Annotated in this window: 107 protein-coding genes, 1 tRNA gene and 5 pseudogenes (1 of these 113 only partly in view); 68 read left to right on the top strand and 45 right to left on the bottom strand. The window is 60.0% G+C overall.

All coding sequences use genetic code 11. The features are described 5' to 3' along the window. The 5 genes and pseudogenes from DK871_RS04390 to DK871_RS28935 all read right to left on the bottom strand — a co-directional run. Positions 1-276, bottom strand: the beginning of a protein-coding gene (locus tag DK871_RS04390; protein WP_161904101.1) for a deaminase domain-containing protein. It extends 12,246 nt beyond the left edge of the window; only the first 276 of its 12,522 coding nucleotides appear in the window; its start codon is at positions 274-276; its stop codon lies off the left edge, out of view. 30 nt (positions 277-306) lie between these two features. Then, positions 307-1,962 (bottom strand): ShlB/FhaC/HecB family hemolysin secretion/activation protein, encoded by a 1,656-nt coding sequence (locus DK871_RS04385; RefSeq protein WP_256677370.1) that lies wholly within the window; start codon positions 1,960-1,962, stop codon positions 307-309. Between the two features lie 332 nt (positions 1,963-2,294). Continuing rightward, positions 2,295-2,369 (bottom strand): annotated as a pseudogene (locus DK871_RS29610) (AAA family ATPase); the annotation flags it as partial. Positions 2,370-3,116: 747 nt separating this feature from the next. Continuing rightward, entirely contained in the window at positions 3,117-5,018 is a 1,902-nt protein-coding gene (locus DK871_RS04375) for an acyl-CoA synthetase (RefSeq protein ID WP_161904158.1), read from the bottom strand. A gap of 32 nt (positions 5,019-5,050) precedes the next feature. Beyond that, a pseudogene (locus DK871_RS28935) lies at positions 5,051-5,221 on the bottom strand (amidase); the annotation flags it as partial. 529 nt (positions 5,222-5,750) lie between these two features. On the opposite strand from DK871_RS28935, the gene mhpT reads away from it, so the two are divergent. From mhpT to DK871_RS04345, 6 genes are all read left to right on the top strand, one after another. Beyond that, positions 5,751-6,959: a 3-(3-hydroxy-phenyl)propionate transporter MhpT gene (gene mhpT, locus DK871_RS04370; RefSeq protein WP_161904099.1), complete on the top strand. Its 1,209-nt coding sequence runs from the start codon at positions 5,751-5,753 to the stop codon at positions 6,957-6,959. A 785-nt stretch (positions 6,960-7,744) separates the two neighbouring features. Then, on the top strand, positions 7,745-9,010 hold the full coding sequence (locus tag DK871_RS04365; protein ID WP_161904098.1) for an OprD family porin: 1,266 nt from the start codon (positions 7,745-7,747) through the stop codon (positions 9,008-9,010). A gap of 57 nt (positions 9,011-9,067) precedes the next feature. Then, positions 9,068-10,432 (top strand): MFS transporter, encoded by a 1,365-nt coding sequence (locus tag DK871_RS04360; protein WP_161904097.1) that lies wholly within the window; start codon positions 9,068-9,070, stop codon positions 10,430-10,432. A 200-nt stretch (positions 10,433-10,632) separates the two neighbouring features. After that, positions 10,633-12,594: an alkyl/aryl-sulfatase gene (locus DK871_RS04355; RefSeq protein WP_161904096.1), complete on the top strand. Its 1,962-nt coding sequence runs from the start codon at positions 10,633-10,635 to the stop codon at positions 12,592-12,594. Positions 12,595-12,883: 289 nt separating this feature from the next. Then, a complete protein-coding gene (locus DK871_RS04350) occupies positions 12,884-13,375 on the top strand; it encodes a DUF2165 family protein (protein WP_218581308.1) in 492 nt (163 codons plus the stop codon). 94 nt (positions 13,376-13,469) lie between these two features. Beyond that, positions 13,470-14,015: a nucleoside deaminase gene (locus DK871_RS04345; protein WP_218581307.1), complete on the top strand. Its 546-nt coding sequence runs from the start codon at positions 13,470-13,472 to the stop codon at positions 14,013-14,015. Between the two features lie 39 nt (positions 14,016-14,054). Here the strand turns inward: DK871_RS04345 and DK871_RS28930 are convergent. From DK871_RS28930 to DK871_RS04330, 4 genes and pseudogenes are all read right to left on the bottom strand, one after another. Beyond that, positions 14,055-14,457, bottom strand: a pseudogene (locus tag DK871_RS28930) (acyl-CoA thioesterase). Continuing rightward, positions 14,454-15,617, bottom strand: coding sequence for an iron-containing alcohol dehydrogenase (locus DK871_RS04340; protein ID WP_161904094.1), 1,164 nt, complete (start codon positions 15,615-15,617; stop codon positions 14,454-14,456). The pseudogene DK871_RS28930 and the gene DK871_RS04340 overlap by 4 nt, the downstream one beginning before the upstream one ends. A gap of 35 nt (positions 15,618-15,652) precedes the next feature. After that, the gene (locus tag DK871_RS04335) at positions 15,653-17,422 is read right to left on the bottom strand and encodes an acyl-CoA dehydrogenase C-terminal domain-containing protein (RefSeq protein ID WP_161904156.1); all 1,770 of its coding nucleotides are present in this window, start codon (positions 17,420-17,422) and stop codon (positions 15,653-15,655) included. Then, positions 17,419-18,657: a 3-hydroxyacyl-CoA dehydrogenase gene (locus tag DK871_RS04330; protein WP_161904093.1), complete on the bottom strand. Its 1,239-nt coding sequence runs from the start codon at positions 18,655-18,657 to the stop codon at positions 17,419-17,421. Before DK871_RS04330 ends, DK871_RS04335 begins: the two co-directional genes overlap by 4 nt. A 99-nt stretch (positions 18,658-18,756) precedes the next feature. Here DK871_RS04330 and DK871_RS04325 point away from each other — a divergent pair, with 99 nt between their 5' ends. Further along, positions 18,757-19,698: a LysR family transcriptional regulator gene (locus DK871_RS04325; RefSeq protein WP_161904092.1), complete on the top strand. Its 942-nt coding sequence runs from the start codon at positions 18,757-18,759 to the stop codon at positions 19,696-19,698. Positions 19,699-20,932: 1,234 nt separating this feature from the next. Here DK871_RS04325 and DK871_RS04320 read toward each other — a convergent pair. Together DK871_RS04320 and DK871_RS04315 are read right to left on the bottom strand one after the other, a co-directional pair. Next, entirely contained in the window at positions 20,933-21,253 is a 321-nt protein-coding gene (locus DK871_RS04320; protein ID WP_161904091.1) for a multidrug efflux SMR transporter, read from the bottom strand. Positions 21,254-21,331: 78 nt separating this feature from the next. Next, the gene (locus DK871_RS04315) at positions 21,332-21,778 is read right to left on the bottom strand and encodes a carboxymuconolactone decarboxylase family protein (RefSeq protein WP_161904090.1); all 447 of its coding nucleotides are present in this window, start codon (positions 21,776-21,778) and stop codon (positions 21,332-21,334) included. 195 nt (positions 21,779-21,973) lie between these two features. Between DK871_RS04315 and DK871_RS04310 the strand changes: the two genes are divergently transcribed. The 5 genes and pseudogenes from DK871_RS04310 to DK871_RS29605 form a co-directional block, all read left to right on the top strand. After that, a complete protein-coding gene (locus DK871_RS04310; protein WP_161904089.1) occupies positions 21,974-22,576 on the top strand; it encodes an FMN-dependent NADH-azoreductase in 603 nt (200 codons plus the stop codon). Positions 22,577-22,593: 17 nt separating this feature from the next. Then, positions 22,594-24,006, top strand: coding sequence for a PLP-dependent aminotransferase family protein (locus DK871_RS04305; RefSeq protein WP_161904088.1), 1,413 nt, complete (start codon positions 22,594-22,596; stop codon positions 24,004-24,006). 83 nt (positions 24,007-24,089) lie between these two features. Beyond that, positions 24,090-24,683 (top strand): TIGR00730 family Rossman fold protein, encoded by a 594-nt coding sequence (locus DK871_RS04300; RefSeq protein WP_161904087.1) that lies wholly within the window; start codon positions 24,090-24,092, stop codon positions 24,681-24,683. Positions 24,684-24,699: 16 nt separating this feature from the next. Next, positions 24,700-26,133: pseudogene (locus tag DK871_RS04295) on the top strand (DUF3857 domain-containing transglutaminase family protein); the annotation flags it as partial. Between the two features lie 465 nt (positions 26,134-26,598). Continuing rightward, positions 26,599-26,805, top strand: a pseudogene (locus DK871_RS29605) (type II toxin-antitoxin system ParD family antitoxin); the annotation flags it as partial. A 335-nt stretch (positions 26,806-27,140) separates the two neighbouring features. Here the strand turns inward: DK871_RS29605 and DK871_RS04290 are convergent. The 3 genes from DK871_RS04290 to DK871_RS04280 form a co-directional block, all read right to left on the bottom strand. After that, positions 27,141-27,584: an RES family NAD+ phosphorylase gene (locus DK871_RS04290; RefSeq protein WP_161904086.1), complete on the bottom strand. Its 444-nt coding sequence runs from the start codon at positions 27,582-27,584 to the stop codon at positions 27,141-27,143. Beyond that, on the bottom strand, positions 27,584-28,030 hold the full coding sequence (locus DK871_RS04285) for an antitoxin Xre/MbcA/ParS toxin-binding domain-containing protein (RefSeq protein ID WP_161904085.1): 447 nt from the start codon (positions 28,028-28,030) through the stop codon (positions 27,584-27,586). Before DK871_RS04285 ends, DK871_RS04290 begins: the two co-directional genes overlap by 1 nt. A 299-nt stretch (positions 28,031-28,329) precedes the next feature. Then, positions 28,330-28,420 (bottom strand) — tRNA-Ser (locus DK871_RS04280). A gap of 152 nt (positions 28,421-28,572) precedes the next feature. On the opposite strand from DK871_RS04280, the gene DK871_RS04275 reads away from it, so the two are divergent. Beyond that, positions 28,573-29,244, top strand: a complete 672-nt coding sequence (locus DK871_RS04275; RefSeq protein WP_003192030.1) for a Bax inhibitor-1/YccA family protein — start codon at positions 28,573-28,575, stop codon at positions 29,242-29,244. A gap of 71 nt (positions 29,245-29,315) precedes the next feature. Here DK871_RS04275 and murB read toward each other — a convergent pair whose 3' ends face one another. The 8 genes from murB to DK871_RS04235 all read right to left on the bottom strand — a co-directional run bounded on the left by murB (position 29,316) and on the right by DK871_RS04235 (position 36,171). Continuing rightward, positions 29,316-30,335, bottom strand: coding sequence for a UDP-N-acetylmuramate dehydrogenase (gene murB, locus DK871_RS04270; RefSeq protein WP_161904084.1), 1,020 nt, complete (start codon positions 30,333-30,335; stop codon positions 29,316-29,318). Beyond that, complete coding sequence (locus tag DK871_RS04265) at positions 30,332-30,796, bottom strand: low molecular weight protein-tyrosine-phosphatase (RefSeq protein ID WP_161904083.1); 465 nt, start codon at positions 30,794-30,796, stop codon at positions 30,332-30,334. Before DK871_RS04265 ends, murB begins: the two co-directional genes overlap by 4 nt. Beyond that, positions 30,796-31,560 carry a 3-deoxy-manno-octulosonate cytidylyltransferase gene (gene kdsB, locus DK871_RS04260; RefSeq protein WP_161904082.1) on the bottom strand — a complete coding sequence of 255 codons (765 nt, stop codon included), beginning with the start codon at positions 31,558-31,560 and terminating at the stop codon, positions 30,796-30,798. The genes DK871_RS04265 and kdsB overlap by 1 nt, the downstream gene beginning before the upstream one ends. After that, a complete protein-coding gene (locus DK871_RS04255) occupies positions 31,557-31,742 on the bottom strand; it encodes a Trm112 family protein (RefSeq protein WP_003174668.1) in 186 nt (61 codons plus the stop codon). Before DK871_RS04255 ends, kdsB begins: the two co-directional genes overlap by 4 nt. Positions 31,743-31,766: 24 nt before the next feature. Next, positions 31,767-32,777, bottom strand: a complete 1,011-nt coding sequence (gene lpxK, locus DK871_RS04250) for a tetraacyldisaccharide 4'-kinase (protein ID WP_161904081.1) — start codon at positions 32,775-32,777, stop codon at positions 31,767-31,769. Then, positions 32,777-33,205, bottom strand: a complete 429-nt coding sequence (locus DK871_RS04245; protein ID WP_060766997.1) for a biopolymer transporter ExbD — start codon at positions 33,203-33,205, stop codon at positions 32,777-32,779. Before DK871_RS04245 ends, lpxK begins: the two co-directional genes overlap by 1 nt. Beyond that, positions 33,202-33,837: a MotA/TolQ/ExbB proton channel family protein gene (locus tag DK871_RS04240; RefSeq protein WP_003192043.1), complete on the bottom strand. Its 636-nt coding sequence runs from the start codon at positions 33,835-33,837 to the stop codon at positions 33,202-33,204. Before DK871_RS04240 ends, DK871_RS04245 begins: the two co-directional genes overlap by 4 nt. Positions 33,838-33,945: 108 nt before the next feature. After that, positions 33,946-36,171, bottom strand: a complete 2,226-nt coding sequence (locus tag DK871_RS04235; RefSeq protein WP_256677369.1) for a DNA internalization-related competence protein ComEC/Rec2 — start codon at positions 36,169-36,171, stop codon at positions 33,946-33,948. 135 nt (positions 36,172-36,306) lie between these two features. On the opposite strand from DK871_RS04235, the gene DK871_RS04230 reads away from it, so the two are divergent. Next, the gene (locus tag DK871_RS04230) at positions 36,307-36,822 is read left to right on the top strand and encodes a DUF2062 domain-containing protein (protein WP_056783719.1); all 516 of its coding nucleotides are present in this window, start codon (positions 36,307-36,309) and stop codon (positions 36,820-36,822) included. Positions 36,823-36,825: 3 nt separating this feature from the next. On the opposite strand, the gene DK871_RS04225 is transcribed toward DK871_RS04230, so the two are convergent. Together DK871_RS04225 and DK871_RS04220 are read right to left on the bottom strand one after the other, a co-directional pair. Continuing rightward, positions 36,826-38,184 (bottom strand): sensor histidine kinase, encoded by a 1,359-nt coding sequence (locus tag DK871_RS04225; RefSeq protein WP_161904080.1) that lies wholly within the window; start codon positions 38,182-38,184, stop codon positions 36,826-36,828. Next, complete coding sequence (locus tag DK871_RS04220; protein WP_161904079.1) at positions 38,171-38,899, bottom strand: response regulator transcription factor; 729 nt, start codon at positions 38,897-38,899, stop codon at positions 38,171-38,173. Before DK871_RS04220 ends, DK871_RS04225 begins: the two co-directional genes overlap by 14 nt. 205 nt (positions 38,900-39,104) lie before the next feature. On the opposite strand from DK871_RS04220, the gene DK871_RS04215 reads away from it, so the two are divergent. The 4 genes from DK871_RS04215 to DK871_RS04200 all read left to right on the top strand — a co-directional run bounded on the left by DK871_RS04215 (position 39,105) and on the right by DK871_RS04200 (position 43,903). Next, positions 39,105-41,858, top strand: a complete 2,754-nt coding sequence (locus tag DK871_RS04215) for a response regulator (protein ID WP_161904078.1) — start codon at positions 39,105-39,107, stop codon at positions 41,856-41,858. Between the two features lie 142 nt (positions 41,859-42,000). Continuing rightward, on the top strand, positions 42,001-42,990 hold the full coding sequence (locus DK871_RS04210; RefSeq protein WP_161904077.1) for a 2-hydroxyacid dehydrogenase: 990 nt from the start codon (positions 42,001-42,003) through the stop codon (positions 42,988-42,990). Positions 42,991-43,061: 71 nt separating this feature from the next. Beyond that, positions 43,062-43,502, top strand: a complete 441-nt coding sequence (locus tag DK871_RS04205) for a hypothetical protein (protein WP_161904076.1) — start codon at positions 43,062-43,064, stop codon at positions 43,500-43,502. After that, positions 43,499-43,903 (top strand): META domain-containing protein, encoded by a 405-nt coding sequence (locus DK871_RS04200; RefSeq protein WP_161904075.1) that lies wholly within the window; start codon positions 43,499-43,501, stop codon positions 43,901-43,903. Before DK871_RS04205 ends, DK871_RS04200 begins: the two co-directional genes overlap by 4 nt. 132 nt (positions 43,904-44,035) lie before the next feature. Here the strand turns inward: DK871_RS04200 and DK871_RS04195 are convergent, their stop codons facing one another. Then, the gene (locus tag DK871_RS04195) at positions 44,036-44,497 is read right to left on the bottom strand and encodes a TlpA disulfide reductase family protein (RefSeq protein WP_003192057.1); all 462 of its coding nucleotides are present in this window, start codon (positions 44,495-44,497) and stop codon (positions 44,036-44,038) included. 115 nt (positions 44,498-44,612) lie between these two features. Between DK871_RS04195 and arsC the strand changes: the two genes are divergently transcribed. From arsC to DK871_RS04180, 3 genes are read left to right on the top strand one after another with little or no spacing between them, the layout of a single operon-like run. Beyond that, positions 44,613-44,966, top strand: a complete 354-nt coding sequence (arsC, locus tag DK871_RS04190) for an arsenate reductase (glutaredoxin) (RefSeq protein ID WP_161904074.1) — start codon at positions 44,613-44,615, stop codon at positions 44,964-44,966. Next, positions 44,963-45,577: an NAD(P)H:quinone oxidoreductase gene (wrbA, locus tag DK871_RS04185; RefSeq protein WP_014718885.1), complete on the top strand. Its 615-nt coding sequence runs from the start codon at positions 44,963-44,965 to the stop codon at positions 45,575-45,577. The genes arsC and wrbA overlap by 4 nt, the downstream gene beginning before the upstream one ends. Continuing rightward, on the top strand, positions 45,561-45,965 hold the full coding sequence (locus tag DK871_RS04180) for a DUF2069 domain-containing protein (RefSeq protein WP_161904073.1): 405 nt from the start codon (positions 45,561-45,563) through the stop codon (positions 45,963-45,965). Before wrbA ends, DK871_RS04180 begins: the two co-directional genes overlap by 17 nt. Positions 45,966-46,078: 113 nt before the next feature. On the opposite strand, the gene DK871_RS04175 is transcribed toward DK871_RS04180, so the two are convergent. Further along, positions 46,079-46,750, bottom strand: a complete 672-nt coding sequence (locus DK871_RS04175; protein WP_034127867.1) for a DNA-3-methyladenine glycosylase I — start codon at positions 46,748-46,750, stop codon at positions 46,079-46,081. Positions 46,751-46,817: 67 nt separating this feature from the next. After that, a complete protein-coding gene (gene ttcA / locus DK871_RS04170) occupies positions 46,818-47,642 on the bottom strand; it encodes a tRNA 2-thiocytidine(32) synthetase TtcA (RefSeq protein ID WP_003192064.1) in 825 nt (274 codons plus the stop codon). 362 nt (positions 47,643-48,004) lie between these two features. Here ttcA and DK871_RS04165 point away from each other — a divergent pair, with 362 nt between their 5' ends. Both DK871_RS04165 and DK871_RS04160 read left to right on the top strand, forming a co-directional pair. Continuing rightward, positions 48,005-48,607 carry a Yip1 family protein gene (locus DK871_RS04165; RefSeq protein WP_003192065.1) on the top strand — a complete coding sequence of 201 codons (603 nt, stop codon included), beginning with the start codon at positions 48,005-48,007 and terminating at the stop codon, positions 48,605-48,607. 128 nt (positions 48,608-48,735) lie between these two features. Beyond that, positions 48,736-49,230: a SprT family zinc-dependent metalloprotease gene (locus DK871_RS04160; protein ID WP_003192067.1), complete on the top strand. Its 495-nt coding sequence runs from the start codon at positions 48,736-48,738 to the stop codon at positions 49,228-49,230. Between the two features lie 94 nt (positions 49,231-49,324). Here the strand turns inward: DK871_RS04160 and DK871_RS04155 are convergent, their stop codons facing one another. After that, a complete protein-coding gene (locus DK871_RS04155) occupies positions 49,325-50,500 on the bottom strand; it encodes a CaiB/BaiF CoA-transferase family protein (RefSeq protein WP_161904072.1) in 1,176 nt (391 codons plus the stop codon). Positions 50,501-50,657: 157 nt separating this feature from the next. Between DK871_RS04155 and tusD the strand changes: the two genes are divergently transcribed. From tusD to DK871_RS04125, 6 genes are all read left to right on the top strand, one after another. Further along, on the top strand, positions 50,658-51,050 hold the full coding sequence (gene tusD, locus DK871_RS04150) for a sulfurtransferase complex subunit TusD (RefSeq protein WP_161904071.1): 393 nt from the start codon (positions 50,658-50,660) through the stop codon (positions 51,048-51,050). Position 51,051: 1 nt separating this feature from the next. After that, positions 51,052-51,402 carry a sulfurtransferase complex subunit TusC gene (gene tusC, locus DK871_RS04145; RefSeq protein WP_161904070.1) on the top strand — a complete coding sequence of 117 codons (351 nt, stop codon included), beginning with the start codon at positions 51,052-51,054 and terminating at the stop codon, positions 51,400-51,402. Continuing rightward, a complete protein-coding gene (gene tusB, locus DK871_RS04140) occupies positions 51,402-51,680 on the top strand; it encodes a sulfurtransferase complex subunit TusB (protein ID WP_003192071.1) in 279 nt (92 codons plus the stop codon). Before tusC ends, tusB begins: the two co-directional genes overlap by 1 nt. After that, complete coding sequence (locus DK871_RS04135; protein ID WP_161904069.1) at positions 51,677-52,012, top strand: TusE/DsrC/DsvC family sulfur relay protein; 336 nt, start codon at positions 51,677-51,679, stop codon at positions 52,010-52,012. The genes tusB and DK871_RS04135 overlap by 4 nt, the downstream gene beginning before the upstream one ends. Next, on the top strand, positions 52,009-53,010 hold the full coding sequence (locus DK871_RS04130; protein WP_161904068.1) for a glycosyl transferase family protein: 1,002 nt from the start codon (positions 52,009-52,011) through the stop codon (positions 53,008-53,010). The genes DK871_RS04135 and DK871_RS04130 overlap by 4 nt, the downstream gene beginning before the upstream one ends. A gap of 88 nt (positions 53,011-53,098) precedes the next feature. Beyond that, entirely contained in the window at positions 53,099-54,094 is a 996-nt protein-coding gene (locus DK871_RS04125) for a glutathione S-transferase family protein (protein WP_161904067.1), read from the top strand. Positions 54,095-54,219: 125 nt separating this feature from the next. Here the strand turns inward: DK871_RS04125 and cysG are convergent, their stop codons facing one another. Genes cysG through ftsK form a run of 6 tightly spaced genes read right to left on the bottom strand, consistent with a single transcriptional unit; the run spans position 54,220 to position 61,721 of the window. Continuing rightward, positions 54,220-55,614, bottom strand: coding sequence for a siroheme synthase CysG (gene cysG, locus DK871_RS04120; protein WP_003192077.1), 1,395 nt, complete (start codon positions 55,612-55,614; stop codon positions 54,220-54,222). After that, positions 55,615-56,895 (bottom strand): serine--tRNA ligase, encoded by a 1,281-nt coding sequence (serS, locus tag DK871_RS04115; RefSeq protein ID WP_047711147.1) that lies wholly within the window; start codon positions 56,893-56,895, stop codon positions 55,615-55,617. It lies immediately after the preceding gene. Between the two features lie 15 nt (positions 56,896-56,910). After that, positions 56,911-57,285 carry a fluoride efflux transporter CrcB gene (gene crcB, locus DK871_RS04110; protein ID WP_003192080.1) on the bottom strand — a complete coding sequence of 125 codons (375 nt, stop codon included), beginning with the start codon at positions 57,283-57,285 and terminating at the stop codon, positions 56,911-56,913. Beyond that, positions 57,282-58,607, bottom strand: a complete 1,326-nt coding sequence (locus tag DK871_RS04105; protein WP_044274590.1) for a replication-associated recombination protein A — start codon at positions 58,605-58,607, stop codon at positions 57,282-57,284. The genes crcB and DK871_RS04105 overlap by 4 nt, the downstream gene beginning before the upstream one ends. A 27-nt stretch (positions 58,608-58,634) precedes the next feature. Further along, complete coding sequence (gene lolA, locus DK871_RS04100; protein WP_003174700.1) at positions 58,635-59,258, bottom strand: outer membrane lipoprotein chaperone LolA; 624 nt, start codon at positions 59,256-59,258, stop codon at positions 58,635-58,637. A gap of 54 nt (positions 59,259-59,312) precedes the next feature. Beyond that, a complete protein-coding gene (ftsK, locus tag DK871_RS04095) occupies positions 59,313-61,721 on the bottom strand; it encodes a DNA translocase FtsK (protein ID WP_003192084.1) in 2,409 nt (802 codons plus the stop codon). A gap of 476 nt (positions 61,722-62,197) precedes the next feature. Here ftsK and aat point away from each other — a divergent pair, with 476 nt between their 5' ends. The 3 genes from aat (at position 62,198) to infA (ending at position 63,961) form a co-directional block, all read left to right on the top strand. Beyond that, complete coding sequence (aat, locus tag DK871_RS04090; protein ID WP_161904066.1) at positions 62,198-62,878, top strand: leucyl/phenylalanyl-tRNA--protein transferase; 681 nt, start codon at positions 62,198-62,200, stop codon at positions 62,876-62,878. Positions 62,879-62,934: 56 nt separating this feature from the next. After that, positions 62,935-63,642: an arginyltransferase gene (locus tag DK871_RS04085; RefSeq protein WP_161904065.1), complete on the top strand. Its 708-nt coding sequence runs from the start codon at positions 62,935-62,937 to the stop codon at positions 63,640-63,642. 100 nt (positions 63,643-63,742) lie between these two features. After that, positions 63,743-63,961, top strand: coding sequence for a translation initiation factor IF-1 (gene infA, locus DK871_RS04080; protein WP_002553999.1), 219 nt, complete (start codon positions 63,743-63,745; stop codon positions 63,959-63,961). Between the two features lie 405 nt (positions 63,962-64,366). On the opposite strand, the gene clpA is transcribed toward infA, so the two are convergent. Next, a complete protein-coding gene (clpA, locus tag DK871_RS04075; RefSeq protein ID WP_003192090.1) occupies positions 64,367-66,637 on the bottom strand; it encodes an ATP-dependent Clp protease ATP-binding subunit ClpA in 2,271 nt (756 codons plus the stop codon). 29 nt (positions 66,638-66,666) lie between these two features. Next, positions 66,667-67,035: an ATP-dependent Clp protease adapter ClpS gene (gene clpS / locus DK871_RS04070; protein WP_005789091.1), complete on the bottom strand. Its 369-nt coding sequence runs from the start codon at positions 67,033-67,035 to the stop codon at positions 66,667-66,669. 225 nt (positions 67,036-67,260) lie between these two features. On the opposite strand from clpS, the gene cspD reads away from it, so the two are divergent. Beyond that, positions 67,261-67,524 carry a cold shock domain-containing protein CspD gene (cspD, locus tag DK871_RS04065; RefSeq protein ID WP_161904154.1) on the top strand — a complete coding sequence of 88 codons (264 nt, stop codon included), beginning with the start codon at positions 67,261-67,263 and terminating at the stop codon, positions 67,522-67,524. 74 nt (positions 67,525-67,598) lie between these two features. Here cspD and icd read toward each other — a convergent pair whose 3' ends face one another. Next, entirely contained in the window at positions 67,599-68,855 is a 1,257-nt protein-coding gene (icd, locus tag DK871_RS04060) for an NADP-dependent isocitrate dehydrogenase (protein WP_005789095.1), read from the bottom strand. Between the two features lie 483 nt (positions 68,856-69,338). Between icd and DK871_RS04055 the strand changes: the two genes are divergently transcribed. The 25 genes from DK871_RS04055 (at position 69,339) to DK871_RS03935 (ending at position 96,542) form a co-directional block, all read left to right on the top strand. Continuing rightward, positions 69,339-71,564: an NADP-dependent isocitrate dehydrogenase gene (locus tag DK871_RS04055; RefSeq protein ID WP_161904064.1), complete on the top strand. Its 2,226-nt coding sequence runs from the start codon at positions 69,339-69,341 to the stop codon at positions 71,562-71,564. Between the two features lie 297 nt (positions 71,565-71,861). Next, positions 71,862-72,308 (top strand): NUDIX hydrolase, encoded by a 447-nt coding sequence (locus tag DK871_RS04050; RefSeq protein ID WP_161904063.1) that lies wholly within the window; start codon positions 71,862-71,864, stop codon positions 72,306-72,308. Positions 72,309-72,367: 59 nt separating this feature from the next. Next, entirely contained in the window at positions 72,368-73,492 is a 1,125-nt protein-coding gene (mnmA, locus tag DK871_RS04045) for a tRNA 2-thiouridine(34) synthase MnmA (RefSeq protein WP_161904062.1), read from the top strand. Further along, entirely contained in the window at positions 73,489-74,112 is a 624-nt protein-coding gene (gene hflD, locus DK871_RS04040; RefSeq protein ID WP_003192101.1) for a high frequency lysogenization protein HflD, read from the top strand. The genes mnmA and hflD overlap by 4 nt, the downstream gene beginning before the upstream one ends. Positions 74,113-74,237: 125 nt before the next feature. Then, complete coding sequence (purB, locus tag DK871_RS04035) at positions 74,238-75,608, top strand: adenylosuccinate lyase (RefSeq protein ID WP_161904061.1); 1,371 nt, start codon at positions 74,238-74,240, stop codon at positions 75,606-75,608. A gap of 84 nt (positions 75,609-75,692) precedes the next feature. Continuing rightward, positions 75,693-76,859: a cupin domain-containing protein gene (locus DK871_RS04030; RefSeq protein ID WP_014718907.1), complete on the top strand. Its 1,167-nt coding sequence runs from the start codon at positions 75,693-75,695 to the stop codon at positions 76,857-76,859. Further along, entirely contained in the window at positions 76,852-77,274 is a 423-nt protein-coding gene (locus DK871_RS04025) for a GNAT family N-acetyltransferase (protein WP_032896670.1), read from the top strand. The genes DK871_RS04030 and DK871_RS04025 overlap by 8 nt, the downstream gene beginning before the upstream one ends. Before the next feature lie 210 nt (positions 77,275-77,484). Then, positions 77,485-78,222, top strand: a complete 738-nt coding sequence (locus DK871_RS04020; RefSeq protein WP_161904060.1) for a secretin N-terminal domain-containing protein — start codon at positions 77,485-77,487, stop codon at positions 78,220-78,222. 494 nt (positions 78,223-78,716) lie between these two features. Then, positions 78,717-80,042: an isocitrate lyase gene (aceA, locus tag DK871_RS04015; protein ID WP_003174717.1), complete on the top strand. Its 1,326-nt coding sequence runs from the start codon at positions 78,717-78,719 to the stop codon at positions 80,040-80,042. 130 nt (positions 80,043-80,172) lie between these two features. Then, complete coding sequence (locus tag DK871_RS04010) at positions 80,173-80,445, top strand: hypothetical protein (RefSeq protein ID WP_161904059.1); 273 nt, start codon at positions 80,173-80,175, stop codon at positions 80,443-80,445. 252 nt (positions 80,446-80,697) lie between these two features. Further along, complete coding sequence (locus DK871_RS04005) at positions 80,698-81,111, top strand: NADH-quinone oxidoreductase subunit A (RefSeq protein WP_003192109.1); 414 nt, start codon at positions 80,698-80,700, stop codon at positions 81,109-81,111. Positions 81,112-81,121: 10 nt separating this feature from the next. Beyond that, complete coding sequence (locus DK871_RS04000) at positions 81,122-81,796, top strand: NADH-quinone oxidoreductase subunit B family protein (RefSeq protein WP_003174719.1); 675 nt, start codon at positions 81,122-81,124, stop codon at positions 81,794-81,796. A gap of 71 nt (positions 81,797-81,867) precedes the next feature. After that, positions 81,868-83,652: an NADH-quinone oxidoreductase subunit C/D gene (nuoC, locus tag DK871_RS03995; RefSeq protein ID WP_161904058.1), complete on the top strand. Its 1,785-nt coding sequence runs from the start codon at positions 81,868-81,870 to the stop codon at positions 83,650-83,652. Positions 83,653-83,654: 2 nt separating this feature from the next. Next, positions 83,655-84,152 (top strand): NADH-quinone oxidoreductase subunit NuoE, encoded by a 498-nt coding sequence (gene nuoE, locus DK871_RS03990; protein ID WP_003174721.1) that lies wholly within the window; start codon positions 83,655-83,657, stop codon positions 84,150-84,152. Continuing rightward, positions 84,149-85,507 carry an NADH-quinone oxidoreductase subunit NuoF gene (gene nuoF, locus DK871_RS03985; RefSeq protein ID WP_161904057.1) on the top strand — a complete coding sequence of 453 codons (1,359 nt, stop codon included), beginning with the start codon at positions 84,149-84,151 and terminating at the stop codon, positions 85,505-85,507. The genes nuoE and nuoF overlap by 4 nt, the downstream gene beginning before the upstream one ends. A 136-nt stretch (positions 85,508-85,643) precedes the next feature. After that, positions 85,644-88,358 (top strand): NADH-quinone oxidoreductase subunit NuoG, encoded by a 2,715-nt coding sequence (gene nuoG, locus DK871_RS03980; RefSeq protein WP_161904056.1) that lies wholly within the window; start codon positions 85,644-85,646, stop codon positions 88,356-88,358. Continuing rightward, the gene (nuoH, locus tag DK871_RS03975; protein WP_003174724.1) at positions 88,355-89,362 is read left to right on the top strand and encodes an NADH-quinone oxidoreductase subunit NuoH; all 1,008 of its coding nucleotides are present in this window, start codon (positions 88,355-88,357) and stop codon (positions 89,360-89,362) included. Before nuoG ends, nuoH begins: the two co-directional genes overlap by 4 nt. 11 nt (positions 89,363-89,373) lie before the next feature. Continuing rightward, a complete protein-coding gene (gene nuoI / locus DK871_RS03970; protein WP_003174725.1) occupies positions 89,374-89,922 on the top strand; it encodes an NADH-quinone oxidoreductase subunit NuoI in 549 nt (182 codons plus the stop codon). A gap of 9 nt (positions 89,923-89,931) precedes the next feature. Continuing rightward, entirely contained in the window at positions 89,932-90,435 is a 504-nt protein-coding gene (gene nuoJ / locus DK871_RS03965; protein WP_003174726.1) for an NADH-quinone oxidoreductase subunit J, read from the top strand. 2 nt (positions 90,436-90,437) lie between these two features. Further along, positions 90,438-90,746, top strand: coding sequence for an NADH-quinone oxidoreductase subunit NuoK (gene nuoK, locus DK871_RS03960; protein WP_003174727.1), 309 nt, complete (start codon positions 90,438-90,440; stop codon positions 90,744-90,746). Continuing rightward, positions 90,743-92,596, top strand: a complete 1,854-nt coding sequence (gene nuoL, locus DK871_RS03955) for an NADH-quinone oxidoreductase subunit L (protein WP_161904055.1) — start codon at positions 90,743-90,745, stop codon at positions 92,594-92,596. Before nuoK ends, nuoL begins: the two co-directional genes overlap by 4 nt. Before the next feature lie 49 nt (positions 92,597-92,645). Beyond that, positions 92,646-94,178, top strand: a complete 1,533-nt coding sequence (nuoM, locus tag DK871_RS03950; protein ID WP_014718913.1) for an NADH-quinone oxidoreductase subunit M — start codon at positions 92,646-92,648, stop codon at positions 94,176-94,178. 7 nt (positions 94,179-94,185) lie between these two features. After that, the gene (nuoN, locus tag DK871_RS03945; protein ID WP_003192122.1) at positions 94,186-95,649 is read left to right on the top strand and encodes an NADH-quinone oxidoreductase subunit NuoN; all 1,464 of its coding nucleotides are present in this window, start codon (positions 94,186-94,188) and stop codon (positions 95,647-95,649) included. 238 nt (positions 95,650-95,887) lie between these two features. Then, complete coding sequence (locus DK871_RS03940) at positions 95,888-96,238, top strand: toxin (protein ID WP_003192123.1); 351 nt, start codon at positions 95,888-95,890, stop codon at positions 96,236-96,238. Then, entirely contained in the window at positions 96,228-96,542 is a 315-nt protein-coding gene (locus tag DK871_RS03935; protein ID WP_044274604.1) for a DNA-binding transcriptional regulator, read from the top strand. The genes DK871_RS03940 and DK871_RS03935 overlap by 11 nt, the downstream gene beginning before the upstream one ends. Positions 96,543-96,604: 62 nt before the next feature. Here the strand turns inward: DK871_RS03935 and DK871_RS03930 are convergent, their stop codons facing one another. Then, entirely contained in the window at positions 96,605-97,357 is a 753-nt protein-coding gene (locus DK871_RS03930; protein WP_161904054.1) for an outer membrane beta-barrel protein, read from the bottom strand. Positions 97,358-97,482: 125 nt separating this feature from the next. Beyond that, entirely contained in the window at positions 97,483-98,316 is an 834-nt protein-coding gene (locus DK871_RS03925) for an arylamine N-acetyltransferase (protein WP_161904053.1), read from the bottom strand. A 120-nt stretch (positions 98,317-98,436) separates the two neighbouring features. Between DK871_RS03925 and DK871_RS03920 the strand changes: the two genes are divergently transcribed. Then, entirely contained in the window at positions 98,437-98,673 is a 237-nt protein-coding gene (locus tag DK871_RS03920; RefSeq protein WP_003192128.1) for a DUF6555 family protein, read from the top strand. 30 nt (positions 98,674-98,703) lie between these two features. On the opposite strand, the gene DK871_RS03915 is transcribed toward DK871_RS03920, so the two are convergent. Next, positions 98,704-98,904, bottom strand: coding sequence for a DUF6021 family protein (locus DK871_RS03915; protein WP_044274607.1), 201 nt, complete (start codon positions 98,902-98,904; stop codon positions 98,704-98,706). A 12-nt stretch (positions 98,905-98,916) separates the two neighbouring features. After that, positions 98,917-99,096 carry a hypothetical protein gene (locus tag DK871_RS03910; RefSeq protein WP_161904052.1) on the bottom strand — a complete coding sequence of 60 codons (180 nt, stop codon included), beginning with the start codon at positions 99,094-99,096 and terminating at the stop codon, positions 98,917-98,919. Between the two features lie 115 nt (positions 99,097-99,211). On the opposite strand from DK871_RS03910, the gene DK871_RS03905 reads away from it, so the two are divergent. Beyond that, positions 99,212-99,733, top strand: a complete 522-nt coding sequence (locus DK871_RS03905; RefSeq protein WP_161904051.1) for a DUF3087 family protein — start codon at positions 99,212-99,214, stop codon at positions 99,731-99,733. A 144-nt stretch (positions 99,734-99,877) separates the two neighbouring features. Next, entirely contained in the window at positions 99,878-100,591 is a 714-nt protein-coding gene (locus tag DK871_RS03900; protein ID WP_256677368.1) for a carbonic anhydrase, read from the top strand. Between the two features lie 121 nt (positions 100,592-100,712). Here DK871_RS03900 and DK871_RS03895 read toward each other — a convergent pair whose 3' ends face one another. Beyond that, positions 100,713-101,588, bottom strand: a complete 876-nt coding sequence (locus DK871_RS03895) for a Dyp-type peroxidase (RefSeq protein ID WP_161904049.1) — start codon at positions 101,586-101,588, stop codon at positions 100,713-100,715. A gap of 138 nt (positions 101,589-101,726) precedes the next feature. Between DK871_RS03895 and DK871_RS03890 the strand changes: the two genes are divergently transcribed. Then, complete coding sequence (locus tag DK871_RS03890; RefSeq protein WP_161904048.1) at positions 101,727-103,343, top strand: NADP-dependent glyceraldehyde-3-phosphate dehydrogenase; 1,617 nt, start codon at positions 101,727-101,729, stop codon at positions 103,341-103,343. Between the two features lie 136 nt (positions 103,344-103,479). Then, positions 103,480-104,541, top strand: coding sequence for an FUSC family protein (locus DK871_RS03885; RefSeq protein WP_161904047.1), 1,062 nt, complete (start codon positions 103,480-103,482; stop codon positions 104,539-104,541). A gap of 302 nt (positions 104,542-104,843) precedes the next feature. On the opposite strand, the gene DK871_RS03880 is transcribed toward DK871_RS03885, so the two are convergent. Next, complete coding sequence (locus tag DK871_RS03880) at positions 104,844-105,575, bottom strand: TetR/AcrR family transcriptional regulator (protein ID WP_161904046.1); 732 nt, start codon at positions 105,573-105,575, stop codon at positions 104,844-104,846. A gap of 355 nt (positions 105,576-105,930) precedes the next feature. Between DK871_RS03880 and DK871_RS03875 the strand changes: the two genes are divergently transcribed. From DK871_RS03875 to DK871_RS03860, 4 genes are read left to right on the top strand one after another with little or no spacing between them, the layout of a single operon-like run. Further along, positions 105,931-106,638: an ABC transporter ATP-binding protein gene (locus DK871_RS03875; protein ID WP_161904045.1), complete on the top strand. Its 708-nt coding sequence runs from the start codon at positions 105,931-105,933 to the stop codon at positions 106,636-106,638. Next, positions 106,635-107,834, top strand: a complete 1,200-nt coding sequence (locus DK871_RS03870; RefSeq protein ID WP_161904044.1) for an ABC transporter permease — start codon at positions 106,635-106,637, stop codon at positions 107,832-107,834. Before DK871_RS03875 ends, DK871_RS03870 begins: the two co-directional genes overlap by 4 nt. Further along, the gene (locus DK871_RS03865; protein ID WP_161904043.1) at positions 107,827-109,305 is read left to right on the top strand and encodes a TolC family protein; all 1,479 of its coding nucleotides are present in this window, start codon (positions 107,827-107,829) and stop codon (positions 109,303-109,305) included. Before DK871_RS03870 ends, DK871_RS03865 begins: the two co-directional genes overlap by 8 nt. Then, complete coding sequence (locus DK871_RS03860) at positions 109,295-110,557, top strand: efflux RND transporter periplasmic adaptor subunit (RefSeq protein ID WP_161904042.1); 1,263 nt, start codon at positions 109,295-109,297, stop codon at positions 110,555-110,557. The genes DK871_RS03865 and DK871_RS03860 overlap by 11 nt, the downstream gene beginning before the upstream one ends. Before the next feature lie 142 nt (positions 110,558-110,699). Here DK871_RS03860 and DK871_RS03855 read toward each other — a convergent pair whose 3' ends face one another. Beyond that, complete coding sequence (locus DK871_RS03855) at positions 110,700-112,097, bottom strand: FAD/NAD(P)-binding protein (protein WP_161904041.1); 1,398 nt, start codon at positions 112,095-112,097, stop codon at positions 110,700-110,702. 476 nt (positions 112,098-112,573) lie between these two features. Continuing rightward, positions 112,574-113,137 (bottom strand): helix-turn-helix domain-containing protein, encoded by a 564-nt coding sequence (locus DK871_RS03850; RefSeq protein ID WP_161904040.1) that lies wholly within the window; start codon positions 113,135-113,137, stop codon positions 112,574-112,576. Positions 113,138-113,211: 74 nt separating this feature from the next. On the opposite strand from DK871_RS03850, the gene DK871_RS03845 reads away from it, so the two are divergent. After that, the gene (locus tag DK871_RS03845) at positions 113,212-114,159 is read left to right on the top strand and encodes a DMT family transporter (RefSeq protein ID WP_161904039.1); all 948 of its coding nucleotides are present in this window, start codon (positions 113,212-113,214) and stop codon (positions 114,157-114,159) included. The last annotated feature ends 90 nt before the right edge of the window (positions 114,160-114,249 follow it).

Here is a 114,249-nt window from a genome sequence, read left to right as displayed (position 1 = left end):
GGTGCCGACGTTGTAGTCCTTGAATTGGTTGTGGGACAGCCCACTGCCATTGGGAGTGGCGATGTTCACCACGGGTACGCCATTGCCCGCCACACCCACGGTAGTGCCGGGCGCGCTGACCACGATGCCTTCGGCCTGGGCCAGCAGCGGCTGCCAAAACAGTGCGTTGGCCAGGATCAGCGCCACGCCGCGTTTGGGCAGGCCGAGGAACGCGTCACGGCTTTTCAGCTCGGCGGAAGGCTGGCGGGCCTGAAAGGCAAAGTGGCGAACATCCATTTCAAGTTCTCGTTGCAACTGGGCGTTGAATTACAGGAAAAAATCCATGCGCAAGTAGACCGGTGCTTCACGCTCAAGCAGCGCGGCCGGTCGTTCCAGCGAGTGGGCAAAGGTCACGCTGGTGCTCACGTGTTTGCCGCGGGCGAAGAGCTCAAGCGAGTTGCTCGAGACTCGGCCATGCTCTTCGCGGTTGTAGCGACCGCTACGGATCACGCCTTGGTCATAGCCGACGCTGGCGCCGTATTCACCGAACACCGGGCGCAGCCAACCGAGCGTCACCGGGCGACTCCAGCGCAGGTCATTGCGCCAATAGCCGCCGCTGTCACCATAGAGTTGCTGGTCCTTGAAACCGCGCACCGACGAGGAGCCCCCGAGGCTCAAACGCTGAGGGCTGAACAGCACATCTTCACTGCGCTGGCCGGTGGCCAGGCTGGTGAAACTGAACGACTCACCCCACAGCTTGAACGGCTGCAGGTAGCTGACGGTGGCGGTGTATTTGCGGTACTCCGGGGTGGGGGTGAGATTGCCTTGCGGGTCGCGCTGTTGATCGTTGCTCTGGGCATCGAAGGCACCGATGCCGTTTTGCATACCGATATCGAAGTTGACGAACGCACTGCCGATACGTCGGCCGTGGTTAATACCCAGCTGCAGTTCACTGAGGCGATTACTGCTCTGTCTGATACGGCTGCTTTCGATGTAGTTATTGGTGCGCAGGTGGGACAGGCCGACGTTGACCGACGTCTTGCTCACGGCATCGCGGTGGATCACCCGCTCAGCGCGCAGTTGGTGGTTTTCACTGTCACCCGTTTGCTTGAAATTAAAGCCGTCGCCCTGGGCTACAGAGCGGTAGTCGCTCTGGTTGTAGCTGTAGCTGAAGTTCCACCAGCCCCAGGGCACGTTGTAGTACAGCATCGCGTTCTTGGAGGTTTTCTGGTGGTCGCTGATGGCGTCATGGCCGCCGCGCAGAATCAGCTGATCGGCCAGGCCCAGCGGGCTGTCCCATTCAAAGCCGGTGCCCCACTGCTGTTCGCCAGTGCTTTTCTGGCCATCGTTGTTACGCGACAGGCTGGCACGCCAGGGCTTTTGCGAATTATTTTTCACCGACACAGAGCTGCCGCCCACGGCGTCGCCTGGGGTCAGTTCCATTTGCGCCTGGTTGGATGGCAAACGGTTGAGTTGGTCGACGGCCTGTTCGATTTCCCGCAGGTTCAATATCTCGCCGCTTTTGCCGGGGAAGGCCATGGCCAGCTCGCGCTCTGACAACTTGCTGTTGTCGGCACCCTTCACACCCTCGAGCTTGCCTTCCACCACCAGCACTTGCAGACGCCCCTTGGACATATCCTGTTGCGGCAAGTAAGCGCGGCTGGTGACCAGGCCTTCGTCGATGTAGTAGTTGGTGATGTCCTTGAGCAGCATGTTGAGCTGCGATACGCCCAGGCATTGATCGACGTACCGTTTTAGCAGACGCTCGCGGTCAGCCACAGGCAGGTGATCGGCCCCCTGGAGTTCAATGGTTTGGATCCGGAAGCAACGGCTGTCCACCGGGGCCGTCGGCGCTTGCGGCCTGGCTTCTTTACCGGGCAACTCCTTGAGCTGTTCAATACGCCGCTGCTGCTCTTCGAGGAGACGGTTTTGCCGGTCGCGGATCAGGTCCTGATCGCCAGGCGCAGCAATAGAAGCAGCCATAGCAGAGCTCAATAAACCCAGCGACCCCAGCAATACAATTGAAAAAGACCTCACTCCGAGGTGAAATACCAGCATGCCGATTCCATCCATGCGTGTTTCGCTGGATTAGCCAAACTATTGATCGGAGTGGATACACCCCTAGCCAATGACGAGCCAGGGGGTCGCCGCAGAAGGGGCGAATTCTTGTAGCTGCCTACTTAAACATCTGTAGGAATTTTCCTAAAATAGTGCAGGAGCTTGCTCGCAAGAAAAATCTTGTCTCCCAATTGGACCGCAGATGAACCACACGACAAGCTGATGGCGCAGATGCTACGAGTTAATGACCGGAAATCCGTTCGCTGACCAACCTTACGCGCCAAAGTGCTTTTGCCAGACCCAGGTTCACCAACAATCATCACCCGTTGCATCGAAGCTCCTTCTCACTACGCAAGCTGCATTTTTTGGGGTAGCGAGTTACGTCAATATCTAACCCATAGCTGACACGCAGGTGTTCACAAGCCGTTTCTCTACAGTGCCAGGTAGAACGCTACAAGATCTTCGTGGGTCGACGGGGACAATGTTTCGTCCGCTTGGCAACGAAGAATCGATGAACACAAACCACACTGGATGACGATAACGTCCCGCTCCTGCTCACTACGATTGGGTGAGCCACCCTGCAGAGTTGCGGAGTGCAGTGCCAGGCAAGCGCCGGCGTCACATCAGGATAAAGCGCGGTTTCGATAGATGTGTCGGTTTGAATGCTTCGTCTCACAGGACAGAATGTCGTCCCTTCGATAGCAGTAGCGTTCGCCGTTCGCTTACGTTTGATTTTCTATAAAACGTACGCGATTCAAGAAGCACTACCGAGGGTGACCGATTCACTGAGGTAGATCACACCGCCCAGAATCGCCATACCGATCTGCAGCACCGAGCCGATACCCTACCACTTGGGTACCGTCAACGGCAGTTGAGCCGCGCGCTGATAAGGCGAACTCAGCCTCTGCCGGGTAGCGCCATCGATCAGCTCCCTATGCAGCCAATCAGCAATTTGGTCGAGTATCAATCGCCGGGGCGAGTTACTCATGCGGTCAGCCCTGCCTGGGAGATAAAGGGCGAACCGCATTACGATCCGCGCCAGATGTTCAGCGAGTCCACACGCATACCATTCTATTGGTTTATACCGAATGCACGGTATAACGCACCGCATAACCCTCCAACCGCTGCTTCAGTTGCTCGTGCTGCGAAGTGCTAAGGTTGGGTATGCGGATATCCACGTGCTGACCATAGCGCTCATCACTACGCGCATCGACCTGGCCGCCACGGGTGACCTGCCCGACTTCCTCTTCGAACACCCGGCGAATCGCATCCAGACGCAATGCTGGTTTGAAGGTCTTGCCCACGGCAGTCAATGGAATGTACTCGACTAACCAGATGTTTTTCGGCAACGCTGCTCGCTCATGGACATGCTGTTGCGCATGCTCCATTAATTCGGCCTCAGTCGCGTGCTCGCCGGCTTTGAGCTGCACATACACCACCGGCAATTCACCGGCCTTGATATCGGGCTTGCCCACTGCCGCCGCGAGAGCGACCGCAGGGTGACGATGCAGCGCTTCCTCAATCATCTGCGGATCAATATTGTGACCACCGCGGATGATCAGGTCTTTGCTGCGGCCAGTCAGCCAGATATAGCCATCGGCGTCAATGCGCCCCAGGTCGCCGGTATTGAACCAGTCTCCATCTACCCAGATGCCAATGTTCTTATCTGCCTGCAGATAGCCGTTGAACACCGTCGGGCCACGCAGGCACAGATTGCCCGGCTCGTCCATGGCGGCGTCACGCAGGTAGTTTCCATCACTATCGAGCACCACGATCTTGACCTGGCAATATGGCAAGCGCAGGCCGATGGAGCCCGGTAGCCGCTCGCCCTCGTAGGGGTTGCAGGCGGTGGCGCACGTGCCTTCGGTCAGCCCATACCCTTCGATGATGCGCAACCCCGTGCGGGATTCGAATTGGCGGATGAGCTCCACCGACATCGGTGCCGCGCCGCAGAGTGCAAAACGCAGGCTCGAAATATCATTTCCATCGGTGGGGACCTGCAGCAGCGCCGAGTAAATGGTAGGCACACCACTGAAGCTACTGACCCGGTAACGCTCCACCAGCTTCCAGAAATCCTTGAGCAGGGTCGGGTTGCGATACCCCTGAGGGCCAGCAAGCAAGACCTGTGCGCCCTGGTGAAAGGCAGCAAGCCCCGAAACCATCACGCCATTGACGTGAAACAGCGGTAAGCCGCACAGCAGCACATCATCCGGCACATAGCGGCCGTGCAACCCAATGATCTCGGCCATCGCCACCTCGTTGAAGTGGGTATGGGGCGCCAGTTTCGGGGTGCCGGTCGTTCCTCCAGTGTGGAAATAGGAGGCGATGTCGCCAGGCTGAATGACACGTCCACTCTCCAAATGGTCAGCCGGGGCAGTGGCGAGAAGTTCGTCGAAGTCCAATACACCTTCAGGCATAGGGGGCCGTTTGGCCTTCACAACACTGCGCTGCGGTTCTGGCATAAGATTGGCCAGATCGACCGTCACGATGGTCGGAAGCTGTGGCAGAAAATCGGCCAATGCAGCCACCTTTTGCCATAAATCTGTACCAGGAAAGGGCCCTAACGTGACCAGCACCGAGGTGTTGGAGGCGCGAATCAGTTCTGCAATGTGCTGTGGTTCCAACAGCGGATTGATGGCGTTCACAATTCCAGCCGCCTCGCCGCCCCAGATCACAAAATGGGTCTGCGGCAAGTTAGGCAGCAGAAAGGAGACAGCCTCCCCCGGACCCAGGCCGAGACGATGCAAGGCATTCGCGGTTTGCGTGACCTTGGCGAACAGTTCGGCGTAACTGATACGCCAAGGCTGATCCTCGACGCTGCCAGTCGCCAGGAAACACAACGCTGGCAGGTCGCCGAAGCGCTCCGCCGAACGCTGCAGCAATGTATAGGTGCTGGTGGGTAGATCACGCTGGGCCAGTGGATATTGTTGTTCAAACGCTTCGATGTCGCCCAGCCGGGCGAGGGAAACAGGTACACGCATGTTCTTGGGCCTTTGGATGGACGACGATTTCGGTTTCTGACTATAGCCGTCTGCGGATGGGTTGTGGGAAACGCCTGTTCGTAGGCTCGACACAGCCGAAGTCCCTGGTCATCGGTAAATCTTGCACCAACGACCTGCAGTCCGATGGGTAGGCCTTCATCTGAAAACCCACAAGGCAACTACGCAGCCGGTTGTTGTGTCAGTTTGAGAATTCACGTTCATACACTGCCGACCTCACAACTCCCAAATGGATTTTTATTTCCGATAATTTCCGTCCGCTGCGACGATTAACAACCCTCAAGACAATATCGAACGTAAAAATCGGCCCCTCAGGGAGAGTAGCGCCCCCTTATTCTCTGTATGCATGCCCCGCTCTTTTCGTAGCAACCTCGACGTGGCGTGCAATAGGCTACCAGGAGCATCAGTAATACGGCGTCAACGGCTGCAGCCTTAATCGTGATCTCGTGCATCGCTTCGCATCTGGTTTGCGATGCAGTATTCCAATATCGAATTTCCGCGTTAGCGAAAACTGGATAGTCGCGAGGCGAAAAATGGATAGTGCTGGGCACCTTGAGGCCACATGATTAATGCTGAGTGGCCGTTGGCCAAATAAGAAAATTTCGGGTGCTTAACAACAGAATCGGAAGAAACACACTTTTATTACGTGGGCGTGTACACCAGACGAGCCAACCCCTTGAACCTCAAATAACACCAGTTAAATCGGTGACCGTCATGAATACAACCAACGCCTGCGTACGCTCACCTGTCCCAACTATTGGTCTCTGTTTCATCGTCGCCCTGTTTGAAGGCTTGGATGTTCAGTCCGCCGGAATTGCCGGGCCTGCCATCGCCGCGCACTTTGGACTTTCACCTAGCATGATGGGGGCTGTGTTCAGTGCAAGTATCATTGGTCTGCTACCCGGTGCCCTGGTCGGCGGTTGGCTGGCGGACCGATTGGGACGCAAGCGTGTACTCATTGTTGCAGTGATAATTTTTGGAATGTTCTCCCTGGCCACTGCAATGGCCTGGAGTTTCGAAAGCCTGCTAATGATGCGTTTCCTGACGGGGGTGGGATTGGGGGCCGCGATGCCAAACCTGATTGCCTTGGCATCGGAAGCGGTTGAGCAACGATCCCATGGTCAGGCCGTAAGCATCATGTATTGCGGTTTACCATTAGGCGGCGCCATAGCGGTACTAATCAGTAACGCAGATCTGGAGGACAGCTGGAAGGCTGTGTTCTATGTCGGCGGCGTTGGGCCGTTACTGGTCGTTCCTTTGCTTTGTCTATGGTTGCCAGAATCGGCCGTCTATCATGCCCAGAAAGAGCGAGACCACTGCGCCCGCCGCCCCTATTTGCGAGTGCTGTTCCAACAGGGGGCCGCCCGGTCGACGTTACTGTTATGGGTCAGTTATTTTTTCACATTGATGGTGCTTTACCTTCTCCAGAACTGGTTGCCATCCTTGATGATGAGCCAAGGCCTGGTTCGCTCTGACGCGGGTACTGTACAGGTCGCCCTCAATCTGGGGGGCGCGATAGGATCGCTGTTGATGGGACTGCTGATGGACCGTTGGCGTGTCACGGCACTGATAGTAAGCATGTACCTTGGTACGGTAGCGGCACTGGCGGGACTTGGATTTTCAAGTCAGTTCTACAGCATGGTGATTGCCGCGTTTGCGGCCGGATTCTTTTCCATCGGAAGTCAGCTGGTGTTGTACGCGCTTGCTCCGCGGTTCTACCCCACGGGCATTCGTGGTACAGGTGTAGGATCGGCCCTCGCCGTTGGCCGACTGGGTTCTATGAGCGGGCCTCTGGTCGCAGGGCAAATGCTTGCAGCTGGCAGCGGTGGTGCGATGGTATTGATGGCCGCGACGCCAGGGATCGTAGTCGCTGCTGCTGCAATGCTATTCCTCGTCGCGGGGCAACATCGAAAGTGGCGCTAGGGAAAGATGCGTTTGCGTGTGGGCTCTAAGCTTGCGCTGTTCAGTGAACAGAAGTACCGGCAACCATCGCAACGCAACGGATGGCAGGTTCCAAAAACCGTTATAAATCTTCTTATCATCAACAGTACGCTGCATCCGTGTAATTCGCAGTTTTCGCGCTGGGGTTGAAGACATCTTCACAGCGGTTCTGCATGGGTGAAGACGACTTCGCGATAACGGGTACTTCTGGGAAATTTCCTACATTTTCTGTTCACCCCCCCTGTTAGGTTTCCAGGTGGATAGACGCAGGCCAACAGAGTTAACGTGGGCTCAAGAGAGTAGAGTATGACTTGCTTTCCATTGATATTAGTACACATAGAATTCCGCGCATATTGCGTGAGATCAGAACTTAAATGGGGTCGAACCAGAAGAATATAGGTTCTGCTACTGCGCATGAAGTTTTAGTCGTACAGCCTAGCCTTACAGTTTCCGGGTGATTAACAAGTAAATCCAGCAGCAGGGACGTTACAGAGCGTAGTAAGCGATGCGGCAGATAAGCCAATTGAAATTTCGAATATCAAAAGCCGTTTCCTACTTCTGCCGTCACTGTTGCCGCTGGGCCTTATCCGACTAATGAGCAATAAGTATATTAGTTTTAACCTGCTGATAGTGTCGACTTTACGCTCTCTGCCTTGGATTTTTGGTGGGGATTGTGTACAGCAAAATACAAGAGTTTCAGCACTCCAATGCTGCAGGCACGGATTAGCAGAAGCTTCACTTAATAACAACAATAATAAGGCTGCCCCATGGAACGACATTTCCGCGTCACTGCCAAGTGCCTGCTATTCCCCCTTGCACAAATAGGCCTTCCCGTGTCCGCGCAGGCTGGTTTCTTCGAAGACGGCAAGGCCAACGTTGAGCTGCGCAATTTTTACATCAATCGCGACTTCAGCCAGACCAACACCTCCCAGTCCAAGCACGAAGAGTGGGCCCAAGGATTTTTGCTGCGCTACGCGTCAGGATTTACCACGGGCTCTGTCGGTTTTGGGCTGGATGCAATTGCTCTGGCCGGTTTGAAGCTCGACTCCAGCCTGGGGCGTGCCGGCTCCGGGTTATTGCCTCGTCAGCGAGATGGCCGCTCAGTCGATGAGAGTGGCTCCCTTGGCTTGACTGCAAAGGTGCGGGCGTCCAAGAGCCTTCTCAGAATCGGTACGCTGCACCCGCGGTTGCCGGTAGCACATTTCAATGACACGCGCTTACTGCCGCAGACCTTCGAGGGCGTGCATTTGAACTCCCAGGAGCTCGCTAGCCTGATCTTCGATGCAGGTCAGATCCGCCAGGTGACCCAGCGTGACTCGACCGACCGTGAAGACCTGAGGCCGGCAGTGGCCAGTGCCAAGGCCATCCGTGTGTCCAAGGGCGCCACCACTGACAAGTTCAACTTCGCCGGTGTGGGTTACAAGTGGAGCCCCCAGCTAAGTGCCAATTACTTCTACGGTGAACTCGACCGTTTTTATCGTCAGCACAGTTTCAGCCTGTTGCATCTACTGCCGCTGGGGGATGGGCAGTCGCTCAAAAGTGACCTGCGCTATGCAAGCTCCACCAACCAGGGCGACAGCAACATCGACAACACGGCCCTGGGGGCGATGCTCACTTATAGCCTGGGCGGTCATGCCTTTGGTCTGGGTTTCCAGAAGATGAGTGGTGACACCGGCTATGCCTATATTCACGGCTCAAATGCCTTCCTGCCCAACTTTGTTGCCAATAACGATTTTGCCAATCGGGACGAGCAGTCCTGGCAGGTTCGCTATGACTTCAACTTCGCGGCCGCCGGTATTCCGGGCCTGACCTTCATGACCCGCTACATCTATGGCAGCGAGATTGAGTTGGGTGCTGGCAGGCCGATCGGTTCGGAGTGGGAGCGGGATATGGATATCACCTACGTATTCCAGAGCGGCGTATTAAAAAACCTGGGATTGATGTGGCGTAACTCTTCCCTGCGCACGAATCATTTTGGCAGTGATCTGGACGATAACCGCCTGATCATCAGTTACACCTTGCCACTCCTGTAATCAAGTCGATCACTGCCTTTGCGGGCGGGGCTATAACAACAATGAGGTCTTAGCGGTATGAAGAACACACTTTATCCATCACGTATACGCGCTTGGTTCACCGTCAGTGTGCTGATGCTGGCCTATGTTTTATCGTTCGTGGACCGGCAGATTCTCAACCTGTTGGTGGGGCCCATTCGTCAAGACATGGACATCAGCGACACTCAGATGAGCCTGCTGATGGGGCTGTCGTTTGCAATCTTCTATGCGTTCTGCGGCATTCCCCTGGGGCGGATTGCCGACAGCAAGAGCCGGCGCAATTTGCTGATGTGCGGGATTCTGGTGTGGAGTGGCATGACTGCTGCCTGCGGGATGGCCAAGGGTTACTGGCAGTTCCTGCTTTGCCGTATCGGTGTGGCGGCAGGCGAGGCTTCGTTGGCGCCCTGTGCTTACTCGATGATTTCCGACAGCTTTACGCCCGAGCGGCGCGGCACGGCCTTCAGCGTGTACTCGACGGCGATTTACCTGGGGTCGGGTGTGGCGTTACTGCTCGGTGGTGTCGCGGTGCATTTCGCAACCAGCCAGGGCGATATGACGCTGCCGCTGATTGGCACAGTGCGCCCGTGGCAGATGGTGTTTTTGATCCTCGGCGCGGTAGGCGTGGTGTTCTCCCTGTGCTTGCTGTTAATACGCGAGCCGGTGCGCCAAGGCGTCGGCGCAGGGCTGCAATTGCCGTTCTCGGAGTTTGTCGACTACCTGCGTAAAAACCGTCGCACCATGCTTTGCCACAATCTTGGTTTTGCCTGCCTGGCCTTTACGGCCTACGGCAGCAGCGCCTGGATCCCGACCTTTTTGGTGCGCTCGTTTGATATGAGCGTGCCGCAAGTCGGGGTGATCTACGGCAGTATGCTGGCGATCTGCGGCTCTTTCGGCCTGCTGGTAGGTGGGCGCTTATGTGACTGGTTGATCAAGCGTGGTCGCCGGGACGCGCCACTGCGTATCGCGATTCTTTCAGCACTGCTGACCTTGCCGTCGAACCTGGGCTATCTGGTTGACGACAAGAACCTGGCCCTGGTGCTGATGGCGTTTCAGGTCTTGACCGTAAGCATGCCGTTCGGCGTCGGCCCCTTGGCTGTCCAGGAAATCGTGCCCAGTCCGATGCGCGGGCAGGCATCGGCACTCTATCTGTTTGTAGTGACCCTGATCGGCCTGGGTATTGGCCCGACCGCCGTAGCCTTGGGGACTGACTACGTATTTGGCAGCGACTCGGCGCTGAGGTACTCGCTGGCTGTGGTCACGGGCATCTCCCTGGTGCTGGCGGTGGTGATTCTGATGGCCGGTCTGCGCTCTTATCGCGAGAGCCTGGAGCGCCTTAAAAGCTGGACGCCCAAGGATCCTGAGGTGGTCGTGCCTGGTCGACCGGTGCCGGCGGCTGACGCGTGAATCTTCAAGACAGTTGCCAAACCCTTGTTGCCGCTAACCGAAAATTGATCCACCGCGATTGAATGACAGCCGCACATAGCGACACGGCTTGGCCGTGTTGTGTGCCTGCATGTTTTTTGTCGTTGATGGCATGCCAGGTTCACAAAGTCGAAACTCACACTCGAAGTGGTGTGCCATATCTACAATAAAACGGAGACACTATGTACATTACTACCCTGTTTTCAAAGGCGCCCCTGGCGAGCTTAGTCGCCCTCGCCTGCCTTAGCCAAGCTGTACATGCCGAACCTGCCAGCGTGCACACGCGCAACAGTAACAGCGCAGTCCTCCAGCAACGCCCTTTCAGTAACGACAGCGATTACACTGCGGTCACTCGTGGGCTGATTGCGCCCTTCACTGACCAGGTCATGGGCGCCAACGGCAAGCCAGTCTGGAACCTGGCCAGCTACGACTTTCTCAAGCAAAAGGACAGCCCAGCCACGGTCAACCCCAGCCTCTGGCGCCTCGCCCAGCTCAACCGTCATGCTGGGCTGTTCGAAGTGGCGCCCGGCCTTTACCAGGTGCGCGGTCTTGACCTGGCCAACATGACGATCATCGAAGGCGAGGACGGGCTGATCATTATCGATCCGTTGACTGCCACCGAAACCGCCCGTGCCGCACTTGATATGTACTACCAGAACCGTTCCCGCAAGCCTGTGGTGGCAGTGATCTACAGTCATACTCATGTCGACCATTTCGGCGGTGTGCGAGGGGTGATCGACGAGGCCGAGGTCAAGGCAGGCAAGGTCAAGATATTTGCCCCCAGCGGCTTTATGGAACATGTGGTGAGCGAAAACGTCTACGCTGGCAATGCCATGGGCCGTCGTGCCCAATACCAGTTCGGCATGTATCTGCCGCGCGGCGAGCAAGGCCAGGTGGATGCCGCCATCGGTAAGGCAGTGCCCACCGGCACCGTTAGCCTGATCCCGCCCACCGATCTGATCAGCCAGCCTTACGAAACCCGACGCATTGCCGGCATGGAGGTGGAGTTCCAGCTCACCCCCGGCACCGAGGCACCGGCAGAGATGAACTTCTACCTGCCACAATTCAAGGCGCTGGGCATTGCCGAAAACGCCACACAGACCATGCATAACATTCTCACCCCGCGTGGTGCCCAAGTGCGCGACGCTAAGGTCTGGTCACAGTACCTGGACGCCAGTCTAAACCGCTACGGCGACAAAACCGAGGTGCTGTTCGGTCAGCATAATTGGCCGACCTGGGGTGGTGATGCAGTGCGCACCCTGCTCGCAGACCAGCGTGACATGTATGCCTTCCTCAATGACCGTACCCTGCATCTGCTCAACCAGGGACTGACGCCCATGGAAATCGCCCAGGACATGCAAAAGCTGCCGGGCGACTTGCAAAACAAGTGGTACACCCAGGGCTACTACGGCTCGCTCAGCCACAACTCACGTGCGGTATACCAGCGTTACATGGGCTTCTATGACGGCAACCCGGCCAATCTAAACCCATTGCCCCCGGTAGAGAGCGCACGATTGACGGTTGCGGCCATGGGCGGTGGCGAGGCGGTGCTAGACAAGGTCCGTGCTGCCCTAGAAAAAGGTGAGTACCGTTGGGCCGCACAGTTAGGCAACCAGCTGGTGTTTGCCGAGCCGCACAACACTCAGGCCCGCGCCGCTCAAGCTCAAGCCCTTGAACAGCTGGGCTACCAGAACGAGAACGCCAACTGGCGCAACATTTACCTGACCGGGGCGATGGAATTACGCAACGGGGTACCGGTTCATTCTCGCAGCTCGGTCTCGGTGGACATGGTGCGCGCCCTGAGCCCGCAGATGTTCTTCGACTTCATGGCCGTGCGTGTGGATGTCGATAAGGCGCTGGGGCACGACTTGAACCTTAACTGGCGCTTTAACGATCTGGATCAGGTCTTCAACCTGACTTTACGCAACGGTGTGCTGACCCACCGTGAAGGTATAAACCCCAAGGCCGATGCTGGCCTGAGCATGAGCAAGGTCACACTTGAGCAGATCAGCCTCAAACAGTTGGACTTCCCCACCGCCGTGGAAAAAGGCTTGATCAAGATCGAAGGCAACGGCAAGAAACTCGTGGAGTTATTGGAGAGCCTCGATACCTTCAGCCCACAATTCAATATCGTTACGCCTTGAGTACCCCTTGTTGGCAAACCGGTTCCCCTCTTGGATCAGCCTCTATCAATCCCAGTGGGAGCTGGCCTTGCCTTCGATCAAGCACCAAGCGCCGGTGCCACTTGGAGTCATCAAGTGCCGATCAGAAGGCTATAAGCAACCCCACCCTATGCTCCCGATTTGAAAATACAAAGCTATCGAGCCGATAATTGAACAGTTTTCTGTTGACGCGAATGAGGGTGCTTGAAGCAGTATCACTAACTAATCTAAAAATCGTAGCTACAAAAAAACTAACGACCATGGAGGTTGTATGCTGCTGATTCGCATCTCGAAAGCCCTGACCGTCCTTGCCATAGCGCTTTTTGCGTCACTCGTGGCTTTTAATAACATCACTGACTACAACACCAACTTCGTGTTTGTTCAGCACGTGTTCCTGATGGATACGACCTTTCCCGGAAACGGCCTCATGTACAGGGCGATCAGTACGCCTTGGGTCCATCATCTAGGTTACATCGGCATCGTCGCACTTGAGTTCAGTACAGCAGTCCTGTGCTGGATCGGGGGCATCCGGCTGTTACGCGCGCTTCGTGCCAGCAGCGCGGACTTTCGCTCAGCCAAGGCTTTTTCCATTGCCGGGCTTACACTCGGTTTTCTGACTTGGCAAGTAGCGTTCATGTCCATTGGTGGAGAATGGTTTGGCATGTGGATGTCACAGACTTGGAATGGTGTTGAGAGCGCCTTTCGTTTTTTCATCACGCAACTGGCCATACTGATTTACGTGACGCTTCCCAATGATGATTAGATGCGAATGCACGTCAGGTCATTCACCCATCCGACTGAAACACTGTTAATCAATAAGGCCCCCCATGATAAGCAGAAGAGCATTTACCTATGGCATGGGCGTCTTTTCCCTGACTTACTCCGTAGCCTCCTCCGCGCACCAGCCATTAGCACTCACGGCTGCAACGAATCTTTCAGCAAAGGAAAAAGCCAGGCATGAGAGGTTTATGAGGGTGGCGATCGAACAGGCGAAAAAAAACAAGACCTATCCCTTTGGTGCAGTGATCGTGAACGAGGAAACAGGCGAGGTAATGGCCGAAGGCGTCAATGTCAGCCCCATGAATCCGATCCATCACGGGGAGATAGTGGCTATTAACGATTTTGTTGTAAGGCATGGCCGTGAAGGCTTCAAGAAGATGACCCTGTACACGACCGGTGAGCCCTGCGCCATGTGCATGAGTGCCATCGCCTGGTGCGGTATACCCAGGGTGGTCTGGGCCAGTTCCATCGAAAAGATCAGGCAATCGGGAATTCGGCAGATCGATATTGGCGCCGTGGAAGTGGCGGAAAAGGCCAAGGAGTTTTACCGGCCCGACTCATTGATAGCCGGTATTCTTGCAAACGAATCCGATCGTTTGTTCGATCAGAGAAACAATCGCTAGGGTCAGTTTCCGTTTCACGTGGGTACTGACGCCCCCCCACTACACCGCCTGCTGGGGTTGAGGAATCGGCACTGGGCGGGTTGCTCGTACGCTCACGAATATATGAACGAACGGCCCTGCTGCGCAGGCGTGCAGCTCTCCGGCTTTGAAAACACCCAAGGTGTAGCGCTCCGAGCCGCTACCTAACTTGCTCACCGCAAGGCCCCACCTCTATACACTCGGGAAAGGCAATCGGGCAAAATAATTACAACTGAAATTGACTAAGACGATCACCGCGCCCTGATGAATATCCAGCCTGTTCGATTAGGTAACTATTCACCGTCGTATCGAAGAAGCAGTAGTAGACGATATTATTAGTATGCCCCTAGGTACCGTTGTCATGCCAACGCGTGGTGATCGGCTTAAAGTGACGAAAGGCTTCGCGGCTCGGCGGCTGCTTCAGTAAGCCTCCTGATAGATCGCCAGGGCATCGGCCTCACTGACTTCCCGAAGATTATTCACCAGCAGCCGCTGCTGTTGCATGGCATCGAGGGCTAGTTGCGCCAGGCTGCTCTCGGGTACCCCAACATCCCTTAAGCGGGTCGGCAATCCACAACGCGGACTGAGTGCAGCCAGCTCGTTGACGAACTGTTCAGTGAGGCTACTCACCTCACCGGCATGTAAACGCTCACCCAGCAGCAACGGGGCCAACTCGGCATATAAAGGCCCCGCCACTTCGGAGTTGAAGCGCAGTACATGCGGTAACACCAATGCATTGGACAACCCATGGGGAATATGAAAGTGGCTGCCTAGCGGGTAGGCGAGCGCATGTACCGCCGCCACCGGCGCATTGGCAAACGCTTGACCGGCAAGGCAGGCACCGAGCAGCATGGCTTGACGCGCGACAAGGTTGCCACCGTTATGCACCGCTTGATCCAGATGACTTGCCAGCAGTCGCAACGCCTCGCGGGCCAGCAGGCTGGACAGCGGATTTCTCTTGAGTTTGCTGGTGTAGGCCTCGATCGCATGGACCATGGCGTCGATACCGGTTGCTGCTGTGACGTGCGGCGGCAGGCCCATAGTGCAAGCCGCGTCCAAAATGGCGAGATCCGGAAGCAGCAATGTCGAAATAATGCCCATTTTGCTGTTTTCACCAGTAGTCACGATGGCGATCGGTGTGACTTCCGAACCGGTGCCTGCCGTGGTCGGGACCTGAATCAGCGACAGGCGTGGCCCCTTGGCCTGATCGATGCCGTACAACTGTGTGATCGCTTGCGTATTTTCAGGATGGGCCAGCAATGCGACCAGTTTAGCCACGTCCATTGAGCTGCCGCCGCCGAAGCCGACAACTAGGTCAGCGCCGATATAGCGGGCTTGCTCGACCGCCGCCAGCACGCAGTGTTCATGGGGATCGGCAGCCACGTCGCTGAAAATCGCCACCGCGACTTTCGCAGCGCTGAACCCCGGCAACACATCATCAAGCAAGTCGAGCCGGGCAATCCCCGGATCAGTGACGATCAAGACGCGGCGTGCACGACGCTCACGGCACAGGCTGGCGAGTCGCTGCACCGCGCCGGCTTCGCAGAGGATCTGCGCCGTGGTGACAAAGCTAAAGGAATGCATCTGGGCGACTCCTTATTATTGTGGGGGCCAATTTCTCAGAAGTTGAAGTCGCTGGCGGGTATCGACATCAGGCAGCTCGCGCCACCCAGAAGCGCGTCGCGGTGAGCACTGGCGCGGGGCAAAAGGCGCCGCCAATAAAAGTCACAGGTATGCAACTTGGATTGATAAAACGCGCTTTCAGCAACGCCTTGCGACAACGCCTGCTGGGAGCGCAATGCTGCCTGCAGCCAGAAACCGGCCAGCAGGACGTAGGCCGAGTACGCCAGGAAGTCCACCGATACCGCGCCGATTTCCTGCGGATCGCGTTGGCAGGCTTCGATGACCATGCCACCGAGCGTGCGCCACTCGGTCAAGCGATGGCTGATGTCGTTCGTCATCTCGTGCAGCGTTTTATGCGCCTGGGCGGCATCAACTATTTGTGCAAAATCATCGATCAACGCATTGAGTTCCGCGCCGTGGTCGGCCAGCAGTTTGCGGCGGATAAAGTCCAGCGCCTGAATGCCGTTGGTACCTTCGTAGAGTTGAGTGATGCGGCTGTCGCGCATCAGCTGTTCCATGCCCCACTCGCGGATATAGCCGTGACCGCCGTACAACTGCACGCCGAGGCTGGCGACTTCCTGACCGACATCGGTGAAGAATGCCTTGACGATTGGAATGAGCAGCGCCGCACGGCGCTTCGCCGCATGATGTTCTTCACCCATTGCTTGTTCGAGATCCAATTGCCGAGCGGTATACGCCGCGAGCATCCGGCAACCTTCGGTGAGAGCCTTCTGCGTCATTAGCATACGGCGCACATCGGGATGGACGATGATCGGGTCGGCGGCCTGATCCGGCGCAACGGCCCCGGTCAGCGAGCGCGATTGCAAGCGCTCACGTGCATAGCTCAAGCCACCCTGAAACGCAGCTTCGGCAACGCCCAGGCCTTGTAGGCCAACCTGAAAACGTGCGTCATTCATCATGGTGAACATGCACGCCAAGCCCTGATTCGCTTCGCCGACGAGCCAACCCCGCGCATCGTCGAAATTCATCACACAGGTCGAGGTGCCCTTGATGCCCATCTTATGTTCCAGCGCACCGCAACTTAGAGTATTACGTTGTCCTTTGGAGAGCATTTTCGGCACTAGAAACAGGCTGATGCCCTTCACGCCCGGCGGCGCATCAGGCAGGCGAGCGAGCACCAGATGGATGATGTTATCGGTCAAGTCCTGCTCGCCACCGCTGATGAAAATCTTGTTGCCGGTGACGCGATAACTGCCATCGGCCTCAGCCTGCGCGCGGGTGCGCAGCAAGGCCAGATCGGTACCAGCCTGAGGCTCAGTCAGGCACATGGTGCCGGTCCATTCACCACTGACCATTTTCGCCAGATACTCTTGCTTGAGCGCTGCGCTGCCGTGGCGATGCACCGCCAGTACGGCACCTTCGGTGAGGCCGGAGTAAATACGAAACGCCAAGGATGCTGACATAAGCATTTCGTGAACGCACGCCGACACCATCTGAGGCAAGCCTTGTCCACCGAACGCAAGCGGCCCGATCATGCTCGCCCAGCCGTTATCGACGTATTGTTGATAGGCTTGATAAAATCCGTCGGGCGTGGTGACGTCGCTGCCCAACAACTGACAGCCTTGTTCATCGCTATTGCGATTGAGCGGTGCGATAACTTCGCCAGTGAAGCGTGCGGCCTCCTCGAGGATGCCGTCGAGGGTATCGCGGTCGAGTTCTACCTTCAGTCGCCGACAATGCTCTGTGACGTCGAACAGCTCGTGCAAGACAAAGCGCATGTCACGCAGCGGCGCTTGGTAATTCATACCTGCCCCTCCTGAACGTTGCAGAATCGCTTGCGGGCAGCGATCAATTTGGAAATCAGCCCGGCCGGCCGCCAATGCTCGCCGTATAAGCCTTGGAAGTGCTCAAGCCGCGCAGCGATCAGGGTTAGGCCTTGCCCATCCGCCCAGCACATCGGGCCGCCAATCTCAGATGGAAAGCCGTAGCCATTGAGCCAGACCTGATCAATGTCATGACTGTTGACAGCGATGCCTTCCTCAAGAACTTTCGCCCCTTCGTTGACCAGGGCGAGCAGGCAGCGTTCGAGTATTTCCTGCGCGGTGATCGGACGACGGCGATAGCCCAAGCCATTGGAAATTTCGAGCACCAGTGCGTCGACCTGAGGATCGTGTACGGCGTGGCGGCTGCCCGCTGCGTAGCTGTAATAGCCGTGGCCACTTTTCTGGCCGAAACGACCGAGATTACACAGTGCATTGTCGACCTGCACCAGCGGCGCTTCCATGCTCTGCCCAGCCAGCTCTCGAGCGCGCCATTCCAGATCGATGCCAACCACGTCGTACATGCGGAACGGGCCCATGGCAAAACCGAACTGCTGCAATGCCGTGTCGACCTGATGTGGCAATGCCCCCTCAAGCAATAGCTTGCGTGCTTCGGCCACGTAGCTGGCGAGCATGCGATTACCAATGAATCCGGGGCAATTCCCGGCGACCACCACGACCTTTCCGATCCGCTCGCCCAGCTTGCGCGCAGCGTCGAGCACGGCGCTGTCGGTGTATGCGCCACGGATGATTTCCAGCAGTTTCATGATGTGCGCTGGGCTGAAGAAATGCAGGCCCAGCACCTGTTGCGGTCGGGCGGTGACGGTGGCTATGGCGTCGATGTCCAGCGCTGAAGTATTGCTTGCCAAAATCGCCTGCGGCTTGAGGTGCCTGTCCAATGTGCGGAAGATTTCCTGCTTCAGTTCTATGCTTTCGTACACCGCTTCGATAACCAGATCAACATCAGCCAGCGCTACGTAACTTTGCACAGGCTGGACTCGCAGACGATTGGCTTCAGCTTCGGCCTGGCTGATGCGTTGTTTGCCGGCCTGTTGCAACCAGGTCTGCTCGATCATGCTCAACCCCGCTTCGAGCGTCGATGTGTTGCTTTCCAGCCACAGCACTGGCACCCCCGCGCTGGCCAGACTGACAACGATCCCACGGCCCATGGTACCGGCGCCAATGACAGCGGCCTGCCTGATATCGAAAGAGGTACTCATATGGGGCGCTCCTGCAACAGTAGGTAACGGACAGTCGCCACCCTAAGCATGCGTCATATATTTTTGAAATTTATATTTCATATGGCATATATTTAGCTTATGAATATATCGACCTTCGATCTGAATTTGTTGCGCGTCTTTGACATGCTCCTGCGTGAACAAAACGTCTCACGTGCGGCCGAACGTCTGGCGCTGACGCAACCGACAGTGAGTAATGCGCTGGCGCGTTTGCGCGACTTATTGGACGATCCAGTGCTGGTGCGTGTCGGTCGCCGCATGTGCCCAACGCCGCGAGCCTTGGCCCTGGAAGGACCGATTCGTGCGGCATTACGACAAATCGAACAAACGCTCACTACTGGTGATGCGTTTGAACCGCAGTACAGTCACCGCCAACTGCGCATCGCGCTCACCGATTTCGTCGAACAGATATGCATGCCTGCGTTGTTGGCGCGCCTGCAAACGTTGGCACCGAAACTTCGCATCGACGTTGCGTACTTGACGCCCAACCTCCCGGTAGATGCGCTGGACCGTGGCGACCTGGATATGGCACTCGGCCGCTTCAACGAGGTTCCGGCGCGGTTCACCCGGCAACTATGGCGCCGTGAAACCTTGAGGGTTGCGGTGCGCCACAACCACCCGCAGATCACCAACGATCTAGATCTGCAAACATTTCTGCAACTGCGCCACCTCTGGGTACACGGCGGGCAGACCCGCGGCATGGTCGACCAATGGCTGGCCGAGCAGAACCTGGCTCGTCAAATCGTCTACACCACGCCAAATTATCTGCAAGCCGCACACCTCGTCGTCGCCACCGATCTTTGCGTTGTACTACCAACGCAGCTGGCGCAGCAGTTCGCCGAAATATTGCCACTGGACTTGCATGAGTTACCGTTTGAACTGCCACCGTTTGAACTTGATCTGGTGTACCTGGGCCATCGCCAGCACGACCCGGCGTTGGCATGGCTAGCGGCGCAGATACTATCAATCGAGATGCGCCAATCTCCTGGCTTCCACCCAGTTTACACAGACAAGGAAAACTAACCATCAGGTGACCCAGTCGCTTTGGCCCCGCCTCCAAAACTGCCTCACGTATTGCGCGGTGTAGTTGTTCTATTTCGGGAAATCTCTTCGTGGTTGTCGCGGCGGAACGTTCAGCTCAGGGCGAAGATATGCGCCCTCTATCAGGGCTTCTTTTAGTCGGAATTAAAAATTCGACTCTTGGCCATAATTGCGCAGATAGGTCTAGTCAACATCGGGCCGGTGCACTTCACAGGTCACCGCCCTGCTCGATTCCCGCTCAAGATTGATGGCGAGGCCTGGATTATCAATTGAGATGTGAGCGCGACCGCCCAAGACCATCTTCACCAGAGAAGCGCGCATGTCACAGGCCGGAGACGTTAGGGATTGAAGCCCGAAGGGATGGAGACGGGTCGGCTGTTCGACCTGGCTCCATGCGTAGCACTAAAGCCCGGCCCGCTGCGCACCGAGGGGAACGCCCGATATCAGGATCTGGAGCCGCTGGTTGAAGCATTAATGAATGCCCTGAAGGCAGAGCCAGTTCCCGGGAGGGCTTCTGTAGGAAATTTCCACTTTGACTACGATTGCCGCTGCTCCAGGGTAGTAGGTCTCTGATGTAGCGGCCTGGACGCTGGACGCATGACCTTTGGCATTTTGTTATGGATCACGCCTCTGCACCGAGTTACTGAAGAGAAATCAACTCAACTTATGGCATTTGGCCACTGCACAACTTCGGAGGTTGTATGGGTATTTACATTGCGCCGGGACATAAACTGGCACGGGATGGCGGCTCGTTTCAGGAAGTACATGTAAACACAGCCAATCATCAAATCATCCAGACGTTCGGTAGGTACTGCACCATTCGGGATTACGAACAAGCTCCCCCTACCAGCAAACCAGGCCGTCACTGGCATCAAATTTATCGAACCCCTGACAACACAGAATGATTAGTTAAGGGCCCAAGCTCCAGTGGTGGAGCTTGGGATTGCTAGTCTTCGCCAGTGCAGCGCGCAAGAAGGCAAGCGGAGCGCGCAGGCCACCGGCCAGAGGCGTTAGCCAATACGCCTTCCGAGCGCCCAAATTTGAGGCGTTGGTGTCCGCCTATTTTTAGCGGACGCGATAGCCCTGAACCCATAAATGTACCAACGAAGCTCTGACCCCAGGTCGTTCAAAGCCAGGTTCTCCAGGCATGTCTGCAATCCGGCGTCTCCATTAAAGGGCAAACTCTAATAAATACCTGCTCACTGTCGACGCGGCACTAATTGGCCGTAACCAGTTTGAGGCCGATCACGCCTGCCAGGATCAGCATAATGCACAGAACCCGTAACGGCGCAGTGGAGTCACCCAGCAACGCCATGCCAATGATAGCGGTGCCAGCTGCACCGATTCCGGTCCAGACAGCGTAGGCGCTGCCGACAGGAAGCGTGCGCAGAGAAATAGACAGCAGGATCACGCTGGAAACGCCGGTCACGACGGTGAGCAATCCGGGGGTTAATCGGGTGAAGCCATCGGAGGCCTTCATCGAGAACGCGAAGGCGATTTCAAGAATGCCGGCCAAGCCGAGAAGTAGCCATGCCATAGGGGGTAAACCCTCAGATAATATCTCAGGTGTGTGACGAGGGGCCAAGCCTCCCCGCCACCGCGAACCTGCTTCAGCTTAAGCCTTGGCAGCCGCCGCTGGGGCAGTACGGAAGGTGATACCCAGTCGATTGAAGGCATTCATCAACGCAATGCCGTAAGTGAGATCGGCCAGTTCCTTGTCAATGAACTCGGCTGCAGCTGCAGCGTAGTCAGCGTCCGAAACATCACTGGCGGTGACTGCTTCGGCAAAGGCCAGCGCCACACGCTCGCGCGGGGTGAATACCGCGCCAGCTTCATGCCATACGGGCACTAGCACCAGCTTGTCCACGGCCAAGCCTTGCTTGAGCAAGTCTCGCGAGTGCATGTCGATGCAAAAGGCGCACCCGTTAATTTGCGAGACCCGCAGATAGATCAGGTCGATCAGTTCCTTAGACAGGCCGCAATTTTGCAGGTAGACGTAAACCCCGCCGAACGCCTTGTAACCTTCAGGGGAAGCTTTGGAGTAGTCGAGACGCGATGTCATGGTTAAGTCCTGTAGCGGTTGGATGAAGCCGCTATCTTGGGGTGCCATGGCCCAGCTAGAAAGATCCATGATCTGTCTTGAATACCAGGCCATGAATGCGCGGTTATGGCCTACGCTGAATTTCTATTCTTGGCTCTTTGGCATGGTTCAAGGGGTTCGTAGACTGAAGGCCATCCATCCAGGAAGCAGCACACCATGAATATCCTCTATGTCAGTGCGAGCCCTCGCGGGCAAGCGTCGGAGAGCAACGCGCTCTCCCACAAGATCATCGAATGCCTGCGCGAGCGGCACCCGGCTGCCGAGGTGACGCAACGCCTCATCGCCGGCAATACCCTGGCGCCGGTCGACGAGCCTTATGCAACATCTCAGCAGTCCCTCATGGATGTCTCGTCCGAAGGTTCGATGGCCCAATCCGAGCGGCTTGTTCGCGAGTTAGAGCAGGCTGACGTCGTGGTGATCGCTACGCCCATGCATAACTATTCGGTACCCGCGGCGCTCAAGCTATGGCTCGATCACGTTGCACGGGTGCGGCGCACCTTCGATATCTCGGCCCAGGGCAAGATAGGCCTGTTGCAAGACCGGCCAGTGTTCGTCGCCATCGCCTCGGGCGGGCGGTTTTCCGGGGAGCGTGCGCACCAGCCGGACTTCCTGACGCCGTATTTGAAAATCATACTCGGCATGATCGGGTTGCACGACGTGACCTTCTTCACCGTTGAAGGCACTGCTTCACGCCCGGAAACACTGGCCCAAACTCGCCTCCAAACCGACCAGGCGCTGCGCGACCACTTTGCAACCTGAACAGGACCCGACGCCGGATGAGTACCTCGATTAAGGCCTTTTCACCGCTGGACACGGGCGCTACTGAGCCGATCTACCGGCAACTCTACTGGCGCTTCCGCAGCGCGATTGCCGACGGTTTGCTCAAGCCGGGCGAACGCATACCCGCGGCCCGGGCCCTGGCCAAAGAGCTTGGGCTGGCCAGGGGCACCATCGACACGGCGTATTCGCTGCTGGCGGCCGAAGGTTATATCCAGGCCCGTGGCCAAGCTGGCACCGTGGTGGCTGAAGGGATCAAGGCCAGCCTGCCGATACGCCCCATCAAGGCCAGCGAGCATAACGCCGTCCGGCACAAGGCCGCCGTTTTGCCGTTTCAAATGGGGTTGCCGGCGCTGGATGCGTTCCCGCGTAAGATCTGGTCGAAAATCGCCGCGCGTTGCGTACGGGCCACCCAGGTCGCCGACATGGCCAACCCCTGCATCTTCGGCCTGCATTCTCTGCGTACGGCGATTGCCAGCTACTTGCAGGTTGCCCGTGGTATCCACTGCTCGGCTGCACAAGTCTTCGTCACCTCGGGCTACCGTAACACGCTGGGGCTAATCGCCCACGCCCTGCTGGAGCCGGGCGATCGGGTGTTAGTGGAAGACCCAGGCTACCTGTTCACTCGGCCGTTGCTGGATTACCTGAATATCAACGCCATACCGATACCCGTGGACCAGGACGGCATGCAGGTATCCCACGCCGTGCAACAGGGCAAAGGCGCCCGCGCCGTGGTGGTCACGCCGGCCCATCAAAGCCCGCTGTGTGTTTCGCTGTCCTTGCCCAGGCGCCTGGAACTGCTGGATTGGGCCCGCCGCCAGCAAGCCTGGATCATCGAGGATGACTACGACGGCGAATACCGTTACGTCAGCCGCCCACTACCCGCCCTCAAGAGCCTGGACCGCGACGGTCAGGTGCTCTATGCCGGGACCTTCAGCAAGGTGTTGTTTCCCGGCACCCGCCTCGCTTATCTAGTGGTGCCTGCGGCTCAAGTGGCACGCTTCGAACATGTCAGCCAGACCTTCCTCGGTGGTTGCCCGGAACTGACCCAGGCAATCGTCGCGACGTTTATGACTGAGGGGCATTTTGCGCGGCATATCCAGCGGATGCGCAAACTCTACGGTGAACGTCGGGAAGCCACGGCCAGGGGGCTGCGCAAAGCATTGGGCGAGGATATTTCGATTGATACCCAACCCGGTGGTATGCACCTGATCCTGCGCTTGAACGCGCAACAGTCAGACCGCGTGTGCGTGGAGCGCCTGGCACAGGTCGGCATTTATGCAGAAGCGTTGAGCGACTGGCATATTGAATGCCAGACTGGACCCGGCCTGCTGCTGGGCTTTGCCAATATCGAATCGGAGGCCGTCGCCGAGGTCCTTGGAAACCGCATCCTGGATGCGCTCATGGCCTAATCCGCAAGCCGATTCATGGCTCTGTCACCCTCAGGCCGGGGCCGCCATGCTGGACGGCTTGTTCTCATCAGCCTGGAGTCTCCATGCCCACTCCCCTGCGCAGCCTTGCGGTTTTCTGCGGTACCAATTTCGGCTTCAACCCGCAGTATGCGGAAGGCGCCCAAGCCCTGGGCCGAGAAATCGCCCGGCGCGGCATTTGCCTGATCTACGGCGGTACCCACAAGGGCTTGATGGGGGTGGTGGCGAATGCCGCGCTGGCAGAAGGTGGCAAAGTCGTCGGCATCATCACCCGGCTGCTGCATGAGCGCGGCCATTCCCACGCCGGGCTCACCCATCATGAAGTGACCCATGACATGCGCAGCCGCAAGACCCGAATGAGCGACTGCGCCGACGCTTTCATTGCGTTGCCCGGCGGCCTGGGTACGCTGGAAGAATTGTTTGAGGCGGCCACGCTGACCCAGGTAGGCGAACACCACAAGGGCGTGGCGTGCCTGAATACGGCGGGGTTCTTCAACCCGGTGCGGGCCCTGTTAGATTACGCTACGAAGGAGGGCTTCATGAAGGTCGAACACAGCCAGATGCTGATGTTCAACGAAGACCCCGGCGCTCTGATTGACGCCCTTGAGCAGTGGCAGGCGCCGGTGGTTTCCAAACTGATTGAGACGATGGCGAACTAACTGTTCTTGCCTTGGCGTGCCGGCTGACCGGATCAAGGAGCAGCAAGAACTGGCATCTTCCGAAGCGCCGATGTTCCAGGACTCGCGGGTCAAGGTGGTGATCTTCCCGGAGCTGCAAGTAGGTGATCGGATGGTTCTGCGTTACCAGCGCCATCGCAATACGTCGCTGTTTCCGGGACACTTCGAAGACCTTCGCTCGCCGAATTTCTACCAAAATGAGCAGGTACGCCTCAGCTACGACATGCCCGCCGAAATGAAGCTGCGCGCTGACTCAAGGGGCTTTAAGGCGTCAACACCGACCACAGCCAACGGGCGAACGGTGTACCGCTGGGACTTGGAACATACCAAAAAAAATCGTGTGGAAGAAGGCTCCGTCGCCTACACCGATTACGGGCAACTCCTGGCTGTGTCGACGTTCACCGATTACAAACAGTTTGCCCAGGCCTACGCCGAAAGGGCACAGGTAGAAGTGACCCCGGCTATAACCCAACTGGCCAAGGAACTCACCGCAAACCTCGACAACCCACGCAGCAAGGCCATGGCGCTGAGTGACTGGGTACGCAAGAACATTCGTTATGTGGCCGTCTATGTGGGTGCCGGTGGTGTGGTGCCGCATTCGGCACAGGCCGTGCTGGATAACCGCTATGGCGACTGTAAAGACCATGTGGCTCTGCTTGAAGCGCTGCTCAATGCCGTCGCCATTGAAAGCTCGCCTGCGCTGATCAACGCGGGCAATGCGTACATGCTGCCCAAGGTGCCGACCTTGGGCGTGCTCAATCATGTGATTACTTATGTACCCAGCCTCGATCTGTACCTGGACTCCACCGCAACTCCCATCGCCGCCGGCCACCTGCCTCTCCCCGAGCTAGGCAAACCGGTTGTGCTCACCCAAAGCGGTAAAATTACACAGACACCGTCCAGCCAGCCTGGCAAAGTGACCACAACCATGGTCTTTAAGGTCAACGCCAAAGGCGCCGCCGACTTTACCAATGACTCCACCATTGACGGCTGGGGCGCAGAGCTTAACCGCCTTATGCTCAAAGCTATGCAGCCTGCTGACCGGAACCAATTGGTGCAACAGGTCCTGAGCATGTTTGGGCAATCTGGTAGCGGCGTAATCGAAACTGCCGCCTTGGACAGCACTGCCAACACCTTCAAGTTCACGATCAAAGGCCACACCAGCAACCTGGTGAACCTGCCTGGTCCGACCGGCGTGCCCACTCTCTCCAGCCTGGCCGGGGGTATTGGCCAGAGCGTATTTTCCTTGATCAAAGAGAAGGATCGCACCCAAACCTTCACCTGCCTTTCGGGTGAAATTTCAGAGGTGGCGCGCCTGGAGTTCCCAAGCAAGGTGAAAATCCTCGCGGTACCCAAGGCGGTGACGGTGAAGCAGGCGGGGTTTGGCTATCGGTCGACCTATGTGAGGAAGGCCAATACGGTGCTGATTACTCCGTTAGCCAGTGGTTCCAATGAACCTGAATCACTTTACCGAACGGTGATGGCCGCTACCGGTTCGGGGAATTGACCAATGTTCGTACCTGAGCCTCGATCTTATCGAGACCTCCTTGGCAGGTCGTGGCCGCCCACTGTGTGTACCCACGGCCAATACCAACTTCAGTGCCACCGTTGTGGCCGCAAGTCGCTGATGTTGCTCCTCCAACAAGCTCAAGGCTGTCTAAATGACTTCACTAACGTTGTTGAATTGCCCGGCGACCAGCTGCTGCTCGACAAAGGACTTGAGTACGGCCCCAAGACAATGGTGGTAGGCATTTGCCTCCCCCTATGACGCCACCTGACTTCCTTAAAACAATAGTTTTCGGACGCGTGATCTTCAAGCTGCCTTGATGAACGGCCTCTAAATGAAATGCGCACCTTCCCAGAGCAATATGCGGGCAAAGAACCACACCGCTTTCACAGCGAAGGGATGCGAGAAGGCTTGCGTCTACTGGAGCAGCGCGTCACTGAAGAGACCGCTAAAGTTCAGGCTCTGCACCAAGCTACCTCAATCGGCATCATGGATGCTTGAGCAAGGGCATTCGCTCAGCTGGACGCCAGCGATCCGGAACGCTACCTCGATAAATTGAGCCAAGAGGCGACACTTTCGGCGACAGGGCAACACTGAGCATGTCGCCCTATCTAATTTCCAACAGCGCACGCGCTGACTGTCGATATTCTCAGGCATTCCCAAGCACAGTTTGGCGACCAAGCCCGCCAACGCTGCCACTCACTGATTCTTGCTGCGTTGCAAACTATCGCCAGCGCGCCATATCACCCGGTCAGCCATGCCCGCGATGAGATTGCACCCGGGCTTCGAAGCTACCACCTCATCCACTCGCGCCTGCAAAGTGCAAACCTGCCTCGGCGCTCTCTTCAACAACGACACGCAATCGCCTGCAATCAATTGCCGTGTAAGACCAAGACCACCGAGACCAAAGAAGGACGACTCAGCGACGCTGGCTACCTCAGATAACGCTTGTCGAACCAGAACGGTTCCAGCGTCTCGCTCAAGTGCGTCTGCACCTGTGGGTGAACTGCGTTGATCAGGTAATTAGTCGCGTGCGGCAACAACGCAGACGGCACCGGTAACAACAATTCTGTTCCCGCATCCAACCAACGATTGCCGACCGCCTGCGAGGTCGGCTCATTGGCCTGCCAGCCCACCGGCAGTGCGGGCGGTGAGGCAATTAACGCCTCGGGGGCGACCTCAATACGGATCAACTTCAAGGTCGACGGGATGTTCGCCAAGCTCAGCCGCATGTGCGCCAATACTTCTACCATCGCCAGCGCCGGGTGCTCCGCAGCGTAGATCACTGAGCGTGGCAGGGTGTGCCAACGGCCATCCGTGTGATGCCCGCCCAAACCACTCAATCCTGGGAAGGCTGAAATGCGCCACAGCTGCATCAGAAAATGCCATGGGCAGTGCGGCGGATGTGCGACTCGATCAAGCGCGCGCCCGAGTCCATCACCGACAGCTGCAACGGGGAAATCGCTGGCTGGTCAGGCAAGTAATCGGCGGGTGTGTTCAGCCACAAGAGTGCCGCTGCTTCATCACCACCAAACAGTTCAACCGCCTCGGCATACACCCGCGTCAGGCGCACCACTCGCTCCGACTCGGCTTCGCTGAAACGCGCGTTGTTGCTCAATCGGCGGCGGATGGTGCTTTCCGGCGCAACCAATGAGGAGGACAACCCAAGCTTGCTGGCGACACGCTTGTAGCTATGGATAGAAATGCCCGCCACAACAATACGTACTGCGTCGGACTCTGAAGCCAATTGGATGTCGAGTAAACGCGCCATTCGCCCAAACACAGAATGTTCTGGCGCATGAGGCTGTACGGCCGTGCTCATAATAAGACCCTCCATTTGACCGAAGTTATACGCCAAATGGCGAACCACCTTCAAGTGTCAGGCGCCCTGCGGCGTAGGCGGTAGGATAATCGGGAATTATTCGGCCCTTCGGAGTGTGAAAACGGACAGATTTTACGGCCCCTTCACTCGCCTTTTCCGCCCGCATTCTTCCGCCAAAGCGCCCCATATGGCCTCTTGAAGGCCCGTCACAAACGGGGGTACAGACGGGGGTAGGCGCAGATATCGCGGGCAAAAAAAACCCGCGGAGCGTTTAGCTCGCGGGATTTCTCTTTGATGTTTGGCGGGAAACCAGGGATTCGAACCCTGGAGACGCTATTAACGTCCGCCGGTTTTCAAGACCGGTGCATTCAACCACTCTGCCAATTTCCCTTGTGCATCACAGGATTATAGTAGCCCATCCCGTGTCAGCGGGCGCCATAATACCCGAATGAAACACACTGTCAAACTCTCTGCATCGCTTGTTACAGGGCGTCTGTTATGATCTTTGCGACTGAACGTTTCAAAACTGAAGGAGTGTCGCCATGCGCGAACAGAATTACGCAGTGAATGGCAACGCGCAGGCTGAGCAGCTTGAAGTCAGCCGCGTGTTGCGCAACACCTACGGCTTGCTCGCCCTTACCCTCGCATTCAGCGGCGTGATGGCTTACGTGGCCCAGCAGATGCGCGTCGGTTACCCGAATATCTTTGTCGTGTTGATCGGCTTCTATGGTCTGTTCTTCCTGACCAACAAGCTGCGTGACTCGGCCTGGGGCCTGGTGTCGGCGTTTGCCTTGACCGGTTTCATGGGCTTTATCCTCGGCCCAATCCTTAACCGCTACCTGGGCATGGCCGGCGGTGCGGAAGTGGTCAGTTCGGCATTTGCCATGACGGCCCTGGTGTTTGGTGGTCTGTCGGCCTACGTGCTGATCAGCCGTAAGGACATGAGTTTCCTGGGTGGCTTCATCACCGCAGGTTTCTTCGTGTTGCTGGCGGCCGTGGTGGCCAGCATGTTCTTCCAGATCAGCGGCCTGCAACTGGCGATCAGCGCGGGTTTTGTGCTGTTTTCCTCGGTGTGCATCCTGTTCCAGACCAGCGCCATCATCCACGGCGGTGAGCGTAACTACATCATGGCGACCATCAGCCTGTATGTGTCGATCTACAACCTGTTCATCAGCCTGTTGCAGATCTTCGGCATCATGAGCCGCGATGACTGATCAGCAAGCGCTATAAAAAATGCCCCGTATCGCAAGATACGGGGCATTTTCATTTTCAGGCCCGATAAAGCTCAGTACTGATTGGGTTCCATCTCCAACTCGACCTTGAAGCGCTTGAAGATATCTTGCTGGATGCGCAGCGCCAGCTGGGCAATCTCCTGCCCGGTGGCAGTGCCGTAGTTGACCAGCACCAGCGCTTGCAGCTTGTGCACACCTGCATCGCCCTCCCGGAAGCCCTTCCAACCGGCCTTGTCGATCAGCCAACCGGCGGCGAGTTTCATTTGGCCGTCGGCCTGAGGGTAGGCCACCAGATCCGGATACTGGCTTTGCAGTTCAACCGCCAGGGCCTGGGACACCAGTGGGTTCTTGAAGAAGCTGCCCGCATTGCCCAGCTCTGCCGGGTCTGGCAGTTTCTCGCGGCGAATGCTGCAGATCGCGCGGCTCACATCACTGGGGGTGGCGTGGGTGATGCCCTGCGCGGTCAGGCGCTGTTGCACCGGGCCGTAGTCGAGTTTCAGGTGAGTGGCGCGGCTGAGGGCAAAGCGTACCCGCAGGATCAGCCAACGCCCGACTTCGTGCTTGAACAGGCTGTCACGGTAAGCAAAGTTGCATTCGTCGAGGCTGAAGTCCCACAGTTCACCCGTCTGGCGATCCAGGGCGGTGAGGCCGGCAAACACATCCTTGATCTCTACGCCATAGGCACCGATGTTCTGCATCGGCGCGGCACCGACAGTGCCTGGGATCAAACTGAGGTTTTCCAGGCCGCAGAAGCCGTGTTCAAGGGTCCACAGCACAAACGGATGCCAGGCTTCGCCCGCTTCGGCTTCGACCACCACGTGCGTGCCATCGTCGCTCAGCACGCGAATGCCTTGGGTCGCCATACGCAACACCAGCGCCGGAATATCCTGGGTCAACAGTAAATTGCTGCCGCCACCGATCACCAGCAACGGCACCGCGTGCGCGGCGGCATAGGCGATGGCCTCGCGCACGTCAGCATCACTGTGGGCCTCGGCGAACAATTGCGCGTTCACATCGATGCCAAAGCTGTTGAATGGCTTGAGCGATACCTGCGCAAGCACTTGCAAGGTCATAACCGCCCCTTCAATTCGATCACCAATAAATCACAGGCGCGTTCGATCAGGTCCAGGACCCGTTCGAAACCTTGCTCACCTTCATAGTAAGGGTCTGGCACCTCGTCCACTTCGCCATCAAAGCGACGCAGGAATAAATCCAGCTCCGCCTTGCCCTGCCCCGACTGCATAGCCTTGAGGTTGCGCAGGTTGCTGCTGTCCATGGCCAGGATCAGGTCGTAGCGGGCAAAGTCAGCGCGGGAAACCTGCTGGGCACGCTGGCTCGACAAATCATAACCGCGCGCCAGCGCTGCACGCTGGCTGCGCTGGTCCGGTGGGTTGCCGACATGCCATTCTCCGGTACCGGCAGACGCCACCTCAACCTGGCCCGCCAAGCCGGCTTCGCGCAATTTATGGCGCAAGATGCCTTCAGCGGTTGGCGAGCGGCAGATATTGCCCAGGCATACAAACAGAACTTTCATCAGGCGCCCAGCAGGCGACGGACGCGTTCGAGGTCTTCCTGGGTGTCGACACCGGCTGGCGGTGCTTCCAAGGCATCGCCCACGTGGATACGCACGCCGTGCCAGAGGGCACGCAGTTGTTCCAGGGATTCGGTGTTTTCCAGCCAGCACGGGCCCCAGCTGACGAAGTCGTGCAGGAAACCGGCGCGGTAAGCGTAAATGCCGATGTGGCGGCGATACGGCACACCTTCCGGCAACACATCAGGCTGCTTGGCGAAGGCATCGCGCGCCCAGGGCAGCACTGAACGACTGAACGTCAAGGCCAGGCCGTTGATATCGCTGACTACCTTCACCACGCTCGGGTTGAGCAGCGTCTCAAGGTCTTCGATCGGCTCGGCCAGGGTCGCCATGCGCGCTTCGGCGTCGGCAGCCAGGTTGGCCGCGACCTGGTCAATGATGCTCGGCGGGATCAACGGCTCGTCACCCTGCACGTTCACCACAATGGCGTCGGGCGCCAGGCCAAGCTTGGTCGCCACTTCGGCCAGGCGGTCGGTGCCGGAATTATGGTCTTCGCGGGTCAGTACCGCTTCGGCACCAAAACCTTTGCACGCCTCGATAATACGCGGATCATCGGTGGCCACTACCACGCGCTCGGCGCTGCTTTTGCAGGCTTGCTCCCACACCAGTTGGACCATCGGCTTGTCGCCGATCATTTGCAACGGCTTGCCCGGCAGGCGCGTCGAGGCATAGCGCGAGGGAATGACAACGGTAAAGGCGGTGGTCATTTATCCAGGCGCTCATCGGTGGTCAGGGTACGGGCTTCGCTTTCGAGCATGACCGGGATGCCATCACGGATAGGGTATGCCAGGCCGGCACCTTTGCTGATCAGCTCGGTTTTGTCGGCGCTGAGCTTGAGCGGGCCTTTGCAGATCGGGCAAGCGAGGATATCGAGCAGTTTGGTGTCCATGAGTGTTTCCTGGAAAGAAGCGTTTTAAGGCAAGAGACGGTTGGGCAGCAGACGCATCAGCTGCGTGTCGAACCAGGCGACGAACGCCGGCGACGGTACCGCATCCACCGCAAGGTACCACCAGTCGGGCTGGGCAAAGGCGCGGCACTTCACCGCGTCCTTTTCGGTCATGACCAGCGGCAATGACGGGGTAAAACTCAAGACCTCGGCGCTGTAGGGCGCGTGGTCGGCAAAAGCATGGGGTAGCGGCTGCCAGTGTAGCGTTTCAAGGGTATTGAAGAAACGTTGCGGGTTACCGATACCGGCCACCGCATGCACCTGCTGGCCCTGCGGGAAATAGGTGACCGGCTGGCGCTCGCCGCTGTGCAGGTTGACCAGCGCTGTGGGCTGCAAGCGGAAGGCAAAACCCTCTTCACGGTCCGAGGCGGCACCGTTATAGAGCACCGCATCCACACTGTGCAGGCGCTCCACCGGTTCGCGCAACGGCCCGGCAGGCAGGCAGCGGCGGTTGCCGAGGCCGCGGGCGGCATCGATCAGCACCAGTTCAAGGTCGCGGGCCAGGCGGTAGTGCTGCAGGCCGTCATCGGAGAGGATCAGGTCCAGGGGCTCACTGGCCAGCAGGGCCTTTACCGCGCGACTGCGATCGGGGTCGATCATCAAAGGCACGCCACTGCGCTGCACGATCAGCAAGGGTTCATCACCGGCCACCTCGGCACTGTGGCCGGCCTCGACCCGCCACGGCAACTGCGGCGGCTTGGCACTGTAGCCTCGACTGACCACGCCCACGCGCAAACCGCTGCGGCGGCAGTGCTCGATCAACCACAGGATCAACGGCGTCTTGCCGGTGCCGCCTACCGTGATATTGCCCACCACGACCACCGGCACCGGCGCTTGATAAATCTCGCCCTCGCCTGCCACAAAGCGCGCACGCTTACGTTGCACCACGCGGCGATACAGCGATTCCAGCGGCCGCAACAATGCCAGTGCCGGGTGGCCCTCGTACCAGGCCTTGAGTAAGCGCTCGGACATGGTCATCAGGGCGCGCTCGCTGCCTCAACGGTGGTCATGCGCAAATGGCTGAAACCGAGCTTACCGGCAGCGTCCATGGCGGTGATCACGGCTTGATGCGGGGTCTTGCCATCGGCGCTGATGGACAGCGGCAACTGGGTGTCGCCGCCAGATTCCTTCTGCAACGCCTCCATCAAGCTGGCAAGGTCGTTTTTCTCCAGCAACTGGTTATTCACCGAAAACACCCCTTCGGCGCTGATGGCGATGTCCAGTTGCTTGACCTGCTGGTCTTCGGCAGGCGAGCCGCTTACCGCTTCAGGCAAGTCGACACGCAGCTGGGTTTCGCGGGTGAAGGTGGTGGTCACGACAAAAAACAGCAGCAGGATAAACACCACGTCGATCAACGACGCGAGGTTGATATCGACATTTTCCCGTTGCTTGCGGCGAAATTTCACGCTTTGCCCTCGACCAGGTCTACATCACGGTCGCCCTGCACCACCTCTACCAGCTTGATGGCTTCCTGTTCCATACCGACCACCAGCTCATCAATGCGCCGCTGCAGGAAACGGTGGAAGAACACCGAAGGGATACCCACCATCAAGCCCGCTGCGGTGGTGATCAACGCCTTGGAGATGCCTCCGGCCAATACCGACGCGTTGGTGGTCATGCCCGAGCCCGTGAACGCGCTGAAGATATCGATCATGCCCAATACCGTGCCGAGCAAACCCAGCAACGGCGCCATGGCGGCGATAGTGCCAAGGGCGTTGATGTAGCGCTCCAGCTCATGGATAACCCGGGCGGCCGCTTCTTCAATGCACTCTTTCATGATCTCGCGGCCATGCTTGGAGTTGGCCAGGCCGGCGGCGAGGATTTCACCCAGTGGCGAATTGGCACGCAGTTCCTTGAGCTTTTGCTTGTCGAGCTGCTTGTTCTTGATCCAGCCCCAGACTTGCCCCAGCAAGTGCTCGGGGGTGACGCGACTGGCGCGCAGGGTCCACAGGCGTTCGGCGACAATGCCGAGTGCGACGATGGAGCTCAGAATGATCGGCAACATCATCCAGCCGCCGGATTTGACCAATTCCCACACAGTGAATGTCCCCTCGAAAAAGTGCGCCACTTTACCATATAGGGTCAACAGAGGGGTTCACCGGCTACAGGTCCGTCTGTCGCGGTTCGAGACTTTGGTAACGCGTGATTACGGTAACGGTTCGCGCCAGAAACGACGTTGGCTGCGCGCAACCGTCGCCGGCACAAAGGCCCCCAGGCGCAGGCGCACGGCGCCCTGTTCGGCGCTGTCATACACCCGGCTGCCCAGTGCCTGGTAGCGTTCCAGGACCTGCGGATGAGGATGGCCGAACGTATTGCTGCGCCCGCGTGAAATCAGCACCGAGGTGGGCGTCAACCGCTGCACGAAAGGCCAGGACGAAGAACTGCGGCTGCCATGGTGCGGGGCTTGTAGCCAGTCGGTCGGAACCGCCAGCGGGGATGCCAGAAATGCCTGTTCGGCGGCGCGATCAATGTCGCCGGTGAGCAGCAGGCGTTCGCCACTGGCCTCGACCTGCAGCACGCACGACCTCGGATTGCCCTCAAGCCCACCCGCCCACTGCCACAGTTCAAACGACACGCCGTCCCATTCCCAGCGCTCGCCGCTGGTACAGGGCTGGGTGGCGAGAAAGGCTGGCAGGCCCTCGGTTTCGCCGCCCACCACGCGTTTGACGGGCAGCCCCCGAGCCACCGCCGCCGCACCACCGGCGTGATCGGCGTCGGCATGGCTGAGCAGCATCATGTCCAACCGCCCTACCCCGAGTTTTTTCAACGACGGCAACACGACGCGCGCGCCCAAGTCGACAGGGCCCGACCGCGGCCCGGCATCGTAGAGCAAGGTGTGATGACGGGTGCGCAGGATCAGTGCCTGCCCCTGGCCGACATCCAGTTGCAACACCTCTACCTGTCCGTGGGGCACCGACTCCCGGGGCGGAAAAACGGCCATCAACAGCATGGGCCAGCCCAACACCCGGAACGGCACCCCTTTGGGCAGCAGTAACATCACCACGCCCATCAGGCTGACCAGCCAATACGCCAGCGGCACCTCGGGCGGCACCCAGGCCGGCAATTGCGCCCCCAGCAGCGCCAGAACGTTGAACAATCCATCCAGCGCGCCGCCGGCCAGCCACAGCACAGCTTCCCCAGCCAACGGTACCCACAACAACGCCGTGCCCAGCAGCGCCAGGGGCAGCACCACCAGGCTGATCCACGGCACGGCAAACAGATTCGCCACCGGTGCGCTGACGCTGATGGGCAAACCCAACACCAGCAACACAGGAAACAAGCCAATGGCAATCAACCACTGGGGCCGGGTCCACGCCTGCCAGACGCTCCACGGCCCCAGGCGCCCGCCGAACGCCAGCAACAACGCCGCAACCGCCGCAAACGACAACCAGAACCCTACCTGCAGGCTGGCCAAGGGCTCCAGCACCAGCACGCCGTTCAGCGCCAGCAGCAACGGCCACCACAGCCCCAAATGGCGGAAACGCAGACGCCACAGCAACACCAGGCCGACCATCACACAAGCCCGCTGCACCGGCACGCCAAACCCCGCCAGCAGGCCATAACCCAACGCTGCGCCAAATGCCAGGCCGCACGCCCACGGCAGCCACGGCCAGGTTCTGGGCCAGATACCATAGCGCGCCAATACCGCGACCAAGCCGTAGATCAAGCCCGCCAACAAGCCGATGTGCTGCCCGGAAATCACCAGCAGATGCACCGTGCCCGTGTCCTGCAACACCTGCCAATCCTCAGGCGCCAGGCCGGAACCGTCGCCCAATACCAGCGCCGCCAAGCCTGCCTCGCGGCCTTGGGCATCCACCGCCATCAGGCGCTGGCGAACAGCATCGCGCCATGCATTGCGGGCCGGTGCGAGGCGTTCACCGTCTTTTACCGTGGAAGTGGCACCGATACGCTGGGCCAGCAGCCAGGCTTCGTGGTCAACCCCATGGAAATTGAGCAGGCCCGCAGGCCGCTTGAGTGTCAGCGCCAGGCGCCAGCGTTCGCCGCTGTTCACCACTGGCCCGCCGTGCCAGGACACGCGGATACGTTTGGGCAGCCGCCCCTTGCGCGACCGGCCGTCGGCCAGTTCAAAGCGCACACCCGTACCCGTCTGCTGGGGCAAGCCCACCACACGCCCCTCCACCCAGCGAGTCTGCCCGTCCAGGGCCGGCTGCAGTCGATCATCCAACGCCCGCTGCGCGCTGAAGCAAGCCCAGCTCAACCCCACCAGGAAGAAGGCCAAGGGATAGGACCGAAAAGGCAACAGCATCAAGGCCAGCACCAGCATGGCCAATAGCACGGCGCCGGGCGGCAGGGCCGGCAACCAACGCAACGTCAGCAACCCCAGCGCCAACGCCAACATCCCTGTCTTCATGGATCATCCTTTTCCCGTGATCCACTCAGTCTTAGCCGGCTGAACGACAGCGCCTATGATGTTTTGTCACAAAGTCTGAATTTTCTGTTTATAGAATCCGGGCATACTTGCCCCTCGAATTGACCTGGACCCCTTATGCCCCGGCGCTTATTCAAACGGTACATGCCCGATCCCAGCAGTATCAGGGAACACAAGTCATTACAGTTTCTTGGCACGCTGCTGCATGACCCCAACCTCTGGCACCTGAACCGGCACTCCGTGGCGCGCGCCATGGCGGTGGGTTTATTTGCGGCGTTTATCCCGATTCCGTTGCAGATGTTGCTCGCCGCAGTCCTGGCGATCTGGGTGCGTGGCAACATGCCTATCGCCATCAGCCTGGTGTGGTTGACCAACCCCATCACCATGCCGGTGGTGTTCATCTGCACCTATATGACCGGCGCCTGGCTGATGAACGTGCCGCCACGCAGCTTGCCCGATAACCTGACGTGGGAATGGATCAGCGGCCAGTTGAGCACCCTCTGGCAGCCGTTCCTGCTGGGTTCGGTGGTATTGGGGGTGGTATTGGGCGCCCTGGCCTATTGCCTGACCATGGCGTACTGGCGCTGGTGGGTGGCGCACCAGTGGAAAAAACGCAAACTGCGTAGGCGCTGAGCGCTAACGGGCCAGCAAGTACAAATGCACCCGCAGGCCCTCCCCAGTGTTTTCTGCCCATAAGCGACCGCCCTGGCGCTGCACGGCGTTGCGAGCAATGCTCAGGCCCAGGCCGAAACCGCCATCGCCGGGCCGCGAGCCGTCCAGGCGGGTAAAGGGCGCGAAGATGCGCTCCAAGTCACCCTCGGCGATCCCCGGGCCCTGATCCTGCAGCCAGATATGCCAATAGTCGCCCTCACGACAGCCGTCGAGTTGCACGCAGCCGCCCTTGGGCGAGTGGCGTATGGCGTTGCGCAGGATATTTTCCAGGGCCTGGGCCAGTGCATTCAGGTTGCCGCGCACCCAACTGTCCGCTGGTAACAGGCACGGCAAGCGCGATGCGGGCCAACCGCTTTCAAAACACGCATTCTCACGCAATATGTCCCACAAGGCCTGGAGCTGAATATCTTCCTGGGGCAGCGGCGTCGTTTCGCTGTCGAGCCAGGCCAGTTGCAGGCTGTCTTCCACCAGGCGCTGCATGGCGTCGATTTCCCGGCCCAGGCGTTCGCGCAGTTTGGCCAGGTCTTGCTCGCTGTCGCAGGCCACCCGCAGGCGGCTCAAGGGTGTGCGCAGTTCATGGGACATATCGCGCAGCAACTGCTGCTGCAAACGCACGGTGCCCTGCAGGCGTTCGGACATATGGTCAAAGGCGCGGCCCAGCTCGCCCAGTTCATCCTGGCGGCTGGTGGCATCACGGGACATCCGCGTATGGAGTTGGTCCGCACGCCAGGCATTGGCCTGCTCGCGCAATTGATTGAGGGGCATGATCAGCAGCCGATAGAGGCCGATGCACAGCAACAGGGTAAACAGGCCGGGAATCACACCATTGGTGACCACTCGCCAGAACAGCTGATAGCGCCCAGGCATAAAGCGCTGCGGCAGTTCGATCACCAGCGACCCCGCGCCAGGGTCGACCGGAAACGGCACCTTCATCCAGGGCAAACCGATGACATGCCGGCTGACCGGCCAGTCCAATCCACGCAAAAACGTCAGGCGCTGGCTTTCTTTGTCATTCAAGGGCGTGCTGCTCAGGGACTGCAGGTCGTTACCGATCACCCCTACCCAAGTGCTTTCGCGTTCGGCCATCCGCTGCAGCCAGGTATCTACGCCAGCGCTGCCCTGTGTGCTCCACGCCAGTTCGGCGCCGGCGGCATAGCCAGTGAGAATCTCCCGCGACTTGTCGGACAGGTACGCGCTCTGCTGCTCCATGTAGCGGCCCCACGACCAACTGAGCCAAATCATCAGCAAACAGAAGGCGATCAACAGGCAGGCCAGCTTCCAGAACAACGAGTGTTTGCCAGGCAGTCGCTCAAAGCCCTTCATCGTGACCGCTCAGCACGTAGCCCTTGCCCCACACGGTGCGCACTTCACGCTCGATGTAACCGATGAACTTGAGCTTGCGGCGGATCTGGCTGACGTGCATGTCGAGACTGCGGTCATGGGGTGCATAACCGCGCTGCAACACCTGCTGATACAGGAAGGCTTTGCTGAGGACTTCTTCGGTATTGCGGTGCAGGGTTTCCAGCAGGCGGTATTCGCTGCGCGTGAGCGCGGCCCACTGGTCCTGGCAGGACACATCGCAGCGCTCATCATCAAAGTGCAGCACGCGGGCATCTTCGGGTGCCGGGGCACGCGGCGGCTCGGGTCGGCGGTCCAGGGCAACGCGGCGCAGGATCGCTTCAATACGCACGCACAGTTCAACCATGCTGAACGGCTTGGGCAGATAGTCGTCCGCGCCCAGGCGAAAACCGCTGATGCGATCGGCTTCAGCGCCCAGGGCCGACATCAGGATCACCGGCATGGCGTGGCTCTGGCGCAAATGGGTGAGGATCGACAAACCGTCCAGCCCTGGCAGCAGAATGTCCATCAGCACCAGGTCGAAGGCCTGGGCGCGGGCCAGTTGCAGGCCCTGCTGACCGTTCCTGCACCAGGTCACCTGGAAGCCACTGCGGCCAAGCTGCTCGTGCACATAGGCGCCCAACACAGGGTCATCTTCGATGGTCAGGATACTGGGTAGGCCAACTGCTGCGGGAGTCATTAGCGTCTGCAAGTCATTCTCAATCACTGATTATTCAAGATTAAACGTTCACAGGCAATCGCCACCCGGCGCCGAATGGCCCGAAGATTGCCGCATGTCATTAATTTGCAAGATTCCAGGCCGCGCAAATGGCTACACTGCGCAGGTGGCGCGGGCCGGATGCCGGCGTGGATATTTGATAACAACGTGGTAGCAGGAGAGTGGCGTGCTTAGAAGAATGGGGATAAAAGGCCGCGTACTGTTGCTGACCTTATTACCGACCAGCCTGATGGCGCTGTTGTTGGGCGGCTATTTCACCTGGATGCAGCTCTCGGAGTTGCAGACCCAGTTGCTGCAACGCGGCGAAATGATCGCCGAACAATTGGCACCCTTGGTGGCACCTGCCTTGGGTCACAACAACACCGACCTGCTGGAGCGCATCGCGACCCAGTCCCTGGAGCAGCCGGATGTGCGCGCCGTTTCGTTCCTGGCGCCAGACCGCTCTTCCCTGGCCCACGCCGGCCCGACCATGCTCAACCAGCCGCCCACCGGCAACAGTTCACACCTGTTGCAGCGCACCGGCAGCGACGCCACCCGCTATTTACTGCCGGTGTTTGGCCGTCATCGCAACCTGGCGGGCGAGTTGATTCCCGATGAGGCCGACCGCCTGCTGGGTTGGGTCGAAGTGGAGCTGTCTCACAATGGCATGTTGCTGCGTGGCTATCGCAGCCTGTTCGCCAGCTTGCTGCTGATCGCCATCGGCCTGATGTGCACCGCCGCCCTCGCCCTGCGTATCAGCCGCACCATCAATTCGCCGATTGGCAAGATCAAGCAAGCGGTGGCCCAACTCAAGGACGGCAACCTGGAGACACGCTTGCCTCCCTTGGGCAGCCAGGAGTTGGACCAACTCGCGTCGGGCATCAACCGCATGGCCGAAACCCTGCAAAATGCCCAGGAAGAGCTGCAACACAGTATCGACCAGGCCACCGAAGACGTGCGCCAGAACCTGGAAACCATCGAGATCCAGAACATCGAGCTGGACCTGGCCCGCAAGGAAGCCCTGGAAGCCAGCCGTATCAAGTCCGAGTTCCTGGCCAACATGAGCCATGAGATCCGCACGCCGCTCAACGGCATCCTCGGCTTTACTCATTTGCTGCAAAAAAGCGAGCTGTCGCCGCGCCAGTTGGATTACCTGGGCACTATCGAAAAGTCTGCGGATAACTTGCTGGGCATCATCAACGAAATCCTCGATTTCTCGAAGATTGAAGCCGGCAAACTGGTGCTCGACAGCGTGCCTTTCAACCTGCGTGACTTGCTGCAAGACACCTTGACCATCCTCGCTCCCGCCGCGCATGCCAAGCAGCTCGAACTGGTGAGCCTGGTGTACCGCGACACGCCACTGGCATTGGTGGGCGACCCGCTGCGGCTCAAGCAGATCCTGACCAACCTGATCAGCAATGCGATCAAGTTCACCCGCGAAGGCACCATTGTGGCCCGGGCAATGATCGAGGACGAGCAGGAAGACAGCGTGCAATTGCGCATCAGTGTGCAAGACACCGGCATTGGCCTGTCCAACCAGGATGTGCGCGCCCTGTTCCAGGCATTCAGCCAGGCCGACAACTCGCTGTCGCGCCAGCCCGGCGGCACCGGTTTGGGCCTGGTGATTTCCAAGCGGTTGATCGAGCAGATGGGCGGCGAGATCGGCGTCGACAGCACGCCGGGTGAAGGCTCCGAATTCTGGATCAGCCTGAACCTGCCCAAAACCCGTGACGACGTCGAAGACCTGCCCGCCGCACCGCTGCTGGGGCGGCGTGTGGCCGTGCTGGAAAACCACGAACTGGCGCGCCAGGCCCTGCAACATCAGTTGGAAGACTGCGGCCTGGAAGTCACGCCTTTCAATACTCTGGAAAGCCTGACCAACGGCATCACCAGTGCCCACCAGACCGAACAGGCTATCAGCCTGGCGGTGCTCGGTGTCACAGCCAATGACATTCCGCCCGAACGCCTCAATCAACACCTGTGGGACCTTGAACACCTGGGCTGCAAGGTGCTGGTGCTGTGCCCGACCACCGAGCAGATGCTGTTCAACCAATCGGTGCCCAACCCCAACAGCCAATTGCAGGCCAAGCCCGCCTGTACGCGCAAGCTGCGCCGCTCCCTGGCCGACCTGATCAGCCCGCGCCCTTCGCGCAGCGAACCCGGTGAGCCGTTGTCCAGCCGTGCGCCACGGGTGCTGTGCGTGGACGACAACCCGGCCAACCTGCTGCTGGTGCAAACCCTGTTGGAAGACATGGGGGCCAAGGTGCAGGCGGTGGAAAGCGGTTACGCGGCGGTCGACGCCGTAAAGCAGGAAACTTTCGATCTGGTGTTGATGGACGTGCAAATGCCCGGCATGGATGGCCGCCAGAGCACCGAGGCGATCCGCCAGTGGGAAAGCGAGCGCCACGGCACGCCGCTGCCGGTGGTGGCCCTCACGGCTCACGCCATGGCCAACGAAAAACGCGCCCTGCTGCAAAGCGGTATGGACGACTACCTGACCAAACCCATCAGCGAGCGGCAGTTGGCCCAGGTGGTGTTGAAATGGACCGGCCTGGCGCTGCGTAACCAAGGCCCGGAGCGCACCCACGAAGGTGCGGCCCAGGGCGTGCAGCTCTTGGTACTCGACCACGAAGAAGGCCTGCGCCTGGCCGCCAACAAGGCCGACCTGGCCGCCGATATGCTCGCCATGCTGCTGGCCTCCCTGGAGGCTGATCGCCTGGCGATTACCGTCGCCCGCGAAGCCAATGACAACCATGCCTTGATCGAACGCGTTCACCGCCTGCACGGCGCCACCCGCTATTGTGGCGTACCGCAATTGCGGGCGGCCTGCCAGCGCGCCGAAACCCTGCTCAAGCAGGATGACGCCAAGGCCATGGCTGCGCTGGACGAACTGGACATGGCGATTGCACGGTTGGCCAGTGAAGCCAGAGTCAGCGCCTGACTACTGTAGGAGCGAGCTTGCTCGCGAAAAACCAGAGAACACCGCGTTAAACCAGAATGAACGCGTTATCGTTGACGTTTTTCGCGAGCAAGCTCGCTCCTACAGGTACGTATCTATTCTGTCATTGCAGAGAGCCTTTTTAATGCGCGTCATTCTCTTCAGCAGCCAAACCTACGACCGCGAGAGTTTCCTCGGCGAACCGCTGCCGGCTGGCATCGAACTGCAGTTCCAACCGGCACGCCTGAACCTCGATACCGTGCCCCTGGCCGAACACCACGAGGTGGTCTGCGCCTTTATCAACGACGACCTCAGCGCCCCTGTGCTGGAACAGCTAGCCAAGGGCGGCACGCGCCTGATTGCCCTGCGCTCGGCGGGCTACAACCATGTCGACTTGCCCGCCGCCCAGCGCCTGGGCCTGACCATCGTACGCGTGCCCGCCTATTCGCCCCACGCGGTGGCCGAGCACGCCGTCGCGCTGATTCTGGCCCTCAACCGTCGCCTGCACCGTGCCTACAACCGCACCCGCGACGGTGATTTCAGCCTGCACGGGCTGACCGGTTTCGATCTGGTCGGCAAAACGGTCGGCGTGGTCGGCACCGGGCAAATCGGCGCGACCTTCGCCAAGATCATGGCCGGGTTCGGCTGTCAGTTGCTGGCCTACGACCCCTTCCCCAACTCGCAGGTGCAGGACCTCGGGGCCCGCTACGTAAGCCTGCCTGAACTATTGGCCGAGGCGCAGATCATCAGCCTGCACTGCCCGCTGACCGCCGACAGCAAACACCTGATCAATGCCCGGTCGCTCGCGCAGATGCAACCCGGCGCGATGCTGATCAACACCGGGCGCGGTGGCCTGGTCGATACGCCGGCACTGATCGAAGCACTCAAGGTTGGCCAGTTGGGTTACCTGGGGCTGGACGTCTACGAAGAAGAAGCCCAGTTGTTTTTCGAGGACCGCTCGGACCTACCCCTGCAAGACGACGTGCTCGCCCGCCTGCTGACCTTCCCCAATGTGATCATCACCGCGCACCAGGCCTTCCTCACCCGTGAGGCCCTGGCGGCGATTGCCGGCACCACGCTGGCCAACATTGCCGCGTGGGCCGATGGTCGGGCGCAGAACCTGGTCGAGGGATGATCAGCGGTCACATACCAGGCTCATGATAGGCCGGCACCCGTGATAGGATGCCGCGCCTATTTGGAGGATCCATGGCCGAACACGATTTCCGCTTCAGCTTGCTGAGCCCGCAACACACCCTGATCGAATGCCGCGCCCTGGTGCCGGGCCGTTATCAGGTCACCGGCAACGGTGGTTCGATCAAACATGGCGACGTCCTGATCGTCAGCCTGCGCGGCAGTAAAACCCTGTCGATGCGCCTGACCGTCGAAGGTGACGCACGCTACTCCATCCGCCCGGCGGGCCAGTGGGTCGCCATGGCCCAAGGGCCGAAGTTCGGCGAACTGGAAATTCACACCTGGAAGGTCAACTGCGACAGCTGCGACGCCGTGCTGGAGTTTGAATTCGCGGTAGAAACCAAGCTGACCAAGCCCCCCCTGCAACCGGCTGCCAATGCGCGTATCAAAGAACTGGGCTGGGCCAGCGAAGGCGACAAGCACCGCTGTCCGAAATGCCAGCAGGCCGCGCAATGAAAGGCCGGCTGCTGCTCGCCGCAATCAGCATGAGCCTGGCAGGCTGCGCCGCCGATGGCGCCAAGCTCGAGCGCGACCACAGCTACGTAGTGGAATGGATCGGTGAGCGACCGTTGATGGACTACGCGCACCTGACCGTCACCTTGGGCGCCGATGGCCGCGCCTATGGCAATGGCGGCTGTAACCACTGGTTTGCGCCGTACACCGTCGACGGCGACAAGCTCAGCTTCGGCCCCGTCGGCAGCACCCGAAAAATGTGCGCCGAGGCCCTGATGGAGCAAGAGCATCGCTTCTTCCAGGCCCTGCAAAGCGTACAGCGCTGGGACATCTCACCGATCGAGCAGACGCGGTTCTGGCCGGCCGAAGGCAAGCCGATCCGCCTGTGGCTCGAAGAAGGCTGATCTAGGCGCACTCTCCTGTATTAACGCGGTGTCCTCTGGTTCTGTAGGAGCTGGCTTGCCTGCGATGCGGACAACTCGGTGATTCAGGCACACCGAGTCGATACCTTCGCAGGCAAGTCAGCTCCCACAGTTTTAGCCTTTCAGGGCCTTGAGCTTGGCCAACACCCCTTCCGCCGTCTGCTCACCCATCAACTGCTCACGCACCTTGCCCTTGTCGTCGATGATGTAGGTCACCGGCAAGGCCTCGCTGCGCGGAATCTCGAAAATCCCGTCCGGGTTCTGGGCCAGTACCGTGAACTTGATCCCCAGCTTGTCGCTGGCGGCCTTGAGCTCTTCACCCTGCACATTGTCGAAGTTGACGCCGAACACCCCGACATTCTGGCCTTTCAACTGTTCTGCCAGGGCATTGAGCTCGGGGATTTCCGTGCGGCACGGGCCACACCATTCGGCCCAGTAGTTGACCACCAGCCACTGTTTGTCCAAACGTTCGGCCGCCACTTTCTGGCCATATTGGTCAACGCCGTAATCGTTACCGCAGCCGCTGAGCAGCAGGGTTGTGATGATCGCCAATGCACCGATCAGTCGCCTTGTCATGGGGTATTCCTTCGCAAAAATGAACGTTGACTGCGGCCTATCGCCTCTTACGGTTTAAGGACAGGCGCCAGCGCAGGTAGAATACCCGCCACCTTACGCAAGATGCGACCCGCACATGACCGATCTGACGCTTTATCACAACCCGCGCTGCTCGAAATCCCGCGGTGCGCTGGAACTGCTGGAAGCCCGCGGCCTCACCCCGACCGTCGTGCGCTACCTGGAAACCCCGCTGGATGCCGCGCAAATCAAGGCCTTGCTGAAAAAACTGGGGATCAGCGCACGCCAACTGCTGCGCACCGGTGAAGACGAATACAAAACCCTGAACCTGGCCGACGCCAGCTTGAGCGAAGCGAAACTGATCGCCGCCATCGCCGCCCATCCCAAGCTGATGGAGCGTCCGATCCTGGAAACTGCCGACAAAGCCATCATTGGCCGCCCGCCCGAGAACGTGCTGGAGATCCTGCCGTGACTACGCCCTATGTGCTGGTGTTGTATTACAGCCGCAACGGCTCGGTGAGCGAGATGGCCCGGCAAATTGCCCGCGGTATCGAGCAAGGCGGCATGGAAGCGCGGCTGCGCACCGTGCCGGCGATTTCCACCGAGTGCGAAGCGGTGGCGCCGAGCATTCCCGACGAGGGTGCGCTGTATGCCAGCCTGGATGACCTGAAGCATTGCTCGGGCCTGGCCCTGGGCAGCCCGACCCGGTTCGGCAACATGGCCGCGCCACTCAAGTACTTCCTCGATGGCACCAGCAACCTGTGGCTCACCGGCGCTTTGGTGGGCAAGCCGGCCGGCGTATTCACCTCCACCGCCAGCCTGCATGGCGGCCAGGAAACCACGCTGATGTCGATGCTGCTGCCGCTGCTGCACCACGGCATGCTGATCACCGGCCTGCCCTACAGCGAACAGGCACTGCTCGACACCCAGGGCGGCGGCACGCCGTATGGCGCCAGCCACCATTCCGGGCCAGACGGCAAGCGCATGCTCGACCAACATGAAATCACCCTGTGCCGGGCCCTGGGCCTGCGCCTGGCCAAGACCGCCACGCTGTTGGAGAACGGCCGTGGCCAGGAAGCCTAAGGTCCTGCCGCCACGGGAGTGGCTGGAGCCGCGGGTCAAGGTGGGACGCGCGCTGAGCCTGCTGGCGTTTTCGGGCCTGGTGGGCTTGTTGTGTGGCTATTACCTGTTTGTCGCCGACCTGCATGGGGCGCGCCCGTGGGTCATCCTGTTGATCGAGCTGGTGCCGCTGCTGATACTCGCGCCAGGCATGCTGATGGGCAGCGCACGCGGGCATTCGTGGATGTGCTTTGTGGTGAACCTGTATTTCATCAAGGGCGCACTGGCGGCGTACGACCCGAACCGCCAGTGGTTCGGTGTGCTGGAAATGTTGGCGAGCCTGGCGGTGTTTTGTACGGCGTTGCTGTATGTGCGTTGGCGGCATCAGCTGAACCGGCGACTGGCAGATTGACCCACTCCCTGTAGGAGCGAGCTTGCTCGCGAAGATCGTCAACGATAACGCGCTCAAGCTGGTTTAACGCGTCGACCTCAAGTTCTTCGCGAGCAAGCTCGCTCCTACAGTGGTCAATGGTTGACGGTATAGGCCAACATCATCGACAACTGACACATCGGCCGCCCACTCTCGGCGTGCCACTGGTTGAAGGCGCCCTGCACCGTCGCCAAATCGCGCAGGCTGGTCGGGGCCTTGTCGACGATCTTCTGCGCATTCAGCGCCGCCACCACGTCATCGCTTGGCACAAAGGTGTCCTTGCCGACCATGCGCAGGAAGCGCGGCGCCGACAGCCCACCCAGCTGGTGGCCGTGCTTGCTCAGGTACTTCCAGAGCCCAACGATGTCAGTCACCGGCCAATCAGCGATAAACGCGCCGAAGCTGCCTTTTTCCTGCTCGATATCCAGGATCATCTGCGCGTTGCGCGGCACACTCTTGAGCTTGCCCAGGTGGCGGATGATGCGTGTGTCCTGCATCAGCCGCTCCAGATGCTCGGCGCCCATTAGCACGACTTTTTCCGGGTCGAAGCCGAAGAACACCTGCTCGAACGCCGGCCATTTGGCATCGACCACGCTGTGCTTCAAACCGGCGCGAAACACCCGCAGCGCCAAGGTCGACAGGTAACGGTCATCGGTGATCTTGCGCAATTGCGCCGGGGTCTTGGGCACCGGCAGATGGGCTTCCAGCTTGGCCGCCGAACCGAAGCGGTTCAGACAATATTCGTGCAGCCACTTGTAATCGCGCATGCCCTCTCCTGTCAGTCGAATTGAAAACGGCGCCCGCAAGCGCCGTGTACTAGAGCCTCGGGAAGACTCAGAGGTTCACTACGTTGACGAAACGCGATGCGGCGGTCTCGTCGATTTTCAGGCTGGTGAAGTCGAACAGGTTGCGGTCGGCCAACTGCGACGGGATTACGTTTTGCAGGCTGCGGAAGATACTTTCGGTACGCCCTGGGGTCTTGCGCTCCCAGTCCACCAGCATGTCCTTGACCACCTGGCGCTGCAGGTTTTCCTGGGAGCCACACAGGTTGCACGGGATGATCGGGAATTGCTTGAAGTCGGAGTAAGCCTGGATGTCCTTCTCGTTGCAATACGCCAGCGGGCGGATCACCACGTTGCGCCCATCATCGGCACGCAGCTTGGGCGGCATGGCCTTGAGCGAGCCGTTGAAGAACATATTGAGAAAGAACGTTTCAACGATGTCATCGCGGTGATGACCCAGGGCCATCTTGGTCGCGCCGATCTCATCGGCAAAGGTGTAGAGCGTGCCACGGCGCAGGCGCGAGCACAGTGAGCAGGTGGTCTTGCCTTCCGGGATCAGTTCCTTGACCACCGAGTAGGTGTCTTTCTCGACGATGTGGTACTCGACGCCCAGTTCTTTCAGGTAGGCCGGCAGCACATGCTCGGGGAAACCGGGTTGCTTCTGGTCCATGTTGACCGCCACGATTTCGAACTTGATCGGTGCGACCTTTTGCAGGTGCAGCAATACGTCGAGCATGGTGTAGCTGTCTTTGCCGCCGGAGAGGCAGACCATGACCTTGTCGCCGTCCTCGATCATATTGAAATCGGCGACCGCTTCACCGGCCAGGCGACGCAGGCGTTTTTGCAGTTTGTTCTGGTTGACTGTAAGAGTGCCCATGGCGCTTGGATCCGCAAAGGTGTGTGACGAAAAGCGCAGCATTTTACCGGTAAGACTGACGGAGTTCCAATGTGGGAGCTGGCTTGCCTGCGATAGCGGTGTGCCAGTCAACACCTGAGGTCCTGACAGGCCGCCATCGCAGGCAAGCCAGCTCCCACACTGGATCGCATGAATCCTGACAGACCGCACCGCGATTAGCGCCCGTGTTTACAGCGCAATTTGCTCTAAAGGCCCTACGGTTATTCCGGTCATCCCTTTCTATACTGCGACTTGAGGTCGCACATCTATCCAGACCTTTCAGGCCATTTGGCCCGTGGGCGCTCCGATGGGGGGCGATGGTAATAACGACAGGAGTGACTGGCATGATCCATCACGTCGTGGGGCTGTTTACCCATCCCGACCAGGAATGGCGGGAAATTCGTGGCGATAAAGAAGAAAGCATCGGCCACATGTACCTCACTCATACCCTGATTCTCGCGGCGATCCCCGCCATTTCCGCCTTTATCGGCACCACTCAGGTCGGCTGGGTCATCGGCAACCGCGCACCGGTGATGCTGACCCAGGAAAGCGCGCTGTGGATGACCCTCATGTCCTACGCGGCCATGCTGTGCGGCGTAGCCGTGATGGGCGCGTTCATTCACTGGATGGCTCGCACCTACGACGCCAGCCCAAGCATGGCCCGCTGCGTGGCGTTTGCCACTTACACCGCCACACCTTTGTTTATCGGCGGGCTGGCGGCGCTCTACCCGCATATGTGGCTGGGTATGGTCGTGGGCACGGCGGCGATCTGCTACACGGTGTACCTGCTGTATGTGGGGCTGCCAACCTTCATGAGTATCGACCCGGATGAAGGCTTCCTGTTTTCCAGTTCGGTACTGGCCGTGGGCCTGGTGGTGTTGGTGGCGATCATGGCCTTTACCGTGATCGTCTGGGGCCTGGGCGTCGGGCCGATCTACACCAGTTGACCGAAAAAACCCGCAGGCAAGGCCACCGCAAGGTGGCTTTGTGCGTTATGCATGACCATTCGGCGCCTGACAGATTCGGAAACACCCAACTTTGCGGCATACTGGGCGTCTCTGGAGATATGTACAGCATGCCCGAGCAACTCAATACCCGCGTCGAAGATTGTTTCCTGCAAGCCGAATCCTTTTTCAAACGAAGCTTCAAACGCCCCCAGGTCAGCCTCAAGCTACGGGGCCAGAAAGCCGGTGTCGCGCATTTGCACGAGAACCTGCTGCGCTTCAACCCTCAGTTGTACCGTGAAAACAGCCAACACTTTCTCAAGCAGACCGTGGCCCACGAAGTGGCCCACCTGATTGCTCACCAGTTGTTTGGCGAGCGTATCCAGCCCCATGGCGAGGAATGGCAGCTGATCATGCGCGGGGTGTACGAACTGCCGCCCGACCGTTGCCATACCTATGAGGTCAAGCGCCGGCAGGTGACTCGCTATATTTACCGCTGCCCGTGTGCGGACAGTGATTTTCCGTTTTCACCGCAGCGCCATGGGCTGGTGAATCAGGGCCGGCGGTATTTGTGTCGGCGGTGTCGGCAGACCTTGGTGTTCACCGGGGAAACTCGGGTGGAATGAGGGCCTCATCGCAGGCAAGCCAGCTCCCACATTTGGAACTGTGAACACAATCCAAAATGTGGGAGCTGGCTTGCCTGCGAAAGCGCCCTTTCAGTCAAACCACAACCTTGGCCTGGCGCAATGCCTCTATCCGCTGCGCACTGATCCCCAACTCCACCAACACCTCATCACTGTGCGCCCCTACCGCCACCCCAATATGCCTGGGCGCCGGCAACCCCTCGGAGAACTTCAGCGGGCAGGCCAATTGCGCTTGTGTCGAGCCATCCCCCCGGGGCACCTGGCTGACCAACTCCCGCGCCTTCAACTGTGGATGCTCCACCGCTTCGCTCAAACTCAACACCGGCTCCACACAGGCATCCACCCCGGCAAACAACTCACACAACTGGTCAAAACTGCGCTTCTCAAACTCTATCTGCAGCGCCTGCTTGAGCACGCCTTGCAGCTCGGGCGTCACGCTGTGTGCCGCCAGTTCCGGACGTCCCAGGGCCGCGCACAGCTGCTGCATAAACCCCGGTTCCAAACTGCCCACCGACATCCAGCGCCCATCGCGTGTGCGGTAGTAGTCATAGAAACTTGCGCCATTGAGCACATGGTTCTCCCACCCAGGCTCGACCCCGCAAGCCAGGTAACCGGCCCCGGCCATGGCGTTCAGGCTGAACGAGCAATCGGTCATGCTCACATCCAGGTACTGCCCCACCCCGCTCTGCTGCCTGGCAATCACCGCCGCCAGCAAGCCCACCACGGCATGCAGCGAACCGCCCGCCACATCCGCCAGTTGTACGCCCAGCGGCAACGGCCCGGTGTCCTGGCGCCCGGTATGGCTGGCCACGCCGGCCAACGCCAGGTAGTTGATATCGTGCCCGGCGCGGTCCTTATAGGGGCCGGTCTGGCCGTAGCCGGTGATCGACACATAAATCAGCCGCGGGTTGATCGCCTTCAGCGCCTCATAGCCTAGGCCCAGGCGCTCCATGACACCGGGGCGGAACTGTTCGAGCAGGATGTCATAGCCCTTGACCAACTCACGCACGATCTCCAGCGCCTCGGCCTGCTTGAGGTCCAGGGCCAGGCTGCGCTTGTTGCGGTTGAGGTAGGCATGGCTGGCCGAGGTGCCACGATCATGGGGCGGCAATACCCGCAACAAGTCCATCCGCGTGGGCGATTCGATACGCAGCACCTCGGCGCCCATGTCCGCCAGCATCAAGGAGGCAAACGGGCCGGGCAACAAGGTGGAAAAATCCAACACTTTAAGGGACGCCAAGGGACCTGACATAGGGACTCCAGTTGGGTTGCGAATACCCACAGACTAGGCAGCCAGGCGCCTGCCGGCAATCGTCAGAACAATCAACCACAGTGACCGTTTTGATCACGGCGGGCTTTTTCGCGGCGGCGGCTTTATCATTGGCCGACGTTTGTTGGCAGAGTCTTCCATGAAGTTTGCGATTGCACTGTATAGCGCCGCCCACGCGCCCTCTTCGCGCCGCGCCCTGTTGTTCGCCCAGGCGGCGCTGGCTGGCGGGCATGAGATTGTGCGGCTGTTTTTCTACCAGGACGGCGTGTACAGCGCGTCCACTAACATCGTCGCGCCCCAGGATGAGCAAGACATTGCGCGCCAATGGCGCGAGTTTGTCAGCCAGCACCAACTCGACGGCGTGGTGTGCATCGCCGCCGCCCTGCGCCGGGGCGTGCTGAATGCCGAGGAAGCTGCGCGCTATCAACGCAGCGCGGTCAACCTGGAAGCCCCCTGGGCGTTGTCGGGCCTGGGCCAATTGCATGACGCAATCCAGGACGCCGACCGCCTGATCTGTTTTGGAGGGCCGTGACATGTCCAAATCCTTGTTGGTGATCAGCCGCCAGGCCCCGTGGTCCGGGCCGAGTGCGCGGGAAGCGCTGGATATCGTGCTGGCCGGTGGCGCGTTCGATCTGCCTATTGGCCTGCTGTTCCTGGATGACGGCGTGTTCCAACTGGCGCCGAACCAAGCCGCCAAAGCCGTGCAACAGAAAGACCTGAGTGCCAATCTGCAGGCCCTGGGCCTGTTCGGCATTGACGACGTGTTCGCGTGCAGCCATAGCCTGTCTGCACGCGGGTTGCCGCCGCCTGCCCACGCGCAGGCGCTCGGCAGCCAAGCCATTTCCCAGCTGATTGACCGTTACGACCAGGTGATTACCCTCTGATGTCGACTCTCCATGTGGTGTCTCATTCCCCTTTTACTGACAGCCGCCTCGACAGCTGCCTGCGCCTCTGTGGCGCCGAGGACGCAATCCTGCTGTGTGGTGACGGCGCCTACGGCCTGCACACGCCCGCGCTTCAAACCAGAGGCGTGAAGGTGTTTGTGTTGGCCGAAGACATGCAGGCGCGCAACCTGCCGCTGCCCGACTGGGCTGACAGCGTCGACTACCCAGGCTTCGTGCAATTGTCGATCGACTACGACAAGGTCAACACTTGGCTATGAACACCCTGACCGTCGGCGCACGCACCCTGGAACTGGACAAGGACGGCTACCTTGTCGACCTCAACGACTGGTCCGATGAAGTGGCCAATGCCCTGGCCGCTGCCGAAGCCTTGGAGCTGACTCCGGATCACTGGGAGATCCTCGCCCTGCTGCGCCAGTTCTACACCGAATTCCAGTTGTCCCCCGCCACGCGCCCGCTGATCAAGTACACCGCCTTGAAGCTCGGCCCGCAGAAGGGCAACAGCCTGCACCTCAACAAACTGTTCAACGGCACTCCCGCCAAACTCGCCGCCAAACTGGCGGGCCTGCCCAGGCCGACGAATTGCTTATGACCGACTTTGCCCCCCTGACTCTCGTAACGCCCCAAGAGCATCCCTTTGCGCAGTTCGTGCGCATCCTCGGCAAAGGCAAGCGCGGCGCGCGCAACCTCACCCGTGAGGAAGCGCGGGAAGCCATGGGTATGCTGCTCGACGAAAAGGTCGAGGACACCCAGCTCGGCGCCTTCCTGATGCTGCTGCGCCACAAGGAAGAAAGCCCGGAAGAGCTCGCCGGCTTCACCGAAGCGGTCCGTGAGCGCCTGCACGCACCTGCGTTGAACGTGGACATCGACTGGCCGACCTACGCCGGTAAAAAGCGCCACCTGCCGTGGTTCCTGCTGGCAGCCAAATGCCTGGCACAGAACGGCGTGCGCATCCTGATGCACGGCGGCGGCGCCCACACCGCGGGGCGCTTGTACACCGAACAATTGCTGGACAGCTTGAACATCCCGCTGTGCCGCGATTGGCAGCAGGTCGAAAGCACATTTGCCCACGGCAACCTGGCGTTTATCCCGCTGGGTGATTGGGCGCCACAGTTGCAACGCATGATCGACTTGCGCAACACCCTGGGCCTGCGTTCGCCTATCCATTCCCTGGCGCGCCTGCTCAACCCACTGAATGCGCGCTGTGGCCTGCAAAGCATTTTCCACCCCGGTTACCAGGGCGTGCATCGTGATGCCAGCGGCCTGCTGGGTGACAACGTGATTGTGGTCAAGGGCGACGGCGGTGAGATCGAGATCAACCCCGACACCCTCAGTCATCTGTATGGCACCACTGGCGGCCAGAGCTGGGACGAAGAGTGGCCCGCCCTCTCCGACCAGCGCCACGTCAAGCCAGCAACGCTTGAGCCCGAGCACCTCAAAGCGCTGTGGCGCGGCGACGTTGAAGACAGCTACCCGCAACTGGCGTTGATCGCCACCATGGCGTTGGCCCTGCGCGGCCTTGGCCACCCACGGCAACAGGCGTTCGAATTGGCCCAACAGTACTGGGACGCACGGGATAAATCGATTTAATCGATCATTCACGCCGGTTCTTTGCGCTTTTAGTTCGAACTCATCCCTTTAGACTGGGCTCCAACGCTTATCAGCCAAGGAGCCAGTCATGGGTTTATTGATCGAAGGACAGTGGAAAGACCAGTGGTACGAAAGTAGCGCCGATGGCGCTTTCCAACGGGAACAGGCACAACGCCGCAACTGGGTGACCGCCGATGGCGCGCCAGGCCCGAGTGGCGAAGGCGGCTTTCAGGCCGAGGCCGGCCGCTATCACCTCTATGTGTCTCTCGCCTGCCCGTGGGCGCACCGCACCTTGATCCTGCGCAAGCTCAAAGGCCTGGAAAGCCTGATCGACGTCTCGGTGGTCAGTTGGCTGATGCTGGAAAACGGCTGGACCTTCGACAAGGCCCACGGCTCCAGCGGCGACAAACTCGACGGCTTCAACTTCATGCACCAGCGCTACACCGCCGATACCGCCGACTACACCGGGCGCGTCACCGTGCCGGTGCTGTGGGATAAACAGCTCAAGCGCATCGTCAGCAATGAATCGGCAGAGATCATCCGCATGTTCAACAGTGCGTTCAATGAACTGACCGGCAACACCCTGGATTTCTACCCCCAAGCCCTGCGCCCGACCATCGACGCCCTCAACGAACGCATCTACCCCGCCGTGAACAACGGCGTGTACCGCGCAGGCTTCGCCACCTCACAACAGGCGTATGAAAGCGCGTTTGATGATGTGTTTGCCGAGCTGGATCATCTGGAACAGCACCTGGGCAGGCATCGTTATCTGGCCGGTGAGTACCTGACCGAAGCCGATGTGCGACTGTTCACCACGCTGATTCGTTTTGATGCGGTGTATTACAGCCACTTCAAATGCAACCTGCGGCGGATTGCCGACTATGCGAACTTGTCGAACTGGCTAAGGGAGATGTATCAGTGGCCAGGCGTGGCCGAGACGGTGGATTTCGAGCATATCAAAGGGCATTACTATGCCAGCCATCGCACGATCAACCCGACGGGGATTGTGCCGAAGGGGCCGTTGCAGGGGTTTGAGAGCGAGCATGATCGCCATACATTGCCCGGCAAAGGTGTCTGGAGCTGACGTAAACCGCCTGTAGGAGCGAGCTTGCTCGCGAAGAGCGCCAACGATAACGCAGCGCTATCAGTTAGCCCTTGGCGTCCTTGAGTTTTTCGCGAGCAAGCTCGCTCCTACAGTGGGTCAGTCGTTCAGACTTGGGACTGGGCGCCCTCGAACCACTTGAGCTTTTCACGCAACACCACCACCTCACCCACAATCACCAATGTCGGCGCATGCACTTCATGCTCCGCCACCATGCGCGGCAGGTCGGCCAGGGTGCCGGTGAACACGCGCTGGTTGGACGTGGTGCCCTGCTGGATCAGCGCCGCTGGGGTATCTGCGGCACGCCCGTGCTTGATCAACTGCTCGCAAATAATCGGCAAGCCAATCAAGCCCATGTAGAACACCAGGGTCTGCGACGGCCCGACCAGATCCTGCCAGGGCAGATCCGAGGTATTGTTCTTCAGGTGGCCGGTGATGAAGCGCACCGATTGGGCATAGTCGCGATGCGTCAGCGGAATCCCGGCATAAGCCGCGCAACCACTGGCTGCGGTGATGCCCGGTACCACCTGGAACGGGATGCCGTGGGCCGCCAACTCTTCGATCTCTTCGCCACCACGACCAAAGATGAACGGGTCCCCCCCCTTGAGACGCAGCACGCGCTTGCCTTGCTTGGCCAGGTCGACCAGTTGCTGGTTGATCTGGTCCTGGGGCACCGCGTGATCGGCGCGACGCTTGCCGACGTACACGCGCTCGGCATCCCGACGGCACAGCTCCAGAATCGCCGGCGCCACCAAACGGTCGTACAGCACCACGTCGGCTTGCTGCATCAGGCGCAATGCGCGGAAGGTCAGCAAATCCGGGTCGCCCGGGCCCGCGCCCACCAGGTACACCTCACCGGGCGCATAAGGCGGCGCGCCATTGACCTTTTCGATCAACAGGCGCTCGGCCTCCTCGCCCTGCCCGGCCAACTGGCGGTCGGCAATCGGGCCCTGGAACACTTCTTCCCAGAACGCCCGGCGTTGCTGCACATCCGGGTACAACCCTTTGACCTGAGCCCGAAAACGCGCGGCCAGGCCAGCCAGTTGACCGTAGGTCGAAGGAATCCAGGTTTCCAGCTTGGCGCGGATCAGGCGCGCCAGTACCGGCGCGTCACCGCCGCTGGAGACGGCAATCACCAAGGGCGAACGGTCGACAATCGCCGGGAAGATCACGCTGCACAAGGCTGGCGCATCCACCACATTGACCGGCACGCAGCGACGCTTGGCATCACTGGACACTTGCGCATTCAGTGGCTCATCGTCGGTGGCCGCGATAATCAGGGTGCAACCGTCCAGGTCGGCCTCCTGATAACCGCGCAACATCAGTTCCCCGCCACTGCCCAGCACCAGCTCACGCAGCTGGCTTTCGATCTGGGGAGCAACCACCCGCAACACCGCGCCGGCGTCGGCCAGCAGTCGGGATTTGCGCAAGGCAATCTCCCCACCACCGACGACCAACACACGACTGCCGCGCAGGTTATGAAACAGCGGCAGAAATTCCATTTAGCGGATGACCTCAACGCCCGCCATGTACGGCTTGAGCACCTCAGGTACACGGATCGAACCGTCCGCCTGCTGGTAGTTTTCCAACACGGCCACCAGGGTACGGCCTACGGCCAGGCCCGAACCGTTGAGGGTGTGCACCAGCTCCGGCTTGCCGGTTTCCGGGTTGCGGAAACGCGCCTGCATGCGACGGGCCTGGAAGTCACCGCAGTTGGAGCACGACGAAATCTCGCGGTATTTGTCCTGGCTCGGCACCCACACTTCCAGGTCGTAGGTTTTCACGGCGCTGAAGCCCATGTCGCCCGTGCACAGGGCCAGTACGCGGTACGGCAGCTCCAGCAGCTGCAGCACGCGCTCGGCGTTGGCAGTCAGGCCTTCCAGGGCGTCCATGGAGGTCGAAGGCTCGACCACCTGCACCATCTCGACCTTGTCGAACTGGTGCTGGCGGATCATGCCGCGGGTGTCCCGACCCGAAGCGCCGGCTTCGCTGCGGAAGCACGGGCTGTGGGCAACCAGCTTCAACGGCAGTTGCTTGGCGTCGAGGATTTCGCCGGCGACGATATTGGTCAGCGACACTTCGGCCGTCGGGATCAGGTACAGGTCGGCTTCGCCGTCGCGGCTGATCTTGAACAGGTCTTCTTCGAATTTCGGCAGCTGGCTGGTGCCCATCAGCGCCGGTGCCTGAACCAGGTACGGGGTGTAGGCTTCTTCGTAACCGTGTTCGCCGGTGTGCAGGTTGATCATGAACTGCGCCAGGGCACGGTGCATGCGCGCAATTGGGCCGCGCAGCAAGGCAAAGCGTGCGCCGGACATTTTTGCCGCGGTTTCAAAATCCAGGCCACCGGTCAACTCGCCCAGGGCGACGTGGTCCTTGATCTCGAAATCGAAGGTTTTCGGCGTGCCCCAGCGGCGCACTTCGACGTTGCCGTCTTCGTCTTCGCCGACCGGCACGGATTCGTGGGGCAGGTTCGGAATGCCCAGCAGGATCGAATCCAATTGGGTCTGAATGCCTTCCAGCTCGATTTTGCCGTCGGACAGCTCAGTGCCCATGCGCTCGACATCCGCCATCAACGGCGCGATGTCTTCGCCGCGCTGCTTGGCCTGGCCGATGGACTTGGAGCGCGCATTACGTTCAGCCTGCAGTGCTTCGGTGCGGGTCTGGACGGTCTTGCGCTGTTCTTCCAGCGCTTCGATGCGCGCAACATCCAAGGCAAAGCCACGGGATGCCAGGCGGTCCGCTACGTCCTGAAGGTTGCTACGTAACAGTTTGGAATCGAGCATGTCGGTCTCTCGTTATCAAAGTTTGGTCAAGGACAGGCCAGCCCAAGTGGCGAGCAGCCCGCCGAATACGCTGATGGCCGCATAGCCAATCGCCAGCGGCACTTGCCCGCTTTCCAGCAGGCGCACGGTATCCAGTGAAAAGGATGAAAAAGTCGTCAGGCCGCCAAGAAAGCCAACCATCAAGCCGGCACGTACCTCGACAGGCACTTCCGGGCGTAACAAAAACAGGCCGTATAACACGCCGATCAACAGGCAGCCCACGATATTAACGGCGAGCGTCGCCGTATAGAAGTGTTTCGGCCAATTGGCGTTGATCCAATTACCGGTGGCAAAGCGCAGCAGTGTACCGGCGATACCTCCCGCCGAGACCGCGACCACCAAAGGAATCATGACTTTCTCCGCTGCCGGGGGCTCAGACGGTCGAGGGTGGCCAGGTGATTGAGCTTTTCACCGATCTTCAGCTCCAGGCCACGGGGCACCGGCTGATAGAACGGCTGCGGCGCCAGCTCATCGGGGAAGTAGTCTTCACCGGCCGCATAGGCGTCCGGTTCATCGTGGGCATAACGGTATTCGTCGCCATACCCCAGCTGCTTCATCAGCTTGGTCGGCGCGTTGCGCAGGTGCAGCGGCACCTCGAGGGAGCCATGTTCGGCGGCCGCACGCAGGGCCGACTTGAAGCCCATGTACACCGCGTTGCTTTTCGGCGCGCAGGCCAGGTAGGTGATGGCCTGGGCCACCGCCAGCTCGCCTTCCGGGCTGCCGAGGCGCTCCTGCACCTCCCAGGCGGCCAGGCACAGGCTCAAGGCGCGTGGGTCGGCATTGCCGATGTCTTCGCTGGCCATGCGCACCACGCGGCGCGCCAGGTACAACGGGTCGCACCCGCCATCGATCATGCGCGCAAACCAGTACAGCGCGCCGTCAGGGTTGGAACCGCGTACGGATTTGTGCAGCGCGGAAATCTGGTCGTAGAAGGCTTCGCCGCCCTTGTCGAAACGCCGACGTGTGTCACCCAGCAGGCTTTGCAACAGGTCGACACCAATCTCGCCGCCGTCTTCGGCCAGGTCGGAGGCGTTCTCCAGCAGGTTGAGAAAGCGGCGCCCGTCACCATCGGCGGCGGTCAGCAGAATCTTGAAGCCTTCATCGCTGAGGCTCAGCTGGCGCTTGCCCAGGCCCTTGTCTTCGCTCAAGGCGCGGTGCAGCAGCTTGTGCATCGCCGCTTCATCCAGGCTCTTGAGCACATAGACCCGCGCCCGTGACAGCAACGCGTTGTTCAATTCAAAGGACGGGTTTTCGGTGGTGGCGCCGATAAAGATCAGCGTACCGTCCTCGACATAAGGCAGGAACGCATCCTGCTGCGACTTGTTGAAGCGATGCACTTCGTCGACGAACAGGATAGTGCGCTTGCCGTATTGCCCGGCCTGCTGCTTGGCGACTTCCACCGCCTGGCGGATCTCCTTGACCCCGGCGAGCACCGCCGAGACCGTTTCAAAGTGCGCGTCCGAGACTTTCGCCAGCAACCGCGCCAGGGTGGTCTTGCCCACGCCCGGCGGGCCCCAGAAAATCATCGAATGCAACGCACCCTGCTCCAGGGCTTCACGCAAGGGCTTGCCCCGAGCGAGCAGGTGTTCCTGACCGACGTACTCATCCAGGTTGGTCGAACGCAAGCGCGCGGCCAATGGCTGGGCAATTGGGTCACTTCGAAACAGATCCATGGGCAGCGTTTGAAACCTCTGGGCAGTTTATTCCTGGATCACGTCGGCACCCTTGGGGATGTCGAACTTGAACTTGGACGCGGGCACCGGCTGGTTAGCCTTGACCCCGGAGAACAGGATATCGGTGCGCTGGCCGACGCTGTCGACCAGGCGCATGTTGTTGATCACGCCGTTGCCGAACGACAGGGACAGCGTGTCAAACAGCGTGTCCTTGGATTTTGGCTTGAGGGTGAACTCGATGACGTTGCTGGTCTGCTTGGAGGTGATGTCGAAGCTGTCGTTGATTTTCGACACATCACCCGACAGCAGCAGCGCTGGGGTCTGGTTCAGGCGCGGATCGAGCTTCTTGATGGTGGCCTGTTCCAGGTCCGGGTCCCACAGCGTGACTTTCTGGCCGTCGGAAACGATGGTCTGCTCCGCCTTGCCTTCGGTATGCCAGTAGAACAGCCCTGGGCGCTGCACGGCCATTTCACCGGCGGTTTCCTGCAGCTGGGTGCCGCCCGCATCCAGGGTCAGCTGGGAGAAACGCGCGGTGAGGGTCTGGGATTTGTCCAACAGGTTCTTCAGGCTGGCAACGGAAGCCGGGTCAGCGTGAGCCGAAACAGCGGTCAGGGCCAGGGCCGGCAACAACAGCATGCGGATAAAGCGCATGGGAGTCCTCATTGAGTAGTCAGGGCACGCCGCGTGTTGCCACGCGGCGCGGGATCAGTCGCGCATCTGCCCAGGGGCGATGACTTCACGCGAGCCATTGGTGTTCATTGCGGTCACGACGCCGGCCATTTCCATGGCTTCGATCATGCGGGCGGCGCGGTTGTAGCCGATTTTCAGCTTGCGCTGCACTGCGGAAATCGAGGCGCGGCGGCTTTCCAGTACGAAGGCAACGGCCTCGTCGTAGAGTGCGTCGGTTTCAGCATCATCGTCGCCACCGCTGCTGCCACCGTCGAAGCCGCTGCCGGCCTCTTCCACGCCAGCGAGAATGTCGTCGTTATATTCCGGCGCACCGCGCAGCTTCCACGCTTCGACCACACGGTGCACTTCGTCATCGGAAACAAAGGCACCGTGAACGCGAATCGGCAGGCTGGTGCCCGGCGGCATGTAGAGCATGTCACCGTGGCCCAGCAGTTGCTCGGCGCCACCCTGGTCGATGATGGTGCGCGAGTCGATCTTGCTGGAGACCTGGAACGCCATGCGCGTCGGGATGTTGGCCTTGATCAGGCCGGTGATCACGTCCACCGACGGGCGCTGGGTCGCGAGGATCAGGTGGATACCTGCCGCCCGCGCCTTCTGGGCGATACGGGCGATCAGTTCCTCAACCTTCTTGCCGACGATCATCATCATGTCGGCAAATTCATCGACCACCACCACGATGGTCGGCAGCTTGGTCAGCAACGGCGCTTCATCGTGAATGCTTTCGCGCTTGTACAGCGGGTCGGTCAGCGGTGTGCCGGCGTCCTGGGCTTCCTTGACCTTGGCGTTGAAGCCCGACAGGTTACGCACGCCCATCTTCGCCATCAGCTTGTAGCGGCGCTCCATCTCGGCAACGCTCCAACGCAATGCGTTAGCGGCGTCCTTCATGTCGGTGACCACCGGGCACAGCAGGTGTGGAATGCCTTCGTAGATCGACAGTTCCAACATCTTCGGGTCGATCATGATCAGCTTGGCGTCATCCGGCCCGGACTTGAACAGGATTGACAGGATCATGGCGTTCACACCCACCGACTTACCGGAGCCGGTGGTGCCGGCTACCAGCAGGTGCGGCATTTTCGCCAGGTCGGTAATCACCGGCTTGCCGCCGATGTCATGGCCGAGCGCCAGGGTGACCGGCGATTTGAAGTTGTCGTATTCCGGGGTCGACAGCACTTCGGAGAAGCGCACGATCTGCCGGTCTTCGTTGGGAATCTCGATACCCACGGTGGTCTTGCCCGGGATCACTTCCACCACGCGCACGCTGGTCACGGCCAGGGAACGCGCCAAGTCTTTGGCCAGGTTGGAAATGCGGCTGACCTTTACCCCGGCGGCCGGTTGGATTTCGTAACGGGTAATCACCGGGCCAGGATGGATCGAGTCCACCGACACTTCGACGCCGAATTCCTTGAGCTTGATTTCCAGCAGGTGGCCGACGGCCGCCAGGGATTCGGGGGAATAGTTGAGTTGTTTCTTTTCGGCCGGGTCCAGAATCGAGATCGGCGGCAAGGTGCCTTCGACAGCGCTGTCGATAAACAACGGTGCCTGTTTCTCTTTTTGCACGCGATGGCTGGGCTCCGGCGCCTTGGGCGGTGCCGGGGCGATCACCGGCGGCACCTGCTTTTCACGGTCCGACATGTGCTTGCTCAGGGCCTGCTCGCGCTCGATCAAGCGCTCCTTGACCTTGGCTTGCTCGCGTCGATCCGGCGTGCTTGGGGCCACCACCTCGTTGACACGGGTGTCCACCTCACGCAGCTGCGCCACCATTTGCTTGCGCTCAACACGGGCGGCCCACCAGCGGTTGGCGGCGCCCTGGAACAATTCGAACAGGTCGAGGGTGATCTTGCCGGTCACGTCCATCACCTTGAACCATGACAGGTCGGTGAATACCGTGAGGCCGAACAGGAACAGCGCGATGAACATCAGGGTGCTGCCCTGGATATTCAGGGTTCTGCGCGCCAGGTCGCCAAGGCTTTCGCCCAGGGCCCCGCCCGCGCCCGCCGGCAGGCCGGTCGGGGCATGGAAGTGGATATGCGCCAGCGCCGCGCCCGAGAGCACCAGGAACACCAGGCCGATCAGGCGCCAGGAGAACAGCCAGCCGCTCCACTGCCACGGCTCGTGACGCTGGCGGAAGATCTGCCAGGTCTTGATCGCCAGCAACAGCGGGAAAATGTAGGCGAAGTAACCCAGGATCATGAAGAGGATATCGGCGCTGTAGGAACCTACCGGGCCGCCGAAATTCTGCACATCATCGATCTTGCTGTTATGGCTCCAGCCCGGATCGTCCTTGCCATAGGTGAGCAAGGCCATCATCAGGAACAGGCACAGCGCACCGATGGCAATCAGTGCGCCTTCCTTGAGTCGGTAATGCAGGTGCTGGCGCCAGGCCGGTACGACTGCTGCTTTAGGTGCTGCGGCGGATTTCTTCAAAACGGGTCTATTCCTGCGCCTTTAGCGCGTCCATCTGTTGAATGACTACACACGACTGCTCTATCCGGAGCAGCTGAAAAATGAACGAATGTTGCTGAATCTACTTTTAACACCCGGTGACGGATAGGTGAAATGGCGATAACGCCACAATGGCCGCATTGTACGGGTTTGCGTGCGCGATGCCACACACTTGCCCCTCACCTGACTGCACGCACAATTTGAGCATGCATTGCCTTTGCTGACAAAGGCTTATGAGCTGTATTTAGCAATCCAGGCAAGCTTGGCATTGAGCCGGCATGCGCCAGACCCGATTACGACCACACCCGGTGTGCAGAGTTGCAGAAACACCCCCTCATGCTAATCCACGTCAATAGCCTATTCGGGCTGGCCCCGTGGCGCCGGGTCGTCAATAATCAACGCTTGCGGCGCAGGTGAATGACCTGCCACTCCCCTCCCCTACCGTAAGCCTGGATGCCATGCTGACCTGGTTACAACGCGACACCCTGACGTTCCCTCCCCTGGCCAAGGCCATGCGCGAACCCAACGGCCTGCTCGCCGCCGGTGGCGACCTGTCGGCCGAACGATTGATCCAGGCCTACCGCCATGGCTGCTTCCCCTGGTTCTCCGAAGGCCAGCCTATCCTCTGGTGGTCACCCGACCCGCGCACAGTGATATTCCCCGACGAGCTGCATGTTTCCCGCAGCCTGGGCAAATTACTGCGCCAGCAGCGCTATACCGTGACCTTCGACCAGGATTTCGCCGCCGTCATCCAAGCCTGCGCCGCGCCGCGCGCCTACGCCGATGGCACCTGGATCACCGAAGGCATCCAGCAGGCCTACCTGGAGCTGCACCAGCGCGGCTATGCGCATTCCGTCGAGGTCTGGGACCAGGGCGAACTGGTGGGCGGGCTATATGGCCTGGCGATGGGCCAGTTGTTTTTTGGCGAGTCCATGTTCAGCCGCGCCGACAACGCCTCCAAATTCGGTTTCGCCACGTTGACCCGGAAACTGCAAGCCTGGGGGTTTGTGCTGATCGACTGCCAGATGCCCAACGATCACCTGCACAGCCTGGGTGCCCGCGGCATACCGCGCAGCGTCTTCGCTGATTTCCTGCATAAACATCTGGACCAGCCCAACGCTGGGCCATGGGTTTCCTAGGCGACTTTCGCGCACGTGGCTTACACTTATTTCAAAGCTTATCCCGAGGGTTGATCATGACCGAGCTGGCGCGCTTGAAGTTCTATGCCACTCAAGCCCACTCATGCAGCTATCTGCCCGACGAGCAGGCCACCACGCTGTTCCTCGATCCCAGCCAGCCCATGGACGTGCATGTGTATGCCGACCTGTCCGAGATGGGCTTTCGGCGCAGCGGCGATCACCTGTACCGCCCCCATTGCCAGAACTGTAATGCCTGCGTGCCTGCGCGCATCCCGGTGGCGCAGTTTTCGCCCGACCGCAACCAGAAGCGCATTCTCAAGCGCAACGCCGACTTGACCGTACACGCTACTAGACCCCAATACAGCGAAGAATATTTCGATCTCTACCAACGCTATATCGAACAGCGCCACGCCGACGGCGATATGTATCCGCCCAGCCGCGACCAATTTTCTACGTTCCTGGTGCGTGACCTGCCCTTTTCGCGCTTCTACGAGTTCCGCCTCGACGGCCGCCTGCTGGCCGTGGCGGTAACCGACCTGCTGCCCAACGGCCTCTCGGCGGTGTACACCTTCTACGAACCGACCGAAGAACGCCGCAGCCTCGGGCGCTTCGCCATCCTGTGGCAAATAGGCGAAGCGCTGCGCCTGGAGCTGGAAGCGGTGTACCTCGGATACTGGATCAAGAACTGCAAAAAGATGAACTACAAGACCCAATATCGGCCCATTGAGCTGCTGATTAATCAAAGATGGGTCACGCTTAACTAGAACCCCTTGGCTTGAACACCCTTTTTCGGGCACAATGCACGCCGCTTTTGCCTGGCGCAGTTGCACCGGGCCATTCACTGGATACCGAGGGCTTTACTGCATGTCGAAAGAAGACAGCTTCGAAATGGAAGGCACTGTCGTCGACACCCTGCCCAACACCATGTTTCGTGTGGAGTTGGAAAATGGGCACGTCGTAACCGCGCATATCTCCGGCAAGATGCGCAAGAACTACATTCGTATTCTTACCGGTGACAAAGTGCGCGTCGAGCTGACGCCCTATGACTTGAGCAAAGGGCGCATCACTTACCGCGCTCGCTAAGCAAGTCAATACAAAACGCCCGGTTATGCCGGGCGTTTTTGTGTGCGCAGGATTTATAGGGACTGCAAAAACAACTGTAGGAGCGAGCTTGCTCGCGAAGAACCCAAGGACAACGCGGCGAATCAAACAGCATGCGTTATCGTTGACGATCTTCGCGAGCAAGCTCGCTCCTACAGGTTTACCCGTCCTGCAGGTCGATGTGCACCACGCCGCCATGCTCGGAGAACACAAAACGCCCGGTTATGCCGGGCGTTTTTTGTGTGTGCAGGATTTATAGGGACTGCAAAAACAACTGTAGGAGCGAGCTTGCTCGCGAAGAACCCAAGGACAACGCGGCGAATCAGACAGCATGCGTTATCGTTGACGATCTTCGCGAGCAAGCTCGCTCCTACAGGTTTACCGCTATCAGGCCATTTCCGCCGTGGTCTCGAACTCGAAGGTCAGCTCGCCGTCCTTCAGGTCGATGTGCACCACGCCGCCATGGTCGGAGAGTTCGCCGAACAGGATCTCTTCGGCCAATGGCCGCTTGATCTTGTCCTGGATCAGACGCGCCATTGGGCGTGCGCCCATTGCCGCATCGTAGCCGCCCTCTGCGATCCAACTGCGGGCCGCTTCCGTCACATCCAGCTGCACGCGCTTGTCTTCCAACTGCGCTTGAAGCTCGGTGAGGAACTTGTCCACCACGCTTTTGATGACCTCATGGCTGAGGCGACCAAACTGGATAATGGTGTCCAGGCGGTTGCGGAACTCCGGCGTGAAGCTCTTCTTGATCACTTCCATGGCATCAGACGAGTGATCCTGATGCGTAAAGCCGATCGAAGCCCGCGCCGCGGTTTCAGCACCGGCGTTGGTGGTCATGATCACGATGACGTTGCGGAAGTCCGCCTTGCGCCCGTTGTTGTCGGTCAGGGTGCCGTGGTCCATGACCTGCAACAGCAGGTTGAAGACTTCCGGGTGAGCCTTTTCGATTTCATCGAGCAACAATACGCAGTGTGGCTGCTTGGTGATCGCCTCGGTCAACAGGCCGCCCTGGTCGAAGCCGACATAGCCCGGAGGCGCGCCGATCAAGCGCGACACCGTGTGGCGCTCCATGTACTCGGACATGTCAAACCGCACCAGCTCGATACCCATGGCCTTGGCTAACTGGCGAGCCGCCTCGGTCTTGCCGACGCCGGTCGGGCCTGCGAACAGGAACGAACCGACTGGCTTGTCCGGCGACTTGAGGCCCGCACGGGACAATTTGATCGCCGTGGACAGCGAGTCGATGGCCGCATCCTGGCCAAACACGGTGAGCTTGAGGTCGCGCTCCAGGTTACGCAGCAGTTCCTTGTCGGAACTGGTGACGTGTTTTGGCGGAATCCGCGCGATCTTGGCCACGATGTCCTCGACCTGAGGCACGTCGATGCGCTTCACGCGCTTCTCGACCGGCTGCAGGCGCTGGTAGGCACCCGCCTCGTCGATCACATCGATGGCCTTGTCGGGCATGTGGCGGTCGTTGATGTAGCGCGACGCCAACTCAGCCGCCGCACGCAGGGCCTCATCGGTGTACTCGATGCCATGGTGCGCTTCAAAACGCCCCTTGAGCCCGCGCAGGATGCCGATGGTGTCTTCAACCGACGGCTCGGACACGTCAACTTTCTGGAAGCGACGCGCCAGGGCACGGTCTTTTTCGAAGATGCCGCGAAATTCTTGGAACGTGGTCGAACCAATGCAGCGGATATCACCGGAGGACAGCAGTGGCTTGAGCAGGTTGGAAGCGTCCATCACCCCACCGGAAGCCGCGCCGGCGCCAATGATGGTATGGATCTCGTCGATGAACAGGATGGCCTGCGGGCGTTTTTTCAGCTCGCCGAGCAACGCCTTGAAGCGCTTCTCGAAATCGCCACGGTACTTGGTCCCGGCGAGTAACGCGCCCAGGTCAAGAGAGTAGACGACACTGCTGGCCAGCAGGTCTGGCACCTGGTTGTCGACGATGCGCTTGGCCAGGCCTTCGGCAATCGCGGTTTTACCCACGCCCGCCTCGCCCACCAGCAATGGGTTGTTCTTGCGACGACGCGCCAGGATCTGCGCTACCCGCTCAACCTCATGCTCACGCCCCACCAGCGGATCGATCCGCCCCTGGCGTGCCATTTCATTGAGGTTGCTGGCATAAGCATCCAGCGGGTTGCTGGAAGAAGAAGACTCACCGCCCTCCTCGTCCTGCATGTCCTGCTCACCCTCGGAATGATCGCCGTGCCCAGGCACCTTGGAGATACCATGGGCGATGTAATTGACCACATCAATACGGGCAACGCTCTGCTGCTTGAGCAGGAACACGGCCTGGCTTTCCTGTTCGCTGAAAATCGCCACCAGCACGTTCGCGCCTGTGACCTCACGCTTACCGGAGCTCTGTACGTGGAACACAGCACGCTGCAATACCCGCTGGAAGCCCAGGGTTGGCTGGGTTTCGCGGTCCTCGTCATGCACGGGGATCAGTGGCGTGGTGGAGTCGATAAACTCCTGCAGGTCATGCTTGAGCTTGTCAAGATTGGCGCCGCACGCACGCAGGACCGTGGCGGCAGCTTCGTTATCCAAAAGTGCCAGCAAAAGGTGTTCGACGGTCATGAATTCATGACGCTTCGAACGAGCCTCCTTGAAGGCAAGATTGAGGGTGACTTCGAGCTCGCGGTTTAACATAGCTTCACCTCATACCCAAGTGGTCGGCGTTAACCGTCCTTCTCGATTTCACAGAGTAGCGGATGCTGGCTTTCCCTGGCGTACTGGTTGACCTGCATGGCCTTTGTCTCGGCGATGTCGCGGGTAAACACTCCACATACTGCCCGTCCTTCTGTGTGAACGGCCAGCATTACCTTGGTCGCCAACTCGCGGTTCAGGTTAAAAAACACCTCGAGCACTTCGACGACGAAATCCATCGGTGTGTAGTCATCATTAAACAAAACCACCTTGTACATCGGCGGCGCCTGTAAAGCAGGCTTCGCCTCCTGAACAGCAATGCCTGCAGAACCGTCGTCGTCATGTTCCTGATCCGGGCGATCCTGATTGAATGTTAGTCGAATCTGGCTGTTTGCATGCATGGGAAAGAAAGGTTCGTCAGTGGTTCAATTACAGTGGTGGGGGCGACCTGTCAGATTTTCAACTCTGACCCTTTGGTCACCTTGACTATCGGCGAAACGGTGTTACAACGAATAGAGCCCACAGTGGGTAAAAAAGGTCCGCGCAGTCAACCTTATTTATTCGGGTTAGGACGGATAGACAGGATGATACTCCAGTGATGGAGTCTGGTGCAGAGGGATATCGCGATGCTAAGTGGGAAGGTCAAGTGGTTCAACAATGCCAAGGGTTACGGCTTCATTATTGAAGACGGCAAGAGTGAAGACCTTTTTGCGCATTACTCAGCGATCAATATAGATGGGTACAAAACGTTGAAGGCGGGTCAGCCTGTAAGCTTTGAAATCATTCAAGGGCCAAAAGGCATGCATGCCGTAAATATTGCTCCTACGCCTGCCCCTGCGGAGAGTGCGAAACAGACAAAGGTTGAAAAATCAGAGAAGCAACGGGCCTGACCAGCCACTGAATAAAGCATTGAACGCAAACCGGCCGCCCTGGATCATCAGGGCGGCCGGTTCTGTCTGCCTGTTTACATATGTTTGATCAACGCATCACCGAAGCCCGACGACGACACCAACGTAGCACCATCCATCAGACGCTCGAAGTCATAAGTCACGGTCTTGGCCGAAATCGCGCCATTGGTGCCCTTGATGATCAAGTCAGCCGCTTCGACCCAGCCCATATGCCGCAGCATCATTTCCGCCGACAGGATCAATGAACCTGGATTGACCTGATCCTTGCCCGCATATTTAGGCGCAGTACCGTGGGTGGCTTCAAACATTGCCACGGTGTCAGACAAGTTGGCCCCCGGTGCAATACCAATACCGCCCACTTCCGCCGCCAAGGCATCGGACAGGTAGTCACCATTGAGGTTGAGCGTGGCGATCACGTCATACTCGGCCGGGCGCAGCAGGATCTGCTGGAGCATGGCGTCAGCAATCGCATCCTTGACCACTACATTCTTGCCGGTCTTGGGGTTCTTGAACTGCATCCAAGGCCCGCCGTCGAGCAGTGTCGCACCAAACTCTTCAGCCGCCACTTCGTAGGCCCACTCCTTGAAGGCACCCTCGGTGAACTTCATGATGTTGCCTTTGTGCACGATGGTCAGCGAATCGCGGTCGTTATCCACCACATACTGCAAGGCCTTGCGCGCCAGGCGCTTGGTGCCCTCTTTGGAGACCGGTTTGACGCCGATCCCGCAATCCTGGTCGAAACGGATCTTGGTAACGCCCATTTCCTCCTTGAGGAACTTGATCACCTTGATCGCTTCCGGCGAACCGGCCTTCCACTCGATGCCCGCGTAAATATCCTCGGAGTTCTCACGGAAGATGGTCATGTCCACGTCGCCAGGCTTTTTCACCGGGCTGGGGACGCCTTCGAACCAGCGCACCGGGCGTAGGCACACATAGAGGTCGAGTTGCTGGCGCAGCGCTACGTTCAACGAACGGATACCACCACCGACCGGCGTGGTCAGGGGGCCCTTGATAGACACCACGTAATCCTTGACCGCATCCAGGGTTTCCTGGGGCAGCCAGGTGTCCTGGTCGTAGACTTGAGTGGCCTTTTCGCCAGCGTACACCTCCATCCAGGAGATTTTGCGCTTGCCGCCGTAAGCCTTTTCAACAGCGGCATCGACCACCTTGATCATCACCGGGCTGATGTCGACGCCAATACCGTCTCCTTCGATGTAGGGGATGATCGGTTGGTCAGGAACATTGAGAGAATGGTCTGCATTGACGGTGATTTTGTCGCCGACTGCCGGAACCTGAATCTTCTTGTATCCCATGCTGAACTCCATCTATGGATTGAACATCTGGCTGCGTTCGAGCCTACTCCAGATAAATGGCGACTGAAACCTCACGCCATGCTCATTTGCATCGAAAACAGCACATTTGGTGGCCTACAAGCCTGAAAGCAAAGGGAAAAGCGCCAATCTTGAGCACATCTCACCACCCCACGCACCTGCGACCTTTAGACCAATGGACGAGCCCCCTTTTGTATGAAGGCTCAGCGTAAGCATAGCGACCTATGTATAATGCCGCCGCTGACCAAAGAGTCACGACGGCGGACCGCTCTAGAACGTAGCCTTTCGCCAGAAAGCCGGACTATTACCATAGCCCACCCGCTTGACGCTCGACTGATGCAAACCAAAATCACCGCGAAGAAACCTCGACATTTCGCTCATGGATGACTTTGAACGAACGCGCTCTACCCGGCGCATCTCGAGTTTCTGCGCACGCTTTCAGCAAAGAAGAGAGTTAATCCGAATATGCCCACCCGCTCGAAGATCATCTATACCTTCACCGACGAAGCCCCAGCCCTCGCCACCTATTCACTGCTGCCTATCGTAGAGGCCTTCACCGCTTCCGCTGATATTGCCGTGGAAACCCGCGACATTTCCCTCGCCGGGCGCATCCTCGCAAGCTTCCCCGAGCAACTGGGCACCAAGGCCATCCCGGACCACCTCGCCGAACTGGGCGACCTGGCCGTTACGCCTGAAGCCAACATCATCAAGCTTCCCAACATCAGCGCCTCGACCCCGCAGCTGCAAGCCGCGATCAAGGAACTGCAGGCCCAGGGCTACGCCCTGCCGGACTACCCTGAAACCGTAACCACCGACGCGGAAAAAGAAACCCGTGCACGTTACGACAAGGTCAAGGGCAGCGCCGTGAACCCGGTCCTGCGCGAAGGCAACTCTGACCGTCGCGCACCGCTGTCGGTCAAAAACTACGCACGCAAGCACCCGCACAAGATGGGCGCCTGGGCTGCCGACTCCAAGTCGCACATTGCCCACATGAACAACGGCGACTTCTACGGCAGCGAAAAAGCCGTGCAGATCGAAGCCGCTGACGCTGTGAAAATTGCGCTGGTTGCAAAGGACGGCACCACCACCGTTCTGAAGGAAAAGACCAACGTACAGGCCGGCGAAATCATCGACACCGCCGTGCTGAGCAAGAAAGCCCTGCGCAGCTTCATCGCCGCTGAAATCGAAGACGCCAAGAAGCAAGGCGTGCTGCTGTCGGTTCACTTGAAAGCCACCATGATGAAGGTCTCCGACCCGATCATGTTCGGCCAGATCGTTGCCGAGTTCTATAAAGACGCCCTGGCCAAGCACGCCACCGTGCTGGAACAGATCGGCTTCAATCTGAACAACGGCATCGGCGACCTGTACGCCCGCATCAAGGCGCTGCCGGCCGACCAGCAAGCGCAGATCGAAGCCGACATCCAGGCGGTCTACGCCGCGCGCCCTGCCCTGGCGATGGTCAACTCCGACAAAGGCATCACCAACCTGCACGTGCCGAGCGACGTGATCGTCGACGCCTCGATGCCAGCGATGATCCGTGACTCCGGCAAGATGTGGGGCACCGACGGCCAGCTGCACGACACCAAGGCTGTGATCCCGGATCGCTGCTACGCCACCATCTACCAGGCGGTCATCGAAGACTGCAAGGCCAATGGCGCGTTCGACCCAACCACCATGGGCAGCGTGCCAAACGTTGGCCTGATGGCCAAGAAAGCCGAAGAGTACGGCTCCCACGACAAGACCTTCCAGATCAAGGCTGACGGCGTTGTCCGCGTCACCGACAGCCAGGGCAACCTGCTGATGGAACAGAACGTCGAAGCTGGCGACATCTTCCGCATGTGCCAGACCAAAGACGCGCCGATCCAGGACTGGGTCAAGCTCGCCGTCAACCGTGCTCGCGCCAGCAACACCCCGGCCATCTTCTGGCTGGACCCCAAGCGCGCCCACGATGGTGTAGTCGTCGAGAAAGTTCAGGCTTACCTCAAAGACCACAACACCGAACGCCTGGACATCCGCATCATGGCCCCGGTCGATGCGATGAAGTTCACCCTGGAGCGCACCCGCAAGGGCCTGGACACCATCTCGGTGACCGGCAACGTATTGCGCGACTACCTGACCGACCTGTTCCCGATCATGGAACTGGGCACCAGCGCCAAGATGCTGTCGATCGTGCCGCTGATGAACGGTGGCGGCCTGTTCGAAACCGGCGCTGGCGGCTCGGCTCCAAAGCACGTGCAGCAACTGCTGGAAGAAAACTTCCTGCGCTGGGATTCTTTGGGCGAGTTCCTGGCCCTGGCCGCGTCCCTTGAGCATTTGGGTGTGACGTACAACAACCCCAAAGCCCTGGTGCTGTCCAAGACCCTGGACCAGGCCACTGGCCAGTTCCTGGACAACAACAAGTCGCCATCGCGCAAAGTCGGCAACATCGACAACCGCGGCAGCCACTTCTACCTGGCGCTGTACTGGGCACAAGCCCTGGCCGCCCAGACTGAAGACACTGCACTGCAAGCGCAGTTTGGTGAATTGGCCAAAACCCTGGCCGAGAATGAAGCAACCATCGTTGCCGAACTCAACGCCGTACAGGGCAAGCCAGTGGACATCGGCGGCTACTACGCGCCGAACCCAGAGCTGACCAGCAAAGCCATGCGCCCAAGCAACACCCTCAATGCGGCGATTGCCAAGTTGAAGTAAGGTTGTAAGGATGCAAAGAAGCCCCGGCCAAGTGCCGGGGTTTCTGTTTATCGGGACTTCACTGAAGAAACCCCATCAAATGTGGGAGCTGGCTTGCCTGCGATTGCAGTCTGTAGGAGCGAGCTTGCTCGCGAAAAACTCAAAGGCGCCGCGTTCATTCAGCAAGCACGCGTTATCGTTGACGTTTTTCGCGAGCAAGCTCGCTCCTACAGAAGGCAACTACCGCTTAACTGACTGGCATTAAGGCAAGCCAGCTCCCACATCGACCGTACCACCTTCCAGATACCGAGGTTTGCAATGACCTGGCTCCCCCACATCACCGTCGCCACCATCGTCGAAGACAACGGCCGCTTCCTGATGGTCGAAGAACTCAAGGGCGGCCGCGCCGTGCTCAACCAGCCCGCCGGCCACCTGGACCCGAACGAAACCCTGACCGAAGCCGCCGTGCGCGAAACCCTCGAAGAAACCGGCTGGGACGTGGAAGCCACCGGCATCGTCGGCATCTACCTGTACACCGCACCAAGCAATGGCGTGACCTACCAACGGGTCTGCTTTATCGCCAAAGCCCTGAGACACCACCCGGAGTATCAACTCGACGAAGGCATCCTGCGCGCCCGCTGGCTGACCCGTGACGAGCTGATGGCCGTGCGCGACGACTGGCGCAGCGAGCTGATTATCCGCTGCATCGATGATTACCTGGCCGGCCAACGCCACAGTCTCGAATTGATCCGCCCTTCTCTTTAGCCTTGCGGGCCCAGGCCTGCTAGAATCGCGTCCTTTTTCAAGACACCCGTTGAAACCCTATGCGTGATCCAGCCCCTTCTGACACACAAAAGAAGCGCGTCATCGTCGGCATGTCCGGCGGCGTGGATTCTTCCGTTTCCGCCGTTCTGCTCATGGAGCAGGGTTATGAGGTGGAAGGCCTGTTCATGAAGAACTGGGAAGAAGACGATGGAACGGAATACTGCACCGCCATGGACGACTTGGCGGACGCCCAGGCCGTGTGCGACAAGATCGGTATCAAGCTGCACACCGCCAACTTCGCCGCTGAATACTGGGACAACGTGTTCGAGCACTTCCTGGCCGAATACAAGGCCGGCCGCACGCCGAACCCGGACATCCTGTGCAACCGCGAAATCAAGTTCAAGGCGTTCCTCGACTACGCCATGATGCTCGGCGCCGACCTAATAGCTACCGGCCATTACGTGCGCCGTCGCGATATCGATGGCCACACCGAATTGCTCAAGGGCCTGGACCCGAACAAGGACCAGAGCTACTTCCTGCACGCCGTGGGCGGTGAACAGATCGCCAAGACCCTGTTCCCGGTCGGCGAGCTGGAAAAGCCCGAAGTGCGCAAGATCGCCGAGAAACACGGCCTGGCCACCGCCAAGAAGAAAGACTCCACCGGTATCTGCTTTATCGGCGAGCGGCGCTTCAGCGACTTCCTCAAGCAATACCTGCCCGCGCAACCGGGCGAGATCAAGACCACCGACGGTGAAGTGATCGGCCGTCACCATGGCCTGATGTACCACACCATCGGCCAGCGCCAGGGCCTGGGCATTGGCGGCCTGAAGGACGCTGGCGAAGAGCCGTGGTACGTGCTGGTCAAAGACCTGGAAAACAACGTGCTGGTGGTCGGCCAAGGCAATGAGCACCCGCTGCTGTTCTCCGGCGCCCTGCTCGCTTCCGAGATCTACTGGGTCAACCCGATCGACTTGAGCACCCCGCGCCGCCTGACCGCCAAAGTGCGTTATCGCCAGAGCGACCAGCCCTGCACCCTGGAAAAGACCGCCACCGGTTACCGCGCCACCTTCGATGACCCGCAACGCGCGGTCACCCCTGGCCAGTCCGTGGTGTTCTATGACGGCGAGATCTGCCTGGGCGGCGGCGTGATTGAAGTCGCGCAAGCCTGGAGCAATCCGGCATGAGCCCGACCCAGGAGCAATTGACGGCCCTTGGCGGTGTGTTTCTCGCTGCGGTACTGGTGGACAAGATCGCCAAGACCGGCCAGGTCACGGAAGCCGGCCTGACCTGCATGCTCGGCAGCCTGCTGATCCGCGACCCCAAGGACACCCTTGAGGTTTACGGCGGCGACGACTTGGCGCTGCGTGAAGGCTATCGCGCCCTGATCGGCGCCCTGGAGCGCGACCCCAGCACCTTGCAGCGCGAACCGTTGCGCTACGCCCTGTCGATGCTTGGCCTTGAGCGCCAGTTGGCCAAGCGCGACGACCTGCTGGACACCATCGGCAAGCGCTTGCCGCAGATCCAATCCCAGGTAGAACACTTCGGCCCGGCCCACGAAAACGTGATTGCCGCCTGTGGTGCGCTGTACCAGGACACCTTGAGCACCCTGCGCCAGCGTATCCAGGTGCACGGCGACATGCGCAACCTGCAGCAACCCAACAATGCGTCGAAAATCCGCGCCCTGCTGCTGGCCGGTATTCGTTCGGCACGCTTGTGGCGCCAACTGGGCGGTCATCGCTGGCAGCTGGTGATCAGCCGACGCAAATTGCTCAAAGAGCTTTACCCGTTGATGCGCAACGAATAAGTCGCACCAGCAGGCTGTTTTCAAGCCATTACGCGTAATACGCCGGTCAGTTGGCGACGGACCGGCGGATTTTTTCATGTATGATACGCGCCCCATTTCGTTGCCCGACTGTCCGAGAACACCCCATGCAGCTCTCTTCGCTCACTGCGGTTTCCCCTGTTGACGGCCGCTACGCCGGCAAAACCCAGGCCCTGCGCCCTATTTTCAGCGAGTACGGCCTGATCCGTGCCCGTGTCCTGGTTGAAGTGCGCTGGCTCCAGCGCCTGGCCGCTCATCCCGCCATCAGCGAAGTGCCGGCGTTCTCCGCCGAGGCCAACGCTGTATTGAACACCCTGGCGGAAAACTTCTCCCTGGAGCACGCCGAGCGTGTGAAAGAGATCGAGCGCACCACCAACCACGATGTAAAAGCCATCGAGTACCTGCTCAAAGAGCAAGCGGCCCAACTGCCGGAACTGGCCCAGGTCAGCGAGTTCATCCACTTTGCCTGCACCAGCGAGGACATCAACAACCTGTCCCACGCCCTGATGCTGCGCGAAGGCCGTGATGACGTGATGCTGCCGCTGATGCGCCAGACTGCCGAAGCCATCCGCGAGTTGGCAATCCGTTTCGCTGCCGTGCCGATGCTGTCGCGCACCCACGGCCAGCCGGCCTCGCCGACGACACTGGGCAAAGAACTGGCCAACGTGGTGTACCGCCTGGAGCGCCAGATCGCCCAAGTCGCCGCCGTGCCATTGCTGGGCAAGATGAACGGCGCCGTAGGCAACTACAACGCGCACCTGTCGGCTTACCCTGAGATCGACTGGGAAGCCAACGCCCGCGCCTTCATCGAAGACGAACTGGGCCTGGGCTTCAACCCCTACACCACGCAGATCGAACCGCACGACTACATCGCCGAGCTGTTCGACGCTATCGCACGCTTCAACACCATCCTGATCGATTTCGATCGCGATATCTGGGGCTACATCTCCCTGGGCTACTTCAAGCAACGCACCATTGCCGGCGAAATCGGTTCTTCGACCATGCCGCACAAGGTCAACCCGATCGACTTCGAAAACTCCGAAGGCAACTTGGGCATCGCCAACGCCCTGTTCCAGCACCTGGCCAGCAAGTTGCCGATCTCCCGCTGGCAGCGCGACCTGACCGACTCCACCGTACTGCGCAACCTCGGCGTGGGCTTTGCCCACAGCGTGATCGCGTACGAAGCCAGCCTCAAAGGCATCAGCAAGCTGGAGCTCAACGAGCAGAAGATTGCCGCTGACCTGGACGCGTGCTGGGAAGTATTGGCCGAGCCGATCCAGACCGTAATGCGCCGCTACAACATCGAAAACCCCTACGAGAAGCTGAAAGAATTGACGCGCGGCAAGGGCATCAGCCCCGAAGCACTGCAAACTTTCATCGACGGCCTGGACATGCCAGCCGCGGCCAAGGCCGAGCTGAAACTGCTCACCCCGGCCAACTACATCGGCAACGCTGTAGCGCAAGCCAAGCGCATCTGATCCAAGCAAGCTCCTTTGAGACGCCCGGCCGCGCCGGGCGTTTTTATTCCTGTCTTAAAAGTGCTTTTTTTCAATAGGTTACACATGAATCCTGATATCCCTCTTCAACTTCTGGGCGGCATCACGGCACGGGAATTCCTGCGCGACTACTGGCAGAAAAAACCGCTGCTGATCCGCCAGGCCATCCCTGACTTCGAAAGCCCGATCGACGCCGACGAACTGGCAGGCCTGGCCCTGGAAGAAGAAGTCGAGTCGCGCCTGGTGATCGAACACGGCGAGCGCCCGTGGGAACTGCGTCGTGGCCCGTTCGCCGAAGACGCTTTCAGCACCCTGCCCGAGCGTGAGTGGACCCTGCTGGTGCAGGCGGTCGACCAGTTCGTGCCGGAAGTGGCTGAGCTGCTGGAGCACTTCCGCTTCCTGCCGAGCTGGCGTATCGACGATGTGATGATCAGCTTCGCCGCGCCGGGTGGCAGCGTCGGTCCGCATTTCGATAACTACGATGTGTTCCTGCTGCAGGCCCAGGGCAAGCGCAACTGGAAGATCGGCCAGATGTGCAATTCCGAAAGCCCGTTGCTGCAACACGCCGACCTGCGCATCCTCGCCGAATTCGAAGAAAGCGCCGAATGGGTACTGGAACCGGGCGACATGCTCTACCTGCCGCCACGCCTGGCGCATTTCGGCATTGCCGAAGACGACTGCATGACCTATTCCGTGGGCTTCCGTGCGCCGAGCGCCGCCGAAGTGCTGACCCACTTCACCGACTTCCTCAGCCAGTACCTGACCGACGAGGAGCGCTACACCGACGCCGACGCTCAGCCGGTCAGCGACCCGCACCAGATTCAGGGCGACGCACTGGACCGCCTCAAGGGTCTGCTCGCCGAGCACATGAGCGATGAGCGCATGCTGCTGACCTGGTTCGGCCAGTTCATGACCGAACCACGCTACCCGGAACTGGTAGCCGGCGAAGAGTTGGGCGAAGAAGACTTCATCAACAGCCTGCAAGACGGCGCGATCCTGGTGCGCAACCCGAGCGCGCGCCTGGCCTGGTCCGAAGTGGACGACGACGTCCTGCTGTTCGCCAGCGGCCAGAGCCGTTACCTCCCAGGCAAACTGCGTGAACTGTTGAAGCTGGTGTGCTCGGCCGATGCACTGCACAGCGAAAACCTGGGCGAGTGGCTGGCCGACGAAGACGGTCGCGACCTGCTGTGCGAACTGGTCAAGCAAGGCAGCCTGGGGTTCGCGGATGAATAAAATTCACGTAAGTGTCGCGGACTGGCGAAAGGATATCGACGAGATTCGGCGCATTCGTGAAGCGGTATTTATCGCCGAACAATCGGTTCCGCCTGAACTCGAGTGGGACGCCGATGATGCCGATGCGGTGCATTTTCTGGCATTCGAAGGCGATTTCCCGATTGGCACCGCTCGACTGCTGCCCAGCGGCGAGATTGGTCGCGTATCGGTGCTCAAGGACTGGCGCGGGCTGAAAGTCGGCGACAAGCTGATGGAAGCCGTGATTGGCGTAGCCGAGCAACGTGGCCAGACCCGTCAGTTCCTGAGTGCGCAGGTGTATGCGGCGCCGTTCTATGAGCGACTGGGTTTCAAGATTGTCAGCGATGAGTTTCTTGAAGTCGGGATTCCGCATGTGGATATGGTGCGCGGGGGCTGATTCGAGACCCAGTCACCTTTATCGCAGGCAAGCCAGCTCCCACATTTGACTGCATTCCAAGTGTGGGAGCTGGCTTGCCTGCGATAGCTATTTCAGCAACACCCTGAATGCCCTGCCTGCCAGGGCATTTTGCCGTCTACGATTCAACTTGCACCCTGCCAGGCCGACAAACTGGCACTATCAAGCCAATGACTCGCAGAGATAACGGACATGTCCCTACGCACCCTGCTCACCGCCCTCCTGATGACCGTCAGCGCTTGCGCCATGGCCGCCACCGAAGTCGTCAACCTGAACAACCGCACCAGCGCCGACCTGTTACCGGTCGCGCAAAACTTCATCGGCAAGGACGGCACCGTCAGCGCCTACGGCAACCAACTCATCGTTAACGCCGAGCCCGCCAAGATCGAGGGATTGCGCGCACTGCTCGGCCAATTGGACACCCCGGCCAAACGCTTGCTGATCACCGTCGATACCAACGAGAACAACCAGCAGCACAGCGGTGACAGCCAGACCCGCATCATCAGCTACGGCACTGCCAGCCGCGACGGTGGCGTGCAGCAGATCCAGGCCAGCGAAGGCGTGCCTGCGCTGATCCAGGTCGGCCAGAGCGTACCGCTGACCACCACGCAGCAGGACAGCTACGGCCGCCTGCAGAACCAGACCCAGTATCGCAACGTCACCCAGGGCTTTTACGTGACCGCCAGCGTCACTGGCGAAACCGTACACCTGGCCATCAGTACCAACCGTGACCGCATGAGCCAGGAACGTCCCGATGTAGTGAACGTGCAAAGCACCGACACAACTGTCAGCGGCCGCTTGGGCGAATGGATCCCCCTGGCCGGCATCAATCGCGAAACCCAGGCGGACAAATCCTCTACAACCCGCAGCTACTCTACTCAGGGCCGCGATGACCTGACTTTACGGGTCAAGGTCGACACCCTGAACTGAAGCACCGAAAACTGACTGGCAAGTCGCATTAGACTAAAGATGTAGTGCCACAAAAAAAGCACTACAAAACATTTGACGAGCCAAAAAAGCATGGGCATGATGGCCTCGCTCCCGCTAATCAGGGGCCCTGGCAAGGGCCCTCGGATCGCTGCTCTAAGCTACCCACCTGAGCCGATTCGTGTCTGTACCGCCCACAAGGTGTGTTTGACGTTGGTTGCGACTGGAACGAAGTTGTCCCGAGGGACGGAAGCTAACCAGGTAACCCGGCTACACACTGATGGATCGTACAAAGGCCCACGACGCCCGAAGACCGTTCGCAGTTTGCCCTTACCTGCTCAACTCCCCCTTTGAGCCCCATCGTTCATCCCGTCGCCTACCTCCGTCAGATTCGACTTGAACACCAAAGCTTCTGGTCAGCGAGCAACCCTACCCAGGCAACGAATGCCGGGCTGGCAAACGGATACTTCAAACAAGACGCGACGAGGTTTTTCCCCATGGCACTGACACGCGAACAGCAAATTGCAGCCCTTGAAAAAGACTGGGCTGAAAACCCACGCTGGAAAGGCGTAACCCGCGCTTATTCCGCTGCTGACGTCGTCCGCCTGCGTGGCTCGGTTCAACCTGAGCACACCTTTGCAAAACTCGGCGCCGAGAAGCTGTGGAACCTGGTCACCCAAGGTGCCAAGCCTTCTTTCCGTCCCGACAAAGATTTCGTCAACTGCATGGGCGCCCTCACTGGCGGCCAGGCAGTCCAGCAGGTAAAAGCCGGTATCCAGGCGATCTACCTGTCCGGCTGGCAAGTGGCAGCGGACAACAACTCCGCTGAATCCATGTACCCCGACCAATCGCTGTACCCGGTGGACTCGGTGCCAACCGTGGTCAAGCGCATCAACAACTCGTTCCGCCGTGCCGACCAGATCCAGTGGAAAGCCGGCAAGAACCCGGGCGATGAAGGCTACATCGACTACTTCGCGCCAATCGTGGCCGACGCCGAAGCCGGTTTCGGCGGCGTACTCAACGCTTACGAACTGATGAAGAGCATGATCGAGGCAGGCGCTGCCGGCGTGCACTTCGAAGACCAGTTGGCTTCGGTGAAAAAATGCGGCCACATGGGCGGCAAGGTACTGGTACCGACCCAGGAAGCCGTACAGAAGCTGACCGCTGCTCGCCTGGCCGCTGACGTGGCCGGTACGCCGACCATCATCCTGGCGCGTACCGACGCCAACGCAGCAGACTTGCTGACCTCGGACTGCGACCCGTACGACCAGCCGTTCGTCACTGGCGAACGCACCCAGGAAGGCTTCTATAAAGTACGCGCCGGTCTTGACCAGGCCATCGCCCGTGGCCTGGCCTACGCGCCGTACGCCGACCTGATCTGGTGCGAAACCGCCAAGCCGGACCTGGACGAAGCGCGCCGCTTTGCCGAAGCAATCAAAAAGGAATACCCGGACCAACTGCTGTCCTACAACTGCTCGCCTTCTTTCAACTGGAAGAAGAACCTGGACGACGCGACCATCGCCAAGTTCCAGCGCGAACTGTCGGCCATGGGCTACAAGCACCAGTTCATCACCCTGGCGGGCATCCACAACATGTGGCACAGCATGTTCAACCTGGCGCACGACTACGCCCGCAACGACATGACTGCCTACGTGAAACTGCAGGAGCAGGAGTTCGCTGACGCCGCCAAAGGCTACACCTTCGTGGCGCACCAGCAGGAAGTGGGCACCGGCTACTTCGACGACATGACCACCGTGATCCAGGGCGGCACCTCGTCCGTGACCGCGCTGACCGGCTCGACCGAAGAAGAGCAGTTCCACTAAGTACCGCGTACACGGCCACTGCGGCCCCACGGAAGACCTAACCGCAGTGCCGCGCAACAATCACGCCCCGACTGGTTCGGGGCGTTTTTTTGCCTCAAAAAAAGGCTCATAGCCCCCTGTAGGAGCGAGCTTGCTCGCGAAAAACCTGAGAACACCGCTGGCTGGCTGGTTACCCGCGTTATCGTTGACGATTTTCGCGAGCAAGCTCGCTCCTACAGAGAGCGCGCGTATGAGCTGGTTTTTTGCGCAAAACATTGATCCAGAGCGGTATCCGCGCCAGCCCAATCGGGTAAAAGAGCCGTTGCAGCAACTAAGCAGCACTCAAGCAAGTAACGCTAACTTCCCGCGCCACATGAGAAACACTCGCTTAAACCCCACGCAAACAATATTCATTATCATTTGACACTTGAAAACTTCGTTACAGCTTAAACAAAACATATTTGATGAAAAGCCCGCTAATGCCCACACCACAAGGGCTACAGCCCCAAGAAGGTGCACTATGTGCTTATTCCACCGAATAATTTCGCCCTGGGAATTTTACTTGCCCGGTGTTTAGCCATAAAATCACCGCGATTGATTGCAGTGCGACATATCGTCACTGCATCGTTACTTTTTCGAGCTCAGAGACCTTTGCTCTCTGTTAAGGATTTCCAGCATGACCGACGCGACAGGACTCATGGCCCACAACTGGGGCTTTGCCATTTTCCTCCTCGGTGTTGTAGGCCTTTGCGCCTTCATGCTCGGCGTGTCCAGCCTCCTCGGGTCAAAAGCCTGGGGCCGCAGCAAAAACGAACCGTTCGAATCCGGCATGCTACCTACAGGTGGCGCCCGCTTGCGGCTCTCAGCCAAATTCTATCTGGTCGCGATGTTGTTCGTGATCTTCGATATCGAAGCCCTCTTTCTCTTTGCATGGTCTGTGTCCGTCCGCGAAAGCGGCTGGACCGGATTCGTCGAAGCTCTCGTTTTCATAGCAATTCTGTTGGCAGGTCTTGTCTACCTGTTCCGAGTGGGCGCCCTTGACTGGGCTCCGGAAGCTCGTCGCAAGCGGCAGGCGAAGCTGAAACAATGAGGCTTTGGCAATGCAATACAATCTCACCAGGATCGACCCGGATGCTCCTAACGAGCAGTACCCCATCGGCGAGCGGGAAACCGTTTCCGACCCGTTAGAAGATCAAGTCCACAAAAACATCTACATGGGCAAGCTGGAAGACGTGCTGAGTGGCGCGGTCAACTGGGGGCGTAAGAACTCCCTGTGGCCGTACAACTTCGGCCTTTCGTGCTGCTACGTGGAAATGACCACCGCCTTCACGGCGCCCCACGACATCGCGCGCTTTGGCGCCGAAGTTATCCGGGCCTCGCCGCGCCAGGCGGATTTCATGGTTATCGCCGGTACCTGCTTCATCAAGATGGCGCCGATCATCCAGCGTCTCTATGAGCAAATGCTCGAGCCTAAATGGGTTATCTCCATGGGTTCGTGCGCCAACTCCGGTGGCATGTACGACATCTACTCGGTCGTTCAAGGGGTGGACAAGTTCCTGCCCGTGGACGTCTACGTGCCTGGCTGCCCGCCCCGTCCCGAAGCGTTCCTGCAAGGCTTGATGCTGCTGCAGGAATCGATTGGCAAGGAGCGTCGCCCACTGTCCTGGGTGGTCGGTGATCAAGGCGTGTATCGCGCCGAGATGCCGTCTCAAAAGGAACAGCGCCGCGAACAGCGAATCGCAGTCACCAACCTGCGCAGCCCCGACGAAGTCTGATCCAGCCCGCTTCTTTTATAGAACGAAAACCTGGCTTCATTCTTTACGTTGACCGAAAGCGATAAAAAACCATGACTACAGGCAGTGCTCTGTACATCCCGCCTTATAAGGCAGACGACCAGGATGTGGTTGTCGAACTCAATAACCGTTTTGGCCCTGACGCCTTCACCGCCCAGGCCACACGCACCGGTATGCCGGTGCTGTGGGTGGCGCGTGCCAGGCTCGTCGAAGTCCTGAGCTTCCTGCGCAACCTGCCCAAGCCGTACGTCATGCTCTATGACCTGCATGGCGTGGACGAGCGTCTGCGCACCAAGCGCCAGGGCCTGCCGAGCGGCGCCGATTTCACCGTGTTCTACCACCTGATGTCGCTGGAACGTAACAGCGACGTGATGATCAAGGTCGCCCTGAGCGAGAGCGACCTGAGCGTCCCGACCGTCACCGGTATCTGGCCGAACGCCAGCTGGTACGAGCGTGAAGTCTGGGACATGTTCGGCATCGACTTCCCGGGCCACCCGCACCTGACGCGCATCATGATGCCGCCGACCTGGGAAGGTCACCCGCTGCGCAAGGACTTCCCTGCCCGCGCCACCGAATTCGACCCGTTCAGCCTCAACCTGGCCAAGCAGCAGCTGGAAGAAGAAGCCGCGCGCTTCCGCCCAGAAGACTGGGGCATGAAGCGTTCCGGCACCAACGAGGACTATATGTTCCTCAACCTGGGCCCGAACCACCCTTCGGCCCACGGTGCCTTCCGTATCATCCTGCAACTGGACGGCGAAGAGATCGTCGACTGCGTCCCGGACATCGGCTACCACCACCGTGGCGCCGAGAAGATGGCCGAGCGTCAGTCCTGGCACAGCTTCATCCCGTACACCGACCGTATCGACTACCTCGGCGGCGTGATGAACAACCTGCCGTACGTGCTCTCGGTCGAGAAGCTGGCCGGCATCAAGGTACCGGACCGCGTCGACACCATCCGCATCATGATGGCCGAGTTCTTCCGCATCACCAGCCACCTGCTGTTCCTGGGTACCTATATCCAGGACGTCGGCGCCATGACTCCGGTGTTCTTCACCTTCACCGACCGTCAGCGCGCCTACAAGGTCATCGAAGCCATCACCGGTTTCCGCCTGCACCCGGCCTGGTACCGCATCGGCGGTGTGGCCCACGACCTGCCGAACGGCTGGGAGCGCCTGGTCAAGGAATTCATCGACTGGATGCCCAAGCGTCTGGACGAATACCAGAAAGCCGCCCTGGACAACAGCATCCTCAAAGGCCGCACCATCGGCGTCGCGCAGTACAACACCAAAGAGGCCCTGGAATGGGGCGTCACCGGTGCCGGCCTGCGTTCCACCGGTTGCGACTTCGACCTGCGTAAAGCGCGCCCGTACTCCGGCTACGAGAACTTCGAGTTCGAAGTACCGCTGGCGGCCAATGGCGATGCCTACGACCGTTGCATCGTGCGCGTCGAAGAAATGCGCCAGAGCCTGAAGATCATCGAGCAATGCATGCGCAACATGCCGGCCGGCCCGTACAAGGCGGATCACCCGCTGACCACGCCGCCGCCAAAAGAACGCACGCTGCAGCACATCGAAACCCTGATCACGCACTTCCTGCAGGTTTCGTGGGGCCCGGTCATGCCGGCCAACGAATCCTTCCAGATGATCGAAGCGACCAAGGGTATCAACAGTTATTACCTGACGAGCGATGGCGGCACCATGAGCTACCGCACCCGGATTCGTACCCCAAGCTTTGCCCACTTGCAGCAGATCCCTTCGGTGATCAAAGGCGAGATGGTCGCGGACTTGATTGCGTACCTGGGTAGTATCGATTTCGTTATGGCCGACGTGGACCGCTAAGCATGAACAGCACGCTTATCCAGACAGACCGTTTCACCTTGAGTGAAACCGAGCGCTCGGCCATCGAGCACGAGCTGCATCACTACGAAGACCCGCGCGCGGCGTCTATCGAAGCCTTGAAGATCGTCCAGAAGGAACGTGGCTGGGTGCCAGACGGCGCCCTCTACGCCATCGGCGAGATTCTCGGCATCCCCGCCAGCGACGTTGAGGGCGTGGCGACGTTCTACAGCCAGATCTTCCGCCAGCCGGTGGGCCGCCACATCATTCGCGTGTGCGACAGCATGGTCTGCTACATCGGCGGCCACGAATCGGTGGTCAGCGAGATCCAGAACAAGCTGGGCATCGGCCTCGGCCAGACCACCCCGGACGGCCGCTTCACGCTGCTGCCAGTGTGCTGCCTGGGCAACTGCGACAAGGCGCCGGCGTTGATGATCGACGACGACACATTCGGTGACGTACAACCCGCTGGCGTCACCCAATTGCTCGAGGGCTACCCATGACCCTGACTTCCTTCGGCCCGGCCAACCTGATCAAGCGTTCGGCCGAGACTCACCCCCTCACCTGGCGCCTGCGTGACGACGGCGAGCCGGTATGGCTCGACGAGTACCAGGCCAAGAACGGTTACGCGGCGGCGCGCAAAGCCTTCGCCGACATGGCCCAGGACGATATCGTCCAGACCGTGAAGGACGCCGGCCTCAAGGGTCGCGGCGGTGCGGGCTTCCCCACCGGCGTGAAGTGGGGCCTGATGCCCAAAGACGAATCCATCAACATCCGCTACCTGCTGTGCAACGCGGATGAAATGGAGCCCAACACCTGGAAAGACCGCATGCTGATGGAGCAACTGCCCCATCTGCTGATCGAAGGCATGCTGATCAGTGCCCGTGCGCTGAAAACCTACCGCGGCTACATCTTCCTGCGTGGCGAGTACACCACCGCCGCCAAGCACCTCAACCGTGCCGTGGAAGAAGCCAAGGCCGCAGGCTTGCTGGGCAAGAACATCCTCGGTTCCGGTTTCGACTTCGAACTGTTCGTGCACACCGGCGCCGGGCGTTATATCTGCGGTGAAGAAACCGCACTGATCAACTCCCTCGAAGGCCGCCGCGCCAACCCGCGCTCCAAGCCGCCCTTCCCTGCCGCCGTAGGCGTGTGGGGCAAGCCGACCTGCGTGAACAACGTCGAGACCCTGTGCAACGTGCCGGCGATCATCGCCGACGGCGTGGACTGGTACAAATCCCTGGCCCGCGAAGGCAGTGAAGACATGGGCACCAAGCTCATGGGCTTCTCCGGCAAGGTCAAGAACCCTGGCCTGTGGGAGCTGCCGTTCGGCGTGACCGCGCGCGAGCTGTTCGAGGACTACGCCGGCGGCATGCGCGACGGCTACACCTTGAAAGCCTGGCAGCCAGGCGGCGCCGGCACCGGTTTCCTGCTCCCTGAGCACCTCGACGCACAGATGTATGCCGGCGGCATTGGCAAGGTGGGCACCCGGATGGGTACTGGCCTGGCGATGGCGGTCGACAACACGGTGAACATGGTCTCGCTGCTGCGCAACATGGAGCAGTTCTTTGCCCGCGAGTCCTGCGGCTTCTGCACCCCATGCCGCGACGGTTTGCCGTGGAGCGTCAAGCTGCTGATGGCCCTGGAAAATGGCGAAGGCCGCGAGGGTGATATAGAAACCCTGTTGGGCCTGGTCGGCTTCCTCGGCCCAGGCAAGACCTTCTGTGCTCACGCACCGGGCGCCGTGGAGCCATTGGGCAGCGCAATCAAATACTTCCGCCCTGAATTCGAGGCCGGTATCGCGCCAACACGCGCGGGCGAACTCACTCAGGTGGTAACACCGACCATGGTCGGTGCGTAGAGCTTAAAGAAGCGAAGGGTCCGTGCCCTTCGCTTTTCTCATGTGCTGACGCCTTCAAGGCTGTGTAGATGCACATGAATAACAAGATTCCATTAGCCACGCCCGCTGACAACGGGCCAACGAAGAACTTTGAACCATGGCCACTATCCACGTAGACGGCAAAGCGCTCGAAGTCGATGGGGCAGACAACCTGTTACAGGCATGTCTGTCACTCGGCCTCGACATCCCGTATTTCTGCTGGCACCCCGCGCTTGGTAGCGTCGGTGCCTGTCGCCAGTGCGCGGTCAAGCAATACACCGACGAGAACGACACCCGTGGTCGTATCGTCATGTCTTGCATGACCCCAGCCACCGACAACACCTGGATCTCCATCGACGATGAAGAATCCAAGGCGTTCCGCGCCAGCGTTGTCGAATGGCTGATGACCAACCACCCCCACGACTGCCCGGTCTGTGAGGAAGGCGGTCACTGCCACCTGCAAGACATGACGGTGATGACCGGCCACAACGAGCGCCGTTATCGCTTCACCAAGCGTACCCACCAGAACCAGGACCTCGGCCCGTTCATTTCCCACGAAATGAACCGCTGCATCGCCTGCTACCGCTGCGTGCGCTTCTATAAGGACTACGCCGGCGGAACCGACCTGGGCGTCTTCGGCGCCCACGACAACGTGTACTTCGGTCGCGTTGAAGACGGCGTGCTGGAGAGCGAGTTCTCCGGCAACCTCACCGAGGTCTGCCCGACCGGTGTGTTCACCGACAAGACTCACTCCGAGCGCTACAACCGCAAGTGGGACATGCAATTCGCGCCGAGCATCTGCCATGGCTGCTCCAGCGGTTGCAACATCTCTCCGGGCGAGCGTTACGGTGAACTGCGTCGTATCGAAAACCGCTTCAACGGTTCGGTCAACCAGTACTTCCTGTGCGACCGTGGCCGTTTCGGCTATGGCTACGTCAACCGCGAAGACCGCCCACGCCAGCCCCTGCTGGCCGATGGCGCTAAGCTGAGCCTGGACGGCGCGCTGGATAAAGCCGCCGACCTGTTGCGCGGCCGCAATATTGTGGGTATCGGTTCGCCACGTGCCAGCCTCGAAAGCAACTTCGCCTTGCGCGAGCTGGTGGGGGCCGAGCACTTCTACAGCGGTATCGAAGCCGGCGAGCTGGAGCGCATCCGCCTGGTCCTGCAAGTGCTGAACGACAGCCCGCTGCCGGTGCCGAATATGCGCGACATCGAAGACCACGATGCGATCTTCGTGCTCGGTGAAGACCTGACCCAGACCGCTGCGCGTATCGCGCTGTCCCTCCGTCAATCGGTCAAAGGCAAGGCAGAGGAGATGGCCGACGCCATGCGCGTACAGCCTTGGCTCGACGCCGCCGTGAAAAACATCGGCCAGCACGCGCTGAACCCGCTGTTTATCGCTTCCCTGGCTGAAACCAAGCTCGACGACATCGCCGAAGAATGCGTGCACGCCGCGCCGGACGACCTGGCCCGCCTCGGTTTCGCCGTGGCCCACGCCCTCGACGCCAGCGCGCCTGCCGTTGAAGGCCTGGACGCTGAAGCCGTTGAACTGGCCCAGCGCATTGCCGACGCCTTGCTGGCGGCCAAGCGCCCATTGATCATCGCAGGCACCTCATTGGGTTCCAAGGCGCTGATCGAAGCCGCTGCCAACATCGCCAAGGCCCTGAAGCTGCGCGACAAGAACGGTTCCATCAGCCTGGTAGTACCGGAAGCCAACAGCCTGGGCCTGGCCATGCTCGGTGGCGAGTCCGTGGACGCTGCGCTGCAAGCCGTGATCGACGGCAACGCCGATGCCATCGTGGTACTGGAAAACGACCTGTACACCCGCACCGCTGCCGCCAAGGTTGACGCTGCGCTCAACGCGGCCAAGGTGCTGATCGTCGCCGACCACCAGAAGACCGCCACCAGCGACCGCGCCGACCTGGTGCTGCCAGCCGCCACCTTCGCCGAAGGCGACGGTACCCTGGTCAGCCAGGAAGGCCGCGCCCAGCGCTTCTTCCAAGTGTTCGATCCGAAGTACATGGACGCCAGCATCCTGGTGCACGAAGGCTGGCGCTGGCTGCATGCCCTGCGCGCCACCCTGCTGAACCAGCCGATCGACTGGACCCAGCTCGACCACGTGACGGCTGCCACCGCCGCCAGTGCGCCGCAGTTGGCCCGCATCGTCGATGCCGCGCCGTCCGCCGCGTTCCGTATCAAAGGCCTGAAACTGGCGCGTGAGCCGCTGCGTTACTCCGGCCGCACCGCCATGCGCGCCGACATCAGCGTGCACGAGCCGCGTACCCCGCAGGACAACGACACCGCGTTCGCCTTCTCCATGGAAGGTTACTCGGGTTCGGCCGAACCGCGTCAGCAGGTGCCGTTTGCCTGGTCGCCGGGCTGGAACTCGCCGCAGGCCTGGAACAAGTTCCAGGACGAAGTCGGTGGTCACATCCGCGCTGGCGACCCGGGCACCCGCCTGATCGAAACCAGCGGTGACTCGCTGAACTGGTTCGCTGCGGTACCGCGTCCGTTCAACCCGGCGCCGGGCACCTGGCAGGTCGTGCCGTTCTTCCACCTGTTCGGCAGCGAAGAAACCTCTTCCAAGGCCACGCCGGTGCAAGAGCGTATTCCTGCCGCCTATGTGTCCGTGGCCAAGTCCGAAGCCGACCGCCTGGGCGTCAACGACGGTGCGCTGCTCAGCCTGAACGTGGCCGGCCAGACCCTGCGTCTGCCGCTGCGTATCAATGAAGAGCTGGGTGCCGGCCTGGTTGCACTGCCTAAAGGCATCGCCGGTATTCCGCCTGCCATTTTCGGCAAAACGGTTGACGGTCTGCAGGAGGCAGCGCAATGACTTGGTTCACGCCGGAAGTAATTGACGTGATCATCTCGGTGGTCAAGGCCATCGTGATCCTGTTGGCCGTGGTCGTCGCGGGCGCCCTGCTCAGCTTCGTCGAACGTCGCCTGCTGGGCTGGTGGCAGGACCGTTACGGTCCGAACCGCGTTGGCCCGTTCGGTATGTTCCAGATCGCTGCCGACATGCTGAAAATGTTCTTCAAGGAAGACTGGACTCCGCCGTTTGCCGACAAGGTGATCTTCACCCTGGCACCGGTGGTGGCCATGAGCGCCTTGCTGATTGCGTTCGCGATCATCCCGATCACCCCGACCTGGGGCGTGGCGGACCTGAACATCGGCTTGCTGTTCTTCTTCGCCATGGCCGGTTTGTCGGTGTACGCGGTGCTGTTCGCCGGTTGGTCGAGCAACAACAAGTTCGCCCTGCTGGGCAGCTTGCGTGCCTCGGCGCAAACCGTATCCTATGAAGTGTTCATGGGGTTGGCACTGATGGGCATCGTGGTGCAGGTTGGCTCGTTCAACATGCGCGACATCGTCGAGTACCAGGCACAGAACCTGTGGTTCATCATTCCGCAGTTCTTCGGCTTCTGCACCTTCTTCATCGCTGGCGTGGCCGTGACTCACCGTCACCCCTTCGACCAGCCGGAAGCGGAACAGGAACTGGCCGACGGTTACCACATTGAATATGCCGGCATGAAGTGGGGCATGTTCTTCGTCGGTGAGTACATCGGCATCATCTTGATCTCGGCCCTGCTGGTCACGCTGTTCTTCGGCGGCTGGCACGGTCCGTTTGGCATCCTGCCGCAGTTGGCCTTCTTCTGGTTCTTCCTGAAGACCGCGTTCTTCATCATGCTTTTCATCCTGCTGCGCGCCTCGATTCCGCGCCCGCGTTATGACCAGGTGATGGATTTCAGCTGGAGATTCTGCCTGCCGCTGACCCTGATCAATTTGCTGGTGACGGCTGCCGTCGTGTTGTTGAACACGCCCGCTGCCGCGGTTCAGTGAGGATTTGACCCATGTTCAAATATATTGGCGACATCGTTAAGGGTACCGGTACCCAGTTGCGAAGCCTGGTGATGGTGTTTGGTCACGGCTTTCGCAAACGCGACACCCTGCAATACCCCGAAGAAGCGGTGTACCTGCCGCCGCGCTATCGCGGCCGCATCGTACTGACCCGCGACCCCGACGGCGAAGAGCGTTGCGTAGCCTGCAACCTGTGCGCCGTGGCGTGCCCGGTGGGTTGCATTTCCCTGCAGAAAGCTGAAACCGAAGACGGTCGCTGGTACCCGGACTTCTTCCGCATCAACTTCTCGCGCTGCATTTTCTGCGGCCTCTGCGAGGAAGCTTGCCCGACCACCGCGATCCAGCTCACACCGGATTTCGAGATGGCCGAGTTCAAACGTCAGGACCTGGTGTACGAGAAAGAAGATCTGTTGATTTCCGGTCCCGGTAAAAACCCTGATTACAACTTCTATCGTGTTGCAGGTATGGCCGTTGCCGGTAAGCCAAAAGGCGCCGCACAAAACGAAGCCGAGCCGATCAACGTGAAGAGCTTGCTGCCTTAAGGAAGAAAGATGGAATTCGCTTTCTATTTCGCATCGGGTATTGCAGTGGTGTCCACGCTTCGCGTGATCACCAACACTAACCCCGTGCACGCCCTGCTCTACCTGATCATTTCGTTGATCGCCGTGGCCATGACGTTTTTCAGCCTCGGCGCACCGTTCGCCGGTGTGCTGGAAGTGATCGCCTACGCCGGCGCCATCATGGTGCTGTTCGTGTTTGTGGTGATGATGCTCAACCTGGGGCCGGCTTCGGTCGCCCAGGAGCGCGTCTGGCTCAAGCCCGGCATCTGGCTCGGCCCGGTTGTGCTCGCAGCCCTGCTGCTGGGTGAACTGCTGTATGTGCTGTTCGCTCACCAGAGCGGCCAGGCCATCGGCCACACCACCGTAGACGCGAAAGCCGTGGGCATCAGCCTGTTCGGCCCGTACCTGCTGGTGGTCGAACTGGCTTCGATGCTGCTGCTCGCCGCAGCCATCACTGCCTTCCACTTGGGCCGCAACGAAGCCAAGGAGCAATGACGATGCCTGCTATCCCTTTGGAGCATGGTCTGGCGGTCGCCGGCATCCTGTTCTGCCTTGGCCTGGTCGGCCTGATGGTTCGCCGTAACATTCTGTTCGTGTTGATGAGCCTGGAAATCATGATGAACGCCGCAGCACTGGCGTTCATCGTGGCAGGCGCACGTTGGGGCCAGCCGGATGGGCAAGTGATGTTCATCCTGGTGATCAGCCTGGCAGCCGCCGAAGCCAGTATTGGCCTGGCGATCCTGCTGCAGCTGTATCGTCGCTTCCACACGCTTGATATCGACGCTGCCAGTGAGATGCGCGGATGAACATGATCTTTCTGACTTTCGTATTCCCCCTGATCGGTTTCCTGCTGCTGTCGTTCTCTCGCGGGCGCTGGTCGGAAAACCTCTCGGCCTTGATCGGCGTGGGCTCCATCGGCCTGTCGGCCATCGTGGCGGCCTACGTCATCTGGCAATTCAACGTGGCACCGCCCGAAGGCGGTCACTACACCCTGGTGCTGTGGCAGTGGATGGCGGTTGAGGGTTTCAAGCCCAACTTCGCCCTCTACATCGACGGCCTGTCGATCACCATGCTCGGCGTGGTGGTGGGTGTGGGCTTCCTGATCCACCTGTTCGCGTCCTGGTACATGCGCGGTGAAGCGGGCTACTCGCGCTTCTTCTCGTACACCAACCTGTTTATCGCCAGCATGCTGTTCCTGGTGCTGGGCGATAACCTGTTGTTCCTGTACTTCGGCTGGGAAGGCGTGGGCCTGTGCTCGTACCTGTTGATCGGTTTCTACTACAGCAACCGCAACAACGGTAACGCAGCACTCAAGGCATTTATCGTCACCCGCATCGGCGACGTGTTCATGGCCATCGGCCTGTTCATCCTGTTCCAACAGGTGGGCACGCTGAATATCCAGGAACTGCTGGTGCTGGCTCCGCAGAAATTCCAGGTCGGCGACTTCTGGATCACCCTGGCGACCCTGATGCTGCTGGGCGGCGCCGTGGGTAAATCTGCGCAACTGCCGCTGCAAACCTGGCTGGCGGATGCGATGGCCGGTCCTACCCCGGTATCGGCACTGATCCACGCTGCCACCATGGTAACCGCCGGTGTCTACCTGATCGCCCGTACCCACGGCCTGTTCACCCTGGCGCCGGACATCCTGCACCTGGTGGGCATCGTCGGCGGCGTGACCCTGGTACTGGCCGGCTTCGCCGCGCTGGTGCAGACCGACATCAAGCGTATCCTCGCCTACTCGACCATGAGCCAGATCGGCTACATGTTCCTGGCCCTGGGCGTGGGCGCCTGGGACGCGGCGATCTTCCACCTGATGACCCACGCCTTCTTCAAGGCCCTGCTGTTCCTCGCCTCCGGTGCGGTGATCGTGGCCTGCCACCACGAGCAGAACATCTTCAAGATGGGCGGCCTGTGGAAGAAACTGCCACTGGCCTACGCCAGCTTCATCGTCGGTGGCGCCGCCCTGGCAGCCCTGCCGTTGGTGACCGCCGGTTTCTACTCCAAGGACGAGATCCTCTGGGAAGCCTTTGCCAGCGGTAACCAGAACCTGCTGTACGCAGGCCTGGTGGGTGCGTTCATGACCTCGTTGTACACCTTCCGCCTGATCTTCATCACCTTCCACGGTGAAGCCAAGACCGAAGCGCACGCAGGCCACGGCATCTCCCACTGGTTGCCACTGTCGGTGCTGATCATCCTGTCGACCTTCGTCGGCGCGATGATCACCCCGCCGCTGCACGGTGTACTGCCACAAAGCGTCGGCCATGCCGGCGGCGAAGCCCAGCACAGCCTGGAAATCGCCTCGGGCGCCATCGCCATCGCCGGTATCCTGCTGGCGGCCCTGCTGTTCCTCGGCAAGCGTCGCTTCGTGACCGCCGTGGCCAACAGTGGCATTGGTCGCTTCCTGTCGGCCTGGTGGTTCGCGGCCTGGGGCTTCGATTGGATCTACGACAAACTGTTCGTCAAACCTTACCTTGCGATCAGCCACGTGCTGCGCAAAGACCCGCTCGACCAGACCATCGGTTTGATCCCGCGTGCCGCCAAGGCCGGTCACACCGCCCTGAGCCGCAGCGAGACCGGCCAACTGCGTTGGTATGCAGCTTCCATGGCCGTCGGTGCCGTGCTGGTGATCGGCGCCATCGTGGTGGTAGCGGTATGACTATGAACATTGCGTACTTTGCGAACTTGCAAAAGGAAACGAGCCCGTCATGATTCTGCCCTGGCTAATCCTGATCCCCTTTATCGGCGGCCTGCTCTGCTGGATGGGTGAACGCTTCGGCGCCACCCTCCCCCGCTGGATTGCGTTGCTGACCATGTCCCTGGAACTCGCGCTCGGCCTTTGGCTGTGGGCCCATGGTGACTATTCATTCGCTCCGGCACCGGGTGTCGACCCCACCTTCGCGCTTGAATTCAAGCACGTGTGGATCCAGCGCTTTGGCATCAACGTGCACCTGGCCCTCGACGGCCTGTCGCTGTTGATGATCCTGCTGACCGGCCTGCTGGGTATTCTCTCGGTACTCTGCTCCTGGAAAGAGATCCAGCGTCACGTGGGCTTCTTCCACCTGAACCTGATGTGGATCCTGGGCGGTGTTGTCGGCGTGTTCCTGGCGCTGGACCTGTTCATGTTCTTCTTCTTCTGGGAAATGATGCTGGTGCCGATGTACTTCCTCATCGCGCTCTGGGGTCACAGTTCTTCGGACGGCAAGAAAACCCGGATCTACGCGGCGACCAAGTTCTTCATCTTCACCCAGGCTTCCGGCCTGATCATGTTGGTGGCGATCCTGGGCCTGGTACTGGTCAACTTCAACAACACCGGCGTGATTACCTTCAACTACGCCGACCTGTTGAAAACCAAGATGTCGCTGACCACCGAGTACGTGTTGATGCTGGGCTTCTTCATCGCCTTCGCGGTGAAGCTGCCAGTGGTGCCGTTCCACTCCTGGTTGCCTGACGCCCACGCCCAGGCGCCGACTGCCGGCTCCGTGGACCTGGCCGGTATCCTGCTGAAGACCGCTGCCTACGGCCTGCTGCGTTTCGCCCTGCCGCTGTTCCCGAATGCCTCGGCCGAGTTCGCGCCGATCGCCATGACCCTGGGTCTGATCGGGATCTTCTACGGTGCGTTCCTGGCTTTCGCGCAAACCGACATCAAGCGTCTGATTGCCTTCTCGTCCGTTTCCCACATGGGTTTCGTACTGATCGGTATATATTCCGGCAGCCAGCTGGCGCTGCAGGGTGCGGTGATCCAGATGTTGGCCCACGGTGTTTCGGCCGCTGCCCTCTTTATCCTGAGTGGCCAGTTGTACGAGCGCCTGCACACCCGGGACATGCGTGAAATGGGTGGCGTGTGGTCGCGCATCGCGTACCTGCCGGCTATCAGCCTGTTCTTTGCCGCCGCGTCGCTGGGCTTGCCGGGTACCGGTAACTTCATCGGCGAGTTCCTGATCCTCATGGGTGCCTTTGTGCAGACGCCGTGGATCAGCGCCATCGCCACGTCCGGCCTGGTGTTCGGTTCGGTCTACTCGCTGATCATGATCCACCGCGCCTACTTCGGCCCGGCCAAGTCCGACACCGTCCTGCAAGGGATGGACGCGCGCGAACTGATCATGGTGCTCGGCCTTGCGGTACTGCTGATCTTCATCGGCGTGTATCCGCAACCGTTCCTGGACACTTCTGCCGCAACGATGCATGGCGTGCAGCAGTGGTTCGGCACCGCCTTCTCCCAACTCGCTTCGGCCCGGTAAGAGCGCTATGGAATTCACGATCCAACACTTTATCGCGCTTGCGCCGCTGCTGATTACCAGCCTCACCATCGTGGTGGTGATGCTGGCAATCGCCTGGCGCCGCAATCACTCGCAAACGTTCCTGCTGTCCTGCGCCGGGTTGAACCTGGCCCTGCTGTCGATCATTCCGGCCCTCAAGGTCGCGCCACTGGCGGTCACGCCATTGATGATGGTCGATGACTTCGCACTGCTGTACATCGCCCTGATCCTGGTGGCGACCTTGGCCTGCGTCACCCTTGCCCACGCCTACCTCGGCGAAGGCGGCACCGGCTACCCGGGCAACAAGGAAGAGCTGTACCTGCTGATCCTGCTGGCTGCGGCCGGCGGTATCGTGCTGGTCAGCGCGCAGCACCTGGCGGGCCTGTTCATCGGCCTGGAACTGCTGTCGATCCCGACCTACGGCCTGGTGGCCTATGCCTTCTTCAACAAGCGCTCCCTGGAAGCCGGCATCAAGTACATGGTGCTGTCGGCTGCCGGGTCCGCGTTCCTGTTGTTCGGTATGGCCCTGCTCTACGCCGAAGCCGGCAGCCTGAGCTTCACCGGTATCGGCCACGCCCTGGCCGCCACCAACAGCCCAGCGCCGATTGCCCAACTGGGCCTGGCGATGATGCTGATCGGCCTGGCGTTCAAGCTGTCGCTGGTGCCGTTCCACCTGTGGACCCCAGACGTGTACGAAGGCGCCCCGGCGCCGGTGGCGGCGTTCCTGGCCACTGCGTCGAAAGTGGCCGTGTTTGCAGTGATGGTGCGTCTGTTCCAGATCTCCCCCGCCGCCAACACCGGCGTGCTGAGCAACGTGCTGACCGTGATCGCCATCGCGTCGATCCTGTTCGGTAACCTGCTGGCGCTGACCCAGAACAACCTCAAGCGTCTGCTGGGTTACTCGTCCATCGCCCACTTCGGCTACCTGCTGATCGCCCTGGTAGCGAGCAAAGGCCTGGCCGTGGAAGCCATTGGCGTGTACCTGGTCACCTACGTGATCACAAGCCTGGGTGCGTTCGGCGTCATCACCTTGATGTCGTCGCCGTACAAAGGCCGTGACGCCGACGCCCTGTACGAATACCGCGGCCTGTTCTGGCGTCGTCCGTACCTGACCGCCGTGCTCACCGTGATGATGCTGTCCCTGGCCGGTATTCCGCTGACGGCGGGCTTTATCGGCAAGTTCTACATCGTCGCGACCGGTGTTGAGGCCCACGAATGGTGGCTGGTGGCCTCGTTGGTACTGGGCAGCGCCATCGGCGTGTTCTACTACCTGCGCGTGATGGTCACCCTGTACCTGATCGAGCCCAACCTGCGCCGTGTGGATGCCGAGCTGCACTGGGAACAGAAAGCCGGTGGCGTGATGCTGCTGGCTATCGCCCTGCTCGCGTTCTTCCTGGGCGTGTACCCACAACCGTTGCTCACCCTGGTGCAGCACGCGGTGCTGGGCGTTTGATCGCTTAGGTTGATGCAGTAAACAGAACGGCGCCTTTGGGCGCCGTTTTGCGTTTCTGTAGCCTGGCTTTTTCCCTTCCCTACTCGCTGAAATTTCCTCTTCAATCTGCCTCCTCATCCGGCATCTTCCCCGCTGTATGCGGCCTTAAGGTGTTTGCGTTTTAAGAAAGTTCCCACAGCTTGGGCGCTTGACCCATAGCGAGTGGGCCACCAAACTATACGCAGGCTACGTACAGAACATGGACGCTCTATTTATCGAACTGCCGGCATTCGAACGGCATCGCAGGGACTATCTGAGCGATGAGCTTTTTCACGGTTTTCAGCAGGAGTTGATGAAAAACCCAGAAGCGGGAGACGTGATCGAAGGAACGGGCGGGTTGAGAAAGGTTCGCTTCGTTGATGAACGGCGAAACAAAGGCAAGCGCGGTGGCCTGCGGGTCATTTACTACTGGTGGTCAGGCGGTACGCAATTCTGGTTATTCACGTTGTACGGCAAACACGAACAGAACGACCTGACACCCCAACACAAGAAAGCCCTTAAACACATGCTAGACAGGGAAATCAAAGCGAGAACACACCATGAAACGTGAAATCTTTTCCGAACTGGTCGAAGGCTTCGACGCCCTGGCCGATGAACGCCAGGGCAAAATCACCCTGCGCACCCACAAAGCGCACCTCAACAAGCTGGCGCCACTGCGCGCTGACGAGGTAATCGCCGTACGCCAGCAACTCAACCTGTCCCGCTCGGTATTCGCCATGTACCTGCGCACCAACACCCGCACCTTGGAGAACTGGGAGCAAGGCCGGGCCAAGCCGAATGCGCAGGCCGTCACGTTGATACGACTGGTGGCGCGCTTTCCGGAAACCGTGGCGCAACTTGCCGCATTGGGCTGACCGGTAATAGCCGCAAAAAAAACGCCCCGAGCATTCGGGGCGTTTTTACAGCGTAAACAGCGTCAGAACGCGATACCCACCTTGAAACCATACTCATCACGCTTGAGCTTGGTGTTGTCGGCCACATAGGAGTCGTTATCGAGCTTGTACTCGGTGCGGGTGTAGTACAGGCCTGCCATCACCGGTAGGTCGCCTTTCTGGTTCATCAGCAGGCTGACTTCGGCGTAAGGGTTGGTGCGGTCCTTGAGGTCCACGGTGTCGCTGCCAATGCCGTCTACCTTGAGCTTGGCGCGGCCGTCGATGGTGTGACGGGCGCCGGCTTCAACGCGCAGGGTCATGTCATCGAACTGGTGGTTGTAGCCCAAAGCAGCCTTGGCAAACGGCGACTTGTTGGTGAGCTTCATGTCGTAGCCATTGGTGTCGGGCTCGTAGCGGGTCCAGCTGTAGCCACCGCCCACGATCACGTCGACGAAGTTGCGCGCATCCAGCGCAGCACGCCAGCCGAGGTCGAGGTCGGCCTGGCCTTCCTTGAGTTTGTTATCGCTCTTTTCACCGTACTTGGCTTCGATACCGGCCTGGTAGATGAAGCCGGATTCGGCGGTGAGCTTGTTACCGAAGTTATAGAACAGGCCAGCTTCGGGCATGTGGTCCTTGTCGCTGGAACTGCCGCCTTCGAGCTTGAAGTCGTTATAGGCGCCAAGTATCCCGAAGGTGGAAATCGGGTCGGTGGACGGCGCAGCAAACACCACGCCAGGCGCAGCCACCAGGGCCAGCAACGAGGTGTTCTTGAGGAATTTTCCGAATAGTTTGGACATCGTTTTACATCTCCATTTTAAGGTGGGCAAAGTATTCAGGAATCGGTTCGAACCTTGGCGTTTGCCAAAAGTTCGAACGGATTTGCACCAAAATGGAGGAAAAACGATTCAGCGAAGGCTCTATCTCAATACTCTTCGCTATCAGCCATGACCAAGCGCTCAGCCGCTTCGCGAAGTTGGGGCTGATCCGGCAAGCGAATGCCGAAGGTGTCGCGCAATAACGTCAGTAACTCATCGGCACTCTCGAGCCTGCGCTTTTCGCTGGGCCGATCCAGGTAATGGACCGCATAGCGGGCGTTGGCCAAGGTATGGCGCCGGCCAGGCGCGAGCAACGCGGCTTTCAATTGCCCTACGAAGGGTGATCCTGGGTGCGTAGAGACGTACCAGTTACCGATTTCGTAGTCGATGTCTGCCTGCTGCTGCAGGTCGAACACATACAGGCCACGCCATTCTTCACTCACCTGGCCCCATAGCGTGTAGCTGCCTTGGTGGAACGTGAGGCGAAAGAACTCATGGGCCGTGGCCTGGGGCGCGTCGCTGTCCAGTTGCAACGGACTGCTGGGCACCATGCCGCCAAAACCGACATCGGTGATATAGCGAACGCCGTCGAGGGTCACCAGGCTCAAGCGATGGGTCCGCCCGGTGTGGGCGTCCGGTGGGCCGCCGATCACAACGCGCCCGGTGATGCCACGGGCATCAAAGCCCAGTTCCAGCAACAGCGCCAGGAACAGCTGGTTCAACTCGTAGCAATAGCCGCCACGCCCCTCATGCAGCACCTTACGCTCGACGCTGGGCAGGTCGATCGGCACCGGTGCATGCATCAGGGTCGACAGGCTTTCAAAGGCGAAGGTGCACACATGGCGCAGTTGCAGGTCCCGCAGGGTTTGCAGGGTGGGTGGCGGTGGCGAGGCATAGCCCAGGCGTTGCAGGTACAGGCGGCTATTGGCGAGTGTGGGCATGGCGCGATCCTTGGGCGCAGGGCAAGAGCGTCACTATGCCGCGCCTCTGTGTGCGTTGTCATTTTGAATGAACCTTTTGGAGCGCCAGCCTATCCATCTATAACAAGATTGGGAGGCAACATGAGTACCGCAAAAATCTACACCGTCCACTATCAGCTACACGGTAAACCCAAGTCTTTCGTGGTGCGCGCCGAAGTGATGAACAACGCCGAAGCCTGGCATTGGGCGGCCGTTGATGCCGACATTGCCCATGTCAGCCGCATCGGCCGCGTGGGTCACGAGCAGGTGAAAAAGACCACCCGGCCCTGGGCGGAAAAATACGGCATCAGCGACGTCAGCTGGTCCCCGCCCAGATAAACAAAGCCCCGCACATAGGCGGGGCTCGGTTCACTGCTTCAAGTCGCCCAACGGATCGTAGGGCGGCTTTTTTTTCGCTGTCTCCTCGTCCTTTTTGTCCAGCGGCGCAATTGCCGGGCCGATCGGATCGACCTGCGGGTCGGCCAGGTCCGGCGAGTCCGGGTCGAAGCCCAGTTCATCCTTGCCACTGGCATGTTCGTTGGAATGGGGGCCATCGGTACGCTTGTTCATCAGGTTCTCCTGTTAAAGCGGGCGGGCTTTGTCGTGGAGGTTTTCCAGGTCTTCTTCGACGCGCTGCACATCATCGTCCGGGCCGCGTTCTTTCGGATCATTGGGGCGCAACGCATCGTTGTCGCGCTCCTCTTCACCGGGGGTACGGTGCGGGTCGGGTGTACCAGGCGGTGGCTGTTTATAGTCGGGCATGACGGCTGACCTCATGAAGGGTTCACAGTTTTAGAGAAATCGCCCGCAGCCATCGTTCAACTTCATTGCTCCAAGCATGAGAAGATGACCCGCCCTTTCTGGAGACCTGCCCTGGATGTTCGAGCTCAAACCCTGCGACCCCGCCACCTATCGCCAACGGACTCGCCGCAGCACGCTGGTGATTGCCGTGCTGTTCCTGGCCTTGGCCATGCTGCTGTCGAGCCTGGCGGTGATGCTGTTCGGCGAGCCTGGCGGTGACAATTTTCGCTTCAATGTCGGCGGCGTCTTTGCCGGGGTGTTGATCACCGTCGCGCTGGTACGTGGCCCGTTCTGGACCCAACCCTGGATGGCGTCGGCGGTGTATGGCTGGCAGCTCAAGCGCAGCCTGATGAGCGTGACCAATGTGATGCACAAGGTCGGCGAGCGGGTACAGGCCAGCGACCCGTCAGCCATCAAACTGTTACGCTTCTATCACCTGGGGCTGACGCAGATGCACGAGCTGGACGCCAACTCCAGCGCCCAGGCGCAACTGGTGGGCGAGATCGAGGCCCACAAGGCAAAGATGCAGGCGCTGGGCATTGATATCGCGCAGACCCGGCTGGACCCGGCCTGGCTGGACAGCCTGAAAAGCACATAAGGCCGGGCGACGCCTGGGCTAAAAAAATAACACACTGAAAAACAAGAACATTCTTACATCATTTTAAGGCGATCATTCCCATCCTAGGCACCCTCCTCTCTAAACCCACTGAGAACCTTGCCTATGTGTGATCGCCACCCCTCTATGAAAGACCGACGAAACTTCCTGCAGCTGGCTGCCGTCAGTGCAGGCGCAACCCTGCTTGCCGGCGCAATGCCCTCCCTGGCGCACGCAGCCCCGACGCCCGCGACTCTGCCCAAGCCCGCGAACGTCCTCAGCCCACAGCTTGCCTTGCAGCGGCTGATGGAAGGCAACCAGCGTTACGCCGACGGGGTGACCAAGCGTCATGATTTTATGAGCGAGCGCGAGGTGTTGGTGGGCGGGCAAAATCCGTTTGTCGCGGTGTTAAGTTGCGCCGATTCGCGGATTGCTCCCGAGTACGCTTTCGACACCGCCCGCGGTGACCTCTTTGCGGTGCGGGTAGCGGGCAATTTCGTCACCGATAACGGGCTTGCCAGCCTCGAATATGCCGTGGCCGTATTGGGCACACCCTTGATCATGGTATTGGGGCACGATCAGTGCGGCGCCGTCGCAGCAGGGGTCAAGGCGGTCAAGGATAACGCGCGGTTCCCCGGCAAGATCCAGGGCTTGGCCGACACCTTCAAACCCTCGGTGAACAAGGTATTGAAAGCGCCCGGCGACCTGCTGGAAAACGCCATTGCACAAAATGTCGTCGACACCATGGCGCGGCTCATGGCTGAGTCAAGCCTGTTGGCCGACGCGGTCGCTGCGGGGAGACTGCTGGTCGTCGGCGGCGTGTACAAGCTGCACAGCGGCAAGGTGAAAATGCTCGGTTAGGCTTTCTGTAGGAGCGAGCTTGCTCGCGAAAAATTCGAAGGCGCCGCGTTTATTCAGGCGGCGTGCGTTATCGCTGACGTTTTTCGCGAGCAAGCTCGCTCCTACAGGGGGCAATGATCGTTCAAGGAAGCGGCGCTTCAAAAACCAAGCCCAGGTCCAGGCGCCCGTCCTTCAGCGGCGGGCACCAGTAATACCCCCCCGTCAACGGCTTGCTGATGCGATACAGGCCATCAACAATCCCATCCTCCAACCCACTCATGCGCCGCAACTGCGCCTCGAACGCATCGAAAGAATGACCAAACGCGAGGAACATCAACCCCGCCTGGCCATTTTCGGCCCAGGGCATGGAGCGGCGCACCACGAAGGCTTCCGGTGTGAAGCTTTCCTGGGCGGTGCGCTTGGTGTGGGCCGACTCAGGGGCATCGTCGAGCTCTTCGTTATCGCCATGGCGGCGGCCAATGATGTGGTCACGCTCCTGGGCAGGCAACGCGGCGAAACCGTCAAGGTCGTGCTGCCATTGCTGGATAGCCGCGAAGCTGGCGCCGCTGTCGGTCAGCGCGGCTTCCACGGCGGCATCGTCGTGAGGGTTTTCGGTGCCGTCTTCGTAGTCGGTCAGGTCAAAGCCGGTCTTGTAGCGGAAGCCTTCTGTGGACTGCACCAGGCGAAACGCCGGTGCCAGGGCTTTTTCCACGGCCCGGCTGCGCAGCAGCAACTCACCACGGTCCACCCCATGCAGCCATACCCACAGCGCCTGTTGAGTCGACGGGTTGTGGGCGCCAGGGCCGCTGACGGCCGGGAATGAGCGCAGCCCTGGGATCTGGGCACCCAGCGCCTTTACCAGCGGCTCACCGAACCCCACCACGGCCGCCGCATCCGCCAACTGCACCAGTGCGTCCAGCGCAGCGGGCACGGCGTGCAACGAGTCGAGGGCGAAAAACAGATGGCGGGCCTGCAAAGGCACCGGTGCGGCAAGAATGCCCGGCTGGTACTGACTCATGTGAACTCCTTTTGAAAAGCCGCGCAGTTTACCCGGCGTTCACCGCGCTGCGAACAAGAATGCGCGCAAGCCTTGCGTTAGAGCCGCTTGTTGGGTGACTCTCTAGTCATGTTTTGCAACTATTCCAGGGGTAGCGACATGACCACCAGCAACCTGCTCGCCCAGCTGTTTCCCACCTCCAACGCGCAGATTCCCGAGCAATTTCGCCTGGCGGCGCCCATTGAGCAACGTGAATACCTGGTCGATGGCCAGTTGCAGGTGTGGAACGGCCCGCTTGCCCGCGTGCAAAGCCCGGTGCAACTGGGTGATGAGCGCGTGCACATTGGCAGCACGCCGCTGCTGGATGCCGACACCGCCCTCACCGCCCTGGATGCTGCCGTGCGCGCCTACGACCGTGGCCAGGGTGCATGGCCGACGATGCGCGTGGTTGAGCGTATCCAGCACGTCGAGGCGTTCTTGCGGCGCATGCGCGAACAGCGCGATGCGGTGGTCAAGCTGCTGATGTGGGAGATCGGCAAGAACCTCAAGGACTCGCAGAAAGAATTCGACCGCACCTGCGACTACATCACCGACACCATCAATGCCCTCAAGGAACTCGACCGCCGCAGCAGCCGCTTTGAACTGGAGCAGGACACCCTCGGCCAGATCCGCCGCGTGCCCCTGGGCGTGGCGTTATGCATGGGGCCTTACAACTACCCGTTGAACGAGACCTTCACCACGCTGATCCCGGCGTTGATCATGGGCAATACCGTGGTGTTCAAGCCGGCCAAGCTGGGTGTGCTGTTGATCCGCCCCTTGCTGGAAGCCTTCCGCGACAGCTTCCCGGCCGGGGTGATCAACGTGATCTACGGCAGCGGCCGCGAGACCGTGAGCGCGCTGATGGCCAGCGGCAAGATCGACATCTTTGCGTTTATCGGCACCAACAAGGCCGCCAGTGATTTGAAAAAGCTGCACCCCAAGCCGCACCGTTTGCGTGCTGCGCTGGGCCTGGATGCCAAAAACCCGGGGATCGTGCTGCCCGAAGTGGACCTGGACAATGCGGTGAACGAAGCCGTCACCGGCTCGCTGTCGTTCAACGGCCAACGTTGCACCGCGCTGAAGATCCTGTTCGTGCATGAAGACGTGGTCGAGCGCTTTATCGAAAAATTCAACGCCAAGCTGGCGACGCTCAAGCCCGGCATGCCCTGGGAAGACGGCGTGGCGCTGACGCCACTGCCGGAAGTGGGCAAGGTTGATTACCTCAACGAACTGGTGGCCGATGCGGCGCGCCATGGCGCCAAGGTGATGAACGCCGAGGGTGGCAGCAGCCGTGGTTCGTTCTTCTACCCGGCAGTCCTCTACCCGGTGAACCCGCAGATGCGCGTCTACCATGAGGAGCAATTCGGCCCGGTGGTACCGATCGTGCCCTACCGTGATCTGGACACCGTGATCGACTATGTGCTGGACTCGGATTTCGGCCAGCAGTTGAGCCTCTTCGGCACCGACCCCGTGGAAGTCGGACGCCTGGTGGACACCTTCGCCAACCAGGTGGGCCGCATCAACATCAACGCCCAATGCCAGCGTGGGCCGGACACCTTCCCGTTCAACGGGCGCAAGAACTCGGCCGAGGGCACGTTGTCGGTGCATGACGCTTTGCGCGTGTTCTCGATCCGTACCTTGGTGGCGACCAAGTTCCAGGAGAGTAACAAGGCGTTGGTCAGCGATATTTTGCGTAATCGCGATTCGAGTTTCCTGACCACCGACTACATCTTCTAAAGCCAATGTGGGAGCTGGCTTGCCTGCGATGCCCGCACCTCGGTCTTTCAGTCAGGTCGCGGTGATGCTATCGCAGGCAAGCCAGCTCCCACATTTGATCGCGCGTACTCAGATAATCGAGGCCACTTTACTGCTGATGAACCTGCCCTTCTTTGCCCGGCGCCTGCTGCGCCCGTTGCTCGACCCCTACCGCCGCTTTCGCCATGCCAAGCTGATCCACGCCGTGCGTGTATCGGTCGGTTTGCTGGCAACCATCCTGCTGACCACCGGCCTCAACCTGCCCCATGGTGAATGGGCGTCGGTGACCATGCTGATCGTCATCGGCGGCTTGCAGCACCACGGCAATATCGGCAAGAAAGCCGTCGAGCGCGCCTACGGCACCTTGATCGGCGCCAGCGTCGGCTTGCTGCTGGTGGTGCAGCAAGCTTACTTCGGCCTGCCGTTGCTCACTTACCTGTTGATGTCGGTGGTATGCGGGTTCTTTTCCTATCACGCCATCGGCAAAGGCGGCTATATCGCACTGCTGTCGGCGATCACGGTGTTTATCGTCGCCGGCCACGGCGATAACCCTATCTCCGATGGATTGTGGCGCACCGTCGATATCCTGATCGGCATCGTGCTGGCCCTGGCGTTTTCCTTTGCCTTGCCGTTGTACGCCGTGTATTCGTGGCGCTACAACCTGGCCAGCGCCCTGCGTGACTGCGCGCAGATTTATAGCCGGATCATTAATGGCCAATCGGTAACCGACGATGAACACCTCAAACTGCTCAACCGCTTGAACGGAGCAATGGTGCAACTGCGCTCGTTGATGCCGTCGGTGTCCAAGGAAGTGCGGATTTCCATGACTGAACTCGATGCGATCCAGCGGCACCTGCGCCTGTGCATCAGCACTTTGGAGATTCTGGGCAATACCCGGCCAGACCCGCGCGATGAGCAAGCCACGGCAAGGATGCGGGTGATGTTGAGGGCGGAGCATCGGCAGATTCGGGTGCAACTGGTGGGGATGGCGCGGGCGTTGAAGTCGGGGGTGACGGAGCGGTTGGAGCGCACCGGTCGTACCTCTGCCAGTGAGTCCACGCTGGATGCACCGGTGTACAGCGCGCTGGATGGGTATCGGCTGTTGACCTTGCAACTGGCGGCAAACGTAGATCAGATGCGTCAACGGCTCGGCAAAAGTGCCGCTCGCTGGAAGATCTAGCGACAGCTGGATGGCATCCTTACGCACATCGACACATTCACACTTTCTCTTACATATTTTTCACGATTTATTCACAAGCCCAGACGTAGTGTGAAGCCTCATCCGTTACAAACGTTGCATATCAAGCCCGCCGCCCCAGCGGGCTTTTTTTTGCCTGCTTTTTGGTCAGGAAACGGCCTCACCCTGTAGGAGCGAGCTTGCTCGCGAAGAAGGTCAACGATAACGCGGGCATTCTGGTTAACCGCGGTGTCATTGCGTTTTTCGCGAGCAAGCTCGCTCCTACAGGGGGTTGGGGATGGGTTTCAGCGTGCGGCCTGTTCGCGAATAGCGCGCTGGGTATCCAGCACCTTGGCCAGTGCCGTTTCAGCCTCTGCACTCTGCTGCGGCACTCGGATCGCTGCCGACACCAAAGTAATCAGCTTGGCCATCACCTCGGCATCCGTGGCCGGGCGGCCCAGGCTCATGGAGTTCATCAGCAGACGCAGTTCGGTGCCTGCCATGACCCCGGAAATGGCCTTGAGGGCAAATTGCAGGCGCACCCCCAGTTCATTGCGCGGCAAATCCGGCAGGGCCAGGGCGAAGGCTTCGAAGAAACGCTGGAACACCGGCTGGTAATGCACCTTGAGGTATTCCTGGATGAACGGCGAAGTGTCGCTGTAGACCCGTCCTAGGAAGCGGATGAACGAACGCCCTTCCCCGCTGGCCGGGTCGCTGCGCTCCAGGCCCATGGCTGGGGCAAACAGCACGCCCAGCAGCGTGTCGCAGTCCAGCGGGCCGTCGGATTCGGCTTCACAGCGCGCCAGCAGTTCCAGGCGCTGCTCGTTGAGGGGCTCCAGGCGTTGCATCAGCAGGGTTTTCATCAGGGAGTCCTTGTCCCCGAAGTGGTAGTTCACCGCCGCCAGGTTGACCTGGGCACGTTCGGTAATCTGCCGTAACAACACGGCGTCATAGCCGTACTTGATGAAGAGAGCCTCTGTCGCATCCAGCAGTCGAGTCTTGGTAACGTTTGGAGCGCTGAGTTTCTTCGCGACCATATGGGTTCCACGGCGGAAATATTGTTTTAAAAAATAATTTGATTTTTTATACCGGGGCGGCCGGTCGAAAGCAAGTAGTGACACTCCGCCATATCCGGCGAAGCCTGTATAACCGGGCTTTTAAGACGAAGCGCGGTATTTTTTTGCGCCCCACTCACGTGACGGAAAAATCGTTTCGAAGGGTAAAACCGCTCTACCTCCGTGGCTGGCGAAGCGTCATGAAGGCAGTTACTATTCAAACAATATTTTAAAAACAAGAAATAAAACCAGTCCGTGACGCGTACAGGCAGCTTCCGAACTTGTTACAAGGGTTTTCGGGGAGCAAGTCGGCACCGTCGAGACTGCAGGCGTAGTCATGATGACACAGACCCCCGCGCACCCAGCTTTGATTTCCCTGCAAGGCATCGGCAAGCGCTATCAGCTCGCCGGGCAAGAATTGAGCATTCTCAATGACGTGTGCCTGTCCATCGCCAGCGGTGACAGCTGCGGCATCCTCGGGGCCTCTGGCTCTGGCAAAAGCACCCTGCTCAACATCCTCGGCCTGCTGGACCTGCCCAACTGCGGCCAATACCACTTTGCCGGCCACGATATTTTCAACGCCACCCCCGATGAGCTGGCGGCGATCCGCAACCAGCAGATCGGTTTCGTGTTCCAGAGTTTCAACCTGCTGCCCCGCCTAAGTGCCCTGGACAACGTCGCGCTGCCCTTGAGTTATCGCGGCGTGTCGCGGCATGAATCGGTGGAACACGCCCAACGTATGCTCGCACAGGTCGGCCTCGCCGAACGCGCCCACCACCGCCCTGCCGACCTCTCCGGTGGCCAGCGCCAGCGCGTGGCCATTGCCCGCGCCCTGGTTGGCAACCCCTCAGTGATCCTGGCCGACGAACCCACCGGTAACCTCGACAGCACCACCGCCCAGGAGATCATGGACTTGCTGTTGAACCTCAACCGTGAACAACAGGTGACGCTGATCATCGTCACCCACGACCCCCACATTGCCGAGCGCCTGGAGCGCAAGATCCTGGTGCGCAACGGTGTGGTGCATGAGGCCGGGCGCCTATGAGCCTGCGAGTCGAGCAGAGCCTCAGCCAGTTGCTGCACGAAGCTTTTATCAGCCTGCGTACCCTGGGCAAGCGTTCGATCCTGGCGCTCCTGGGGATCGTCATCGGCAGCTCCTCGGTGGTGGCGCTGATCAATATCGGCCACAACGCGGCGGTAGATGCGGCGATGATTTTCAAGGACATGGGCACCGACACCCTAATCGCGCAGTTCCCCCCCAAGGGCAGCAGCAACCTGCCAATGCGCACCCAACTCGACCTCGACGCGGTGCGCCACGCAGTGCCAGGCATTGCCCATATTGGCGCGCTCAGCCTGTTCAGCGGGCCCATCGTGTTTCATGGGCGCACCACCAATGCCAGCTTTGTCGGCAGTACTGCCGGTATCCAGGACGCCATGCGCCTGGCGTTGCGTGAGGGGCGCTTCCTGTCACCCTTCGATGCCAACGAAACCTACGGGGTGATCGGCGACCAACTCGCGCAGGCCCTCGGCGCGCCGGGCGACCCGCTGCAACTGGGCGACCGTGTGCGTATCAACGACTACCTGTTCCTGGTGGTGGGCATCCTGCACAACCAGCCCCGGGCCATGCTGATGCCGGTGCAAGCCAACGAATCGTTGTTTATCCCCGCCGAGGGCATGCGCCGCATCTACGCCACCCCGCAGATCAGCAACCTGATCATTCGCGCAGCACCGGGGCAGGACATGGAACGTATCGCCAGGGACACCGCCGCCGCGCTGCAACCCCAGCTCACTGATCATGACGTCGACATCACGGTGCCCCAGCAAATGATCGACGGCATGACCCGCCAAAGCCGCACCTTTGCCTATCTGCTGCTGGCCCTCGGCGCGATCTCCCTGGTGGGCGGCGGTGTCGGGGTGATGAACGTGATGCTGATGAACGTCTCGGAACGCCGCCGTGAGATCGGTATCCGCATGGCCCTGGGCGCGCGCCAGCGAGACATCCGCAACCTGTTTTTGCTCGAAGCGGTCACCCTCACCGCCGTGGGTGCGCTGTGCGGCGCGGTGCTGGGCATGACCGCTGCCTGGCTGTATGCGTGGTTGTCGGGCTGGGCCTTTGCCTTGGCAGTGGCTGCCCTACCCCTGGGTGTAGGCAGTACGTTGCTGGTGGGTTTGTTCTTTGGCATTTACCCGGCGGTATCGGCCTCACGCTTGCAGCCGGTCGAGGCCCTGCGCGATGAATAAGTACCTGCTACTGCTGATGCTGACCAGCCTGCCGGGCATGGCCGCCGACGTGATCATCAACCCTCAGGCACCCAGCACCACCCGCAGCGGCTACGAGCGTAGCGTCTCGCTGAATGCCCAGGCCACCACCATGACCCTGGGGGACGCGGTGTACCTGGGCCTGCGCAATAACCCGGCGATCCGCAGCGCCTACCTGCAGCGGGTGGCGCAGAAGTTCGACCTGCGCGTGGCCGAAGACGTGTTCAACCCCAAGCTCACCCTCAACAGCTATTACCGCAGCACCCGTGGCTCCCAGGACAACGCGCGCAACGCCAACCTGGCGCCCACCAGCAGCCTGCTCGGCGAATACGGCACGCGCTTGAGCATGGCCTGGACCCAGCAGTTGAACAATGCCAACCGCGCCGGCCGTTACCGCAGCGACGGCCTCGACCTGGCGATCATCCAACCGCTGATGCGCGGTGCCGGCTGGGATGCCACCACCGCACCGCTGCGCCTGTCGCGCCTGGCCGAGCAGGCCAACCGCCTGAACCTCAAGGCCACCGTGGCGCAGACCATCAGCCAGATCATCGCCACCTACCGCGAATTGCTGCGCGCCCAGGAACAACTGGTGATCGTGCAGGAAGCGCTCAAGCGCTCCACCACCTTGCTGGAGGTGAACAAAGCGCTGATCAGCGCCGGGCGCATGGCCGAGTTCGAGATCGTGCAGACCGAAGCCGACATCGCCACCCAGCAATTGGGCGTGGAAGAAGCGCGCAACCAACTCGACACCAGCCGCCTGGCCTTGCTGCGCCTGCTGGCCCTGGACCTGTCGACACCGGTGCGCGCCACCGAGGCCCTGGAAGCCAGCCCCATGGAGATCGATAAACGCCAGGCCTTCAACCTCGCGCAAAACCAGCAACCGGAATACCTCGCCGCCCTGCTCGGCAGCCAGCAGGCCGACCTTAACCTGGTGATCGCCAAGGATTCCGGGCGCTGGCAAGTGGACCTGGTCGCAGGCGCCAACCAGATACGCGCCGCCACCGATAACGACGACGGCCATAACAATAACCGCACCTGGGACAGTTACGCCGGGGTGCAAGTGCAGATCCCTATTGGCGATATCAGCACGCGCCAGGCCGAAGTGCGTGCGCGGGTGAATGTAGAAGACCAGGAAATCCGCATTACCGACGCTCGACAGGAACTGGAGCGCAACGTCAACAATGTGGTGCGAGACCTCGGCACCCGCTGGCGCCAATATGAAATCTCCAAGCGCGCCGTGGAGTTGTCGCGGCGCAAGATCGAGATCGAGCGGGAAAAACTCAGCGCCGGGCGCTCCACCAACTTCCAGGTGCTGAGCTTCGAGACCGACCTGCGCAACGCCGAAAATGCCCAGCTCAATGCGCTGATCGCTTATTTGAACGCCCAGACCCAGCTCGATCTGACCCTGGGCATGACGCTGGAAAGTTGGGAAATCGCCCTCAATGACTACTAATAAAAAATTGCTGATGGTCGCTGCCTTGATCCTGTTGCTGGGCGGCGCGGCATTCAGCCTGCTCAGCCAACGCGGCGGCGCCGAACCAGCGAGCACGGCCGAGCAGTGGCTGGCCGTCAAGCCCGACCCGCTGGTGCACCAGATCGGCCTGGTGGGCAAGATCGAACCGCAGACCACCGTCACCTTGACGGCACCGTTCGACGGCAATGTGCTGGCCAACCTGGTCGAACAAGGCCAGCGCGTCGAGGCCGGCCAGGTCCTGTTGCGCATGGACCCGGCGACGCTGGAAGTGCAACTGCGCGACGCTCTCTCCGCGCAACTCAAGGCCCGGCGCACCGTGCAGGAAATGCAGGACTGGGACAGCAGCCCCACCGTCAGCCGCGCCCGCCGCAGTTTACGCACCGCTGAAATGACCGCCGGCAACACCCAACGCAAACTCACCGAGAGCGAAAACCTGTTCAAGCGCGGCATCATCCCCCGCAACGAACTGGACGACCTCAAGCAGCAAACCCAGCAACAGCAATTGGACTTGGCGGCGGCGCGCAGTGAGCTACAACAAGCCCTGGACCAAGGCCAGGGCGAATACCGGCAGATCGCCGAGATGGAGCTGACCAATGCCACGGTGAAGTACGATGCCTTGCAAACACTGCTCGAAGGCAAGGAGGTCAAGGCGCCCTTCTCCGGCATCGTGGTACCGGCACCCGGCAGCACCAACACGGCTCAAGGTGGCGGCAATAACAGCGCGCCGGTGCAGGCCGGCAGCAAGGTCAGCCAAGGCCAGGTGCTGTTCGGCCTGGCCAATATCGAACAGTTGAAAATCGTCGCCAAGGTCTCAGAGCTGGATATCAACCAGTTGCGTCAGGGCCAGGCCGTGGAAGTGATGGGCGATGGCTTTGATGGCGAACGGCTGACGGGTTCGGTCAGCGTGGTCAGCGGCTTGGCCATCGCCAGCGACAGCCAGGGCAGCGCGCAGTTTCCGGTGACCTTGTCGATCCCCAAGCTGACACCGCAACAGTTGCAGCGGGTGCGCCTGGGCATGAGTGCGCGCTTGACTATCGTCACCTACAACAATGACCAAGCGATCGTGATTCCCAGCCAGGCGATCCAGGCGGACATGACGGTGGAGTATCGGGCGGCGATGGATAAACCGGTGCAGCGGATAAAAGTGACCACTGGGCAATCGACGCCGCAGGGGGTTGAGGTGTTTGGGCTTGAGGCGGGGTTTGTGAGGGCCGGGGGAGTCAATCACTGAGACTCGATCCCGGGTATGCCCTAACTGTAGGAGCGAGCTTGCTCGCGAAAAACGCTAACGATAACGCGTGCTACCTGAACAAACGCGGTGCCCTCAGGCTCTTCGCAGGCAAGCCAGCTCCTACATTTGGCCCTATGGCATGTCAGATAGCTGTCGTAAGCCTGGCGGCCAGTGCCTTGGCCTGCAGCGCCACATCGGTCACCGCCGTGCTCTCCCACCACATGCCCCGCAACGGCGGCCCCATGGCGAACAGGCGCTGGCTGACCTGGCCGCGAGCATCCAGTACCGCCCCCGTTGCATCCGCGGCAATCCCCAGCGCCAATGGCCCAGGCTGGACCAACCCGCGCTTGAGCAATTGCTGCGGTAATGGCCGGGCCACCCGGCGCCAATCGTATTCGATGCCGCTGGAATTGATCAGCGCTGCGCCTGTCACTTGAGTAATCCGGTTCTCGCCACGATAGCGCACCGCAATGGCAACCCCATCCTGCGACGGCACCAACCCCTTGAACGACGCCGCATGAATCCGCAACCGCCCTTGCTGGTGCAAGCGCTCCACCAATTGTGCACTCAACGGCGGCGAGCGGTGGTGATGGCTCTCCCACCAGGGCCGCACATGCCGCACGAACTGGCGTTTCTGAGCCTCAGTGGTCTGGCTCCACAGGCGTGCTATATGCACGCGCACCGTGTCCAGCGGTGCCTGCCAGTCGACGCCTTGCTCCAGCGCGAGCTGGCACTGGCGTCGCACCTCACGCAGCAATTGTCGGGGGCTGCCCAGGCTGTGGTCGGCGGCGAGGAAGTCGTCCCAGCTCGGCGGCTGCCGGCGTACATGGGGCAACAAGCCATGGCGCGAAAAAACCTCGACAGGCCCGCGATGCCCGGCCTGCTCCAGGGAGACCACGGCATCGACCATGGTCAGGCCGGAGCCGATGATCAGCACTGTCGATTGGGGGGCCAATTGGGTCATTGCGCGTACATCCCAAGGATCCAGCGCAGCGGCGTTCAAACCTGTGGATTCGGTTTGCGGGGTACGCGCCGCCGGAAACATGCCGGTGGCCACTACCGCAAAGGCGCCACGCAGTTGCTCGCCATTATCGAGAGTCAGCAACGCTGAGGTTGCATCGACTTGCAGGTCCACCGCTTCGGCACGGATGTGTTCGACGATTGATGTGGACCGCGCCTTGGCTTGCGCCAAACGCTGTTGGGCGTACAGGCCAAAAATCCCCCGCGGCGGGAACAGTTCGCTGATAGGTACGCGCTGCTGGCCCGACTCTGGCCAACCGCCAGCGCCGATGTAGTCGGTGAGCCATTGGGTCAGGTCGTCGGCATTGTCCGGGTCAACGCTCATACGCGCCGCATTGCCGTTCAGCGTATGGCCCAGCTCAACCGCGCTATAGGCCTCACCACGTCCCAGTTCACTGCGAGGCTCAATCACCAGGATGCGTCGCGTGCCCGGCAGGCGCAGCAATTGCACGGCCAGCATCGTGCCGCTCAAGCCACCGCCGATAATCAGCACATCAGCGTTGCGTGTGGAGTCGCTCATGCAGGTTCGCCCTTACGATTCAGCCAGATAAATATCATGTCAGTCATCCGCCTTGCCGAAACATGCGGCTACACCTGCATGCATGAAACATGCGGAACCACATATACGGTTACCACCAATTAAACGGGGAGTGTGTTTTTCACTCGGACAATTATCCCCTTTCTGAACAGGTGCTAAAAATGACAACTATCTCAACCGGTAGCCCGATCGCTTTTATCCCACAGGCTGATACATCGTCAGCACCAGGCAATGAAGCGGAACACGAGAAACCGCCCGCGGCGAAACCACCGCACGATAGTGACTTTATCTCCCCAAGACAGGATGAGGGTGGATGGAGGGGAGGACGCGACGGAAAACTCCCACCGCATTGGAAATGGTAAGCCCTAAAAATTCCTGACGTCTTCATAACATGATTAATAGGAGATAAGGCCACGGGCACCTCTGAAAAAAGGTGCCCCATGAAAAATCATTTGCGCTCAGATCACCACATTTCGAACAAACCGCACCGCAGCCTTCCCATCATTGCGATAAACATGCGGCTGGTGGCTGGCAAACATAAAGAACTCTCCAGCTTCGATAACATTTTCCTGATCACCTATCACCAGCGTCAGTCTGCCCTCGAACACAAACAGTTGTTCGCTCCACCCTTCTAGGTCAGGGTCCGGGCAATAACGATCACCGGGCTCAAGCCGCCACTCCCACAACTCGACCTCACGCCGTGCCGTAGCCTTGGCCAGCAACACCGCCTTACTGCCGGCAATCTCGCCCGCCCAGGCCAGCTCGTTGATACGGCTGTGGTCGCGAACATCCGGCGCCTGAATCAGATCACTGAACGCCACGTCCAACGCTTCGGCGACACGGTCCAGGGTCGACAGGCTGACGTTCTTCTCCCCGGCCTCAATCGCCACCAGCATGCGCCGGCTGACACCGGACTTTTCCGAGAGCGCGGTCTGGCTCAGGTCGGCGGCATGGCGCAGGCGACGAACGTTCTGGCTGACGTGCTGCAGGACCGAAGCCCGTTGCGGATTTTCTTTGTGCACTATATTGCTCAATAGGTGGGTGTGCGCAGTATACTGCCCAGCGTGCGGCGCATTGTGCGGTCCGTGCTTTCCCCTTGCAAGACCGAGCCGCCAGGACTGCCCCGAACTCCCCGTCGCGTTTCAACCGTTTCAGTAAAGCCGAATGCATCCTGGTGGTGATCACCATGATCTGGGGCGGCACCTTTTTGCTGGTGCAGCACGCCATGACCGTCAGCGGGCCGATGTTCTTTGTCGGCCTGCGCTTCGCGGCGGCGACGATTGTGGTGGGGTTCTTTTCCTTGCGCACCCTGCGCGACCTGACCCTGTTCGAATTGAAGGCCGGGGTGTTTATCGGGGTGGCGATCATGTTCGGCTATGGCTTGCAGACCATCGGCCTGCAAACCATCTTGAGCAGCCAATCGGCGTTTATCACCGCCTTGTATGTACCGTTTGTGCCGCTGTTGCAGTGGCTGGTGCTGGGCCGTCGCCCCGGGTTGATGCCCAGTATCGGCATTATGCTGGCGTTTGCCGGGTTGATGCTGTTGACCGGCCCGGCGGGGGCTTCACTGAACTTCAGCCCAGGTGAAATCGCTACGCTGATCGGTGCGGTGGCCATAGCGGCAGAGATTATTTTGATCAGCGCGTTTGCCGGCCAGGTGGATATTCGTCGGGTGACGGTCGTGCAACTGGCCACCGCTTCGGTGCTGTCGTTCATGATGGTGGTGCCCATGGGCGAGGCGTTGCCGGGCTTTTCGTGGTTGCTGCTGTTCAGTGCCGTGGGCCTGGGCTTGACCAGTGCGGTGATCCAGGTGGCGATGAACTGGGCCCAGCAAAGTGTTTCGCCAACCCGAGCGACGTTGATTTATGCCGGTGAGCCGGTGTGGGCAGGCGTTGTGGGGCGAATCGCCGGGGAGCGGTTCCCACCGATTGCGATGTTAGGGGCGGTGCTGATTGTGGTGGCGGTGATTGTGAGTGAGCTGAAGACGAAGGGGCAGAAGGCCGTTGAGTTGGCAGAGGCGTTGGAGGAGGAGCGGCAGGGGTAGTCCATGATCGACAGTAACCACGATGCGAAGCGAGCCGCTCTTGATCTGCTTTTGATCTTGATCTTAGGCGCCCCGTTAAACCACGCTGGC

It is taken from the genome of Pseudomonas sp. L13 (assembly GCF_009935965.1).
Lineage (GTDB): Bacteria > Pseudomonadota > Gammaproteobacteria > Pseudomonadales > Pseudomonadaceae > Aquipseudomonas > Aquipseudomonas lactis.
Note: the sequence above shows the minus strand (reverse complement) of the source record. Positions and strands in the feature narration are given on the sequence as shown.

Bases quoted from the DNA above. Each gene is read 5' to 3' on its own strand.
- DK871_RS04385 (WP_256677370.1), bottom strand. From the start codon at position 1,962: ATGGCTGCTTCTATTGCTGCGCCTGGCGATCAGGACCTGATCCGCGAC.
- DK871_RS04375 (WP_161904158.1), bottom strand. From the start codon at position 5,018: ATGCGTGTACCTGTTTCCCTCGCCCGGCTGGGCGACATCGAAGCGTTT.
- mhpT (WP_161904099.1), top strand. From the start codon at position 5,751: ATGAATACAACCAACGCCTGCGTACGCTCACCTGTCCCAACTATTGGT.
- DK871_RS04365 (WP_161904098.1), top strand. From the start codon at position 7,745: ATGGAACGACATTTCCGCGTCACTGCCAAGTGCCTGCTATTCCCCCTT.
- DK871_RS04360 (WP_161904097.1), top strand. From the start codon at position 9,068: ATGAAGAACACACTTTATCCATCACGTATACGCGCTTGGTTCACCGTC.
- DK871_RS04355 (WP_161904096.1), top strand. From the start codon at position 10,633: ATGTACATTACTACCCTGTTTTCAAAGGCGCCCCTGGCGAGCTTAGTC.
- DK871_RS04350 (WP_218581308.1), top strand. From the start codon at position 12,884: ATGCTGCTGATTCGCATCTCGAAAGCCCTGACCGTCCTTGCCATAGCG.
- DK871_RS04345 (WP_218581307.1), top strand. From the start codon at position 13,470: ATGGGCGTCTTTTCCCTGACTTACTCCGTAGCCTCCTCCGCGCACCAG.
- DK871_RS04340 (WP_161904094.1), bottom strand. From the start codon at position 15,617: ATGCATTCCTTTAGCTTTGTCACCACGGCGCAGATCCTCTGCGAAGCC.
- DK871_RS04335 (WP_161904156.1), bottom strand. From the start codon at position 17,422: ATGAATTACCAAGCGCCGCTGCGTGACATGCGCTTTGTCTTGCACGAG.
- DK871_RS04330 (WP_161904093.1), bottom strand. From the start codon at position 18,657: ATGAGTACCTCTTTCGATATCAGGCAGGCCGCTGTCATTGGCGCCGGT.
- DK871_RS04325 (WP_161904092.1), top strand. From the start codon at position 18,757: ATGAATATATCGACCTTCGATCTGAATTTGTTGCGCGTCTTTGACATG.
- DK871_RS04320 (WP_161904091.1), bottom strand. From the start codon at position 21,253: ATGGCATGGCTACTTCTCGGCTTGGCCGGCATTCTTGAAATCGCCTTC.
- DK871_RS04315 (WP_161904090.1), bottom strand. From the start codon at position 21,778: ATGACATCGCGTCTCGACTACTCCAAAGCTTCCCCTGAAGGTTACAAG.
- DK871_RS04310 (WP_161904089.1), top strand. From the start codon at position 21,974: ATGAATATCCTCTATGTCAGTGCGAGCCCTCGCGGGCAAGCGTCGGAG.
- DK871_RS04305 (WP_161904088.1), top strand. From the start codon at position 22,594: ATGAGTACCTCGATTAAGGCCTTTTCACCGCTGGACACGGGCGCTACT.
- DK871_RS04300 (WP_161904087.1), top strand. From the start codon at position 24,090: ATGCCCACTCCCCTGCGCAGCCTTGCGGTTTTCTGCGGTACCAATTTC.
- DK871_RS04290 (WP_161904086.1), bottom strand. From the start codon at position 27,584: ATGCAGCTGTGGCGCATTTCAGCCTTCCCAGGATTGAGTGGTTTGGGC.
- DK871_RS04285 (WP_161904085.1), bottom strand. From the start codon at position 28,030: ATGAGCACGGCCGTACAGCCTCATGCGCCAGAACATTCTGTGTTTGGG.
- DK871_RS04275 (WP_003192030.1), top strand. From the start codon at position 28,573: ATGCGCGAACAGAATTACGCAGTGAATGGCAACGCGCAGGCTGAGCAG.
- murB (WP_161904084.1), bottom strand. From the start codon at position 30,335: ATGACCTTGCAAGTGCTTGCGCAGGTATCGCTCAAGCCATTCAACAGC.
- DK871_RS04265 (WP_161904083.1), bottom strand. From the start codon at position 30,796: ATGAAAGTTCTGTTTGTATGCCTGGGCAATATCTGCCGCTCGCCAACC.
- kdsB (WP_161904082.1), bottom strand. From the start codon at position 31,560: ATGACCACCGCCTTTACCGTTGTCATTCCCTCGCGCTATGCCTCGACG.
- DK871_RS04255 (WP_003174668.1), bottom strand. From the start codon at position 31,742: ATGGACACCAAACTGCTCGATATCCTCGCTTGCCCGATCTGCAAAGGC.
- lpxK (WP_161904081.1), bottom strand. From the start codon at position 32,777: ATGACCATGTCCGAGCGCTTACTCAAGGCCTGGTACGAGGGCCACCCG.
- DK871_RS04235 (WP_256677369.1), bottom strand. From the start codon at position 36,171: ATGAAGACAGGGATGTTGGCGTTGGCGCTGGGGTTGCTGACGTTGCGT.
- DK871_RS04230 (WP_056783719.1), top strand. From the start codon at position 36,307: ATGCCCCGGCGCTTATTCAAACGGTACATGCCCGATCCCAGCAGTATC.
- DK871_RS04225 (WP_161904080.1), bottom strand. From the start codon at position 38,184: ATGAAGGGCTTTGAGCGACTGCCTGGCAAACACTCGTTGTTCTGGAAG.
- DK871_RS04220 (WP_161904079.1), bottom strand. From the start codon at position 38,899: ATGACTCCCGCAGCAGTTGGCCTACCCAGTATCCTGACCATCGAAGAT.
- DK871_RS04210 (WP_161904077.1), top strand. From the start codon at position 42,001: ATGCGCGTCATTCTCTTCAGCAGCCAAACCTACGACCGCGAGAGTTTC.
- DK871_RS04205 (WP_161904076.1), top strand. From the start codon at position 43,062: ATGGCCGAACACGATTTCCGCTTCAGCTTGCTGAGCCCGCAACACACC.
- DK871_RS04200 (WP_161904075.1), top strand. From the start codon at position 43,499: ATGAAAGGCCGGCTGCTGCTCGCCGCAATCAGCATGAGCCTGGCAGGC.
- DK871_RS04195 (WP_003192057.1), bottom strand. From the start codon at position 44,497: ATGACAAGGCGACTGATCGGTGCATTGGCGATCATCACAACCCTGCTG.
- arsC (WP_161904074.1), top strand. From the start codon at position 44,613: ATGACCGATCTGACGCTTTATCACAACCCGCGCTGCTCGAAATCCCGC.
- DK871_RS04175 (WP_034127867.1), bottom strand. From the start codon at position 46,750: ATGCGCGATTACAAGTGGCTGCACGAATATTGTCTGAACCGCTTCGGT.
- ttcA (WP_003192064.1), bottom strand. From the start codon at position 47,642: ATGGGCACTCTTACAGTCAACCAGAACAAACTGCAAAAACGCCTGCGT.
- DK871_RS04165 (WP_003192065.1), top strand. From the start codon at position 48,005: ATGATCCATCACGTCGTGGGGCTGTTTACCCATCCCGACCAGGAATGG.
- DK871_RS04160 (WP_003192067.1), top strand. From the start codon at position 48,736: ATGCCCGAGCAACTCAATACCCGCGTCGAAGATTGTTTCCTGCAAGCC.
- DK871_RS04155 (WP_161904072.1), bottom strand. From the start codon at position 50,500: ATGTCAGGTCCCTTGGCGTCCCTTAAAGTGTTGGATTTTTCCACCTTG.
- tusD (WP_161904071.1), top strand. From the start codon at position 50,658: ATGAAGTTTGCGATTGCACTGTATAGCGCCGCCCACGCGCCCTCTTCG.
- tusC (WP_161904070.1), top strand. From the start codon at position 51,052: ATGTCCAAATCCTTGTTGGTGATCAGCCGCCAGGCCCCGTGGTCCGGG.
- tusB (WP_003192071.1), top strand. From the start codon at position 51,402: ATGTCGACTCTCCATGTGGTGTCTCATTCCCCTTTTACTGACAGCCGC.
- DK871_RS04135 (WP_161904069.1), top strand. From the start codon at position 51,677: ATGAACACCCTGACCGTCGGCGCACGCACCCTGGAACTGGACAAGGAC.
- DK871_RS04130 (WP_161904068.1), top strand. From the start codon at position 52,009: ATGACCGACTTTGCCCCCCTGACTCTCGTAACGCCCCAAGAGCATCCC.
- DK871_RS04125 (WP_161904067.1), top strand. From the start codon at position 53,099: ATGGGTTTATTGATCGAAGGACAGTGGAAAGACCAGTGGTACGAAAGT.
- cysG (WP_003192077.1), bottom strand. From the start codon at position 55,614: ATGGAATTTCTGCCGCTGTTTCATAACCTGCGCGGCAGTCGTGTGTTG.
- serS (WP_047711147.1), bottom strand. From the start codon at position 56,895: ATGCTCGATTCCAAACTGTTACGTAGCAACCTTCAGGACGTAGCGGAC.
- crcB (WP_003192080.1), bottom strand. From the start codon at position 57,285: ATGATTCCTTTGGTGGTCGCGGTCTCGGCGGGAGGTATCGCCGGTACA.
- DK871_RS04105 (WP_044274590.1), bottom strand. From the start codon at position 58,607: ATGGATCTGTTTCGAAGTGACCCAATTGCCCAGCCATTGGCCGCGCGC.
- lolA (WP_003174700.1), bottom strand. From the start codon at position 59,258: ATGCGCTTTATCCGCATGCTGTTGTTGCCGGCCCTGGCCCTGACCGCT.
- aat (WP_161904066.1), top strand. From the start codon at position 62,198: ATGCTGACCTGGTTACAACGCGACACCCTGACGTTCCCTCCCCTGGCC.
- DK871_RS04085 (WP_161904065.1), top strand. From the start codon at position 62,935: ATGACCGAGCTGGCGCGCTTGAAGTTCTATGCCACTCAAGCCCACTCA.
- infA (WP_002553999.1), top strand. From the start codon at position 63,743: ATGTCGAAAGAAGACAGCTTCGAAATGGAAGGCACTGTCGTCGACACC.
- clpA (WP_003192090.1), bottom strand. From the start codon at position 66,637: ATGTTAAACCGCGAGCTCGAAGTCACCCTCAATCTTGCCTTCAAGGAG.
- clpS (WP_005789091.1), bottom strand. From the start codon at position 67,035: ATGCATGCAAACAGCCAGATTCGACTAACATTCAATCAGGATCGCCCG.
- cspD (WP_161904154.1), top strand. From the start codon at position 67,261: ATGCTAAGTGGGAAGGTCAAGTGGTTCAACAATGCCAAGGGTTACGGC.
- icd (WP_005789095.1), bottom strand. From the start codon at position 68,855: ATGGGATACAAGAAGATTCAGGTTCCGGCAGTCGGCGACAAAATCACC.
- DK871_RS04055 (WP_161904064.1), top strand. From the start codon at position 69,339: ATGCCCACCCGCTCGAAGATCATCTATACCTTCACCGACGAAGCCCCA.
- DK871_RS04050 (WP_161904063.1), top strand. From the start codon at position 71,862: ATGACCTGGCTCCCCCACATCACCGTCGCCACCATCGTCGAAGACAAC.
- mnmA (WP_161904062.1), top strand. From the start codon at position 72,368: ATGCGTGATCCAGCCCCTTCTGACACACAAAAGAAGCGCGTCATCGTC.
- hflD (WP_003192101.1), top strand. From the start codon at position 73,489: ATGAGCCCGACCCAGGAGCAATTGACGGCCCTTGGCGGTGTGTTTCTC.
- purB (WP_161904061.1), top strand. From the start codon at position 74,238: ATGCAGCTCTCTTCGCTCACTGCGGTTTCCCCTGTTGACGGCCGCTAC.
- DK871_RS04030 (WP_014718907.1), top strand. From the start codon at position 75,693: ATGAATCCTGATATCCCTCTTCAACTTCTGGGCGGCATCACGGCACGG.
- DK871_RS04025 (WP_032896670.1), top strand. From the start codon at position 76,852: ATGAATAAAATTCACGTAAGTGTCGCGGACTGGCGAAAGGATATCGAC.
- DK871_RS04020 (WP_161904060.1), top strand. From the start codon at position 77,485: ATGTCCCTACGCACCCTGCTCACCGCCCTCCTGATGACCGTCAGCGCT.
- aceA (WP_003174717.1), top strand. From the start codon at position 78,717: ATGGCACTGACACGCGAACAGCAAATTGCAGCCCTTGAAAAAGACTGG.
- DK871_RS04005 (WP_003192109.1), top strand. From the start codon at position 80,698: ATGACCGACGCGACAGGACTCATGGCCCACAACTGGGGCTTTGCCATT.
- DK871_RS04000 (WP_003174719.1), top strand. From the start codon at position 81,122: ATGCAATACAATCTCACCAGGATCGACCCGGATGCTCCTAACGAGCAG.
- nuoC (WP_161904058.1), top strand. From the start codon at position 81,868: ATGACTACAGGCAGTGCTCTGTACATCCCGCCTTATAAGGCAGACGAC.
- nuoE (WP_003174721.1), top strand. From the start codon at position 83,655: ATGAACAGCACGCTTATCCAGACAGACCGTTTCACCTTGAGTGAAACC.
- nuoF (WP_161904057.1), top strand. From the start codon at position 84,149: ATGACCCTGACTTCCTTCGGCCCGGCCAACCTGATCAAGCGTTCGGCC.
- nuoG (WP_161904056.1), top strand. From the start codon at position 85,644: ATGGCCACTATCCACGTAGACGGCAAAGCGCTCGAAGTCGATGGGGCA.
- nuoH (WP_003174724.1), top strand. From the start codon at position 88,355: ATGACTTGGTTCACGCCGGAAGTAATTGACGTGATCATCTCGGTGGTC.
- nuoI (WP_003174725.1), top strand. From the start codon at position 89,374: ATGTTCAAATATATTGGCGACATCGTTAAGGGTACCGGTACCCAGTTG.
- nuoJ (WP_003174726.1), top strand. From the start codon at position 89,932: ATGGAATTCGCTTTCTATTTCGCATCGGGTATTGCAGTGGTGTCCACG.
- nuoK (WP_003174727.1), top strand. From the start codon at position 90,438: ATGCCTGCTATCCCTTTGGAGCATGGTCTGGCGGTCGCCGGCATCCTG.
- nuoL (WP_161904055.1), top strand. From the start codon at position 90,743: ATGAACATGATCTTTCTGACTTTCGTATTCCCCCTGATCGGTTTCCTG.
- nuoM (WP_014718913.1), top strand. From the start codon at position 92,646: ATGATTCTGCCCTGGCTAATCCTGATCCCCTTTATCGGCGGCCTGCTC.
- nuoN (WP_003192122.1), top strand. From the start codon at position 94,186: ATGGAATTCACGATCCAACACTTTATCGCGCTTGCGCCGCTGCTGATT.
- DK871_RS03940 (WP_003192123.1), top strand. From the start codon at position 95,888: ATGGACGCTCTATTTATCGAACTGCCGGCATTCGAACGGCATCGCAGG.
- DK871_RS03935 (WP_044274604.1), top strand. From the start codon at position 96,228: ATGAAACGTGAAATCTTTTCCGAACTGGTCGAAGGCTTCGACGCCCTG.
- DK871_RS03930 (WP_161904054.1), bottom strand. From the start codon at position 97,357: ATGTCCAAACTATTCGGAAAATTCCTCAAGAACACCTCGTTGCTGGCC.
- DK871_RS03925 (WP_161904053.1), bottom strand. From the start codon at position 98,316: ATGCCCACACTCGCCAATAGCCGCCTGTACCTGCAACGCCTGGGCTAT.
- DK871_RS03920 (WP_003192128.1), top strand. From the start codon at position 98,437: ATGAGTACCGCAAAAATCTACACCGTCCACTATCAGCTACACGGTAAA.
- DK871_RS03915 (WP_044274607.1), bottom strand. From the start codon at position 98,904: ATGAACAAGCGTACCGATGGCCCCCATTCCAACGAACATGCCAGTGGC.
- DK871_RS03910 (WP_161904052.1), bottom strand. From the start codon at position 99,096: ATGCCCGACTATAAACAGCCACCGCCTGGTACACCCGACCCGCACCGT.
- DK871_RS03905 (WP_161904051.1), top strand. From the start codon at position 99,212: ATGTTCGAGCTCAAACCCTGCGACCCCGCCACCTATCGCCAACGGACT.
- DK871_RS03900 (WP_256677368.1), top strand. From the start codon at position 99,878: ATGAAAGACCGACGAAACTTCCTGCAGCTGGCTGCCGTCAGTGCAGGC.
- DK871_RS03895 (WP_161904049.1), bottom strand. From the start codon at position 101,588: ATGAGTCAGTACCAGCCGGGCATTCTTGCCGCACCGGTGCCTTTGCAG.
- DK871_RS03890 (WP_161904048.1), top strand. From the start codon at position 101,727: ATGACCACCAGCAACCTGCTCGCCCAGCTGTTTCCCACCTCCAACGCG.
- DK871_RS03885 (WP_161904047.1), top strand. From the start codon at position 103,480: ATGAACCTGCCCTTCTTTGCCCGGCGCCTGCTGCGCCCGTTGCTCGAC.
- DK871_RS03880 (WP_161904046.1), bottom strand. From the start codon at position 105,575: ATGGTCGCGAAGAAACTCAGCGCTCCAAACGTTACCAAGACTCGACTG.
- DK871_RS03875 (WP_161904045.1), top strand. From the start codon at position 105,931: ATGATGACACAGACCCCCGCGCACCCAGCTTTGATTTCCCTGCAAGGC.
- DK871_RS03870 (WP_161904044.1), top strand. From the start codon at position 106,635: ATGAGCCTGCGAGTCGAGCAGAGCCTCAGCCAGTTGCTGCACGAAGCT.
- DK871_RS03865 (WP_161904043.1), top strand. From the start codon at position 107,827: ATGAATAAGTACCTGCTACTGCTGATGCTGACCAGCCTGCCGGGCATG.
- DK871_RS03860 (WP_161904042.1), top strand. From the start codon at position 109,295: ATGACTACTAATAAAAAATTGCTGATGGTCGCTGCCTTGATCCTGTTG.
- DK871_RS03855 (WP_161904041.1), bottom strand. From the start codon at position 112,097: ATGAGCGACTCCACACGCAACGCTGATGTGCTGATTATCGGCGGTGGC.